The following is a 115,343-nucleotide window of genomic DNA, read 5'->3' as shown; positions in this document are numbered from 1 at the left end:
GATGTGCTCTACGGCTTGAGCTCTCCTGACACCTCGCAGTTTAGAGGGAAGGCACGTTCACAGCAAATACTGGTCGCTCAGCCGATTGCTTTGCAAGCACTTGACACCAGCCATATTGCGGTTAGCGAGGTTGGCCCCAGTTACACCTATTACCCTAAGGTGGCTTGGAGTGATAGTTTACCCAAGGTTTTTCAAGCTAATTTGGTTGCTGCTTTGGAAGATACCGGCGGGCTGAACGGTGTTGCCTTACCAGGGCAGGGATTGTTGATTGATTATCAACTGCAGACAACTATTCGCCGTTTTGAAGTGCAGACCCAACCTAAACAAGCTCTTGTTGAAGTGGCGGTGCGCCTGGTGAACGACCATAATGGGAAAACTGTTGCCTACCGCTTATTCCGCAGCCAAGTGCCGGCCAAGACCCTTGCGGTTAATGATGGGGTTGATGCGCTTAATGCTGCGAGTGATCAGGTCCTTCTCGATATGACGGGCTGGGTGCTCACCAGACTTGGTGCATGAGCTTTTGGTATAGCCGATGCTATGTGTAGTGTTGAAGTAATTTGTTGAAATTATTGTCAAGTTTCTACGTGTTTCATTGAGCAAAGACCATCGATTAGTAAATCAATCATCATGTTAATGTGGCGTTTGCTGTCCTCACCTTGCGCGACAGATAAGTTGCCAATTGCGCGTAAAATGTCAAAAGCTGGAATATCGTCGCGCATTTCGCCAGCAAGTGCTGCCTTTGCTAATAGTTCACTTAGGGCAGGCTCGAATTTGGCACGAAAATAGTCCGGCAATGCCTGATAAGCTTGATCACCCGAATGTAGTGCCTCTGCCATCCCTTTTTTTGTTGCAATGAATTCTGCGTATTGCTTTAGCCAATGTGATAGGGCAGCAGTAGGAGAATTGGTGCTCAATAGCTCTTCCGCGCTTTGGGCACATGCATCGACTTCTCTTTTAAATACGGCTGTAATTAGGTCTGAGCGTTTCGGGAACCTTCTATATGTGGTGCCAATACCAACTCCGGCTTGGCTTGCTATTTCTCTTACCGGTACATTGACGCCTTTTTCCATAAAAAGAGATTTTGCAGCTTCTAGTATCGCATCTTCATTTCTGCGAGCGTCTAACCTTAGTGCTTTGGGTTTTGAATTCTGGGTTTGGGAAGCCAAGCTGTTTCCTTTCGAAATAATGAAATAATAGGCTGTGAAATCTTATAGTATTGACAAGTGGAACGTTGATCCGTATTAAATGGATCAGTGTTCCACTTATGAAGTTGGGCCACTCAATTTATCGTTTTGTATTACTTCTTCACTTATCAGGTCCATATCATGAATAATCTTCTAAAAGTTGCGAGCCAAATTCCTTTAGGGGTTCCTAAGCAAACTGTTGTCATTAATCCAGTGATCTTACACCCTGAGTTTCGTAGCGTCCCTTTGGAGTTGAGCATTACAATGCCTGTTCAAGGTCGTGGGCTTCCTATTATCCTGCTATCGCATGGTGATGGACCTTCACTTTATCTTCCTTCTAAGGATGGGTACACACCACTTGCGAATTTTTATGCCGAACAGGGCTTTGTCGTTATTCAGCCAACGCATGCAAACTCCAAGGTTGCCGGATTGGCGCATAGTGAAGCCGGAGCGCCATTATTCTGGCACATGCGGGTTCTGGAGATGAAACATATACTGGATAGCTTGAGCATAATTGAAAGAATAACCCCTTTGCTTGCCGGGCGCTTGGATCATCAGCGTATTGCAGCTGTTGGGCATTCGATGGGAGGTCAGACTATTGGCATGTTGCTTGGCGCAAGGCTGACAAACCCTGCCAATGCTCAAGAAATTGATGTTAATGTTCTTGAACCTAGAGTGAAAGCGGGTGTTTTACTCGCTCCCCCTGGCAATGGGGGCGAAGAGTTGAGTGCATTTGCAAAAGAGAATTTTCCCGAGCTTAACCCTGATTACTCCTATCTAACGACACAATCTCTTTGTGTGGTCGGAAGTGAGGATCTCAATCCCTTTATGACTGTACGTGGCCCTGAGTGGTATCGCGCAGCTTATGAACATGGGCCGGGCTGCGAATACCTTCTGAGTTTAACTGGCGGACAACATGGCCTTGGGGGTATTGCTGGATATGATGCCAAGGAAACAGCAGATGAGGACCCAGATCGCCTTGCTATTGTGCAGCGTTTGACCGCGGCCTATTTGAAAACAGCGCTTTATGAAGATGATCCCTCGTGGCGCGATGCTTGCCAAGTTCTTTTGACAAAAGCTTCACACTTGGCTCGTTTAGAGACCAAGCTATCAAAAGATGTGCTCGAGTTTTCAAATACACAAGAGCCTGCTCGTTAAAAGCTCTGAACTTCGCTTTGATTTCTTCCAAAGAAAAGGGCCACCCAATGGGCGGCCCTTTTAACGTTGTCGGTGCTTGCACGATCAATCAAAACGGCCACTGGCGTGAGCCAGCATGGTGTAAACCTTGCCTGTATCCGAGGTGAGGTAGGTTTGTGCCATTTTGTTGTCTTTATCGTTGCGAGACACTTGGGTTAGCAGTTGTTCGAAATCCTTGATGTACTGTTCAACAGCGCCTCGGAATTCGCCATCTTGCTTGTACTTTTTCTTGATTTCGTCAAATGTCTGCTGGCCTTGTAGCGTGTAAAGGCGGCGTGTGAAGACGTCCCGTTCCCCGCGTTTGTAGCGCTCCCATAGATCAACAAATGTTTCATGATCGACAGAGCGGGCAATATCCATGCTGAGTGAATTTAAGGACTCAACCACATGTTTTGGAGAACGTGTTGGCTGGCTGCTCTGGCGGCCTGCGTTCTTGCGGTTTTCCTCAGCTTCATTTGAAGCACGGCGGAGCAAATCACTCATCCAGCCTTTTTCATCGACTGGTTGAGTGCCTTGTGGCTCTTCTTTTGCCTTTGCCGCTCTGGTTTTCGTTGCCGCAGGTTTTGCCGCTTTTGCCGGAGCTGCTTCTGCTTTTTGTGCGCTGGCCTTACGTGTTGCCGGGCGCGGGGCAGGAGGGGTTGTCGCTCTTGTGTGGGAAGCTTCCGGGTTGGCAAGCGTCCGGGTTTCGCCAGGAGCGGAAACATCAAGCTGTGAAGACTGTTTGGCAACAATCATTGACAGCTCTTCAAGTGCTTTCACCTGGTCTGTGACAACGCGGCGCAATGCGGAGGTAGAGGCTTCAGCTTCTTCTGGCAATGCCAAGAGGCCCGCATTCAGCTCTTGCCTTGTTGCCTCCAGTTCTTGGTGTACCTGGAAAGCGACTTCGCGCATTTGCGTGGTGGTCTGGATAAACTGGCCAGCAGCATCGGAAAGGGTTTTTTGCATATCGCCGATGATTTCATCTTGTGAAGCGCGAATGCTGTCCCTTGCTTTCTGGCTTTCCACACCCGCCGTCATCCGCATGCTTTCAAACTGTTCGGATACGGATTTGGTGGCTGCTTCTGCTGCGGCTTTCAGCATGCCCGCAACCTGACGTGCTTTGTCGTCGGCAGCTTCCAGCACATCGCCAAGGTTTCCGGTGTAGGTGGACATCAATTCCTCAACCCCGGATGTCTTTTCAATCAAGGTCTGGGAAAGGGCCTCAATTGCCAAGCGGCGATCTGTAATGCGGCTTTCAACAGCTGTATTGGCGTCTTCCAGATCAAGAATAGACTTGGCAAGCTGTTGGTTCTGATCATCCATACCCTTGGTGATTTTGGCAGCATCTTCCAGAACGGAAGTTGTGCTTTCTCGCAGCAGCTCAACTTGTGCCTCAATGGTTGAGTTGGCTTGTTCGGTCTGGTTTACAGCCCGATCAATGGCTGTGCGGAACTCTTCGGCGCGTTGAGCCAGGCCACCTTCCACATCGGTCAGGTTACTGCCGGCGGTTGCCAAAATGGTACCAAGCGAGGCGTTTGTACCTTCCAGTTGCTCGATAATTTTCGCAATTTCATTGGAAAGCTGGCCGTTAGTGGTTTGCAACTTGCCAACGGCTTCTTGCGAGTGCTGATCGATAGTTTCTTTAATCTGCGTCACGGCATCGCCCAAAGTACTTGCCGCTTGCTCGCTACTTTGTTGCAGGTTGTTGGTTATTTCAACTCCCTGCTTAGCCGTGGCGGTGAGTAGTTTCGTGACATCTTTTTCCAGACGTTCGCGGGTGTTGACCATGGCTTTTGCTGCCATATCGCCGCGCTCATCCAGTGTTGTTACGAGCTGCTCGACCTGTTTTGCAAAACTATCGTGGGCTGTTTCTAGCGAGCTGGTTGCAGCCAAGGCACGCTCATCAATGGCATTGGTCAGTTTTTCACCAGCTTCAACCATTGTTTTGGTGGCATCAACGCCCGAGCGAGCGAAGTTGTCCACCATCTCTTTGCCCTTCACGTTCACGGCATCAAGGATCGCGCTTTGAACTTTTTCAACGCGCGAGGTGAGACCTTCGGCTCTTTCCTCAATGGCCACGATCAAATCATTACCATCCTTGCTGATAATGCTGGAAAGTTCTGAAGAACGGGTTCCAAAGGCTTCGTTGAGGTTGGTTGCCTTTTGCAACAATTCTTCTGAAACGGCATGGACGCGGTCAGATAGCGTTCCCGCAGCCTCTTCAATAACTGCGAAGACGCGGGTTCTAACTTCGGCGGATTCGCCTGCGAGCAAGTCGCGGATCTTATCAACCGACTCTTCGATGATTTTGGTCGATTTTTCACCTTCGGCGTTTAAGCGACCGGTTACATCTTCAATGGCTGCCAGCATGCCATCACGGGCATCTTGGGTTTCGGTTGCCAGGTTCGTGGACATTTGCGCCAATGTTTGCGCGTAGGCCGCACGGGCATTTTCCGCTTCTACGGTCATGCTCTTGGCAGCTTCTTCAACAGTTGCCAGTACCAAATCGCGAACAGCGGTGCTTTCTCCGGTTAGGCTGCCTTTTGCCGAAGCCATCGTCTCGTTGACAGAGGCAACGGTTTTTTCACCTTCACTAGAAATCGTGCCGGAAAGAGCCAGCATGGTCTCTGTGACAGTTTCTTGTGTTTTGGTGCGTTCCTCATCCAGCGCTTGGGATGCTTTAGCAACGACATCAAGAATGATTTCACGGGCACGTTCACTTTCAGTGTTTAACGAGCCTGTAATTTCGCTAAGGGCTTCAGTTAGAATTGAAGCTGCTTTTTCACTCTCGCCGCCAATTTTGTTGGAAATGGCTTCCACGCGCTCGCTTAGAATGCTTTCCAAAGCGGAAGCCCGGGTATCTAGCGTATCAGCCACATCCGATACCTTGGCCCCTAGTGTGATGTTGATTTCATCCACACGATTGGTAAGAGCGTCAGTCATCTGTTCCGATTGGCGAATAATGACCTTACCAGCTTCTTCCAAGCGCGAATCCAAGGCATCGGTCATCTCTTCCTGACCTTCCTTGAATGCACTGGCAATTTCACGGGTTCTGGCGACAAGTGTTTCACTTATCTGGCGTGCTCGGGCATCCAATGCATGGTCAATTCTCTCGGCACCGTTGGACATGGAGCCAGCCAAGTGTTCTGCCTTATCGGAGATAACGGTTGCTGCTGCTTCCACTTTATCGCCCACTGTTTTGTCAAAGTTTTCCAAAGAGGAAGAAATTGATTGCTCAATGTTGGCGGTGCGGACCGATAGGCCTTCGGTAATTTCTTCGGCCTTGCTGGTCATGGTATCACCAGCTGCCTCTACTTTTGTGGCCAGGTTAACCGCGATTATGTCGGTTTTATCCTCAAGGATTTTGGCAACCGAGACGGTTTGCTCTTCCAAAGTACTGGAAAGAAGCTCAGTACCGGCCTCAATTGCATTCACCACAACGGTTGTTCTGGTTTCCAGCGTTTCGTTCAGCTCGTGGGTGCGGCTTTGCAGGGTGTCAGAGAGAGTTCCTGCGCGGCTGTCCAGCGTGCTTTCAAATGCGCTGGTGCGTTCCTCAAGAGTGTTGTCCAGCGTGTTCAAACGGCTGTCGATTGAGGCTGAAAGGTTTTGCGAGCGTAAATCAAGGGATTGAACCAGCTCATTTCCTTTGTCACCCACCAGCTGATCCATTTCGGTCAGGCGGGCACCAAGGTTGGCAGTCAAGTGACCACCTTTCAAATCCAAGGTGTCGGTAAACTTATCGCTGATCTCGTTCAGCTCGTCCGTCAAGCGTTCAGAGCGGGAGCCGATGAGGCGCGCCAGTTCTGTACCGGTGTCGGCAAGCTTTACCGTTAACTCGTCGGTACGTTGACCCAAGGAGCCGGTGATTTCGCCGCTCACTGTTTCCATAGCAACTTTGAAGTCAACGGCCTTGTTTTCAATCAACAGCGCCAGTTCAGCGCCACGGTTGGCAAGGGTTTCATCTAATGCTGCACCGTTAACAGTAATGCTTTCATGAATACGGGCGGAGATATCGTCAAGACGCTCAACAAATTCGCTGGTATCCGTACTGATGGTCTTGCTGAAGCTGGTGGAAGTATCGCTCAGGCGGCCCACAATTTCCGAACTGCGGAGGGAGAGATCTTCCACAATGCTCTCGCCGGCACCGGAGAGAACTTCGGAAACCTCTTTCGAGCGGTTGGTGAAGGTGTCAATAACCTCGCTACAGTTAACGGCGATATTTTCGTTAATCTCGCGGCCACGCTCGGCGATCCCCTCGGAGACTTTGCTGCCAGTTTCACGCAGGGCAAAATCAAGGTTCTCAAAGCGCTCATCGACATTTGTTATGATGTCGTTGGAGCGTGCTGTTATGGTGGTGATGAGCTGGCCACCGGTTTCGGAAATGTTGGTGTTGATTTCCTCGCCGCTATTGCGCAGTTGCTCGTGCAGTTTTTCGCCTGCACCCATAAAGCGGGTGGTGATGCCTTCAAGCGTATGGGAAAGGTGTGCCTCAAGGCTGGAATTGGCTTCGCCCACACGGTTGGTTAATGCGTTTACAGTGTCGGAAATGCTGACTGTGAGCCTATCACTTTCAGAGCCAAGATGCTCGGAAAGCTCTGTTGTGGTCGCAGAAACCTTGGCATTAATATTCTGTGTTGCGCTTGTAACCGTTTCGTTAATGGAGCTGACACCCGTTGCCAGCGTGTTGTCCAGCTGGGCGTTTGCGCTGGTCAGGGTCTGGTCAATCTGGCCCAGCTTGCTGTTCAAGGTGTCATTCAACTCGCTATGCGCGGTGTTGAGCTCGCCAGCAACTCGGGTCGAGGTATCGTTCAGGCTGACCTGCAAGCGGCTTGAAGCTGTTTCAACGGCTTCATTCATCGCCGATATACCGGTCGACAAGGTGGTGCTGACCGTATTGTTCATGGTGTCAACTTTTTCGCTGACATCATTGAGCGAGGTCGCAACTGTATCGCGCAGGCTGTCACTTGCGTTGTTAAGATCGCTCGATACACGGTCCGTTGTGTTGGTGAGCGTGTTATCCAAACGCTCGGTTGCTGTGTCAACAGCATTGGTTAGCGAGCTGAGACCGGTCGACAACGTGGTATCGACCATTGCATTCATGCTGGTGACTTTTTCAGAAACGTCCTTGAGGGATGAGGAAACGGTCTCAACCAAGGTGTTTCGTGCGCTGCTCATCTGGCTGGTTGCTTGCTCGGTGGAAGCGGTGAGCGCTTCGTCAAGCTGCATGGTGGATTCGCCAAGCGACTGGTTCAAGGTGCTGAGGCCAGAGGCAAGGGTTGCCCCGACTTGACGATTCATGCCATCGACGCTGTTGCTGACGTTTTCCAAAGCTTCGCTGACGCTGGTGTTTAGCGTTCTGCTGGCTGTTGTCAAATTTTCATGCACAGTGGCAGAGGTCTCGTTCAATGTGGTGGTCAAGCGCTCTGTGGTGTCATTAACAGTGCGGTTGATTGTTGTGAGACCGGTTTCAAGCGTGGTGCCAAGCTCGTTGTTAATGCTACCCATTTTACCAGTCATTTCACTGGTGGTCACATTAAGGGTATCTGTGAGCTCGCCACTTGCTGTGCTCATGGCACTGGTTAGGGAGGCAATGCCCGATGCAAGGGCTTGCTCCAGTTCGGCGTTAACTTGCGTTACTTTACCGGTTACGCTGGTCGAGGTTGCCTCAAGGCTATCTTTCAGCTTGCCGGTTGCACTGGAAACACTCTGGTTAACAGCTGTGACGCCGTTTGCCAGTGTTTCGGTTAGCTCTGCGTTTACTGTGACGACTTTATCCGTCACATCACTGCTGGTTTTCTCAAGGTTTTGTTTGAGATCATCGCTGGCAGCGCTGAGTGAGCTGGTTAATGTATTCACACCCGTGGTAACAGTGCTATCAAGGGTATTGGTGGTGTCTTGCAGGGTTTGGTTGATATGGTTGACACCGGAAGTCAGCGTAATGCCGAGTTCTTCGTTCACCGAGCCAATCTTGCCGGCAATTTCGCTCGTAGTGGCTTGCAAACTGTCGGAGAGGCGCTGGTTGGCTCCATCCACCCCTTCACTGAAGGCGGTGAGCGAGGTGGTTAAGGTCTCGCCCATCTGCTCTTGCATTTCGGCCACCTTATCGGTGATGCGGGTGATGCCCACGCCGAGAGTTGCGTTAATCTCTTCGTTTGTTGTTGCGATACTGTCGGTCACATTGGCGGTTGTGGCGTATAGCGTTTCTGCCAATTGTGAGCTGGCGCTGGTGGCGCTGTCGTTAAAGTCCTTCAAGCTCGCGCTCAAGACATTGTTGAGCTGCGAGGTCGATCTGGACACGGTATCGGTAATGTTGGTCATGCCGTAAGACAGGCTGGCCGAGAGTTCTGTTGATGATGCTTCAATGCGCTGCGTCACATCGCTGGTGGTGGCACGCAGGCTTTCGTGCAGTTGCGCACTAACACTGGAAACATTCTCATTAAACTCTTCCAGACCAGTTGTTACAGTGGTGGAAAGCTGGCCCGAGGCACTAACAACGGTTTCGTTAATGTGGGTAACGCCACTGGCAACTGTGGTTTGCAGTGTGGAGTTGGCATCGTGGATACTGTCGGTTACCTCGACTGTGGTGGTAATCAAAGTATCTTTCAGCTGGGTGCTAACGGCACTGACGTTTTCGTTAAACTCTTCCAGACCACTTGAGAGCGTGGTGTTGAGGTCAACGGAGGCGGCATTAAAGCGCTCGGTGACACCGGTGGCGGTGTTGTTGAGTGTGGCGTTGAGCTGCTCACTGGTTTCCACAAAGCGCTTGGTTACGCTGTTGGCGGTACGCTCAATTTCACTGGTAAGGTTATCGCCTTTGTTTTCAAGGGCAATACGCAGCGCTTCGGTGCTGTCGACAACCGTGTCGGCCAGACCTTCACCGGCACGCTTGAGCGACTTGCCAAGCATCTGGCCTTTTTGGGTTAGCAGTTCGCTTACCTGGTTAGAGCGTGCTTCCAGTGCGTCTTCAATTCTGTCGCCGGTAGCCGACAGTGCGTTGTTCATTTCATCTGAGCGGGCGTTTAGCGTATCGACCAGGCTGTCAGAGGTTTCTGCCAGACGGGCATTGAGTTCATCACCGCGGGTGGTCAGGCCATCGACGAATTTGTTGGCTGACTTGGTGAAGGTATCATTTACTTCTTTGCCGCGCTCGGAAAGTGTTGCGGAGAGTTCTTTACCGGAGTTGGTAAGGGTGTCAACAAGCTCGGTACCTGTTGAAGTCAAGCGCTCAACGTAATCATCGGAGCGGCTGGTTAGCGAGGTGAGCATTTCACTACCAGAGCCAACAAAGCTCTCGCGGGCATCGCTCATTTGCTCTTCGATGCGGGCGGTGAGTTTTTCCAGTTCGGCTTCAATGGCGGTGGTCAGGCGTTCCCTGGCACGATCTACGGAGCTGGCGAACTCCTCCGATGTGGAACTTAACTGGCTGGCGAGGCCCTCATGGGTTCCTGAGATCGTTTCCTTAACAAGCGAGGCGTTGAGTTGGATGGCTTCACGTTGAGAGACCAGCTCGTCTACCAAGCGGCGGATTTTGACTTCGTTGTCGTTATAAGAATTTTCTAGGGAAGCAACTTCTTTATGTAAGATCACTTCCAGTTCACCGGCGCGGGCAATGGAGCGCTCGATACCATCGCCCATAGCTTGCACTTCGCGGCGAATGGCTTGACCCACATTCAAAATGCTTTCGCGGGCAAAATCTTCTGGTTCGGCAAGGCGCATAGCCACTTCGCTCATGGAGCGGGCCACATTGCGCATTTCTTGCGCACGCCAAATCATAAAGGCCATCATCCAGAAGAACAGGACAGGTATAACAATGGCGACGGTTGCCAATACCAAGGATGGCGAGGACGCAAATTCGGTAAAGTTTGTAATTGCCGCCCAATTGATATCAAAAGAGGAGCGGGCAAAAACCGCACCTAGTCCCGCCCAAACAACGGTGAGCGCAAATGCAAACCAATAAGGTGCCAGTGACGGCTTTGCCTGCATGGCGATCATGAGCGAGGCCACAGACTGGCGATCATCATTGCTGGCTGCGGGGGGGCGACTACCTCTATTGCGCTTGCGCTCGGGTCTGGTTGATTTGTCGCTCAACTTTTCTTGGAGCTTTTCCTCTGAAAGTTTCGGTTTTTCAGCACTCGCTTCATCCTTAACTTCCTGATCAACCTTTTTGCTGTCGCTCTCAAACAGGGCGTCTTGGTCTTCCATTGCGCCAAAACCAGAGGACAACGCCTCTTCAACTGCTGAGAGGGCAACTTCCGACGGAGCTTTCGCCTTCGGGGTGTTCGCCATTTTTTCGCCTCGTATACATACTCATTACTAATAGCTGTTAGGCACAGTTTTCTCGCCATACTGAGCCGCAGCGCATTTGCAAAGGTTAGCAATAGTTAACTATAATTTGCCTCAGAGTCTTCGAGGATTTTTTATTGTGTAATTGCACGAATGATCCGTAAATTAACTTTAACGATACGTTAATTTAAAACCACCCACCTTGCAGCATGCTTTCATCTAATGGCACAAAGACCTTGCGTGTACAACAAGCGTTTGGCGCCTCTTGTGGATCCGGTGGCAAAACTCATTTGCATTGGATTGTCTGTGTGGATGTTTCTGACTCAAGGAAAGATTCTACCTAGGAATTCTGAGGGATTCCCTTCGTGAAAATTCTCCAATATGAAAAAGTTAAGAAGTTAATGAGATTGAGCTGAAAACGGCTTTTATGGGCTGGTATTGAGGAGAAAGGGTCGACGTGTTTTTTCATTTTTCAACACTCTCGTTGAACATAGGTAACGCCTTACGTTTTACATGGTTTACGAAATAATTAAGGTTAATAGAAATGCTCCTAAAAAATGTTTAGGGTGGATAAAGCACTCAAAAGTTGAGTTTGTGTGTTAACCATTGTGGCAAGGTCGGCACATGTTCGTTGAACAAAAATAGACGATGGTTACACGGTGCTGTAGCGCTTACATTTGTGGCATTAACTACCTGTTAACCATAAAAATAATTTGTGAATTTTTTTCTAGACTCTGATTCTTGAAGGGCAATTCCAATAAAAGCGAGGCGGTTTTTTATCGCCCAATTGTCATAAATGACTGATTTTAGAATCAGTTCTCGTTTGCCATTCATTGCTGCGTCAGCAAGGCGGCGAACATTACATTGAGGACAGACCATGCAAACGCAAACGGACGGTCAGGCGGCCCGCAGCGGGTTTATTGATTTAGAGCACCTGAAAAGTGTTACATTTTCAGACCAAGGTTTTTGTGTCGAAATTTTACAGGTTTATCAACGCCAAGTTCGTGAGCTTGTCGCCAGTTTACGTAAGCCAAATGGCAGCGCACTTGAGCAAGAGAACGACTTACACCGTTTAAAAGGGGCAAGTGTTGGTATTGGTGCCTTTAAGCTTTCTCAAGCAATTGAGATAATACCTGTAGGTAGTGAGAAGCTCCCTGATGATTTACTTGCTGAAGTATTTGATTTAACTGAAAAAACACTTAATGAAATTGAGGGGCTTTTAGAGCGAAGCCTCTAGTTTTTAGCTATTATTTTCCTGGTGGATTGTTGCAAGTAGGCTGCTGCGAGGCTATCTAAGGTCAATGTAAAAATAATAAGCCCAGCAATTCGCGTTTACTATAAGCCATAGTGCCGGGCGTTTTCTGGAAAGATCAAGATGCCCAAAATTACGTTCATTACACATGACGGTACTAGGCAAGAGGTGGAAGCTGCCGCTGGTTCAACCGTTATGGAAGCTGCTATAAAGCATATGGTGCCAGGTATTGAGGCCGAATGCGGCGGCGCATGTGCTTGTGCGACATGCCATGTTTATGTTGACCCGCAATGGGTTGATAAAACTGGCAGCCCCGAGCCAATGGAAGAAGATATGCTGGATTTTGCTCAGGATGTGCGCGATACATCGCGGTTATGCTGCCAAATTAAGCTGGAAGATAATTTGGATGGTTTGATTGTGCATGTTCCAGAGTCTCAAGGCTAAGAGAACACCTTTACTTTAGCTTTTAAAGGGCATGTCCGTGGTGGCATGCCCTTTTCGCATGCTCTTAAGAGCTTTACCCTTATTCAGCAGCTTGCGTTATGGCGCTACTTTGTTTTTCGAGGAAGGCGAACTCATTACCAACTGCGGGCTGGTGGGGCACCAGGCGGGCGAGTACAAGGCTCACAAAGGCCATTGCTGCACCAAGTAGAAATACCAGTGTAGGCGAGTACAGCCAAATCATCCCGAAAAGAACAGGGATAAATACAGCAGCAATGTGATTGATGGTAAAGGAAACGCCAGAGGTCGGGGCAATGTCTGCGGGATCGGCGATCTTTTGGAAGTAGGTTTTGATCGCAATTGCCATAGCAAAGAAGGCGTGGTCGATCACGTATAGCGCACCAGCGACATAAACATTACTCACAAAGGCATAGCTGACAAATACTAGTATTAGTCCAACATATTCTAGGGTAAGAGAGGTTCTCTCGCCAAATTTGCCTATGAAGGCACCGAGTTTTGCTGATAGGAAAACGCTGATAAGTCCGTTGATTAAAAACAGGCTTGCCACCTGATGGACTTCATAGCCAAATTTTTCGACCATCAAGAAGCCGGCGAAGACGGTGAAAATTTGCCGGCGTGCCCCACCCATAAAAGTAAGCGCATAAAACAACCAATAACGCTTACGTAGTACGAGCTTCTTGTTTTGGCGCACTCCGTTTTTGAAATGCGGGAATACAAATGCCGCAATAATCACAAGAAGAGTGCTCACAAGGCCTGCTGTCATGAATGATTGCGCATAGGTGACAGGTAAAAACTGCCAGCTTAAATAAATCAGGCCATAGGTACAAAGCTGAGCAAAGGCGGAAATGGAGAGTATACGCCCCATGTTATGGGCCGCGGTTTGCTTGGGCAGCCATTGCAATGAGAGCGATTGGCGCAGGGTTTCAAAATAATGAAAGCCGATGGACATTATGAATGTGGTTGTAAGAAAACCGATTTTACTGGCAAAAATACCGGTCACTGCAACGCCAATCCCCAGAACGACGAGAGAAATATAAGCAAAGGTTTGCTCGGTGAATAGCAATAGAAAAATAACAATGGAGGCAGCTAATAGACCGGGAATTTCACGTACGGATTGTTGCAGCCCAATCTCCGGGCCGCCAAAGCCCAGCTCATGAACTGCGAAATTGTTCATCAAGTTCCACCAAGCGCCGAAAGAAAGCTGCATGGCAACGGAGAGCAAAACAAGCAGCATTATCGGTGAACGATAGCCGTAGTGTGGGTCCTTTAAAGCGTTAAACATGGGGTTCCTATTCAAATCTTTTATTGTCGTGCTTTCTTTGATTATTAACAGTTGTACTTATTGCGCGTTAGCGGTAATATGCCAAAAAATATTGCTAAGTCGCCAAATTGAAAGTTATTTGCAAAAGCTTGAGGGCCTTGGTGTTGATTACGGGAGTGTCTAGCGATGGATGATGTGCACCCGGATGTTCTGGTGCGGCCCAATCACGATGCGAAGGTTTCTGTGTGGGCGCATGCGGCGGACATTGGCGAAGGTGTGGAAACGCAGGCACACTGTCACCCGGATCATGGTCAGCTGATGCATATCTATAGTGGTGTTATGCGGGTTGATACGAGTTCAGGCTCTTTTGTTATTCCCCCGGAGCGCGCGGTATGGGTGCCAGCGGGAGTGATGCATGCCAGTGCTTATCCGCGTGCAGTGAAGTTTCGCACACTTTATCTCAACACATCATTTTATGAGCATCTGCCGCAGGATTGTGGCGTTGTGCAAGTAACCCCCTTATTGAGAGAGCTTATCAAGGTGATGATGCGCCGTCCGCAGCATTACATGCGTGATAGTGAAACCGGCCGACTAGCTGATGTGATTGCTGATCAGATTTGCGCGCTGCCTGCGGCAACTTTGTCGCTACAGGTTTCTATGGCGCAAGGGCATCGCGGCTTAGAAGAATTTTGTCAGCAGGTGCGTGAAGCGCCAGCCCTGGCACCAAGTATCGATGGGGCCGCGCGTGGTTTGGCGATGTCGGTGCGAAGTTTCGAGCGTCATTTCAAAAAGGCAACGGGTCAAAATTATCGAGTTTGGTGCGCACAGGTAAAAATGTTGGGTGCATTGGAGTTGCTTGCCAGTGGTCTGCGTGTTTCGGAGATATCGCATCAACTGGGTTATGAGGGGGCCAGCGGATTTATCCAGCAATTCAAGAGCACTTTTGGTACCACGCCGGGGCAGTATTACCGCAATGTCCTTAAAGGCGAAAAGCCCTAGGTGCTTTAAGAGCGTTGCGTTTGTGCCCCATTGAACTGATTAAAGGCAGGAGGCAACAAATTGGCGTACGGGGTTGGCGCTACCTTTTAAATTGACATTATATATTTGATGACCGCCGATATTAATTTGCAGCGTGCTTTGCGAAATCAGCTTTTGCCAAAGCGGGTCAGATATTCCCAGTTCCAGCTTTGGCAAAGAAACGCCGAATTCGTTATTGCGGCTGCCGCCTATGGCAATATAGTCTTCGATGTAATCGCCCATTGCAATGCTGAGGCGTACAGAATCGCCCGTATCAAGTGTTGGAACTGTGCTTTGAAAAGTGATCGTTGCTTTTGCCGAGCCCGGTTGACATGAGGCAATGAAATCACGGTCATCGGTTTCCGGCTGTCCATGTACCAACCAGCTTTGTTGTCTCTTGCTTATGTACCATTGCTTTTGGGAGAGACTTAGACCGGCTCTTTCGGAGGGATGCTGGAATTTTTCCCGGTTTTGCAACATATCTGCGGCAATGAGCTCTTTGGTCGCGAGCGAATAGCTCGTGGTGAGTGCGCTTTTATGGGTTCTGTTCAAGCGGCAAATGAACGTGAGTGGAACATAATTGCCATTTTCGGCAATTACACCGCGCCCTGATAAGGTGTTGGCATTGAGCTCAAGTGCCGGTTGCTTGTTTAAGCTGGCATTTTCAAAGCTACCTAAACCCAAAGATAAATCAACACGTTGCGGGTTGTACTCGGAAATTTGTGCCTTTAAGCGGTTTTCGCAGGCAAAACGTGCCCGGCGTAGGGGACCTGCCTGCTGCTTTAAGACTGGCGGCTCCCACCGGGCCGTTGGTTTGTTCGCTACGACAGGCTGTTGTATCATTGGACGAAAATAGCAAGCTTTTTTCTGATGGCTGGCAGGGTCGCCAAATCGGGTCTTTTTGCAGGCAATCTCATCTTGAACCAGTCGTTCATAATAAGCATCAGGGCGGCCGAAGCGTACAACAGTCGGGTAGGGGACTTTGCAAAGCTGACCCGCATAAGCGCATAGAACCCAGCCATCTTTCGTTTTGGTAGGCAGAGGCAGGTTATTTAGCTTTCTGTTCTGCTTTTTGTGTGGCCTATTTGCATTTATTGTGCTGTGGCGCTCTGGCTGGCCGATAAAGAAGATACCGCGACAGCCTCTGTCAACCCAAATACCGGAGATTGTGGTGCCCCAGCTCTTGCCTTTTCGGCAAAGGGCGGCACCTGTTTGCCTTAGCAAGACTATATTGCGAGAGGACATGCTTTTCAGTTTACATATTCTGCGCTTGCCATTTATGGACTCGCAGCGCAGCAAATCCTCGGGGTAGAACTCAACCGGTAGTGTTGTGTTGTAATCCTCATCCACGGAAATAGACCGATCCGGTTTGTGCTCTATTTCTGCCTGGTTCTTGTCGACACCAACTTTGCTGTTAAGGCAGTCAACAAACTCGCTGCTGGTTAAGGTGCCAGATGTTTCGTCCAAGCATTGCTCAAACAATATGGCGGGTACTAGATTGTCATCAAGTAAATTTGCATGAGAGCTAGGCGCGGCTGAGAAGTAAAATAAAATTATAGGCAAATATTTAATAAAATTCGCCAAGTAATTTCTTTGTGTACAATTTAACATTGTTGCCTTCTCACCTGTAATGGCACCTATTGCAATCTAGGGGTTAAATGCTTGTGCTAAGCTTGGCTGAAGCTTAACTTCCTTAACGTACAGGCGAGATATATATTCATTTTTTGTTATCTAACAAACTTGGGTCGTTAACAGGTGTGTAGAACTTTTAGGAGCGGGCCAGTTCTTTCATAGCATTTTCAAGACCTTCTAGCGTTAAGGGGTACATTTTCCCTTTCATAATGTCATTGACTAAAGCAATACTTGGCGTGAAATGCCAGTGGTTTTGCGAAACGGGGTTTAACCATACATTTTTAGAATAAATATCGGTTATCCGCCTTAGCCAAGTTTCACCCGATTCTTCATTCCAATGTTCTACGGCTCCACCTGGATAGATAATCTCGTAGGGGCTCATGGAAGCATCTCCTACAAAAATCAGCTTATAGTCTGCCGGGTATTTGTGCAGTACATCGATTGTATTGATGCGTTCATCATGGCGGCGGGCGTTGTGCTTCCACACAAATTCATAGGGGCAATTGTGGAAGTAAAAATACTCCATCACTTTGAATTCGGTCTTGGCAGCAGAAAAAAGCTCCTCACATGTGCGAATATGGTCGTCCATAGAGCCACCAATATCGAAAAACAACAGCACCTTAACAGTGTTGCGGCGCTCGGGGCGCATTTTGATATCCAGCAGGCCGTTTCTGGCAGTGTGCGAAATTGTGTTATCAAGATCCAGTTCGTCCTCCGCACCTTGCCTTGCAAATTTGCGCAGGCGTTTGAGCGCAACCTTGATGTTACGGGTGCCCAATTCACGCGAACTGTCAAGGTCTTGATATTCGCGGCGGTCCCAGACTTTGACGGCACGGCGATGCCGGCTTTCGTTTTGGCCAATGCGTACCCCTTCCGGGTTGTAGCCATAGGCACCAAAGGGCGACGTTCCTGCTGTACCTATCCACTTGCTGCCGCCCTGGTGGCGTTCACCTTGTTCTTTCAAACGCTGGGCCAAGGTTTCCATGAGCTTTTCAAAGCCGCCCACAGATTTAATCAGGGCCTTGTCCTCTTCACTTAAGTGCTTTTCGGCAAGTTTGGCCAACCACTCACTGGGCAGTTGCTCAATGGGTATTTCACTCAGTAAGTTTAGCCCTTCGAACCTAGTGGCAAACACTCTGTCAAACTTATCGAAATTCGCTTCATCCTTCACGAGCACCATGCGTGAAAGATAATAGAACCTCTCGACATCCTGATTGGAAAGACCAGCATCAAGGGCCTCCATCAAGGTGAGGTATTCGCGCAGGGAAACTGGCAGACCGGCGGTTTTCAGCTCAAGGAAAAATTCAATAAACATGGCTGCACCCTAGGCATAACGAGTTCGGTTTGTCGAGACGCTATTTTTACATCTATAGGCTAATAGCCTTTGTATTTGTTGGCTCTTTCGGTTTTTTCGGCTTTTTCCTTACGCATGATTTCGCTCAGGACCTCGCTTATTTGCGGTCCTTTGGCCTCAATAAAGGGGGCAGGGCGACAGCAATCAATAGCTGCGATACCAACCCGTGATGTTAAAAAGCCATTCACAACCCCTTCACCCATACGGGCGGAGACCTTGGCGGCCAAGCCTTGGCCAATAAACTGCTCTAGCAAACCGTCTCCGGCTGCCAAACCGCCGGTTAAAGCCAAGTGAGTGGCCACGTGTGAAGCGAGACGCCAATAGCCTAATGTGCCGGGTCTTCCACCATAGAGCTGGGCAATGTTTTTAATGAGCTTTAGGCATTCGTAAAACACAATGCCGATATCAACCAGTGCACGCGGCGAAAGGGCGGTGACGATGGATACGCGTTTGGCACTATGGATTACCAGTTGTCTTGCTTGCTGGTCAATGGGCACCAGCAGGTCGCGTTCTGCCAGTATCAACAAGTCCTTCGGGTCGATGACCTCTTGCATGTGGGCATTGAGAATAGCGCGCCCTTTGGCTGTATGGGGGCGGTCTTGGTAAAGTGCTATCAGCTGCTTTAATGCTGCATCGGTTTTATGCTCGTCACTATTTTGTTTTAGTGCGTTGAACTTATTTCTCAAATTGTCGATCTGCTTCAGGCGCGATAGCGAGCGCAATTCGTTGACGCAAATAAAAGCGAGAGCCAGTGCCCCCAAGCATAAAAATGCAACGCCAACCCAGCCCAACCATTCATAGCGGGTAAACAAGTCGCGTATGAGTTGATCAATTGCCAACCCTATTGAAAGCGATAGCAGGCCACCAAAACCCAAAACAAGCAGCTTCATAGCCCTGTTTTTGAAGGAACGCGCTGATGGGTTCTTGTGGTTGGTGTGCCGAGTTTCAGCAGTGCTCACGGGCTCTTGCTGGGCCGTTTCCTCATGGGCTTCGATAGCCACGACTAATGGAGCATTTTGAATAGGTTGTTGCGGCTGCGGTTGCTGCGATTGCTGCTGCTTCGCCGTTGTATCGTCTATGATGAATGATTTTGGCGCCCTGCGCTGCTGCCTACTTGCAGCAGGCGTACTTGCGTTGTTGTTTGGGTTCTTAGAAGGAGGCTTTATCATGCAAGTTTATCTCCCAGTAAAAATTCTATAACGCGGTCCAGCCTGATATGCGGTAAGGACATGGTTATTCCCTCAGCCGTTCTTTGCAGTTCTGGGGGGCGGAAACGGGCATAGCGGACGCCAAAATCATAGTGCTGGTTGGTATTTTCCATGAACTGGGCGATATCCTTTGGTAAGTCACCTGGAAATACAGCGGCTTGTGATGCGCCATCGCAATGGCTGCCATCAATGATTTGTCCAGGTAAGGGAATGCCTATGAGCGCTGGAAAGCTTTCGCCATCGCGCTGCATGATAGCCTGCCTTGTGGCTTTTACCGAGGCTAGGGCAAGCACATCAATTTGTGCCCCAGCCGTTTCGGCGCGGTTGATCGCCGCTTGCAACAGGTGGGCTAAAATTGCCTGCAATTTGTCGTGGTCTTCCCGTTGTACATGGTCTGCCTTTGTGGCGGCAAACAGAATTCGGTCAATACGCCGTGACATGAAGCTGGTCAGCCAACTTGAAGAGCCGGGCCGGAAAGCTTGCAATATTTCCAAGAGTGCGTCCCCAAGATCATGTAGGGCAGCCGGACCTGCGTTGAGCGCTTGCAGTGTATCTACCAGTACAATTTGACGATCGAGTTTGGCAAAGTGGTTTTTAAAGAATGGTTTTATGACATGGCGTTTATAGGCTTCATAACGATGCGCCATCATGGCAGCTAGGCTGTTTTTGGGATACGTTTCGGGTATTGTTGCAACGTCCAGCGGGCAAAAGGTGAGTGCGGGTGAGCCCTCTAAGTCTCCGGGCATGAGAAAACGGCCCGGGGGGAGCATGGATAGTGCGTTTTCTTCGGCGCGGCAATTTGCAAGGTATTTGGTAAACTTGGCAGCCAATTCTTTTGCTATGGTTTCGTTTGCCGGTTGTAAAAGTGCTTTCTGGTGGGTCTGTAAAGCGCTGAGGAAATCCTCAGCCAAGTCAGGACGGGCCTTTAACCTGTCGAATGCTTTGGTGCTGAATTGTTTGAAGTCTTGTTGTAACAGCGGCAAATCCAATAGCCATTCCCCTGGATAATCAATAATATCCAGATGTAGTTGGCCGCTTTTGAATTTGCGGTTGAAGTAGCTGGCACTTTCAAAGGCAATGGTTAAGCGCAACTGCGAAATCTGGCGGGTGGAGTTGGGCCAGAGGCGTTCTTCCAATAATGTGTTCAGGTGCTGCTCGTATTCAAAGCGGGGCACATTATCGTCTGGCTGCGGTTGCAACTGAACCGAAGAAATTCGCCCCGATGCTCCTGCGCTAAATAGCGGCAAGCGGCCGCCATGCAGCAAGTTATGGACAAGTGAGGAAATGAAGACGGTCTTACCAGCCCGAGCCAAACCTGTAACACCAATGCGTAGGCTTGGCGTGGTTAAATCGGTAGCTGTTTGTGAAAGTGACTGTAATGTGCCACGGGTTTCTTCGTATAGGTGATCGATGATACTCAATGTTTTGGTCTCCCCAATTCTATTTGGGGACAAGGGCATGAAATTGCAAATTCTTTTCTGTTAGATGGCGTTTGGCTTATGTTGTTATTGTATCCATTTGCTTGGGGCGAATGAAGGAAACAATACGGCCATCTTGGCGGGCAAGCTCTGACCACCTGGCGCGTTCAAAATCTATAATCGCCATGGCAGCAGTGGGAAAACTATGCTCGATCTCTTCAATAAGTTGCGGGTTGCCCGTGCCACATAAATCCAGTGCGGTTTGCTGTATCGCCGGTAAATGGCCGATGAGCATTAGCGTGCAGGCCAGTCCGCCAAATGCGCCGATGCTTTCAAGGTAGTCGCTTTGCTTGGGATCGTAGAGGTCTTCAAGCAGGCTGATACGGCAACTTTCTTGCAAACACTCAAGCATGGGTTGCAAGGTTTGGCGTGTTCTTAAGGCCGTTGAACAGATAATTTGATCGGGAATCAAATTATGGCTGCGCATGTGGTTTGCCAGTGCCTTTGCCGCCTTGAAGCCCTCTTCATTTAACGGGCGCTTATGATCCTCTAGGCGTGCATCTCCCCAATCAGATTTGGCGTGGCGGATCAGTATGAGTCTCAACATCTTAAGGCTCCTTGGAGAAATGCTGTTATGGCTTTATAGAGGTTTGGCGAGTTGTTAATCAACACCCCTCACATATTTAGTTACCTTACATTATGTGAGGATGATTTTAATAAAAAAGAAAAAGTGGTCAGTTTGCCTTAGATTTACCATAAAGCTTGACGAAGCCTAAGAAAAGTTTTAGCCAATGACGACTTTAGAAAGCAACCTGTAGATACTATTCCTTTGTAATAATATGGCTTGACTGTGGGCAATTTAAGCAACAGGCCTAAGGGTGAATAACTATATTTGCTATTTGAAGTTGTTGGGAATCAAACAATAATATTGACCATCGGGACTAACTTAAGTGCAGTCAACTCACGTTGCTTCATTTTATGCAGCTCACTGCGGGAATTCTCCTCATCAACCAGAACTGGTTGGTAAGTTTCATAGTGATATTTGCATTGTCGGGGGCGGTTTGGCCGGGCTTACTTGCGCCATAGAGCTTTTGAAGCGCGGACGGCATGTGGTTGTTTTAGAGGCCGAGCGTGTTGGCTGGGGCGCGTCCGGGCGCAATGGCGGCTTTGTTTCCTCCGGGTTCTCCGAGCGGTTGTCGCTTATTGAAAAAAAAGTGGGTCTTGATAATGCTCGCACGCTCTACCGCCTTTCACGCGGGGGTGTTAACTATGTGCGGCAAACAATTGTTCAGGAGAACATAAAACATATTGTTGCGGGTACCGGCTGGTTAAAAGTGCAACGGCATGGCAATCAAGACCAGTTACTCAGGCAGCGCGATCACCTTGGGCAGAACTATGGCGTTGAACTGCAATTGTGGGATCAGCCGCAATTGCAAAGTGTTTTATCTACCGAGCGTTACCATTTCGGGCTTTATGACCAAAGTCCATTTCATATCAATCCGCTGTCCTATGTGGAGGCATTAAAGCGCAAGGTTATCCGCCTTGGTGGGCGGATCTTTGAGGCCACTCTTGCGCAACGAGTTAAAGGGGTTGGGGCCGGTTGGCGCGTGCATACGCCTTTAGGGTGTGTGCATTGCGAGAGTGTCATTATGGCAACGAGCGCCTATGGTGTGCTGAACGGTGCCTGCAAAAGCGTTGACCAAAGCATGGTTCCGGTTGCGAGCTATGTTATCACCACGGCAAAACTCGGTGATATGTTGAAAGCGGCTATTCGTTTTCCGGGCTGCATTGCCGATACGCGGCGTGCGGGTGATTATTACCGGGTTGTGGACCAAGACCGCTTGCTGTGGGGTGGGCATATTACCACGCGGCGTGAGGAGCCAGCGCATTTGGCAGAGATGCTGCGCGGCCATATTCAAGATGTATACCCGGCACTTGGTGAGTGCCCGATCGAGTTTTCCTGGTCCGGGTTAATGGGTTATGCACGTCACAAAATGCCCGTTATTGGCGAGGTCAAGCCGGGGCTTTGGGCGCTGACCGGTTTTGGCGGACATGGTTTGAATACAACCGCCATGGGGGGAGCACTGGTTGCTAGTGGCATTGCCGAGGGCGACGAGCGTTGGAAGCTGTTTGCCTCCTACGGGGCCTCCTGGAACGGTGGTATGATGGGGCGGGCCGTTGCACAGATGGAATATTATCGCCTGCAAATGGCTGATCGGCTTGAAGAAGGGGTTATGATGCCGCAATGGCGGCGGGCGAAGCGCTAACCTTCTATTGCTGAGGTTGCCGGCTTTTGGTGTCTATTAATTTGGCCCGATCAAAAAAGGCTTGCAGTATTTTATCGGTTTCTTGCGGAAAAACCGGCGCACGTTGGGCCACCCAAAGGCTGTAATCGTTTGTACTCCCTTCAAAAATCCAAAGAGATTCATAGGTGGAGCTGGTTTTGCTGTGGCCAGTGATAAAAGTAATGCCTTTATAAAGCTTGTTGTCGGCAAGGGCTTTAAAGCCGCTTTGCGCGTAATTCTGGGTCAGGGTTGCCATCATGGGCAGTGCATCGCCCTTGTTATGCTGGCGGAAGATCGCCAGTAAATTGGCGTCATTGCTTTCGTATTTACAGCCGATACCCAAATGGCGGTTGTCCGGTAATATGGCAACCCGTTCCAGCCCCAATAGCCAGTCGGGACAGCTCATGCCGTTAAAATGGGTTAAGGCGTTGAGTTGTTTGCGCCAGCCCGAGCGCAGATCATAGGGGCGGTACAAAACCCCTTCCGAGGCGCGTTCATCGGCTAAAGCGTGGGAAGCTATGAGGTTCAGTGCCATAAATATGCCAAGCGCAAGCAGGAAGTGGCTGACAGTGAGCTGTATTCGCTGCCAGCAGTTGGGGCGTGTGTTGTTGCTTTTTTTTATGATCATTATTTTGGTTATTCTTGGCGGCCTTAATCGGCTATGGGTACAAAGCGTTGCAGGTCCTGCTCGTTTTTTAACAGAGCTCCATTCAAGGGCAGGGCGGTGGTTGTGCTGTTGATTTCTTCCAAGGTCTGCGGATCAATATCTTCGTTTAATAGCAGTTTAATCCAGTCGATGAGCTCAGAAGTTGACGGCTTTTTCTTTAATCCTTGTGTGCTGCGCAGATCGTAGAAGCTTTTTAGGGCGGCCTCTAGTAAACGCTCTTTTATATCGCCGTGGTGAACCTTGACGATTTGTGCCATGGTTTGCGCGTCGGGGAAGCGGATAAAATGAAAGAAGCAGCGGCGCAGGAATGCGTCGGGCAGGTCTTTTTCATTGTTAGAGGTGATAATGACAATCGGGCGTTTTTGGGCTTTGATCGTCTGGCCGGTTTCGTAAACATGAAATTCCATGCGATCAAGCTCTTGCAGCAGATCGTTGGGAAACTCAATATCCGCCTTATCAATCTCGTCGATAAGTAAAACCGGTGGCGTTTCCATTTCAAAGGCTTGCCACAGTCTACCCTTTTTGATGTAGTTTTTGATATCTTCAACGCGAGGGTCACCCAATTGGCTGTCGCGAAGCCTTGATACTGCATCGTACTCGTACAGGCCCTGCTGGGCCTTGGTGGTGGATTTTATGTGCCATTCGAGCAGCTCGCGGCCTAGTGAACTGGCTATTTCCTCGGCAAGGGCTGTTTTGCCTGTCCCCGGTTCGCCCTTGACCAGTAGGGGGCGTCCTAGTGTAATGGCTGCATTAACGGCAATCGAGAGATCTTCGGTTGCGACGTAGCTAGATGTACCTTGAAACTGCATTCTTGTCCTCTGCTCTTCAACGGCTGGCAGACTACTTGAGCATGTGGAAGGCTGCAATTGTTAATCGCGATGTTTGCCGGCTCTCGCCTAGGTCTTTTGACGCATACAGCACTAGGTAGATTCTCCCTAGTGGGCAGATATTGCCCGCTGCGCCGGGTTCCCTACTACAGTCAGCCGCGAAATGTTTTTGTAATTCATTGATTTCACATAATCTATTTATTGGCATGGCAATTGCTTAGCCAAGCCTTAGATAAAATTTGCGATCTATTAGGGGTCACCTATGAGTATTTATGGTGCAATTAATTCGGCGACGACCGGGCTTGATGCCCAATCTAAAGCGCTGGAGAACATTTCAGGTAACGTGGCGAATTCGGCAACGACGGGTTACAAGCGACTGGATACCAGTTTCAGTGATTTGGTGTCGGGTGCAGGTTCCAAACAAAGCCTTCAGGTGGCCGGTACTGTGCTTGCCAGTTCGCAAGCGACCAATGCTCTGCAAGGTGATATTCGCGGTTCCAGTAAAGATACCCATATGGCCATTAATGGTAAGGGTTACTTTGTGGTGACGAACCAATCGGGCCTTAGTCAAACAACACCCGATAAATTTTATACAAGAGCCGGTGATTTTGAACTGAATTTAAGTCGCTACCTTGTCAATACCGGCGGTTATTATTTGCAGGGTTATGAGGTATCCGCGGAGACGGGGGCTACGGGTGATAAACTTGCCCCTATACAAATTGCCGACCTACCCATGCCGGCTAAGCCGTCAGATAAAATCACTTATCAGGCTAACCTGCCTTCAACGCCATCAACGGCGCGCTACAATCAAAAGGTTCCGAACTCGCAGTATATCAACCCAGCTGTTTTTGCGACAACCGTGAGTGATGAAAGTAGTGAGCTGAAAAACGGTACCGGTACTGTGCTCATCACTTCCGATAAGCTTGTTGATTCACCCAGTTTTGTAGCCGGTAATACGATTACAGCTGTCGGTGGTGGTGTGACAAAAACACTTTCCGTGAAAAGCGATACTCTGGTGAAGGAATATATTGATTTTCTCAATCAATTTAACGGTGTTGCCGCCGATATCAAAAGCGATGGTAAGCTGAAGATTGACGCCAATGTTGCTTTTAGTTTGACGAATGACGTTACTGGTGGCGGTGTTAATCCGAACATAACACTCACCCCTGTTTCCAATAAACCGGCGGGTGGTGCAATTACGACCGATGAGGTTTTGGCGCAAAACTCGACGAATTTTTTAAACTCAACGATTACAGGTGGTTCGGTTACTGTATATGACAAGAATGGTACGCCGGTGAATGTGGAGTTGCGCTGGGCGTTAAACCGGGAAGATAACTGGTCGCTTTATTATAACAATACCACAGGTGCCAGTGGGGCAACGGTTGCATGGAAAAAAGTAGGTGATGTAACCTTTGATGCAGCAGGGCGGATGGTTACGCCCGCCGATGGTGCCATTTTAATTTCCGGTCTGGAAGTAAATGGTGTTTCGGCTGGTGACCATGTTTTGAACTTTGGTAAGGACAAGCTGACGCAATATGAGGATAAGGTCGGCTTTGCAACTGGTACCGATATTGCGCAGAACGGTTATCCGGCGGGTGAGCTACGTTCCACCAGCATTAGCAGTGATGGCTTTATTACCGGCAACTATTCTAACGGTAAATCGCAAAAACTTTATAAAGTGCCTATTGCCACTTTTGCTGCTGAGCAAGAACTGCAGCGTATGGATGGCGCGGCATTTTCTAAAACGCCGACCTCTGGCGAGCCGGATTTTCGTAATGGTGGCACCATACGGGCCAAGGCCATTGAAAGCTCGAATGCCGATATCGCCGGTGAGTTCTCAAAGCTGATTATTACGCAACAAGCGTATTCGGCAAATTCCAAAGTTCTATCGACGGCAAATCAGATGTTGGATTCTGTGCTGAATATCGTACGATAGATGAAAATTATTGATTCACTTGCTGGTTGTTGTTTGTTGCCAGCCAGCAGGTAGGCGAGGGTTCTCTCATGAGTTTGGGGTCTGCTATCCATTCGGCTTTTGCGGGGCTTAGGGCTACACAAAGTAAGCTTGCCGTAACCTCTGATAATATTGCCAACGCGAATACGGTTGGTTACACGCGTAAAAGCGTAGAGACTATTGCCAATAATGCGGGTAGCTCGTCCACGTCAACTGTCGTGAGCTCACAGGTGCAACGGCAAGTGGATGAAATGTTGCGCGACAGTTATTGGCAAAAAAGTAGCTCCAACGCTTTTGAGCAGGTGGTTGCCGATTTTACCAAGCGCCTTGATGACTATATGGGCAAGATTGATAGTGAATCCAGCTTACCTAAATTATTGAATAATTTTAATTCGTCTCTCATTAAACTGGCGAGTGATCCAAAATCGCAAAGCAATCAATCGCAAGTGATTTCCAGTGCCCGGACTTTTGCCGCTGAACTAAATGCCAGTTCGGCGCAGGTGCAAAGTTTGCGCGAAGGGGCTGAGGCCGGGGTTACCAGCGAGGTTGAGCGCACGAACCTGTTATTAAAAGATATCGAGGTTTTGGAAAAAGATATTATTGCCGAGCGGGCGAGTGGTCGCTCGGTTGCCGGTATGAATGATGTAATGGACCAAAAGCTTGGAGAGTTATCCAAGTATCTTGATATTGATGTTCACCGCGACGGTGATGGGGAGCTACGTATTTCAACCGTTTCCGGTTTAACTCTGTATGACGTGAAAGCTGCACAATTATCGTTTTCATCTTCCGCGTCTCTAGGGCCGGGTGCGGTGGGGAACCCAGTCGAAGTGGTTTCACCTAGCGGTTCTAGAAGTTCTTTGCAGCCAGCAGATTTTAAGGGCGGTACAATTGGCGGACGCTTGACACTACGTGATAAAGTGTTGCCAGAAGCGCAAGCAAGATTGGATGAGCTTGCCGCTCAATTATCACAATCACTTTCGACCAATACAAAACAAGGAGTAGCTGGCGATGATGGCAATAGCCCGCCTGTGAAACTTGGTTATAAAGTGGATGCCTCTGGCTTTAAAACCAGTGGTGACCGAATTGAAATGTCGTTTACCGATGCGCATGGTAATGCACGCGATGTAACCTTTGTCGCCGTTTCTGACCCATCCTTACTACCACTGGATGGCCGTGCTACGGCCAAAGCTGATGACATTGTTTACGGGATTGATATTTCTGCCGGTGCTGCCAGTTTGCAAAGTCAAGTTGCCAGTGCCTTAGGGGCTAGTTTTGAAGTCAGCGCACCTGCAAGTGGAGAGTTACAAATTTTTGCCGATACGGGCGCAACGTCGGCAAAGTTGACCTCGTTGATGGTTAAATCTACGCAGACGACAGCCCGTCAAAGCGGTTTGGCGCTGCCTGTTTTCTATGATTCAGAAAATGGCGGGACACCCTATAGCGGTGCATTGGAAAATGGTGGTCAAAAGGTTGGGTATGCCAAGCGGATAACTATTAATGATGCGTTATTATCTAATCCCGGGTTGCTTGAAGGGCAAGACCCTAGTGGAAGTGGGGCGGATCAGGCACGGGCGCAATTTTTAACCGAGGCTATTAGCTCTACACGAATTGATTTTGACCCACAGTCGGGTATTGGTGGCCAAGGCGCACCCTACCATGGAACCATCGCCGATTTTGCGAACGAAGTTATTTCCAAGCAAGGGCAGGTGGCGACCAGTGCCAAAAGCGCTTTAACGTCGGCTAAAACCGCACTATCACTTTCGCAAAAAGCATATGAAAGCAGCTACAAAGTTGACGTGGATACCGAGTTGGTGAATCTCATGCAGTTGCAGAATGCATATTCAGCGAATGCACGCGTTTTGAATGCTAGTAACAAATTGTTTGAGCAGCTCATGGCTCTGGTGCGTTAGGTGATGCGTACTGGCAGTTTTGATCGTTAGGTTGAACCGAAGTTGAGCTGAAATTGAACCGTTTTGCATCTGTTTTGCAGCCGTTTTGAATATGGTGGTTCATCGTGGTTTTGAAAGGAGTTTGGGATGTCTGTTGTTGGTTTAAGTGGTTCTGCCAGCTACCTTTCGGCACTTTTGCGCCAGCAAAGGACGCAAATTGAAGATTTATCGGTCCAACTAACCACCGGCAAGAAGACGGAAAGTTTTGGTGGTTTGGGTGCCGATGGCATTACCAGTTTGAAAATGCGTCAAGAGATTTCAACTATTGATGCCTATAAGAGTGTTTCGGAAATTGCGACTACGCATATCACTCAACTTGGTAAGTCGCTGGAGAGAATAGAAAAATTACGTTCTGAAACCGTAAGTGCCATCAATCCCAATGACTATCAATTGACCACAGATGGTGCAACGACCTCGCAAGCGACAACAAAAATTCTCCTCTTGGAAACAATTAGCCAGCTTAATACAAATGTGGCCGGGTATAACTTATATGGCGGCAAAGTAAGCGAAAGTGAGCCTGTTGCCTCTTTCGATCACATCATGAATGGACACGGCGGCAAACTGGGTCTTAAAGATGTTATGGCGCGTTTTAGTTCCGCGCATCTTGGCAGTGATGGCAAAGGCAAGGTCAACACAGCTGCGAGTGATGGAACAGGGGAAAGCACAGTAAAGCTAACTCGCTCAAAAGAAACGCCTTTTGGCTTCAAAATTCATGGCGGAACAGCGAGTTCATCTGTTATTTCGATGAATTATCGCGCGGCGGATTTAACGACAGATCCGGCAAATCCGGTTCCTGCCGGTTTGGATATCAAGCTCACCGGATTGCCGCGTGAGGGAGATCGTGTGCAGGTTGAGCTGTCGTTGCCTGACGGGTCATTTAAAACTTTGGCGTTGAGTGCAAAGACGACAGGGACAGCTACGGCTAGTAATTTTGTTATTTCCAAGAATAGTAATCCTGCAAAAGCGCGGTTTGAAACGGCAAAAAGCCTTGAAACAGCAATTGGTCAAGCTCTTAAGACAGCGGGCCAAACGGATTTAAAAGCGGTGGCAGCCAGTCAGGCCGGTAATGAATTCTTTGGATTATATGAGGACGGGCGCTCTCCTGCTGTGCCGAAACTTCCGGATGCCAGTGGTGAACTGCTTGAAAACGCTAATGGAAAAATTCTGGGATGGTATCGTGGCTATACGCAGGATAGCAAAGTACGTGATGACAAGATCGTTGAGGTGGACCGCGGCTTGAAGGTCGGTTACGGGGTAAGAGCGAATGAAAAGCCTTTTGCCGAGCAAATGAAAAACCTTTCTGTTTTCATTGCAGCCGATTTTAAACCGACAGACGAGGCGGATGCTCAAAGCAAAGCTATTGCTGAATCCTATTACAATGTTCTTGCAGATAAGACCGATCGGGCAATGGCAGTGAATGACTCAAAAATATCGGGCGTTCAATCAATCGCAACTGAAATTAGTGCGGCTAAAACCACTATAAATAACAGTTCGGAAAGGCTTTCTCAGCGATCTAATTCCTATAAAATTCTGAGTGGGAAAATTGAGAATGTTGATCGTACTCAAGTTGCCGTTGAGCTCTCAGAAATGACGAATAACCTTCAGGCTTCTTATCGAATGACATCGTCACTCTTAAACTTAAGCCTGTCAGATTATTTGAAGTTATGATCTGTTAATCTGATTTTGGATAGAATTTCTCATTTAATTTGGTTTTAAGGCTGGTGCGATGACATTGTAACCAGCCTTATACCTTTATGCGGTTTGGCCTCTAAGGCCAGCGGCGATTGCCTTGTTAATGTTGATCAAGGTTTCTAACGTATCTGTTTCTTGGCCAGCCAACAATGCAATTGTTTCATTGAATGTGAAAATGGCTAGATTGCCAATATTTGTTTTTACTTCAATAGGTAACGGGTTATCTTCGGCAGTGGCTTCTGTCGCTAGAATTGTCCAAGCGGTCCGATTGAAGGTCAAAATCTCGTTGCGTTGCTCTTCGCTAAGGTTGTCGCCATTATTTAGTAGAACTGACAGTTTAGCGGCTGCTTTCATGAGCATTTCGGCTTCAAGTTCTCTAGGATCCGTGGTCGTCGTTGCCGCTTTTTGATAGGCTTGTGTCGCTTGCTGATACATGGCCGATCAGTGTCCTTTCATAGGTCATCAGTTCCTTGGCGCGTTTTAAAGCCCCATACAAATCGTCTGCTAATATGGCGTCACTGATGTTCGATAGATATGATAAAGTGCTTGGTGCTGCTTTAACTATTTGGTTTACTTGTTCAAAATATTGGTCTTGTAACTCTTCAATCGAGTTGGACAGGTACATTAGCTGAACAAGTAAATATATGCGCTGCGCAGGAGATGTGGCGTTCTCGGCACGCATTATATCCTTCTCGCGCAATATGGGGGCGTTGCCCTCAATATAGAGCTTGGCACGCGGTCCGCCATTGGTGATTACGGATTCGCCAATGATCACCTGTTCGCCGGGTTTTAACTCTACTTTCAATGCCATTTAACAGCCCTGTGCAACCAAATGGAGTTATTTTCACCAATATACTCCTCTAGTTTGCAGTTTACATTGTTTTATATTTGAGTGAAACATATTCACTTTTTCATCCCCTCATTAATTTAATTGTAGATTTATGAGGTTTTATGAAGAGCACCCAAAAAAGGTAAAATGCACGCGTTTATGATGAGTTTGGATTATAAAATTTAATGATTCGTGCGCCATTGAACTGCTTTGTGTATATCCTATCGATAAAAATTATTAATTTTCATGGGTTTAGTTTAAGTTGTAATTAAATGGTTGCAGAATGCATGCAATATACGATAGATTGAGTGGGTAACGCATAGTCCAGAAGGGCTATGATCTTTCAAAATTAGAAAGAAAATCCTAGAAAGGGATTAATTATGGCTGATATTACATTAACCGCAGCAGTTCGCTCTAACCTTTCAACTTTGCAGTCCACTGCCCAGCTTATCGGTTCAACACAAGAGCGCCTTTCAACTGGTAAAAAGGTAAACTCTGCGCTTGATAATCCGAACTCTTACTTCACTGCAGCTTCTCTTAATAACCGTGCGTCTGATTTGTCTAATCTGCAAGATGATATGGGGCAGTCTGTATCGACTTTGACAGCGGCAGATAAGGGTATCAAGGCGATTTCAAAGCTTGTTGATGCTGCAAAAGGTAAAGCTAATCAAGCTTTGCAAACAGAAGATAAAGCTCAACGCGCCAAGTATTCTAAAGAATTCAACGACTTACGCACGCAAATTGAAACTTTGGCTAAAGATTCAGGCTATAAAGGTAAGAACCTGCTTGGTGGTTCAGGTAACGATCTGACAGTTAAGTTTAATGAGGATGGTAAGTCAAAGCTAGATATTAAAGCAGTTGACTTTACGGACCTAAGTAGCTCAACAAGTGACTTGAAACTTGATAGCGTTCAGCAGCTAGTAAAAGGTAAGTTTGACTCGGGAGCAATTACTTTAGGTACTGGTACCTTTGATTCAAGTACAAAGCTTGCCGATCTTGATAATTACGCAGAAGGCGGCAAGATCAAGATTACTTATGGAACTGGTGATGATGCTACTACTAAAGAAGTAGAGATAACTGCTGATAACACAATTGGTGATTTGACTGCGGCGATGAAAGAGTTATCTGGCACAGACTTTACGGTCAATTCCACAGATAAGAAAATCACCGGTGATGTTGAGGACGAAATTTCGTTTACTTATACTGCTAAAGCGAGTGAAACTGGTGCGGATCTTAACTCGGCTAGTACTGCAGGTTTGGTTAAAAATGGCTGGACTGAAGATAAAGCGATTGAAGATTCAATCAACTCACTGAAGACAGCGCAAGATTCCCTAAGGGCGCAAGCCTCTACCTTCGGTACCAATCTTTCAGTTGTGCAAAACCGCAAAAGTTTTACAGCTGATATGATTAGTACGTTAGAAGTTGGTGCTGGTAAGTTGACACTTGCTGATACCAATAAGGAAGGTGCGAACTTGGCAGCGCTACAAACCCAGCAGCAGTTGGCAACCTCAACCCTTGCGTTGGCTGCGAAAGCTAACCAGAGTGTGCTGCAGCTTATCCGTTAAGTCATACCAAACATTGATGTTTATTGGAGCGCGGCCTTGGGCTGCGCTCTTTTGTATTTAACAGCATTGATTTTTTGAACTAACAAAAAAGGTGCGATGATCGCACCTTGTTTCATACGCCGACTACTGTAATTTTGGGATATCCTTAGGGCTTCATAAGGTCCTGAGGAATTTGAGCATCGGTATATTTATTAGAAGCGGTGCCAAATACACCTTGTTCTTGCAAGTTGATGAGTTTGTCTAGATAGCCACGAATCCTACGGGACGTCTCGGACGGAATTTCAAAGATTACTTCACCACTTGGGTCAGACTTTAATTTGTAAACCATGTCACGGTATTCGTTGTCATAACGATACTCCCGAACGAGTTTAACTTCTTCTTCTTTGATATTGTGGTTGTTGGCTCGCGTGTCTGAAGGATGACTTTTTTCCGAGCTTGCTCTCGTAGCGGTGTTTTCTTTTAGGGCAGTTACAGCCTGTCCAGCCGCAAGCTCGGTTTTGACCTGTTGTTGCTCCTGCTTTGCGCTTGTCGGATCAGCCATTAAAGGATTTTGTGTTAGCGTTGGACGTGGCCCTGTAATTTCCATTTCGCTCAACTCCATGTAATGCGTTTATGCTTGTTTCCAGTAAAAATTTCCACCTCAATGTTATTATAATATAAAAATTCCTTAGTTTAAAGAATTGAATTTAGGTATTTTGAATTACTCTAAGCAACAAAATCATGTTTGCTACTGATAATATTATAGAGATCGGTTACATGCTATACCTCTTGCCTGTTTCGATGGGCTTGTTTTGGTGCCCTTTGAGTTGTAACCAGCTGTTTTTAATTGAGAACCTACAGCTTCTGCTACGGTATCAATGACTGCATCAGTCACAGATTTTGCTGTAGAAACTACTTGTAGATTGGTCATCAATAGAGGTTTTAATTTGCCGTGATTCTCTTTCATTGTGCCAATCATATCGGGTGCCAAATTGCCCAGAGCAATTGCGTTTTGGCCTGCAAGGCGAATCCCGCTCATATAATTCTCAATGGCGTGGGCTTTTTGAGGTTCCATGTTGTTTAAACAATCAAGCTTACCTTCTTTTAGTAATTGTGTTTCTTGCTCAATAACCTCCAGCAGGTCAGCCATAGCTACTTCAAAGCGCTCACAAAACTTTTCGGCTTGATCTTTGGTTGTTATGGATTGGCTTTCATAGAATGCCGCTGCAGTTTGGTTCGCATCCTTGGTCAGGTCACTCATTAACTGTTCTCTTGTATTTCTAGTAGTTGCTGGCGAATAGTCGGGGTTAACCCCAAACCACCATTCTTTGTAAATTGCTCTGCATACTGGTTAACGAGCATAGAGCGCCAAATTTCAGATCCCTTGCCGGCACTCAAAGTAGAATCTTCGCCAAGGTTTTGAAAGATTGACTGCATCATTTGGTTTATGAAAACTGCTTCGAACTCTTTCGCCTTTACTTCAAGCTGCTTATCATCAGGTGTAAGTCTTGATTGCACTTCTTGAAGCTGCAGAGGTGTTTGGAAGGGTATCGATGGTCTAAGCATTTACAGGACCTCAATATCTGCTTGTAAAGCGCCTGAGGCTTTAATGGCTTGCAAAATGGCGATTAGGTCACGAGGGCCAATTCCGAGAGAATTCAGGCCATCAACAAGTTCTTTGAGAGTTATGGTTTCGGGAACGAGAGCGAGGTCGGCTTCATCTTCTGTTACAGCTACGGTGGAACGTGGTAGCACTTCAGTTTCACCTAGAGAAAAAGGATCGGGCTGAGACGCTTGGGGTGTTTCGCTAATGGTAACAGTCAAATTGCCTTGTGCTACAGCTACTGTTGATACCTTCACATCCTTACCCATGACGATGATGCCAGAGCTCTCGTCAATGACAATACGGGCAGGAAGGTCCGGCTCTATGACGAGTTGTTCAATATCGGTGAGTAGATCAACGATATTACCGTCATATTGGCGCGGCAAGGTTAGTTTCACTGTGGCTGGGTCTAATGGTTCAGCTGTTGGTAGGCCGATGAGCTCATTTACGGCCAGGGCAATACGGCGTGAGGTTGTAAGGTCCGGATTTCGTAGGGCAATGCGGACTGTCGACATGCTAGCTAGCTGAAATCCTACCTCTTTTTCTACCAAGCCGCCATTGGCTACCCTGCCGGAGGTCGGCACGCCCTTAACTACGGTTGCTGCTTCACCGCTTGCTTGATAACCGGCAATTGTTACCGGCCCTTGGGCAATAGCGTAGGTTTCTCCATTGGCGCCAATGAGAGGGGTTACAAGCAAAGTGCCACCTTGCAGGCTTTTGGAATCGCCCAAAGCGCTAACGGCAACATCTATTCGGCTGCCTTGTGCGGCAAAGGCAGGGAGGTTGGCTGTAACCATGACGGCTGCGATATTTTTTGTTTTAAGGTCAACCTGTTTTGTATTTATACCAAGCCTTTCCAGCATAGACTGCAAACTTTGCCGGGTGAATGGGCTGTTGGTTAAACTATCGCCGGTACCTTGCAGGCCGACAACCAGACCATAACCAATAAGCTGGTTTTCTCTTATGCCTTCAAAGTCTGCAATGTCTTTAATGCGAGATGCGGCCAATGCTGAAGATAGCATTATCGATGAGAAAAAAATTACCTTCAGAGCAATTCCTATAGATTGTTTTAGTTTCATGAAGATAATCCCCAATACAGCCAGTTAACAGCATTGTTATGCGAAAATCGTGCCAGTTTTTAGTTTCCTGCCATGAGTGCTCGTGCATGAGTAATTTTAACTGTTTTGGGAAGTGTATCAGTGATTAGCTAAAAAGCTGTGCAGCTTGCAAATTAGTTGGTGCGGCAAGAGTTGCCGAGTTGCTAAGCTTGATTGGTGAAGAATCTTATTGCAATTTGCTAAGGGGTAAGCCGTGATCATTCAAAAAACTGGTAAAGCTGTGAATGCAGTGGGCCCTTCCGCAAAAAAGAAGGGGCTTCGTCCTGCCAGCCAGTTTGAGCCGGTTTATGATAGTGTGCAAAGCGAAGGAGCTGCGGCCAGTAGCAGTTCTGTGGCATCATTGGCTGGTGTTGATGGCTTATTAAGCCTGCAAAACTTTGAAGATTCTGGAGAACGTAAGCGCCGGGCCATATTACATGGCCGTAGTTTGTTGGATATGCTTGACGCGCTCAAAGTTGATTTGATTACAGGGCAGGTAAACCCTTCCAATTTAAACAAACTTACTGGACGGCTAAAACTAAGAATTTCCAGCGGGCAATCTCAACTAGATGGCTTGATTGCAGACATCGAAACGCGCGCAAAAGTTGAGCTTGCTAAACTTGGTTACTTTGAATAGTGGTTTCTGCCAATTATGAGGGGGATGCGTTGCTCTTGTGCAACATTTAGCCTGCTCGAGGTTGGTGTTTTTACTCAGGGTATATTTCTTTTACTTACCCCGTTGTTGTTTGGCTCAAGCATCGCTATATTCCAGCCGCCAACACAGGTAGCCGGAGTTACAGATGGCGGTTGAAGTCGCAATTGATTATCGTCCTAGTGAAGACGAACCATTCATGAACGACGTGCAGCGGGAGTATTTTCGCCGCAAGTTGAATGCTTGGAAGGATGACATTCTATTAGAAAGCAAGGAAACCCTTGTTGCTCTACAAGAAGAAAGTCAAAATCACCCGGATATAGCAGATCGGGCCTCTTCGGAAACGGATCGGTCTATTGAGCTGCGTGCCCGGGATCGTCAGCGTAAGCTGATCGCCAAGATAGATGCGGCTCTTGCTCGCATTGAAGATGGCAGCTACGGGTATTGTGAGGAGACGGGTGAGCCGATCTCTGTCAAACGGTTGGATGCCCGACCAATCGCAACACTTTCTATCGAGGCGCAGGAGGCCCACGAGCGCCGAGAAAAGATTTATCGTGATGATTGATTAAATTAGTTTCTAGTCAATTATTGGGAAACTCATTCCTATATTCAATGTATAGTTGGCAATGAAAAATGGCGGATTTGATGTGCTGGGGAGCTATCATCAAATCCGCCTTGCCGTTTGCTTGGGGAGCATGCGGCGGGGAGATTGTTGCTATTTACTTCATCTAATACATGTCTTTTTTAGCCTTCGTACAAAAGCAGTCTATACCTGACTAAAAGGGTAATAAGATATCTAGCGCTTGGGATCCGTATCTAGGCTGTTGAACAGAGGTTATTTGACCGCGTCCCCCATATCCAATACGAGCTTCGGCAATCTTTTTGGAATCAATTGTATTATCTGCGGCAATATCTTGCGGGCGAATAACACCGCCAACTACTAATTCACGTACTTCGTAGTTGACTCTGATTTCCTGGCGGCCCTCCACCACGAGATTGCCGTTGGGTAGAACTTGTGTCACGACTGCAGCCACTGTTGTGCTGAGCTTTTCTTTTCGGTCTATACTGCCAGTTCCAGTGTAATTATTGGTGGAATCTAACGTGGCTAATGAGCTGGCGTTCATACCTGCAGGTAGCGCCAGCGTGTTGATGGCAGCACCTACGGCCCCGCCTGCACCAATGTTTTGCTTATCTGTTCGTCCTTGTTTGGAAGTGTTATCAAAGGCTGCTTGATCTGAAACCGTGACAATGACCGTTAAGATATCGCCTACTTTTTTGGCGCGTTGGTCCTTAAAGAAAGCGCGGTTACCGGAACGCCACAGCGAGTTTGCCGCATAATGATCGCTTTCTTTCATTGGCATCGGCATTTGTACCGGGCGGTAGCCCGGCATTGTTGTCGGGTCTTGAATTGCTGTTAATGCAGGGGTTTTGCCAATTTGCGATAGCTGGTCAGCAGTACCGCAAGCAGACAGAACAATACAAAATGCACATGCAAAAAATGAGTGAAGTTTACGATGCATTACTGTGCTTTCTGTAGCTTGGCAAACTGATTGGTTTTTGTGACGACTGTTGCCTGACCTTGGCCGGTGACCGTTGCAAATAGCCGTTTACGCGTTGTGAGGTTCATCACTTCAATAATATCTTGTAGTCCGCCGGCGTTCATGGCTTTTGCTTGTGCTGTTAATCGCATGCCAGGTATTTGATAGAATAGAGTTATTGCACTGCCGCGCTCAACAAGTGTTGGCTGGGTGATGTCTCTTGCTGTTATTGCTTTGCCTGCTGGTAAGGGGTGCTTTACGGCCATACCGACAATTTGCTCTTGGGTCATAAGTTGGCGAGCTCGATATTGGCGGTACGGTATTTTAATTTCTACCAAATTATTTTTGCTAATTATTTCGCCGGACTTAAGTGTGTGCTTTAATGAAATTGCTGCAATGAGGGCTTGAAAGCTTCCTGCAACCTGGAAGGATTTTATTTCGCCATTTTGCATTAAGCCCATTGTTGCAACGAACCTGTTGGTTGCTGCGTTGGTTTGCAAATCTTGCAGTGTGGTGGGGTTTGTCTCATTCCAGTCTGTATATAAGGGTGTTGGTAGGGGGCTAGAAATAGTTGCTGTTAGTATGGCGTTGCTTTGTTGAGCACGGTTTTGCAATTCAGCAGTAATGGAGGCCTCAATTTCACCGCGCTTGATCAATTTAGCCTTTCGAGTAACACTCACCCAATCCAAGCTATTTTTTTGTGCGACTGTGAAGCCCGCAGCTTTTGCATTTTCAACCACACTGAGTGCGGAAACGCTGCCTGTGGTGCCATAGTCGGGGCTTTGGAACAGCGGTGTTTGCGCATAAATGCCTGCACCTTCAAAAAAATCGCCAATAGTAACAATTGGTGCGGTGACAACTATTGCGGGGCGCAGTCTGACGGGTTCTTGGGCCACAGCTTGATTTTGGGTTGTCAAAAGCAAGCTCATAGCGCCGAAAATGAAGAGGATTATTTTATGCATCTTCAAGCCCTAGCGCATGTTTGTTGTTGTTGAGTACATTTCGTCAGCGGCTTTGACGATTTTACTATTCATTTCGTAGGCACGTTGAGCCGAGATGAGATCGGAAAGCTCTGTAACTGCATCGACATTGGCGGCTTCCAAGTAGCCTTGCAAAATGCTGCCGTAGCTTTGTTGGCCGGGGTTACCAAGCTGGGCCTCGCCGCTTGCTGCGGTTGCAGTGAAAAGGTTATCGCCAACCGCTTGAAGGCCTGCTTTGTTGATAAAGCTGGCAATTTGAATTTGCCCAAGAGTTACAGTTTGCCCCGCTGTATCGATTGCTTGCACAAGGCCTTGCTTATTAATCGTGAGGTCTTTGACGTCTTGTGGGATCGTTATGCCAGGAGAGAGAGTATAGCCATCGGCTGTTACGATTTGGCCGGTTTGCGAGCGGGCGAAAGAGCCATCCCGCGTGTAGGCGTTGGTGCCATCTGGCATATTGATTTGGAAAAATCCTTCGCCGCGCACTGCCAAATCGAGGCTTTTACCAGATTGGGCCACGGTGCCTTGGGTCATGATACGGGTCGTTGCGACAGTGCGTACACCTGATCCAAGTTGAACGCCATTCGGTACCATCGTGCCCGTGTCGGAAGTTTCGGTACCCATTCTGCGTTTGTTTTCGTAGAGTAAGTCTTGAAAGTCTGCCCGTTGACGCTTGTAGCCTGTGGTGCGCATGTTGGCCACGTTATTTGAAATGACTTCAACGTTAAGTTCTTGTGCTTTCATGCCTGTTGCGGCGATATATAGAGCTTTCATGTCTTGTTTCCCTTAGGCATCCAAGCGGCCGAGTTCACGAATGGCGCGTTGTTCAAGTTCTTCTTGTTTGTTGAGAAGCTTGCTCATGCTGGCGTACATGCGGGTGATTTCGATCATTTTCGCCATCTCGGTTACGCTCTCGACATTCGAGCTTTCAAGGGAGCCTTGCAGTACACTGGTATTTTCTGCCGGGATTGGATTGTTACCTTCAAAGAGGTTACTACCTGTTTGGGACAGTTGTTGCGGGTCATCAAATTCAACAATTGTCAGCCGGCCCAACTCGCCTTGAGCACTTGAAACCAAGCCAGACCTATCAATGGTGATTGGTTGATCTTCTTGAGCGATCTGCAGTGCCGCACCTTCTACCAATACCGGGTTGCCGCTATGGGTTATCAATGTGCCATCAGGGTCTAACAGTAAGTTGCCTGCGCGGGTATATTGAGGGCCTTGCACTGTTTCGACAGTTAAAAAGCCCGGGCCTTGGAGTGCGATGTCCAAAGGATTGCCGGTATTGCGCAGTGTGCCATTCGCAAAGTTTGTGCTCGTGCCGTAGTCGTGGGAGTATGACAAATTACGTTCAGTAGCCGGCAAGCTTTTAACGTGCGCGACAGGCATCAAGTATTCTTCAAACAACATCTGCTGGGTTTTAAAACCAGTCGTATTGATGTTAGCCAGATTATTGGCGGTGTTATCGAGCTGACGACGTAGCGATATTTGTCGGGACAGACCGATGAGTTGTGCATTATCCATTTTTTGCTCCCCAGCAAATGCCTGAATGGTGTTCACGCCTCTCCCCAGAGGCGAACCAGTAGGCGTTAACTAATTAGCAAATTGCGTGCCAAACTACTTAACGGCAAAAAATATGGGGTCCTTTACGGTAGTTCGGTAGAAATAAACAGTTTTTGCCTACTAAAAATTGTTAGTAGGTAGGAACTGCCTACTGGTGATTTGCGGTTAAACTGTTAAAAATGGTTAATGAAAAAAATTAAGTTAATGCAAATTAATTTAACGTTGTTGTAGTTGGGGCATTTATGAGTGATGTAACGCAAGAAGATGAAGGCTTAAAGAAAGGCAAGCGCAATGGCTTCGTTCGTTATGGAGCGATAGCGCTTGGTTTGCTGTGTCTTCTTGCTGGGACAGCCTACAGTTTAGGCTGGTTTAGCTCTGATAATCAGCTGATTGAGGGAACAGAAGAGCGAAAACCTGTCGTTTTCTACGATTTGCCGGAGATGCTGGTTAACCTTTCAACAGAAGGGCAACTCACTTACCTTAAAGTTCGCATTGCGCTTGAAATGGAAAGCCGGGAGATGATTGATCAGGTCGAGCCATTTCTGCCTCGTATCATGGATGCTTTCCAGATTTATCTTCGTGAATTACGCCCTGCAGACCTTGAAGGGTCAGCAGGTTTGTTTCGGTTAAAAGAACAGCTTCTTCGGCGCATAAATGTAGCGGTATATCCGGCGCGTGTGGATGGTATTCTTTTTAAAGAAATACTGATTCAGTGAGGTGGCGTAATGTCAGATAATACGCAACCTGAAGAAGATGACGATGACTTGGCTGCTGCCTGGGGTGCTGCCCTCGAAGAACAAGGGGCGGGCAACGCTGAGGATATTGCGGCTCAGTGGGCTGCTCTGGTTGATGAAGACGACGGCGAAAATGAAAATAATGGGCGTGGTGCGGACCGCGTTCTCAATCAGGAAGAAATTGATAATCTTCTTGGCTTTAATATTGATGAAACGCTTAGTGGCAATGAAAGCGGCATTCGGGCACTCATTAATTCGGCAATGGTTTCTTATGAACGCTTGCCGATGCTTGAGATTGTTTTTGACCGTTTGGTGCGTTTGACGACAACTTCTCTGCGCAATTTTACATCAGATAATGTTGAGGTTTCGCTGGATTCAATTAATTCAGTCCGTTTTGGAGACTACCTGAACTCGATTCCTTTGCCTGCGATTCTCGGGGTTTTTAAAGCCAATGAGTGGGATGGCTTTGGCTTGGTTACAGTTGAGTCTTCGCTGATCTACTCTGTTATTGATGTTTTGCTCGGTGGCGGGCGCGGCTCTAGCACCATTCGCGTTGAGGGGCGCCCTTATACGACGATTGAAAGTAATTTGGTGCGTCAGATGATTGAAATCATTCTGGCCGATGCCGAGCATGCTTTTGAGCCATTGTCACCCGTTAAGCTACCGCTTGAGCGCTTGGAGACCAACCCACGTTTTGCGGCAATTTCGCGACCGGCCAATGCGGCAATCCTTGTTGAGCTACGCATTGATATGGAAGATCGTGGCGGTAAAGTCGAGATTTTATTGCCGTATGCCACACTGGAGCCTATCCGCGAGTTACTCCTGCAAATGTTCATGGGCGAAAAACTCGGGCGTGATTCCATTTGGGAAGAGCATTTGGCAAGCGAGGTTTACAGCTCTGAAGTGAATGTGGACGCGGTGCTTTATGAAAGCCAGATTTCACTCAGACGGGTTATGGGGTTTGAAGTTGGGCAAACACTGGTATTTGACGTGGGGCCCAAAGACCCGATTGCAATTAAAAGCGGTGGCATACCACTTACCGAGGGAGTTCCAGGCTCCGTTGGTTCCAATGTATCCGTGGAAATTTCGCGCCGATTACGGCAACCAAAAATGACTCTAGCAGCCTTTGAAAAGTCTATGCGTAGTGATGAGGAGCATACCTAATGCAACTGGGTTTGATTGTTGAAAGTGTTGTTGCCGTGCTTCTGGTTATTACCATTGGCTATTGTTGGACATTGAACAAGCGCTTAAAGGGGCTACGCTCTGATGAGGCTTCTTTGCGGGCGACTATTGGCGAGTTGATAACGGCGACGGAAATTGCCGAGCGTGCCATTATGGGCCTTAAATCAACGGCAGGTAGTGCTGATCGAACACTTGGTGTGCGGCTGGGCGAGGCTGAAGCCGTTTCCAAGAAGCTCTCCGAACAACTGGATGACGGGGAAGAAGTTCTCGGGCGGATTGACCGTGTTGCAGAAAAGGCAAAGGCAAGCGCGAAAAGCCATAGTGAAGCACCAAAGCAGCGCCAAGAGGCTCAGCAGCACAATCGGCAGCAAGAAAAACGAGAGGATGATAATTTACGCGCTCCTTTGGAAACTGCGCCTGAGTTTGAGACATCCTATACACCGCGTAAGCGTGTTACGAGTGATTTGCGCCGGGCTGCTAATGAAACTGCATCGCGCCTGGAACAATACCGGCGTAGGGCAGGGGGTCGCAGCGCGTGAAGATTAGATTGTTACCTATTGTTGCTTTTGCTGGCAGCGCTTTACTTCTACTTAAAATCCTTGGTCTTGTACTTGAAGACAAGTACGAGGTTGGTTTCGCACGTTCTGCGGTGGCGCAGCAAGATATTCGCGAGGCATCTTCGGCGGACGGTGATCTCGTAGCCCAAAGTGAAGCAGCGGGTGAAAATGCTCGGGAGGCTAGCCAAGCGAATGAGCAGGATGTCATTCGCCGTGTCGATGGGCCAAAGAATATGGTGGAAGACATTGGGGCTTCACCTTCTGAGCGAGCTGTGTTGAGCAGTTTGGGTGAACGCCGCGATGAGCTTAACAAGCGGGAGCAGCAGCTGGATTTACGTGAGCAGATGTTGCAGGCAACTGAAGAGCGTTTGAATAAAAAGATGCTTGAGTTGAAAGCGCTTGAAAAAACGGTTGTCACTACGAAAAAGCAAGAAAAAGAAGAGAAAAACCAGCAAATTCTGGATTTGGTGAAAATTTACGAAAGCATGAAAGCCAAGAATGCCGCGCGCATTTTTAATCGGCTTGAAATGTCTATTCTAATTGAAGTGGTTAAAAAAATGCAGCCAAGGAAAATGGCTGATGTATTGGCCGAGATGGACCCGGCTGTAGCGGAGCGGCTAACCATTGCACTGGCTTCTGGTGGGTTGAAGGTTAAAAAAGTGGGAACGGCTATGCTGCCGAAAATTGAAGGCAAATAAGCCACTGGGTTTCTATGTATTTGAACGGGTTAGCTGTTATTAGGCTTGGCGGCTTGTGAAAGAAGTTGGTGTGGTGAACGAGCTGATAAAATCAAATGATTGCGAGAACACACTTCGTGTATGGGGGGCTGTGCAGTTGCGCCATGCCCAAGTCGTGGGCTCTTTGCTTAGATTCGCCATTGTATTATTTGCCATTAGCTTTACTGGCTTTACGTGTGCGTTTGCTGCCATGCCAGCAAAGATACGAGCACAAGAAGAACAAGGTTTTGCACGCATTGTCCTTAGCTTTACCGACCGCACACTTTTGCCAAGCTACGAGGCTTCGATCAACTCAGGTGTGTTGAAGCTGGCTTTTCCGAAGGGCATTGATGTAAATGTTGATGATGTTCCCGGGGCGCTTAAAGACTATATTTCTATTGCCAGACGCGATCCTGATGGCACGGCTTTGCGCTTTGCACTCAAGCAATCTGTTACAATCAACAGTATGGAAGCAGGCGAGAAGCTGTTTATTGACCTCTTGCCATTGAGCTGGACGGGTATGCCGCCAGCACTGCCGAAGGATGTGGTTGCTGATTTAGCGCGGCGTGCTGATGCGGCGTTGAAGCGTGTACATGAGCTTGAAGGCAGTAAAAAGCGGCGTTTACTACCAGAAGTGCGGTTGAACGTGGGTGTTCACCCAACTTTCTCAAGACTGGTTTTTGACTGGAACGTTCCTTTTAAAAGCTCGTTTGTGCGTAATGAAGACATGGCACAGGTTATTTTTAATCACGATGTTAAGTTGGATATTTCGCAGATTGTTGCGGACCCACCTAACGGGATTAAGAAGGTTAGTAGTTTTAACGAGAATAACGAGCTTTTCTTTCGTATGCGTCTGGATCCAACGGCCGATTTACGTGCTTTCAGAGAAGGGCAAAGTTATGTTATTGACGTGACCCCAAAGCGTGTCACACCTCAAGATGAAGCTAACCAAATCATTAATGAGGCCGTTGCTCCTGATGAGAAGCAAATTGAAGAGGCACAGGGGCTTGTCATTTCTTTAGGTGAGCAGCTTCCCTCTGCGCCAGTAAGTGGTGGCGATTTGGCTCAACCTGTGGCACCGCCGGTAGACCCGATACAGAAAAAAGCCCCCCCTGCACCAAAACCGCCAATGAACCTGTTGGGAGCTGAAGGCAATCAGGGGTTGCCAGTTAAGGCAGTGCAAAATTATGGTAATGGGCCGGAATTGACCCCTCCAGAAACATTGCCAGATGCAACACCTAGTGATGAAACTGTTTTGGTGAAACAAAACTTGGATGGTGTACCACAACCAAGACCTAAACAGGATGATTTGATAGGAATAATCTTGGCGGGGAGTGAAGCTCTAAGTGATGAAAACGCGCTTCAGCAGAGTTCTAATCAACTAAACGAAGAGCAAGCAACGACGAGGCAATCGGCCTTGGATATGGCTCAAACTGAAAAAGGTCAACCTATTGAGAAGGTTGATAAAAAAAGTACTCCTGCACCGGAAAAGCCAATTGAGACGAGTAAAGTTGAAACTTCGGCTGCTGTAAATACTGAGCGGCTTGATGTGCCGGAAAATGCTGCAAATACGCCACAGCAGGATGGCCTTAACAAACAGCAGGACAGCCGTAAAGATAAGAGGCTAACCGCCGAGAGCTTGTTGCCGACGAAAAGTAGTTTTATGGCAAACCGAGTGAACGTGGAAGCAAGCCGCATTAATAAAATAGCCCGTCTTGCCTTTGAGTTTAACGAGGCAACTGCTGCTGCTGTGTTTCGTCGTGGTGATATTTTGTGGTTGGTGTTCGATAGTCCGTTGACTGTTAATTTGGGGGCGAGCCGGACAACACTTGGTAGGTTAAGCCATTCGATAAAGAGTTACCGCGAAGGCGATGCGCTTGTTGTGCAATTCGAACTGGTTAAAACGGCCTTGGCGTCATTAAACGAGCAAGGAAATTCTTGGATTTTAAGTGTTGGAGACAAGGTGGTTTCGCCTTCAAAATCAATTGATGTTGAACGGCGTATATCTCAATTAAAAGAAACCCAACTGAAATTCTCTTTCAAAACAAGTGGTAAAATTCATCGCCTTAAGGATATTCGTGTTGGTGACGAAATAATTGTTGCAACTGGTTTGGCACCAGTTCGTGGCATTGCCCATGAATTGTCCATGGTACCGTCTACTGTTTTACGCTCCTTACAAGGTGTTGCAGTGGTGCCCATGGTCGATGGTCTTGCCTTGGTTCATCATAAAGATGGTTTGATATTGAAGAAAGAGGGAGGACTTGCGGTTTCACGGCAAGGTACGTTGGTCGAACTTGTCGATGAGGACCCAAAGGAGGCGTTAAAACGCCCTGGTTTGCTGGAGTTTGCAACTCTTACAACAGCAAATGATGCGGCTTTCCTTGTGAAATTAAGGGCGCTTGAAGTGGCCACGGCTTCAGCTGAAGGAGATCAGCTGACCGGCTTGCGACAGGATATGGCGCGGTTCTATCTTGCCCATGGCTTTGCCGAGGAAGCTATAGGAATGCTCGGGTTGGCAGCGCAGGATTCACCGGAAATAGCGAATGATCCCAGTTATCTTTTAATGCAGGGGGCTGCTCAGGTGCTGGCGCACCGTTCATTAGAGGCTAAAAAAGTTCTTGATGATGAGCGATTGAAAGACAATCCGGATGCTGCTGTTTGGTTGAGCTTGGCTGATGCACAGTTGGAAGATTGGGCCGGTGCTTATTCTGCGCTCAGTCATTCAGAAAAGGCGATTTCCCGGTATCCGCTTTCCTTGCAGGCCGATTACTATCTGGCCGGGGCGCAAACACAGCTGGAACTTGGAAACTATGGCGATGCGCAAAAATTTCTCTCGTTTATTGAACCGCAAAATGTGAGCAAAGATCAATCGATACTCTACGACTTTCTTAGGGCGAAAACGTCAGAGGCGCTAGGGCAAACCAGTGGTGCTTTAGAGGTCTATAATTACATTAGTGGTGAGAGTGATGGCCCCATTGCCGCCAAAGCGGCGTTACGCTCTATACGGCTAAACTATCAAAATGGCAGTTACTCCATTCAAGATGCAATTAAAGCGCTTGAAGGGCTTGCAGCCTCTTGGCGTGGAGATAAAACGGAACTGCGCACACTGCAATACCTGGCGGAGTTACAAACAAATTCAGGTCAGTATCGATCGGGGTTTGAGGCAATGGCGCAGGCAATACAGTCTGACCCAGATTCTGACATTACACGTGATATTCAAAAGCGTATGGCAGAGGTGTTTGCCGATTTATTCCTTCGTGGTGGCGCGGCGCAAATGGATCCGGTAACGGCTTTGGCATTGTTCTATGATTTTCGTGATTTGGTACCAGCTGGACGGCAAGGCGATTTGATGGTGCGCCGGCTTGCCAACCGTTTGGTCGATATGGATTTACTGGACCAAGCGGCGGCGATTTTGCAACATCAAATTGATCACCGGCTGAAAGGTGCCGCCAAAGCGCAGATAGCTGCTGATTTGGCTGTGGTTCACCTACTTAATCGCAAGCCGGAGAAGGCGCTACGCGTGCTTAGCCAAACACGGCAAGGCCAATTGCCAGACCCGCTCTTACATCAGCGAAATATTGTGGAGGCTCGTGCCCTTGCCGAAAGCGGTCGCCCTGATCTCGCGCTTGAGCTCGTACGTAACATGCATGGAACGGATGTAGATCGCTTACGCGCTGATACACTTTGGGAGGTGAAGTCGTGGCGCAAGGCTGGTGAGCAACTGGAAAAAATGCATGGTACGCGCTGGGCCGAACCGACGCCGTTAAACGAAGTTGAACGTCATGATATTTTGCGTGCTGCAGTGGCATATGCGATGGGCGAGGATAGAATTGGTATTCAGCGTTTGACGCAGAAATATGGTCCCAAAATGCTTGATAGCCCCCAAGCCAATGCTTTTGATGTCGCAACTCGTTCTATGGAAGATAAAGGTGTTGAGTTTCTCAAGGTGGCTAAGTCGGTCTCAACCGCTGACAGTCTTGACAGTTTTCTTGACGAGTATCGCCGCCATTATTTGTCGTCTAAATATTGGCGACAGGACGAGGAGCAACCTCAACGCGTGCTCATGGAAAACGATGCAAGTGTCACCTCTGATGACTTGGTTGAGTGATATGCTTTTTTGAAACTAGATTATAGGTGTTTGCCTATGGTTCAAATGAGCGAAAAAGCAATTGTGGTAACTAAAAGTATCGGCTGAGATCGTGCGGAAGACCAGAGTTGCAGCGCGTGCTCTTTATCTTATTTTATTTACTGTAGTTTGAGAACTATCTTCAATAATTGAACCTGAGCGAATGCTTTGTTGTTCTCTATGGCTAAGTGCCAGTGAAGCTGCGTACGAGTGAACCGGCAATGAGTTGCCATCCGTCAATTAGCACGAAGAAAATCAACTTAAAGGGCAAGGAGATGACAACAGGTGGCAGCATCATCATGCCCATAGACATGAGTATTGAAGCGATTACAAGGTCGATGATCAAGAAGGGTAGATAAATCAGGAAGCCGATTTCGAATGCACGGCGAAGCTCACTAATCATAAAGGCTGGTACCAATACCCGCAGGCTTATCTGCTCTGGTGTTTCAGGAGCTGGCTTGCGCGAGAGCGATTGAAAGAGTTGAAGGTCTTCTACTCTCGTTTGGGTTCGCATGAAGATATGAAACGGCTCGACCACACGTTCCATTGCCTGGTCTATTTCGATCGTTCCTTGCGCAAGCGGCTTTAAGCCTACGTCATATGCTTGCTCGAATGTTGGCTCCATAACGAAGGCAGTTAAAAAAAGAGCCAACGAAATCATCACAGCATTGGGCGGCGCTGTTTGTAAACCAATGGCCGAGCGTAATAGCGAGAGCACCACCACAATACGCGTGAAGCTGGTGACCATGATTAAAATGCTTGGTGCCAATGACAGTATGGTCAACATGGCAACCATTTGCATGGCACGCTCGGTTAGGCTATTGGCACCACCAAAATCTATATTGATCGTCTGTGCAAGTGCTGGGGTTATGTAAAGCCCCAGCAATGTGGCAAAGAGACCCAGATAGAGATGCTTTTTCCTAGTTTTTATCTCTGGGTTTATTTGCTTTTCTGGCATTAATGGGGGTTGAGCTCGTTTAGCAAGTCCGCCATTTCACGTTCCATTTCTTTAGCGACTTTGTCTTCATTCTTGTTTTTTGTCGTTTTGACTTCAGCTTGTTCGTCGGCTGTCTTTGTTTCTTGTGTGGAAGCCTTTTCTATATGATCTACAAGGTCCAGTTGTTGGTCCAGATCGGGAGATGATTTTGTGTCGTCTTCTTTGTCTGTTTGCTTTGCGCTGGCAGTGCTTTCCTGCTTGGCAGCACTTTCAGGTTTTGGCTCTGCGTTCGCCTGTACTGGTGCTGTTTTTTCTTCAGTAACATCAAGCTTTAAAGCTTCTTCAAGATCAATGTTAATGTGTTTTTTAGCTTCACTCGCTTTGGATTCTTGTTTTTCATTTGTAGAAGCCGATACCTGCAATTTAGGTAGTTCACTCGCTAGTTTTACAGCATTTTCAACCGGATTACTGTCAGTGGTTTTGGCTGCTGCCTCATCACCTTGTTGCGGGTTGGGCTTTGCGAAAGCACTTGCAGCCCTTGCTGCAGGGCCGGCAGATGGCGGAGTTACGGATGCTCTAGACGCGGCCAATGCCCTTGCTGCAGCTACCTGCTGTGCTTGGCGCTGAGCTTCTGTAAGCTGGGCATCATCAGTATTGCCATGTTTTGTTTTGAGTTCGCCCTTGCGCAAACGTTCTCGGCTGGCAGCTAGGTGACGTTGATACTCAGCTGTAGAGCGCGCTTGGCGCTGAGCTGGTGACATATTAATAGCCGGTTTTAGCGCTTGAGCTTCTGGTGTAAGGGGTACTTTTAGTACTTGAGGCGGCTTTTGTTGTGGCGCTACTGGTAATGGCGTTTCTGCTTTTACGTGCGCTTGTTGTGGCTGCGGTTGCTGCACGGGTCTTGAGACATCATTGGTGTGAGGCGCAGCTTTAGCTTGGGGGGGAGGGGGTGTCTGCGCTGTTGTCTGAGCTGGGGCATAGGCTGGATTTGCTGTAAAATTAGCCGGTTGCTGTGGCGGTGCTTTGACCGTTGCAGCGGGTTGCATAGCACGCACGATGTTTGGCTCAACAACAATGTCTGTTTGTCCGCCAACAAGTATTAAATGCTCAACGTTATCGCGGCGGATCAGAAGAAGACGGCGCCGTGCGTCAACATCAGTGGCGTCCATGATAGCAATGCGTGGTTGGCGATTGCGGTAGCCCTTATAACTGGTTCTGGCGAAGCGTTTCAAAAAAGGCACGATGATTGCAATTAATGCCACAACAAAGGCAAGTGATATGATTGCCGTAAAAACTGTTGCAGTTCCTTCAGAAAGACCAAAGCTGGCCACGAGCCAATCTGACATTCACATCCTCACTAATTGTCAATCCACACGAATTATGCAGATCCATAAAACTACCGGTTTTCGTTGCTCTAGCTTCATTGGCGAGTTTTGGCAGCACACCTTGAAAACCAAATAAAATCTATCTTCTTTCTTTAGGGGGAAGTTGGGGGAATGACAAGCTCTGATAGGTGCCGCTTTTCGCTTCTGTTGACTTGCGCACAAGCCAAGTACAGACGGCTTTGGCTTTACTTGCCTTTTGTGAGCCACTCAGGCTTTGATCTCAATGGATATTTAGATTTTAAATCAGTATTTTACGACAGGATGAAAAATATAAGAGATTAATATTACTAATGATTGGGTAAGAATTGCCCAGTTAAGGAAGTCAGTCACCACTAAAATTACCAAGGGAAAACAATAGGTTTTTTGAAAATCGCTAGACTTTTAAGGTTTCTATGGTTTATATTAACTAATTATTAACCATGGGATGCGGCAAGAAGTGCCGTGTTGTACAGGCGTATTCAATGGTCTTTAGGGGATAGTCATATGTCGCTTGCAAATTTGCCGATACTACAAGCCTTACGTAATAAACTTGACTGGCATCAGCAAAGGCAAGGGATTCTTGCGCAGAATATCGCAAATGCCGATACCCCTGGCTATGAGAGTAAAGATATCGCGCCAATCAGTTTTGATGAGGTTCTGGCCAACAACAGGCACGATGTTGCTTTAAAGCGGACGAATTCGGCTCACCTAGGTGCAGATAAGGTGCAAATGACGGCAAGTTCACGCTCTTATACCTCTACTGGTTATGAGGTGACACCTGATGGGAATAGTGTTGTTTTGGAAGAGCAAATGACAAAGCTTGCTGAGAACCAGATGGAGTATCAGCTCGCCACCAGCCTCTATTCAAAAAGCCTGGGTATTTTGAAAAGCGCACTGCGTAAGTGATTGTGAGTTAAGAGATGGACTTTTATAAATCAATGCAGATTGCTGCTTCAGGCTTGAAAGCACAGACAGGCCGGATGCGGGTGATTGCTGAAAATATTGCCAATGCGGATTCTACAGGGCGTACACCAGGTGCCGACCCTTATCGTAGAAAAATGGTTAGCTTTGAAAACAAATTCGACCGCGAGGTGGGAGCTAATTTAGTTGAGCTTGCCAAAGTGCAAGAAGACAAAAGTGCGTTTGAACTTCGTTACGATCCGCACCACCCGGCGGCAAACACAAAGGGTTATGTGAAAATGCCTAATGTTAGTACGCTTGTAGAGGCGGCAGATATGCGCGAAGCCCAGCGTACTTATGAAGCTAATTTAAATGTGATCAAGGCAAGCCGCTCGATGATGCAGCGCACACTGGATATTCTTAAGGGTTAAGGTGTTTTTGGCGAGGAGTAGGGGTTCCTTGTCTTTAAAGGGGTGAAAGATGGCAAATCCAACAATTGCGGCAAGTGCTTATAGTGCGGCAGCCAATTTGCTGAATCCGGCAGATAGTGCCGAGGGCGGTGCGGGTTCTGACCCTGCTTTTGGGCAGTTGGTGCAATCGGCAATTGAAGAGGTTAAGAAAACAGGGCAAGCGAGTGAGGCACAAACTCTCGACCTTGTTCAGGGAAAGGCAAATGTTGTTGATTTGGTTACCGCTGTTTCTGAAACTGAATTAGCAATGGAAACTGTTGTATCTGTTCGGGATCGGGTTATTTCTGCTTACGAAGAAATAATGCGTATGCCAATTTAGTTGAGATTGCATTGTTATGAATGGTGCGGAAGTTCTTGATATTGCATCTTCGGCGATATGGACGTTAATTTTGGTTGCTGCTCCTGTAATGCTAGTGGGGCTGTTTGTGGGCATTGTTGTTGCTCTATTTCAAGCTCTTACTCAAATACAAGAAGCGACACTGGTTTTTGTTCCTAAAATCCTTTCGATTTTTGTTGCTTTGTTGTTAACACTGCCATTTATGGGGGCAACGATGAGTAGCTTCACCCGTGAAATAACACAGCTCATTATTACAGGTTTTTAAGAGTGGCTCGCCATTAGGGCTTTACTGGTGTGAGAGAAACAGATTTTGCAAAGGTTGCTATGTAAACTATGAGCTTTGATCTGGGGTTTCTTTCGGCCTATACAACTGTTTTTTTTCTAATTTTTGCCCGTATCGGGACTATGGTTATGTTGGTACCTGCTCTAGGAGAGCGGGGCATACCCGTGCGCATTCGGCTAACGCTTGCATTGATGTTATCTTTAGTCCTTTACCCGATTGGACAAGGGGAGTATCCCGCTGAAGATCTTGGCAAGCTACTGCCACTCTTAAAGCTCGTTACAGGTGAGTTGCTTATTGGCTTTTTTGTTGGGTTGGCCATGCGCATACTTGCTTATGCCTTACAAACTGCCGGTGCTTTGATTGCGAACCAAAGCGGGCTTGCCTTTGCTATGGGGGGGGATATTACCAACTCCGGCCAGCAAGGGGCACTGCTGGGTAGTTTTTTAGCACTGCTTGGTACGACTTTAATTTTTGCTAGTAATATGCACCACATTATCATCATGGGTTTGGGGGATAGTTTTTATTTATTTCCTCCAGGTCAAGGTTTACCAACTGGTGATTTGGCAAAAGTTGCTATCATGACCACAACGCATGTCTTTTCCATTGCAGTGCGGTTAGGTGCTCCTTTTATTTTGTTTGGCCTGGTGTTTTACTTTGGACTTGGCTTATTAAACAAGCTCATGCCTCAATTGCAGATTTTCTTTCTGGCAATGCCCGTTAATATCATGATTGGTTTTGGCCTATTAATGCTATTACTGGTTACTATGATGGGCTGGTACATGAGTGAGTTCAGGCAGGCTCTTGAACTGTTTGTGGTGGGGTAATGGTGGTTTATGGCTGATGAAACCGATGATTCAGAAAAAACCGAAGAACCCTCGCAAAAGCGTCTGGATGATGCGCATAAGAAGGGTGATGTCGCCAAATCGCAAGAAGTGAGTACTTGGTTTGCGTTGTTAGGAACTTCGCTGGCTCTTGTGCTATTCTCCAACAGTACAGCTAGTGATTTAAAGCAATTATTATCCTATTTCATTTCGCATGCTGATACGATTGAAGTTGATGGCAGTGGGCTGGTTAACTTATGGGCACAAACAGGCCCCGCACTTTTATTTGTGTTAGCTTTACCATTGTTTTTCATGATCCTTTTTGCTGTTATGGGGAATATTGTCCAGCATAAACCTATAGTTAGTGCCGAGAAGATAATACCGAAATTTGAGAAGGTCTCGCCGTTAAAAGGTATGAAACGGTTGTTCTCACAAGAAAGCCTGGCTAACTTTATACGGGGGCTTGTCAAGATTTGCTTGGTTTCAACCTTGATGTTCTTTGTGTTGTGGCCTGAACGGGATCGGATTGATACCCTTATTTTTCGGGATACTAAGTTACTTCTTATCGAAACTAAAGAGTTGTCACTTAAGCTGGTAGGTGCAATCCTTGCTGTTATGACAGTGTTGGCTGCCGTTGACTATTTATGGCAAAGACAAAGCTGGTTAAAAAAGCAAAGGATGACCAAGCGTGAGGTGAAGGACGAATACAAGCAGCAAGAAGGGGACCCGCAGATTAAAGCAAAAGTTCGGGAGTTGAGAATTATGCGCTCCCGACAGCGGATGATGAGTGACGTTCCAGGAGCAACGGTTGTTATTACCAACCCAACTCACTTTGCTGTAGCGTTGCATTATGAAGAGGGGATGGGAGCGCCTAAGTGTGTTGCAAAAGGGGTTGATAGCTTGGCGCTGCGCATTCGTGAGGTCGCCAAGGATGCCGATGTTCCTATCGTTGAGAATCCACCTTTAGCGCGCTCACTCTATGCTGCGATTGACCTCAATGATTATGTGCCGGAAGATCAATATGAAGCTGTGGCTAAGGTTATTGGTTATGTTTTACAGTTAAAGAAAAATAAATAGCTTTGGTAGAACTAATTGTTTTGCGGGTGGAGTTGGGCAGCGCTGTCTTTACAGGGGCGAATGGATGAGCAGGGTCGATATGAACTTGGGCAGAGGTACGGGGACAACCAATACACCCCAGGTTAATCTTAGTCTTCTTATGGGACTTGGGCTTGTTATGGTCGTTGCTCTGGCCTTGTTTACGCTTTGGGGGCAACAAAGAGCCGCTCCTTACGCCATGGGACTGCTCGGGGTTTTGGCTGTTATTGGTATCTTGGGTATTTTTGCCAGTGCACTTGGCGTTATACGGTTTTCTGCGGTGGCGCGTAATGAGGTGCTCGTTTCTGCTATAATTGAAACGCAAACAGAAGCTTGTTTGGTGTGTGATCAAGACGGCAGCATTTTGTATGCCAATCAGGCTTACATGCATATGTCAGGTACTGACGATTTAGACCAGTTACGGGGTATTGTGCGGGTTTTCTCTTGTGAGCCGGAAGCTGCTGATGCGATTTTCCGTTTAACTCAAGCGGTACGGCAAAAGCAAAGCGGTTTTGAAGAGATCAGATTAAAAAATGCCATCAATGCACAGCAGGCAGGGCCGGCCTGGTACCGTGTTCGTGTTCGTCCATTAAAATCGGTTGAAAGTGTAAGCGCAAAACAAGAGTTATTTGTTTGGCAGGTGAGTGATATAACGCATGAACGACGTGACCAGGAAACGTCTTTCCAGGAGTTGCAGCGCATTATTGACTTCTTGGATCATGCGCCCTGTGGTTTCTTTTCGGTCGATATCGCGGGTAATTTTGTTTATGTAAATGCCACATTAGCTGATTGGTTGGGAATAGACCTTGCCCGCTTTCAGCCCAAGCAATTGCATTTTAGAGATTATGTAAATGGAGAGGCTGGTATTGCACTAGAAAATCTTCATGGTGAAGATGGCGAGATTATTACGGAGCACTATAATCTTGATTTGAAAGATAGTCGTGGCACCATACTTCCTGTTGAGCTGATCCATAGAGTACCTTTTGGACATGATAACAAGGCAGGCGATAGTTTAAGCTTGGTGATGCAGCGTACCGTTGCACAAGGTACTGAGGGTGCCTTGCAGTTATCAGAACTGCGGTTTGAGCGATTTTTTAATAATTCTCCCGTTGCTATTGCTGTTTTAAATAGTGAGGGTGTTATTCGTCGCGGCAATACTGCGTTTTTACGTAGTTTCAGTGGGGCCAATAGTATTGGAGTGAATTTTCCTTTGACACTTCTGGTAAATGAGGTGGAGCGCGATAAGGTTAGTGATGCTTTCCAGCTTGTTTTAAGTGGTCAGGGTAGTGGCACTCCATTGGAGGTATCGCTGAATAGTGATGACGGCTTACGTAGTGCAACCCTTTACTTTTCTCAGATGACTGATGAAGACAACCCCGAGGAAGCGGTTGTTGTTTATGTTGTTGAAACGACGCAACAGCGTGCTTTAGAATTGCAATTTGCACAAAGCCAAAAAATGCAAGCTGTCGGGCAGCTCGCTGGCGGTGTAGCACATGATTTTAACAATGTTCTCACTGCAATAATCGGTTTTTCCGATTTACTTTTGGCCAGCCACCGGCCAACGGATCCGGCTTTTCAAGATATTATGAATATTAAGCAAAACGCCAACCGGGCAGCGGGTTTGGTGCGGCAATTGCTTGCTTTTTCCCGGCGGCAAACGATGCGGCCGAAGGAACTGTATTTGAGTGATGTTCTCGCTGATCTTTCAAACTTACTGGGGCGTCTTGTTGGTGAGAAAGTTGAATTAAAAGTTATTCACGGACGCGATTTATGGCCGGCGATGGCTGATGCCAACCAGCTTGAGCAAGTAATAATGAATTTGGTTGTGAATGCCCGTGATGCAATGACTGATGGCGGGGTCGTGACAATTCGCACTCAAAATGTTGCTGCGGGTGATACGCGTTTTTTTGAAGGCGCTAAAGGTAGTGTTGAAGAAGCTCCTTCAGGTGATTACGTGCTGATTGAAGTGGCTGATGACGGCCATGGAATGAGCCCAGAGATTTTGGAGAAGATATTCGAGCCATTCTTTTCTACCAAGGAGGTTGGAAAAGGAACAGGTCTTGGCCTTTCAACGGTTTATGGGATTGTTAAGCAAACGGGTGGTTATGTTTTTTGCGAAAGTGCGGAGGGAAGTGGGACGACCTTCAGGGTATTTTTGCCGCGATTCATTCGTGAAGAAAAAGAGGAAGACAAAACTCCGGTTGCGGAAAAACAGGAATTGGCCGATTTAACAGGCTCTGCCAAGATTTTACTCGTTGAAGATGAAGAGGCTGTGCGTGCTTTTGCTGCAAGGGCATTAAGCTCGCGCGGATATGAAGTATTTGAGGCTGCAACCGGTGCTGAAGCGCTTGAAGTTATGGAGGAGTGCGAAGGGGCAATCGATCTGGTGGTTTCTGATGTAGTTATGCCTGAAATGGACGGGCCAAGTTTGCTGGTTGAGTTACGTAAGAAGCGTACTGATTTAAAGATTATTTTTGTTTCAGGCTATGCTGAAGAAGCGTTTGAAAAGAATTTACCAGAAGGAGAGAAATTCACCTTCTTACCTAAGCCATTTACGCTAAAGCAATTGGCTATGACCGTAAAAGACGTGCTTGAGAGTTGAGTGTTATAGTAATGAACAGCAGTTCATTCAGTTTTTTGTTAATCCCATGATTTTCAAAGGTGAATAATTATTCATTATTTGGGTACTTAGGGTGGGAGTTTTTTGCCGTTTGATCGGATTTGAACAAACGGCAAGTGTTAACTTCATTGCACCAGAAAAAGAAGTCGATAATTTGGGCATTTGAGCCCTTTAAGCACCTACTGCTTTAAGAGGTTGGGCAAGTTGATTTCTGTTCAGAGTTATTTTTAAGTTGTTGTAGGCTGGCTTGTGTATTGGCATCGCCAGGCAGTTTAAAGGAGCGTTCGTCAACCGTATATGCATTATTAAGCAATGCTAAGTCCTGAACAACGAGTGTTTTGCAGGCATTTCCAGAGAACCGAATACGAATGCGAATGAGCCTTTCACCTTTATCGGATGGTCCAAACTCCTCGTCCAGAACTTCATTTCTTCGACCTATGGCATTTTCCATTATCACCATGTTGCCCTCATTACGGGTGATAATTGTCCCCTTTTCTTCGGCACTGCTGACTAAAGTTGTTCTCACTTGTTCTGGACTTGCGGCAATAACAATTGACTGTGTACCCTCTTCACGACGCTCAGAATTGAGATTGGTTGCACGTTGACTTGTTAATGAGCTACATGAAGCGAGTCCCAAAAGGCAGCCTAAGCTGATTATAGCAATATTCCGCATTATTAACCTCTTCGTATTTGATGCAACCAAGCCATGTTCTTCCATAGTTATAGCTGGTTATGACGGTACAGATTAGAGCGTGCTGTAGGCTCCCGATATCTGGCAGCTATGAACTTTGAATGACAGCTTAGTAATTCGTAACTGACCTGTGACTTGTACCAGAATACGTGCCATTCTATGATTAATCTTTCGTAAGGGATAAAAGCCTGTTTGATACTATCGTTCATTCTAGTGCCTTTAATTTATGGCGAAAAATTTAAAAGCGGTCAAATCTTGATATTTTTTTAGATGAAAAATTATTGTGAATGGTAAATTGAGTGAGCCCTCAATTTACCATCTGTGTTGTTAGGCCGTGTACTCTTTCGCGATTTCAGCAGCGAGGCGGGCATTATTTTTAACAAGTGCGATATTAGTTGTTAAACTGCGCCCTTCGGTGAGTTCAAAGATATAGCTAAGAATAAACGGCGTTACATTTTTAGCTGTAACTTTTTGTTCTTGTGCTGCTTTGAGGGAGCGCTCAATAAAACTGGACATCTCCTCAGCGGGAATTTCGCTTTCAACCGGTACTGGGTTTGCAATAAGCTCACCACCATGATTGCCAAAACATTCTCGTGTTTTCAATAGGTTGGCAATATCTGCTGTTCGATCAAGTCGAGTTGTGAGTTCAAGGCCACTTTTGCGAGACCAAAAGGCGGGCAATTCATCACATTGATAACCAATGGTTGGTACTCCACGGGTTTCGAGTACTTCTAATGTCTTGGGTAAATCTAGTAGTGCTTTGGCACCAGCGGCAACGACACAAACAGGAGTTCGGGCTAGTTCATCTAAATCAGCTGAAATGTCAAAGGTTTGTTCTGCGCCACGATGTACACCACCTATGCCGCCTGTAGCGAAAATTCGAATACCTGCTGCGTGGGCGGCCATCATTGTTGCTGCAACAGTTGTTGAGCCGTAGCGCCCCATGGCTATGGCAAAAGTAAGATCGGCACGTGAGCACTTCATAACATCTTTTGCTAATGCTAATTCCTCAAGTTTTTCATCATCTAAACCCACATGAAGTTCGCCTTTCAATACGGCAATTGTAGCAGGAACTGCACCATTTTGACGTATAATGTTTTCAACCTCACGAGCTGTCTCTAAATTTTGTGGGTAGGGCATACCGTGGGTTATTATTGTGGATTCAAGTGCGACAACAGGGGCTTTGGCGGCGAGGGCGGCTGCGACTTCAGCAGAGCGGTGAATTTTCATTTTCAACTCCAAACTGGGTTAAGGGTTTTTGTTGGTTTTGTTTTAAGTGATACGTTGTTCCAAAGCTTTGACGGTAAGTTTACTTGGCGCAGCCCCTGTCGATCCAACAGTAATGGCCGATGCTGCTAAGCCATAATCCAATGCTTCTAAGGGGTTATTTGTCTTGGTGTAATTGTAAAGAAAACCTGCGATAAAAGCATCTCCTGCGCCGGTAACATCGACAATTTCGCTCGCAAGGACATCTTTTTGTATTACCTTACCTTGGTGGCAGATGTGAACGGGCCTGTTGCTATCTGTGATGATTACTAAATTACATCCTTCCCGATGCATTTTAATTGCCATTTGCGCTGGAGGAGTGTTTGTTGAACATGCCAATAAGCTTGCTGCTTCTAACCGGTTGGTGAATATTATGTCTATGTGGGGTAAAATTACTTTTAACTTCGGTGCTTTAGCAACAGAGACAGTATCGGCACAAAGGAGCTTATTGCCCTTATTGTGCGCCAGCGAAAATAATAGGTCCGATTGCAAATTTGTTTCACATAACCAAATTGTTGCCGCCATCAATTGAGGGGATAAATCGCATTTTTGTTTTGGAATAGGTATGCAGGTGGTAATTTCGCTATCACATACTGCTGCAAATAGGGTGCCGTCCGGTTCATGTAGCGCCAAGTAAGATCCCGTGCGACCATTTTGAACTCTATGTATGCCGTCGGTGTTTATACCAAGCTGTTCTAAGTGGTGTTTCAAAAAATCGCCATCGCTATCACAGCCTAGAGCGCCAATAAGTGTAGGTGGCATATTTAAACGCGCTAATGCTCTGCATATGTTCGTCGCAACACCGCCAGGTCTTGTAATGATTTTACCAGGTGTGGAGGTGTCGTGGTGAATCGCTTGGCTGGCATGCGATATGCGGTCTAGGTGTATTGCGCCTATGACAGCTATTTTTGAGTTTTGAAGATAGCTTGGGCTCTTATTCATAGTGTGAGAGGTAACAGGATGGACTATATGATGCAATAAGTTGTAGTGGTGGCTGAATGCCGCGCTGTAAAATTATGAATTGAGATTGCTAGGTTTTGCTGTGTTCATGGTGCTTACGGAAAAACTCGGAGTAAAGAGCATTACAGGCGGCAGTTTATAATCGCGAATATATGGTACTTCCCACGGAAAATACAAACTAATTACCCTAGATTAAAACTTTGGGATATTAGAGGGGAGATCAAACCGCTGCTTCGAGAGGTGGCTAAAGGTTAAAGCTTTGGCATTCGTTACATATCTATTGTTCCAGCAAGATAAGAATATATTGCATTTTGTTCGGCGTTGTTAGAATTGAATTGCCTCAGGGCGAATCGCATTGGATAGTTATCGCGATTTGACAATGTTGAACTCCCTTTGCTGTCGGAATGTTTTCTACAGGAACATTTGTTGAACATATTGTAAATTCATTATTTATCACAGTATGTTATTTTTAGTTGCTGAATTGGAACAAAAAAGGTACAAATAGCTATCTTTTGAATCTCTTAGTACGACATGGAATAAGGGGCCTGAACCAATGGCACAATCATCACTCCGCCTTGTCGAGGGCACTGAAATGGATAAATCAAAAGCACTGGATGCAGCGCTTTCTCAAATTGAACGGGCTTTCGGTAAAGGCTCAATTATGCGAATGGGTCAAGATCAGGTTGTTGAAGTGCAATCGATCTCTACCGGGTGTTTAGGGCTTGATATTGCTCTGGGTATTGGTGGCTTACCCAAAGGGCGTATTGTAGAAATTTATGGGCCTGAGTCATCAGGTAAAACGACTTTGGCATTACATACTGTTGCTGAGGCGCAGAAAGCGGGGGGGATTTGCGCCTTTGTTGATGCGGAACACGCGCTGGATCCGGTATATGCTCGTAAACTCGGTGTGAAGATTGATGATCTTTTGATTTCGCAACCGGATGCCGGTGAGCAGGCGCTTGAGATTGCCGATACGCTGGTGCGTTCGGGGGCAATTGACGTTTTGGTGGTTGATTCTGTTGCAGCGCTTACGCCCAAGGCCGAACTGGAAGGTGAAATGGGTGATTCTCTACCCGGTTTGCAAGCGCGTTTGATGAGCCAGGCCCTGCGAAAACTCACAGCATCGATTTCCAAATCCAACACCATGGTTATTTTTATTAACCAGATACGTATGAAAATCGGGGTTATGTTCGGCTCACCAGAGACGACTACGGGTGGTAATGCCTTGAAATTTTACGCTTCTGTGCGCCTGGATATTCGCCGCATTGGCGCGATTAAAGACCGTGATGAGGTGATAGGCAACCAGACCCGTATTAAGGTGGTTAAAAACAAGCTTGCACCTCCGTTTAAGCAGGTTGAGTTTGATATTCTTTATGGCGAAGGTGTTTCCAAACTAGGCGAATTGCTTGATCTGGGGGTCAAGGGCGGGATTGTCGAAAAATCCGGAGCTTGGTTCTCGTATAATTCGCAGCGTTTAGGGCAGGGGCGTGAGAACTCGAAACAGTTTCTCCGGGAAAACCCAGAAATTGCAGATGAGATTGAACTTGCTATACGCCAGGGGGCCGGACTTATTGCCAAAACACTTGAGGACCCAAGTGGTGGTGAAGCCGCTCAAAGTGAGGCAAGCATAGAGGTGGTACCTGAAACAAGCGGGACAGCGACAAAAGGGCGGAGAGGTGCGCGAAAGAGTTAGCTTGCTTTCACCGAGCTTAAAAAAGGACTTAGAGAAACGTCCGAATTGCGGTGTTTTGCCTTATAACTGCTCAATGGTTGCCGGGTACTATTCGTATCTTGAGTAACTGAACGGTTTACTTGGTTGGGGAGTGTCTCTTAATCGTTTTGCTTAGGGGGCAAGTGGAGTATTGCTTGCCCTTTTTGTTTGCAAAGCTGTGTATACGGACCGTTTCATGTTACTGCCCATAAAAACTATAGGGTTTTGCGTGGACATCGGCTCTTGGGGTGGATAAAACGAGCACAATGTTTAGGGCAACTCGGGAAGTTTTGCTGCTTTTGAGAGTGCTCTTGGAAAATAGGTTCGGGACCGCATTGCGGACCTTTAAGAAGATGGACAGCTATACCTATGAGTGGCGTTAATGAAATCCGGTCGACTTTTCTCGACTACTTTAAAAAACACGGTCATGAGGTGGTTCCCTCAAGCTCTTTGGTGCCACGCAATGACCCGACTTTGATGTTTACCAATGCGGGTATGGTTCCTTTTAAGAACGTATTTACTTGTTTGGAAAAACGGGATTATGTACGGGCGACTTCTTCGCAAAAATGTGTGCGTGCTGGCGGTAAGCATAATGATCTTGATAATGTGGGCTACACAGCCCGACACCATACCTTCTTTGAAATGTTAGGTAATTTTTCCTTTGGTGATTATTTCAAGGAGCAGGCGATCGAACATGCATGGAACCTGTTGACCAAAGAATTTTGCCTGCCGAAAGAAAAACTTGTCATTACAGTTTTCTCTGAGGATGATGAGGCTTTTTCTCTTTGGAAAAAACTAACCGGTTTTGCGGATGAAAAAATAATCCGTATTCCAACCTCTGATAATTTCTGGTCTATGGGTGATACTGGCCCTTGTGGCCCGTGTTCTGAAATCTTCTTTGATCATGGTGAGCATATCTGGGGTGGTCCTCCTGGTAGTCCCGAGGAAGATGGCGATCGTTTTATTGAAATTTGGAATCTCGTATTTATGCAATACGAGCAAACGGCAACAGAGCGTTTGAACTTGCCGCGCCCTTCTATTGATACAGGGATGGGTCTTGAGCGATTTGCAGCTCTTATGCAAGGTGTTCACGATAACTACGATATTGACTTGTTCCGTGCCTTGATTGCGGCTTCGGAAAATTTAACGGGAGTTGAGGCCGAAGGAAAAGCGCGTGCAAGTCACCGTGTTATTGCTGACCATTTGCGCTCTACAGCCTTTTTGATAGCTGACGGCGTTTTGCCTTCTAACGAGGGGCGTGGCTATGTATTACGGCGTATTATGCGCCGTGCTATGCGCCATGCCAACCTTTTGGGGGCACGAGATCCGATCATTTATAAAATGCTACCTGTTCTGGTGCGTGAAATGGGTCGGGCGTTTCCTGAGTTGCTTCGCGCCGAAAAATTGATTGAAGAGACAATCCAGCTGGAAGAAAAGCGGTTTATTAAAACGCTTGAGCGTGGCCTTAGCCTTTTGGATACAGCTGTTGATGGCTTTGGTGAGGGGGATGAGCTGGATGGTGAAACGGCCTTTAAGCTTTACGACACCTATGGTTTTCCGCTTGATCTAACACAAGATGCGTTACGTGCTAAAAAGATTAGCGTTGATACCGACGGCTTTAACAGTGCCATGGAGCGGCAAAAAGCCGAAGCCCGCGCCGCTTGGTCGGGTTCTGGTGATGCTGCTACGGATAGCATTTGGTTTGCGATCAAGGACAAGGTGGGTTCAACCGAATTCCTCGGTTATGAGAGCGAGCGGGTTGAAGGTGTTGTGAGCGCACTTGTGGTAGAAGGTGCTGAAGTAACACAAATTACCGAAGGTGCTAACGGGTTTATGGTAGTAAACCAAACCCCGTTTTATGGAGAGTCCGGTGGCCAGGTTGGTGATACGGGCGTACTTTTGGCAGATGGCGTGGAAGCGCGCATTACCAACACGCAAAAGAAGACCGATGGCGTTTTTGTACATAGTGTTGAAGTTGTTAAAGGCACTTTAGCCGTGGACTTGGCTGTTGAACTGGTTGTTGATGGTGTGCGACGTGCGGCTATTCGCTCCAACCACTCGGCAACTCACCTTTTGCATGAGGCATTGCGCGAAACCCTTGGCGAGCATGTGGCGCAAAAAGGGTCGCTGGTTACCAGTGAGCGTTTGCGCTTTGACTTTTCGCACCCTAAGCCTTTAAGTGATGAGGATATTAGCGGTATTGAACATTTGACCAATCAGGTCGTACTGCAAAATACTGCGGTTGAAACCCGCTTGATGGCTGTAGATGACGCTATTGAAAGCGGTGCGATGGCACTGTTTGGCGAAAAATACGGCGATGAAGTGCGCGTTGTTACCATGGGTGACGACTTGAGCGGTAATAAACCTGGTAAGGCTTATTCGGTTGAACTATGCGGTGGCACTCACGTGACGCGCACCGGTGATATTGGCCTTGTGGCTGTTGTGAGTGAAGGTGCTGTGGCTGCCGGTGTGCGCCGCGTAGAAGCACTGACCGGCAATGCGGCACGTGCATACCTTGCCGAGCAGGATGCACATATGAAGGCAGCGGCCAGCCTATTGAAGGTTGCCAGTGCCGATGTTCCTGCTAGGGTTTCAGCGCTATTGGATGAGCGCAAAAAACTAGAGCGCGAGCTGGCTGAGGCAAAGAAAAAAATGGCGATGTCTGGCGGCGCTCAAGGTGAACAACCTGTAACTGAGGCGGGCCGGTTCAAGTTGATGGCACGGGTGACCGAGGGGCTTAATCCAAAAGACCTAAAGGGTCTTGCAGATGAAGCAAAAACATCACTTGGCAGTGGCGTGGTTGTTTTGATCAATAGCGGTGAAGAGGGCAAGGCTGCCATTGTTGTTGGTGTTACCAAGGACCTTGTTGGTGATGTAAGCGCTGTTGATCTGGTGCGTTTGGGCTCTGAAGCACTTGGCGGACGCGGTGGCGGCGGGCGCCCTGATATGGCGCAGGCTGGCGGTCCTGATGCTTCGAAAGCACCAGCAGCGCTTGAAGCTATTACGAGTTTCTTGAGCGGGAAATAAAAATGAAGGCTGAAGAGTTCGTCTCTTCAGCCTCTGCTTTAAGCAGTCAGTTGCTTTCTAGTAATAGTCAATGGCTAATGAGCTAATCTTTTTATACTAGTGCGACTAGTTATGCAGATAACTTCGATTATTGAGGTTTTGAGTTGGTGTGATTTGGGGAGACACCTACTCTGTTGGGCAAATGCCTCAATAATTGACCGCCTAAAACGTAACGGTTGATGGGGCTCGTTTTAGTGGCAGTGGCGTTTACGTGCTAAGCGCAACTCATCGGCCATATCATCTGCTGCCTCTAAGTAATCATCGGCATCCTTGATTTCAAATGCTATGCGCATATCGTCGGCGATATCGATCATACGTTCTGATCCGTATTCTTCTGATATATCCTCCGCGATCTCACTTGATAGATCCAGCACTCTACTAAATTTAGGGGATACCTGATTACCAGTTAAGAATACTTCGTCACCTATATCTTCCATGAGTTCGATTGTATCATCTATTTCGTCACAGGATAGACCATGGGCAAGGGCAGAGGTTGTTAAGGTGGCGTAGATAAAGAAAAGGCATGTTATTTTTTTTAGTGCCATTGTAATACTCCATTTTGTACTTTTACATTAATCACTCGTAATTGTGTGGTAGTGCTGTGCAGCACATAAACCGTGAATTATTTATCGATAAACGATAATTGTTATTATTGCACATGCAAACTTCTTTCAAGTTGTATTTTATAATAGGAACAGAGTTTAATTTGTGGCTCTTAATCATTTGGTTGTATGCACTTGCTACTTATTGCTTGATTGGCACTGAATAATCCAAGGTCTTGATATGACCACTAAAACTGAAGTTTACAGTTTACTTGAAAGAGCGAGCTACGGAAATAAAAGGGCCGTTTTCGTTGAACGGGTTATCATGTTCTTTATTTTTTTGAATGTGACCTTTGCTGTTCTTGAGACCGAGCCTTATTTTGATCGAAATTACCTGCGGATTTTTTTCTACCTTGATTTACTCGCCGGCCTAATATTTCTAACCGAATATATTTTAAGGGTATGGGTGGCGGATTTGCATTCTAAAGCAAGAGGACGCAGTGCGTTTTCTGCACGTATCAACTATATGATGCAACCTATGGCAATTATCGATTTTCTTGCCGTTTTACCGCTATTGCTCTCTTTTGTATTACCGCTTGCAGACTGGAAAGCACTTATTGTTTTACGTTTATTGCGGTTTTTAAAAATTGCGCGATATTCGCCAGCATTACGCTCGTTGTCCAGCGCATTGAGTAGTGAGAGAAAAGCAATTCTGGCCAGCCTCATAATTATATTTGGAAGTGTTTTGATTTCTGCAACACTAATGTTTATTGCGGAGCGGGAAGTGCAGCCCGATAAATTTGGCAGTATACCTTCCTCTATGTGGTGGGCATTTGCGACATTGACAACCGTTGGTTATGGCGATGTCGTACCTGTTACTTCTTTAGGCCGATTTGTAGCCAGCCTTTCTATGTTGGCCGGATATTGCTTATTTGCTTTACCAGTTGGTATTATTAGTAGTGCTTTTGCCCGGGAGATTAAAAGCCGGGATTTTGTCGTTAGCTGGTCGATGGTGGCTGAGGTACCTATGTTTTCCAGCTTAACAGCTGCAGAAATTAAAGATGTTGCGCATTTGTTGCACTCGCACAGCATTGGTACTGGCGAGGCGTTGATTATGCAGGGCGAAGCGGCCAGCAAGCTTTATATTATTGCCAGTGGCAAACTCGCTGTTTTATCGACTGATGGCAGCGAGGAGCAGCAGGTATTTGAAGCCGGTGATAGTTTTGGGGATTTATCGCTTAAGAAAAAACGTAGTCAGCAACAAACGATACGGGCTTTAGAGCCGACACAGCTTTTGGTGCTAGATCGCAGTGATCTTCGTAAACTGATGAAACGAAAACCAGATCTTGCTCATAAACTGCGTGAAGTTACTAAAAGAGAGCCCTAGATTTGAGTTAAAATTAGGGTTTGAAGACTTCGGTTAAATTTTGAGCCTTATTGGTCCAGATGTAACCTGAAAAATTTTCAAGCGGCTTTAGCTCACTCATTTTATCAATGCCTTCGGAGGTGGCCGCTTTATTGCGTGGCCCCATGGCGATAACTTGTGTGTTATTGTGCTTCATTAGTTGAGTGAAACGATGTGGCCAGCCCCAAATATATGCTGTGTAGTTGGAAGGTACAGCTATGATTGTGTTCTGACACATTGGTGAGGCATAGTTAAACCAACCGGTAAGCAGATGCGAAAGCAGGCAGTATTTATTCTCTTTTTTAGTGAAGCTACTTATTTGGGGTAGGTGTTTTTGCAAATAATGGATTGGAATTTCAGCACCGTAAACTGACCAAATTTTTTCTGCGAATTCAGGGTTTTTTTTCAAGAGTCTTATAAGAGCTTCGGCTTCTCGGGTGTGGCTTGATTTGATGTTGACGAGGAATTCACCTTCTACACTCTGGAAAACTTCGGTAAGTGAAGGCATTGCTTCTTTATAGCCACGAAACGGGTAGCTCATGCCACCATCTGCTGTATAACCCCAACCAATATCAAGATTTTTTAATTGTGCCATAGAGTATGAAGCGGTATTGCCTTGTCCGTTTGTGCGACAATCAACCTGCCAATCATGAAAAACGGCCAGTTGATTATCGGTGGTGCGGTGTATGTCCAACTCAACAACTCGTGCGCCGGCTGCAAACGCTGCCTGCATTGAAGATATGGTGTTTTAAAGCAAGTTGTGGGTCGGGGGGGGCAATGAGCCTTGCTGTACAGGTGCTGTTGTCAACTTTCGAGCGGTCAAAGGTTTGATGTATACCCCTATGGGCAATAAGCTGCGGCTTCTCGGTTTTATCGGGGTGATTGTACAAGAAATTGAAAATGAAATTGGTTGAAAAGATAGTGGCAATAATAGCTAAGAGAAACTTAAAAATACGCATTGATTAGAGCCCAAAATGAAATTGGTGATTAGAACCCAAAAAGAAACTGGAACAAATACTGTATTTTGAAATCGGTCGAAATAAGGCGATTGGTGAGATTATATAACGAAAAAGGCACCCCGAAACGAGGTGCCTTTTAACGTAATTTCTAAAGTGGGTTAGGCTACCGTTGTTGCCATAGCCTTTTGCAGGTTCTCGTCGACTTTGTCGAGGAAGCCAGTAGTGGTCAGCCATTTTTGGTCCGGGCCAACCAGCAGCGCCAAATCTTTGGTCATGAAGCCGCTTTCAACGGTTTCGATGCAGACGCGCTCAAGCGTTTCGGCAAAAGCCTTCAGCTCGGCATTGTCATCCAGTTTGGCGCGGTGCGCCAGACCACGGGTCCATGCGAAGATAGAAGCGATGGAGTTGGTGGATGTCTCTTCACCCTTCTGGTGCTGACGGTAGTGACGGGTCACAGTACCGTGTGCAGCTTCTGCCTCAACGGTTTTACCATCTGGTGACATCAGAACGGAGGTCATCAGACCAAGTGAACCAAAGCCCTGTGCAACAGTGTCGGACTGTACGTCGCCGTCGTAGTTCTTACAGGCCCAAACGTAACCACCGGACCACTTCATGGAAGCAGCCACCATGTCATCAATCAAGCGGTGCTCGTACCAGATTTTTTCAGCTTCGAATTTCTCTTTGAATTCGGCGTCGTAGATTTCCTGGAAGATGTCCTTGAAGCGACCATCGTAAGCTTTCAAGATGGTGTTTTTGGTGGACAGGTAGCAAGGTACCTTACGGCCCAGCGCGTAGTTCATGGAAGCACGGGCGAAATCGCGGATGGAATCATCCAGATTGTACATCGCCATGGCAATACCGGAGGACGGCGCATCAAACACCTCGTGTTCGATCTCGGTGCCATCTTCGCCAACGAACTTAACGGTCAGCTTACCCTTGCCCGGGAATTTGAAATCGGTCGCGCGGTACTGATCACCAAAAGCGTGACGGCCAACAATGATTGGCTGGGTCCAGCCCGGAACCAAACGTGGTACGTTGGACATGATGATCGGCTCGCGGAAGATCACACCGCCCAGGATGTTGCGGATTGTGCCGTTTGGCGAGCGGTACATGCGCTTCAAGCCAAATTCTTCAACGCGCGCTTCATCAGGAGTGATCGTCGCACATTTCACGCCCACGCCATGTTCTTTAATGGCGTTTGCAGCATCAACGGTGATCTGGTCATCGGTGGCATCACGTGCTTCAATACCCAAATCGAAATACTTCAGGTCGATGTCCAGATAAGGGTGAATCAGCTTATCCTTGATGAGTTTCCAGATGATGCGTGTCATCTCGTCGCCGTCGAGTTCGACGACAGGATTGGCTACCTTAATCTTCGCCATGATGCTCTCCCTCATGCTTGCGCAATAGAATGGTGGTTAGTCGATTGTAAAAGTTGCTGGTTGTATACAGGTGTGCGCAATTTTTGTCCAGTCTTTAAGGCTGAACTCCCCTATAAACTTGGAGTTTATCGGGTTTAAGAGGGGCTGAACAGAAGCGAATAGAGTTTCAAGGCATTATTTGCAAAGTGGGGCAGGGGAATTCATAGCCTGCCCGCTTTGATTGCCAGTATTAGGGATTGTCATTCTTGGATTGGCTATGAAGCTCTGAGGCTTGATTTTGCCGCCATGGCAATGGCCAGATAGCTAATTCCGTTGAACATTATTGAGCATCCTGTCAGTAAACCGAGGATAAACAGTGAGGAGCTCGGAAAGCCATAGAGAATGCAAAGACCTGCAATTAGTGAAATCAAGCCAGCCCACAGCAGCCAGCCCCAGCCATCGTGCGGTCGCAGTTTCAGGGAGAATAATATTTGTGAAACACCGTAGGCGATGAAGGTTATTGCAATAATAAACGTAATAGTAATGGTGCCGATTAACGGGTTGTAAAGGATAAACAAACCGCCAGCTAGTGAGATGAGGCCGACAATAATTTGCCATGTGATGCCTTTCCAGCCTCTAACATAAAAAGCATGGAAAAGCTGCAGTACGCCAAGGGCGACCAAGCATATGGCAATGATAAACGTGACAGCATAGGTTGAGGCCATGGGCATGGCAATAATCAAGGCTCCACCGAGAATCATAAGAATGCCAAGGGTTAAAAACTTGCTCCATGAATTTTGCAGTGCTGTGCTTATGGTATGCGGTAGGGAGGCCGTTTCAGGTGTTTGTGATGCGGACATGCGCTGTTCCTTTTGAAGTCGCGATTATGTCTTAGTCATGTGTTTATTTGATCTGCTTTTTGTTGTTTTAAGTTTTGTGGTGCACTGGATATCGTTTAATGTTTTTTGCGTATCTTTTAGGAAATGCCTGTCTTCCTTTTAAAAGACACGCTTACTTTTTGAAGATACTCTATGGAAAATCCTATTATCTTTTGCATAGTATGGCTTGCATGAGGGCTTGTATACCCGAGGGATGTAACGCACTAAGTCTATGTTATGTATAGATACTCACTATGATTTTAGCTTTATTTGGGGATGCGGAAAACGCCGTATAATAAAGCTGGCTGTATTGGCGGAATAGTGCGTTATAAGAGGCCAAATGCCCGAGCGCGAAAATGAAATATGGATAGCTTATAAAATGCAAGAACAACAAGCACATGAACTGGAAATAAGTGGCGTAGAGCTTGCCGCACCAGCAGTCATATTGTGTGAACCGCAATTGGGTGAGAATATCGGCATGGTGGCCCGGGCAATGGCCAATTTCGGGCTTATTGATTTGCGACTGGTGAACCCGAGAGATGGTTGGCCTAGTGATAAAGCGCGCTCTGCAGCGTCGCGGGCTTTTCACGTTATTGATAATACCCGCGTGTTTGATGATGTGGAGAGCGCTGTTGCCGATTTGCAATATGTTTTTGCCACGACAGCGCGGAATCGTGACATTCCCAAGCCGGTGATTGATGCAGAACAAGCTGCCCAAGAAGCAATGGCCCAGACAAAGCGCGGGGTGAAGGTGGGGTATATGTTTGGTCGTGAGCGCTGGGGGTTGAATAACGACGAAGTGGCGTTGGCCAACAAGATTGTTACGTTACCGGTCGACCCGACCTATGCTTCGTTAAACATTGCGCAAGCGGTGTTGGTTTGTGCCTATGAATGGCGTAAGGGGGCAACACAAAACAGCCTGCCCTTTACCCTTGAAGATGCAGATGGCGAACCTGCCAGCAAAGACGAGATGAACTATTTCTTCAAGCATATTGAAGAGGCTTTGGAGTTGCGCGGTTTCTTTCGCCCGGCCGAGAAGAAGCCGACAACAGTGCGGCGTTTACGGAACATATTCCAAAAAGCCAACTTAACAGGCCACGAGGTGCGTATTATGCGCGGGGTTGTGGCGTGTTTTGAAAAATACGGGGTGAAGAGAAAAGGTGAATAAAGCACAGGGTGCACCTTACCGTGAGGCACTCGTAGAGCCAGAATTACCCGCGTTTGAAGGGGTGATGCCGCTCGTTTTGCAAAGCTATTTGCGGGCTCGCGATGTGGCGGGGCGCGTTCTGGTGGTTGATAGCGGTGTTGGGGGCTTGAGTGTTCTTAGTGAGCTGCAACGGTTTTTGCCAAGGGAGTGCTTTGTTTATCTTATGGATCAGGCGGCATTTCCCTACGGGGGCTGGAAAGCCAAGGATTTGCAGCGTTATTTGGTTGATTTGATTTGCAAGGTGGCAACACGTTGGCAGGTCCGGGCGGTGGTTGTGGCTTGTAATACGGCCTCTACCCTCGTGCTGCCTGCACTGCGGGCGCGATTGGCTGTGCCTATTGTTGGCACTGTACCGGCGATTAAACCGGCGGCGGCGGCGAGCCAAAGCGGGGTTATTGCGGTATTGGCAACGCCTGGCACTGTGCAGCGTGATTACACGCGCGATTTGATCGCACAGCATGCGCAAGGGGTCCATGTGGAACTGGTTGGTTCGGCAAATCTGGCGGCCATTGCCGAAAACAAGCTATATGGTCGTGGTGTTGATGCTGCACTGCTTTGTGAGGAAATAAGGCCTTGCTTTGTCGAGAGGCTGCAAGGGCGCTGCGACCAAATTGTGCTTGGCTGCACCCATTATCCGTTTTTAATTGAAGAAATGCAGCAAAACTCGCCTTGGAAAGTGCGCTATCATCAGCCGGCCAAGGCAATTGCAAGGCGTTTGCATACTGTGTTGCAAAGCGCTGCGCCGGATGTGGCGCTTAGAGACATTTTTTTAACAACAGCGGTGAGCTGATTGGTCGCTATGTTAAGCTAAGGGCAATTACTAGAGGCAAGAGATATGGGTTGCCTCCATGGCAGTTGCCTTAGTTTGCATTTGCTTTGGTATTAGTACAGTGGCGGATGTGGGTTGCCAGAAGCTCAATCGCCGCTTTTGGATCGTCAGAGTTGAGCAAATCCAGCATTTGATAGTGTTCTTGCAATGCCATATCCTTTTTCACGATATTCTCGCCTAGGTAAGCACTAATTGCGCGATGCTTAGCGGTAATCATGGAATAGCTTTCGCATAAATATTCATTGTCGCAGAATGAGAAGAAAGCGTTGTGGTATTCGGCATCTAGTGCCAAGAAATCTCGAAAGCTTTTGGTTTCGTGTGCTTGCGGCATTTGCGCGGTTATTTGCTCTAGTGTGGTAATGAGCGGCTTCAAATTACGCTTAATAGCCAGATCAAGTGCTGCTTGCTCTAGGATAATTCGATGCTCGGCAAACTTGGGCAGGTCCACGCTATCGAGCGAGAAAACATAAGTGCCCTTTTGCGGGCGGACCTCTACAAGACCTTCAACTTTCATTTGTGCCAAAGCATGACGAACCGGTGTTTTACTGATGCTTAACAAATCAGCCAATTCGTTTTCCGAGAGGTTATCGCCGAGCTTGAAGGTGCCCTCAATAATCGCTTGTCTGAGTTTGTCTGTTGCAATTGTGCTTAGTGAAGGTGGTCGTGTAATTTCTTGCATTATCTTGTGATCTCGTTCCTCTTGCCAAGCCTGTCGCGTAAAACCTATGCCTGTATTTGCAAACAGGTATGCTCATTGGCAAGATGATGCTTACTCCCTAACCTAGCGGTGTTGCAACTCTAGTATCTGAAATACCAGATATTGTACACTATATTCATTAGGCTACTATAAAGCTATATATAACGCTAAGTTATTTTTTACGCAATCCTAGATTGAGATTAGTTTTGCGAACTAATTGATGCTTAATTGCAAGCAGGAACAATGTAGGTAAGTTACGGGGTAGGGGTCCGGAGTGCTATGTTTTTTCTGGTAACAAGACCCCGGGCTCTATTTGCTCTGCTTTAATGCATTCAAGAACTCATCAATGAAGGTTCATATGCCTCGTCACAGCGAAACGGCTCCATTTTCTATGGTAAGTGCCAGAATATCCGCAATAGCAACGTCACGAGAGTACTTCCCTTGTTTGACAGCGAGTGCTGCTGCTGCTCCTACTGCTTGGCCCATCGCCATACACGTGCATTGAGCGCGAATACCTGCTAAAGATTTTCTGTCTGCGGATAGAATCCGGCCTGCGACGAGTAGGCGATTGGTGCCTTTGGGAATTAGGGCGCGGAAAGGGACTTTGGGAATAAGCTCTTCGGACTCATGAAAGATCTCATCGCAACCGTTGTCCTCGTTATGAAGATCTATATAATTGAAAGCGTTACAAATACTGTCTTCATAATCTGTTGCTGCCATGAATTCATCCAGAGTGACGATGTGCTCTCCAACAACACGGGCACCTTCGCGCGATAATGCTCTGGTGTACATTTGCTTAAGGACAGCACGTTCTGCTCCAGGGATTTTTTCGCGCACCCATTGATAGACGCGCAGCATTCGCTTGCGACCTTCAATGTTCGCGGCAGTTTGACCGTTCGCATCAGTCGTGTCGCAACCATAAATATGGGTCGAGTTGTGTCCGCCCATTTGCAAGTACCAAAGGAACGGGTAGATACCGAAATAAGCCCAGTCACCTTTTTCCAACTCGCCTTTTTCCATGGCTTCATCGTATAGTTTTTGGACTTCGCCTTGCCAGACTTGCTGCATATCAATACCCTCAATGCGGTATTGCAACGTGCCGGGCTGGCGTTTGTCCGCCTTTACGACGGGCAGGTTAAGGGCACGGACGGCATCGGCATCGCCCGAGCAGTCAATAAGCTCTTTACAGTGCGTGATACGTTTGATCCCTCTGGCATAAGAGGTGACGACCCACTCATTGGCATCTTGTTTCACCTCACCAACAAACTCATGCAAATGAATTTCGACACCTGCAGAAATGGCTTCTTGCTCGGCAAGTGTTGCGTAAATTGGAACACTGATATTGCTGTAGTATCCAGGGGTATCAATGGCGCGGCGCTCTTGGTAGCTCTTGACCCGCAACCCTTCAATTTCTTTGGAGCGCTTGAACAGCTCCCAGCCAATGCCTTGTACGACGGCTTGCCGGGGGGTGTGCCAGTGGTTGGGCATGAATACACCGCCATCGGTCATGGTACCACCGAGCATGGAGCTTGCTTCTAGTAGTGATACCTTTACGCCTGCACGCCCTGCTTGAATAGCCGCTATGTGACCCGATGTGCCTCCACCAACAACAAGTACATCTACGGTTTCGTGAACTGTTCTCATGATTATACCTCGCGTAACATATTGTAATTTATTTTTTTAATCCATGCGTGCCCCTTGTGTTTTTAGGGCGGACTGCAACTGCGTTATTTCCAGTTCGTTAAACGAGACATTATTTTTTACTGAAAGTGCTGCAGCTGTACCTGCTCCCTGGCCGGTTACCGTACAACACATCATGTTGCGCATTGAGGTGTGAGCAATGACATCTGCAGATATACAGCGACCAGCAACAATGAGGTTTTCAACGTTTTGCGGCACCAGGCAGCCATAGGGGATTTGGAAGTAGCGGCCGGTGGTCGGCAGAATGAGATAGCCACTGCCGTCGATAAATTCCGGGAAGATGCCGATGCTGTCTTGGCAGCGCCCTTGGTTCAAGACATGTCCTTTTGTAACGCGTGTTCTGCCTTCAATTTGGCGTGATTCACGGGTTCCTAGCGTCATGCCGAAGTTGCGCAGGCGTGCGTTTTCAAAGCCCGGTACATAATGGCGTAGCGCATCAATAGCCCAGATTGCTTGCTGGCGACCTTCAATTTCGGCGCGGGTGATATCTAGGACATCGGTTGAATCAAAGCCAAATGCGTAGACCATATTGAGCTGAAGCGCTTCGCCAGTTTCCGTGAAAGTTGACCATGTTCCGGCAATTGCACCAGCATCTCCGGGGATTATCCCCTCTTCATGAGCACGGGTAAAGATTTCCTCCATAAAGGGGCTGAACATGTCATCCTCTTTTTTGTCGGTGATCACATCCCAGTTTTTACCCCAGTCAGCATAGGTGGGCTTGAGCTCTTCATTGACAAACGTATTGAAGCGGTTTGCATCAACACCTGAACAGGTGAACATGACAGTGACACCCATTAGTTTGTCTTTATCGCGTTTGGTGTATGGCGCTCCTGCCCTATGGGCGACGTCTGCATCGCCTGTACAATCTATAATTCGTTTTGCCAGTATGGCCTGACGGCCTGATTTGCTTTCTACGATCACGCCTTTGAGGGTATTGTTTTCTTTTATAATATCTACTAGTTGTGTGTGAAGAAGAGGAGTTACACCGGCCTCAGTTACCATACGGTCTGCGATGTATTTGAAGCCTTCTGTATCAATCACTTCGCTAATCGATTGCGGTTCGGGACGGGTAAAGCCGAGCTCTTTTGCGCGGCGTTCAAACTCGCGGCCGATGCCTTCACAGTCATTTGTTCCTTCGTGGCGATACCAAGCAAAGCTTTCCACACCAACTTGAGTGAGAACTCCGCCAAAGCAGCCAAATCGTTCCATTAGGACCGTGTTTGCACCGGTTCGAGCTGATGCTATTGCTGCTGCAAGTCCTGCAGGGCCGCTGCCCACCACAAGCACTTCGGTTTCCATTAGGACGGGGATTTCTTTTGCCGGTTCTTTGATTGTTTTTGTCATATTTAAACTCAAAGGCTTACCAGAAGTACACCATGGGCAACCACTGGGTTTTCTTAGTTTGGGGAAGTGGAAGCCCCCGTTTGGGGGCTTCTTTTGTGGTTGGCTAAAATGGCCTAGCTGTAATGCTTATTCAGCAGGTGCTTTTTCAAGCAGGTCTTTGGCTTGTAAATCCAACCAGATTTTGTTTTGTGAATCCGCAGCTGGCAAACCTTCTTTATAGTCTTCCTTGATGGCTTTCATGAAGGATTGGCATAACAAACCTACTACGAATACAAGTGGGAAGCCGGTTAGAATTGAAACGGTTTGCAAGGGTTTCAATGACTCTGGATTGACGAAATACAGCGCCAAGGAAACTCCACCGGCAAGGATTAGCCAGAATGTTACATTCCATTTTGCAGGGTCTTGATCGTCGGTCAGTTTTTCTTGCGTGGCTGCTGCCAAAGAGTAACCAACAGCGCAGTGACCAGTGATGTAGGATACCAGTGTTATCAGCCCAAAGAAGAAGATAAAGATGCTGGAGAGTGGTAGCTCTGACAGCATTGTTGTAACCACCATACCGCGGCCACCCTCGCTCATTGCGGCCATAAGGTCAGCTTGGCCTGATACCTGTAAGTCAATGCCGAAACCGGGTAAGACCATATAAAACACCATGCAGCCGAGAGAGCCGAATATTAAACCACCTGCAACGATTTCACGTATGGTGCGGCCCTTGGAGATTTTAGCGATGAATAGCCCGAATGGTAATGCATAAACCACCCACCAAGAGAAGTAGAAGACAGTCCATGCTTGCGGAAAGCCAGTTTCGCGCAGTACATCGGTTACAAAACTCATGTAAATAAAGTTTTGTAGGAGTAACCCGAGGCCATCTACAGATTGGTTTAGAATAAATGATGTAGGGCCACATAGAAGAAGTGCGATGATGAGTACGATATCCATGCGCACATTCCACTTAGACAGTAGTGAAACGCCTTTTTCTAGCCCGAAAATTAGCGCCGCTAATGGAATGAACGTCCATAGAAAGATTACGAATGTATCTAGCGCTGCATTGGAAGATTCCCAACCTGCTAGGTAAACGATAACCCCTGAAATAAGTGGCGTTCCCAATGCTAGTGATGTCATTACACCGCCAATCATTCCAAACATGTAAAGAAAGTTACAGGCATGGCCTGCAAAACCGTCTGCGCGATCGCCAAGTACAGGGCGAACAAACTCGTTTACTTTCATATTGGTTTGTTTGCGGATGAAAAAGAAATAACCCATTGGTATAGCACAGCAAATGTACCAAGCCCAAGCTGAGGGTCCCCAGTGGAACATGCCGTAGGCCGATGCCCACCTTGCAGCGTCGGCCGAACCCGATTCTATACCAAAGGGCGGCGATTGCATGATCCAAATCCATTCAACACTACCTAAGTAAAGAACGCTACCACCCGTACCTGATGTAAAAATAAGCCCTAGCCAAGTGAATGTACTAAAGACCGGTTTTTTATTTGGGTCTCCAAGAACAACGCCGCCATATCGACCAAAGGCCAAGTATAGGCAAAAAGCAACCGAGGCAAATGTACTAATAAGAAAAAACCAGCCAAGTTCATTGGTGGTAAAGGCGTGTACCTTATCTAAAACTGCATTGCTACCTTTTGGGTCGTACATGAAGTAAGCGCCCATAACCAGCGTAACAACCAACGCGGGGTAGAATACCCATTTGTCAATTGCACCCTCACGATGATCAGAAGTTGATTCCATGTCATATCCTCCCTACTGATTGCTTGAATATGACATCTGGTATAGCAGTTGAATACCTGGTAAAGTTCCTTAGGGTTAGTTTTTTCATTGTAATAATTTTAAGTTTAATATTTATTGGCGGTAATATATATATTATAATTGTTTTAGTATGTATGAATATAAAAGAGTTTATCTTGTAAATATTTTATCTGATACTTTAATTATTCGTTTTCTTTGGTGCTATAACGAAGCTGTGAACGTAACTTGATACGCATTGCTTTGGCGAACTGAGCCCTGCTGGTTTAACTTTTTATAGCTGTTCTTCGTTTTACATAATGGGCTGAATAGTTAGATAGATGCCGTTATGCCACCATCGACGTATATTATTTGACCTGTTACAAAGTCTGAAGCTGAAGAGGCTAAATACACGCAGGTTCCGACAAGCTCTTCGACTTTACCCCATCTATTGGCTGGTGTGCGTTTACATAGCCAGTTTGAAAAATCTTCATCTTCAACGAGGGCAGTATTCATTTCTGTTGCAAAATAGCCTGGACCTATGCCGTTGACCTGTATTCCCTTTGCAGCCATTTCGGTTGCTAGTCCTTTAGTAAGCATTTTTACAGCACCTTTAGAGGTGGTATACGCCACGATGGAAGAGCGTCCAAGTTCACTCATTAGTGAGCAAATATTTATTATCTTACCGGCTTTTCGCTCTTTCATATACTCACAGACTTCACGGCATAGCAGGAAGGGGCCTGTGACATTGATGTCCATAATTGTATCCCAAGTATCTTTGGGGCAATCGACTATAGGTGTTCTCTTTTGAATACCTGCATTATTCACGAGTATATCAATTGGTCCTATTTCGTCTTCAATGTTTTTAATTGCAGAAATGACAGCTAATTCATTAGTTACATTAAAGGCATAGGGAGAGGCGGTTAAGCCCTTAGCCTTTAATTTTTCTGCTGCTTCTTGTGCACCTTGCTGTCTGGTTGAATTGATAATGACATGAGCGCCATGCTCGGCGAGGCCACAGGCCAGCGAATAACCAATGCCGCGGGCAGACCCTGTTATAAGCGCTCGTTTTCCCTTTAAATCAAATAGGCCCATTCTTGTTGTTCCTTTATTTAAGCATTATTTGGATTGAGTTATCTGGGATTGTCCGGTGGCTTGGCTGAGTTAACATTATTGATTTGTTTGCTGTGGAGCCGAGGATGTCGCAGCTGGATACAGATCACGTATCAAACCTTTTTGAATTAAATTTTGTTCGCTATCGACCTTGTTGGAATAGTCTCCTTAATTAACTGACATTTTAGTTATTGCATTTCTATATAAGAAATTACCGTAAATGGGATATATCATGTTACCAAGAGTAAGAAATCCGTTATTTGCCTAAGTTGATAGTACATTGTTTTGAATAATAATATTCAATTTTCACTTATGGTGATGAGAAATAACAAGATAATAAAACTGGAATTCTAGTTGGGGGAAATATGGGAGATATTGCTGCAAAGGTCGTGTTTCTTGAGCCTGGTTATACTTCTTATGAAACTGAGAAGGCCGCGTTATCGGAGTTTGAACTTGATTTTGTTGTTGTGGGTAATGATGCGAGTGATGAGGAGCGCTGTGCCGCGGTTCAAGATGCTGATATTGTTATGCTTCGGGACCGGGTGTTAGACCAAACACTTCTGGATTCTATGGGGAGAGCAAAGGGCATTGTTCGTTATGGTGTTGGATACAACAATATAGATTACGAGTATGCTGCGATAAAGAAAATCCCAGTGTGTAACGTGCCAGATTATGGTGCCGACGCCGTTGCAGAGTTTGCCATTGGTTTAATGTTCGCAGCCTCTAGAATGATTGTTTCACGCGATAAAGCTGTTCGGCAAGGTGCTTGGGATATTTCAGAGGCTCAGCAAGTCCGTGTCCTTGCTGGAAAGACGCTTGGATTAATTTCATTTGGCCGGATTGCAAGATGCCTAAAAGCGAAGACAGACGGAATTGGCTTTGAAAAAGTCATCGTATACGATCCTTTCCTCTCAGAGGCAGAAGCTAAAAAGCATAATATCATCAAGGTGGATATGGATACTTTATGTAAAGAAAGCGATATTGTGTCCTTGCATGCGCCCTTAACGAGTGAGACTTATCATCTGTTGAATGCGCAGCGTATTGCTATGATGAAAACGACGGCTGTGGTTGTGAATACGGGGCGTGGGGGGCTGATTGATGAGGATGCACTTTATTATGCCTTGAAAAACAAACGTCTATTTGCAGCTGCTATTGATGTTTTTGAAAACGAACCGGTTGCAAGTGACCATAAACTATTTGAATTAGATAATACCGTTGTTAGTGATCATACAGCTTGGTTTACTGTTGAATCGCTTAGGGAGTTGCAGACGAAGGCTGGTCTTGAAGCTGTGCGAATGTTGCAAGGTGAAAGACCAAAAAACTGGATTAACCGCTGGGATTAAGGGAATAACTAAGAGGGCCACTCGTTTGAGTGGTCGGGCTTGGTACCATCTTATGCTTTTATATATCGGTTCGGCCCTTCAAAGGTGACCGGTGAAATTTTACTGTTGTTGCTCTTGTTACTACAAGTTCATGCAGGGTGCGTGTTTTGGGGCTTGCGCTTCTCAGTGAGTAGAATATTAACGAATGTGTTAGCGAAATGCCGATGAAAGAGCGGAGAAAATTACTAAGAGATATTGTTTATTCTCGCCTCAAATCAAGAATAGTTATTGGCAAACTGGCGATGGGTTCAAAGCTTTCAGAGAACTTAATCGCCAGTGAGTTCGGGGTTAGTAAATCACCAGTTCGCGATGCAATACAGATGCTAGAAAGAGACGGGTTGGTGATAGTTAAGCAGCAGTCCGGAACATTTGTCGTGAGGCCGACGAAAAAGCATCTAAAAGAAATTCTAGAACATCGCCATGCAATAGAGATTGGCAGTTTGCGATTTTGCGACAAAGACCGGCTTTCTGACTTGGGGCAGGAGTTGTCAGAATTGGTTGAGCAAATGGAAATGGCTATTGCTCAAGATAATACTGCTTTGTTTTATATACTAGATCGGCAATTTCATGAACAGATAGTTGCAAGTTCCGGTAATCAGCTTTTGGTGCGTTCCTACGAGATTTCTAGTGCACTGATGGCAGTTATACTGAACCACTACGGGCTTTCCAAAGACTATGTGATGAAAGCCTATGGAGAGCACTGTGCGATTGCCAATTTTATGATTGATGGAGATTTAAAGTCGGTACTTTCTATCCTCGATGCTCACTTGGATGTTGAGCGCAATATTTACTATGGTGACGCACGCTCATTGTGACGTGGAACTTGTGAGGCTCTTTCATCTGGCTAGCCCCTATTTTTGATTGAGTTGATATGGGTGAGGGGGATGACCGTTGTTGGGCAAGTGCTTGTTATGCCTGATACCAAGAGAGGTTTGTGAATTGGTGGCAGCGTTTACCTTGGTTTTTAGCCGTGTAACGGTTTCGTTTTTAAGAAATGGGATTGACTCTTTCCATTGGTTTGACTAAGCAAAGTGCTGGATTTGGCGGCTCGCTTGCGGGCCGCCTTTTACCGATTGCGCACCCGAGAATACCCCAGGCGCTGTTTGGTGGTTTTCTGTCGGTCTCACTTTTTAAAATATAAGGTGAGAACAAGGAGGGCGCGTTTCCTTAAAACACATAATACAAAGGAAACTGCGATGTCTAAGCGTCAAAGTGCCAAGTATAAAATTGACCGCCGTATGGGCGAAAACATCTGGGGTCGTCCTAAGAGCCCAGCTAACCGCCGCGAATACGGCCCAGGTCAACACGGTCAGCGCCGTAAAGGTAAACTTTCTGACTTTGGTGTGCAGCTGCGTGCCAAGCAGAAACTGAAAGGTTACTACGGTAACATTTCTGAAAAGAAATTCCACAAGATCTACGTTGAAGCTTCCCGTTTGCGCGGCGATACTTCTGAAAACCTGATCGGTCTTTTGGAAAGCCGTCTTGACGCTATCGTTTATCGCGCAAAATTCGTTCCTACCGTATTTGCTGCACGTCAGTTCATCAACCACGGTCATGTGAACGTAAACGGTCGTCGTGTTAACGTTGGTAGCTACATGTGTAAGCCTGGCGACGTTATCGAAGTTCGCGAAAAGTCCAAGCAACTCGCTATCGTTCTGGAAGCTGTTCAGTCAGCAGAACGTGATGTGCCTGACTATGTCGATGTTGACAGCAACAAGCTGACAGCAACATTCAGCCGCGTTCCTGGTTTTTCTGATGTGCCATATCCGGTACAGATGGAACCAAATCTGGTTATCGAATTCTATTCTCGCTAATAGAATTGCCAGAGACGAATTTCAATTGGGTCACCCATCGGGTGGCCCTTTTTTGTGGCTTGCCATGCACCGAGACCAGCGCTAGAACATCGCGCAGAATATGAACGCAAAACCTGTTCAGAACAGGAATAATGAGCATACAATGAGCCAAACCATAAGCCCCCTAGAAAGTGCGCCTATTGCCGAGAGTTTGCCAGAAGAAAAGGTGAAGGTTGACCCTGATTGCCATCCGCTGTTTCGCGAGGTGCCTCGTTCGGTTTCCTTTAAGAAGCTGCGCAAACGGCTGCTGCGCGAAGTGCGAGAGGCGATTTCGGCTTATGGCATGATTGCGCCAGATGCGGATAAAAAACGGCCCAAGTGGCTGGTGTGCCTGTCTGGTGGCAAGGATAGCTTTACGTTATTGGCGGTTCTATGGGATTTGAAGTGGCGTGGCTTGTTGCCCGTAGATCTGGTCGCTTGTAATCTGGACCAGTCGCAGCCGGGATTTCCTGCACATATTTTGCCGGAGTTTTTTGAGCGCTTTGATATTCCCAATATTATTGTGCGCGAGAACACCTACGGTATCGTCACCGACAAATTGCCTGAAACAAGTACCTACTGCTCTTTATGTTCGCGGTTGCGGCGCGGGATTTTGTATCGCACGGCACGTGAGCAGGGGTGTGAGGCGATTGTGCTTGGTCATCACCGCGACGATGCGCTGGAAACGTTTTTTATGAATATGTTCCATGGTGGGCGTATGGCGGCCATGCCACCCAAACTGGTGAATGACGAGGGTGACTTGATGGTCTTGCGGCCGCTGATCAACTCGTGCGAGGCGGACATCGAGAAGTTTTCCAATGCCATGCAATTTCCGATTATTCCTTGTAACCTGTGTGGCTCGCAAGATGGCTTGCAGCGGGTGCAGGTGAAAGCAATGTTGCAGCAATGGGAAAAGGAAACGCCAGGACGCCTTGGCATTATGGCGCGTTCCTTGGGGCATGTGCGACCTTCGCACTTGCTGGATGGCGAGCTATGGGATTTTGCCGGATTGCGGCCCAATGACGGTGCGAATGTTCAAGGAGCGGACGATGAAGGGCCTTGTGCAGCATCACTTGCCATAAATGAGAAGCTATTTGGCAACGAGTTTTCGTAGTCGCTATAATAGTTCCTTGTGTAATGATTAGCCTATTAAGAGAGGGATAGCGCGATGCTGCCCCTCACTTTTCCTGGAATTTGTAGTTCGACTAGAGTTATTTCTTTTGTTTTAAAAGCCGTCCAATAGTTGTGTGGTTTTTCATTTCTTTGCGCGCCACTTGGCAAACGTTGTTTCCCACCAATGTGTGTGCTCCCTTACGGGTCATAACACGTAAAAATGACTTGCGTTTTTCTGTTAATGGCAAGGCATTGGCTGCGTGATAAAGCTCATCATCTTTTAGCCCTGCTTTTTTTGAAGTATAAACGTAATAACTGGCAAAGGCTTGATCGTTAAAAACCAGATCATTACATTTTCTGGCCATTGTGTTTGCAGCAAAGTAGTTTCCTGCATGCTCGGCTACCAATGCCTTTTGCTTTGTATCAAGTTCGACATGTTTGCGTGTTACGCAGCCTGTGGCTGTTAAGCCTGTGAAGCATAGTAAGGCTATTAAGGCTAAACGATGTTTGTTCATATTATAAATTCCCAATCTACCTTATAAATAGTAGCAAATAATTATATATATTATAAGTTGTATTAATGGTTTTTTGTAATAATCATCAAAATAAAAAAGGGCGGCCCTGCGGCCACCCATAATATTTGGTAAAATGAGTATTTCATTTTACCTATTATTCTTACACGTACTCTTGTCCGAAAACCGGTAGATACTTTTCGGGAATACGATCTAGTTTAACCTTGCGGTGTAAACTCAATGCCTTTGCCTGTGAAAAGCGCTGGCAGCTCTTGAGATTGAAACATTTCACGAATGATGTCGCAGCCGCCGATGAATTCACCTTTGACGTAAAGCTGGGGAATGGTTGGCCATTGGCTGTAATCTTTAATGCCTTGGCGCAGGCTGTCGTCTTCTAAGACATTATGGCCGACATATTTGACGCCCACGTAATCGAGTATTTGTACCACTTGCCCGGAAAAGCCGCATTGAGGGAAAGATGGGGTACCTTTCATGAATACAACAACGTCGTTGTTTTCTACTTCATGTTTGATCCAGCTCTGGATATCGCTCATTACATATTCCTTATCATATACCCGGCTTCAAAGGCCGGAGAGCGTTAAATTTCATGGCGTTTAGTGCATGAGAATGCGGAAACGGTCAAGCAAGATATGCCGTTATGATTCGGGTTTATTGCTTTTTTTTGCGTTAGCACAAACTAGGCTCAGCTCTCGGGTGCCGAGGTTTGCAATGCCAAAGCATGCAGCTCATCGCCCATTTTACCTTTGAGTGCCTGATACACCAGCTGGTGTTGTTGAACCCGCGTTTTACCGCTGAATTCTTTTGATACAACGACTGCGGCGAAATGGTCGCCATCGCCTGCCAGATCGCGAATCTCTACATGGGCATCTGGCAATGCTTCTTTAATGAGGGTTTGAATTTCTCCTGCGTCCATCGCCATAAGCCATGTTCCTTTATGCTGGCGAGGCGTGCCGACTTTATCGGCAACGCCTTCAAATTGCTCTTCTAGCTGGTTTGGGCCATATAAGCGGGGAACCAGCCTTCGTAGGCAGATTGTAGCTGTGCAACCGTAAGGGTGGCAATTTCAGAAAAGATCAAATCTGTGGATCCTGTGGTTCCAAGGTGATCTATCTGGATACCGGCGTCAATGGCATCTTCTTCGAAAGCTGCTAAATCGTCCATTTTAAGGGCGACAAGATAGCGCCCCTGATCCTCACCAAACATAAGTGCGTGTTGATCTTCTTCCGGCAAGCTTACTGTTGCACCAATGCCTGAGCGTAGTGCCATTTCGGCTAGGGCAACGGCCAGGCCGCCTGACGAAATGTCATGAACTGCGCCTACTCGCCCTTGTAGGATTGCTTCACGGACGAATGTGCCAATGCGTTTTTCTTTTTCCAGATCAACGGCAGGTGGAGCACCTTCTTCTTGCCCCAACAGCTCGGTTGCGTATTGCGATTGACCCAAATGGCTGCCATGGCCGCCAAGAAGAACCACAGCCTGCCCCTCATGGGTGAAGCAGTTACCAACGCGTTGGTCGATATTTTTCAAGAGGCCAACCGCGCCAATGGCTGGTGTTGGCATGATGCCTTCGCCAAAGGTTTCGTTGTAAAGCGAGACGTTGCCGGAAACGATCGGTGTTTCCAATGCCTCGCAGGCTTCACCAAGACCTTTGATTGCGCCAACAAACTGGCCCATGATTTCCGGCTTTTCCGGATTACCGAAATTGAGGTTGTCGGTAACAGCCAAAGGTAACGCGCCAACTGCACACAAGTTACGATAGGCTTCTGCCACTGCTTGCTTGCCGCCCTCAAACGGATTGGCCTGGCAATAGCGCGGAGTAACGTCTACGGTAAAGGCAAGGCCCTTTTGTGTTCCGTCAACGCGGATCACGCCCGCGTCACCGCCAGGTGTTTGGGCGCTATTGCTCTGGATGAGCGTGTCGTATTGCTCGTAAACCCAGCGGCGGGAACAGCCATTGGCACCACCAATGAGTTGCAGCAGAGCTTCTTTGTAATCATCCGGTGCTTTGAAGGCATTCGCATCAACTGCTTCCGGCTCTGGCCATTGGACCCAAGGACGGTCATATTCGGGGGCCTCATCGCCCAGCTCTTTAATGGGCAGATCGGCAACAACTTCGCCTAGATGTTTGATAACAAAGCGAAGGGTGTCAGTGGTTATGCCGCAAATGGCGAAATCCAGGCCCCATTTAACGAAGATGGCTTCTGCTTCGGCCTTTTTAGAAGGCTCCAGCACCATGAGCATGCGCTCTTGGCTTTCGGAGAGCATCATCTCGTAGGCACTCATGTTTTCTTCACGTGCTGGCACCAAATCAAGGTCCAGCTCGATACCGAGGTTGCCCTTTGCACCCATTTCAACAGCAGAGCAGGTGAGACCTGCCGCGCCCATGTCCTGAATGGCGATAACCGCACCGGTTTTCATCAGCTCAAGGCAGGCTTCCATCAAGCATTTCTCGGTGAATGGGTCACCCACTTGAACGGTTGGGCGTTTTTCCTCGATGGTTTCGTCAAATTCAGCGGAAGCCATGGTTGCACCGCCGACACCGTCGCGCCCGGTTTTGGCACCAAGGTAAACGACCGGTAGGCCAACACCTTTGGCTTCAGAGAGGAAGATTTTGTCGGCATCGGCCAGACCAGCTGCGAAAGCGTTGACCAAACAGTTGCCGTTATAGCTTTTGTGGAACTCGACCTCGCCGCCAACAGTTGGCACGCCGAAGGAATTACCGTAGCCACCAACACCGGAGACCACACCGGAAACCAAGTGACGGGTGCGCGGGTGGTTTGGCTCACCAAAGCGCAGGGAGTTCATAGCTGCAACAGGGCGCGCGCCCATGGTGAAGACATCGCGCAAGATACCACCAACGCCAGTGGCGGCACCTTGATAAGGCTCGATGTAAGATGGGTGGTTGTGGCTTTCCATTTTGAAAACCACGGTCTGACCATCGTCGATATCGACGACACCTGCATTCTCGCCAGGGCCCTGAATAACGCGGGGGCCAGTGGTGGGAAGGGTTTTCAGCCAAAGCTTGGATGATTTATATGAGCAGTGCTCATTCCACATGGCGGAAAATATGCCAAGTTCGGTAAATGTTGGTTCGCGGCCAATGAGCTCTAGAATACGGGCGTATTCGTTCTCTTTTAGGCCATGGGCTTCAATGAGTTCTGGGGTGATCTCTACGGGTTTATTGAGCATCGCACTTTAATACTTGGGCGTTAAACATTGCGCTTATCGCCGGGCCGGAAACTAAGGCTCATGTAGCAGAAAATAAATGAAATTGGAAATAAACTTGTGCTTTTCTAGCTAAAAAACAGCGTGAAATTCTATTGGGTTAGCGCAAAATTTTGCACTATGCTTACTTGTCCAAGTTCTTGATAGGTGTTTACTAATTTAAATCATTCGGCTGGTGATTGAACCTGCTCTAAGCGTATGTATGGTCTGTGCAAAGTGATGCTGTTCATTTAAAAATCGATGTTGCCGGTGATTGTGTTGATAGTCATGGTAGAATTCGACAGCATGTATTGTGTCCATTGACCGCCACCTTTTGCTTTGCTCCACTTGCCTTTTCCGCCAACCACTTTCCATTCGCCTTTCGTGATTTTTCCATTAACCTGTTGCATGCTGATTGAAATAGCAAAACTCTGTCCATCGATATCTTTCAGGCCACAATACCCTTTGCCATCCAGTTTCTTATTGGCAATAAGCGCGGCTGCATAGCAGCTACCAGAAGCGCCGTGTAAAGGGTCGTCCTCGTTTACTCCGATGTAAGCGATATCAGCATTCAAGCGTCGCAAGTATAATTGGTCAGTTATCGCCAGCAGGTTTTGGTTGCCAAAGTTAGTGAGCTTTGGTGCGGTTGAAAATGTGGTTGCTTTTGCGTTGACTTCTGCCGAGAAAGCAATGCCCGCTTGTACAATGCAAACCATAAGAATCGTTACTAAGAAGATTGTTGCATTGAGAATAACGGGCTTATTATTTGCTCTGATAACTTGAACCGAATTTTGCGTTTTTTCTGTTTGCTTCCGGCTATGACCTTCTAAATCGAAAATCGTCATATCTTGTATCCAATGCTTCGTTACGCCTTCTTATTTCATGTGGCGTTTATTATGCGCTTACGGTTACCCGTTCTTGCAAGGTTTTGTTTTAAGCAAGCATGTGGCTTTGGGAAGGGCAAGACATTGTGCGTGAACTGGTTAGCTATAGGTTTTAAGCTATTCGTTATTTGAGATTAATTATCTACATAATGGCTGGCTAAAGGCTATTGGCAACTCAAGTCGCGTCTTTGTTCTTTTAATATTAGGTTTTGTTATAACTGGGGGAGGTACAAGCTGCTATTGTTCTGTTTCCTGTGGGAATTGAAGAACAATTATCATCATGTATTTATGTGATAATATAGCGGCTTGTACCTGAAGACTATGCGATGGGACCACCAATTAATTGTTTTATTTAATATTGGTTTTAAATTTCGATTGCACAGTCTTTACTTGCATACTAACGTAGATGGATAAATGAATAGTACATAATCATTGACAATTCGTTCACCACGTTTTTGGAAATCGACTTAGTATGATGCGTTCTGAAAAAGAAATGAGCGATGCTTCTAGCTTTGACCGCCTCTCCTCTTTGCTAGAAGCATTTCGTATTGAAGCACAATTGTGTACTGACAACGAACCTTCGAAGTGCAATTTCATTATTTATGAAGGTGAAGGGAAGCAGCAACTGCTCTATTATCCTTCATTGTCTTGTCGCGAGCATTTTGTTCTACCAGAAACTATAGATAAGGTTTTATTGTGTGCGCAGGTTTATCTCGGTTCAAAAGATTCCCAGATACACAGAGTATTTCCGCGTGAAATTGCTGTAGAAATCGATAGTGAGGCAAGCTTAGCCTCGATATGTCATTTAATTTTCGAAGAAATTGAGTTTCAACGATGCGGTCGAGATGCTGTGTTTCGCCGATTATGTGAAGTGCTATTAATACGGCTGTTAAGACATTACATAGGGAACAAGCTGGCTGATGTGGGCATGGTTGCCGGTTTATCCCACACTCAACTCGCCAAGGTTATGGCCGCTGTGCATGAGGCACCGGAGTTTCCATGGCGCCTTGAAACAATGGCGGATGTTGCTTGTATGTCGCGCACAGGATTTGCCACATTGTTTCGCCAGCGCGTGGGTATGACGCCTGGTAATTATTTGAGTTTGTTTCGGCTTTCGCTTGCACAAAAAGAACTGGCAGAGGGGAAGCCACTCAAGGATGTGGCCGTGCGGGTTGGATACTCTTCGGCCACGTCGCTTTCACGGGCATTACATAAGCATAGGCAAAGCGAGGCGGTTTAAACTATCCTACAAGATGCAAGAATTTTGTTTGTCATAATTGTTTGTCCTTGTTGAATTAGAGCCATCGTAAATTTGTGCGAGGAAATGAGATGAAAGCAATGGATAAAACGAAAGGCGGTGGCTTGGTGTTGCTTGAGATTGTTCTTGTTTTCCTTCGCCTCGGGCTAACTTCTTTTGGCGGGCCGGTTGCGCATCTTGGCTACTTTCGAGAAGAATTCGTGACACGACGCCGCTGGCTCGATGATGCCAGTTATGGAGACTTGGTCGCTTTGTGCCAGTTTCTGCCCGGTCCTGCCAGCTCGCAAGTGGGTTTTGCAATCGGCTTGCTGCGCGGAGGCTGGTATGGAGCCATACTGGCGTTTGTCGGTTTTACATTGCCCTCTGCGATTTTGATGATTGGCTTTGCTTTCGGGGCTGTTTGGCTGGATGGCCCTTTCGGTATAGGTCTTATTCACGGCTTAAAACTGGTGGCAGTGGCCGTTGTGGCGCATGCGGTTTGGGGTATGGCGCAAAAGTTGTGCCCTGATTGGCAGCGCAGTGTAATAGCTCTTATTAGTATGTTGGTGCTTGCTTTAGTGGGTTCGGCCTTAACTCAGGTGCTGGTGATTGCTGTTGGGGCACTCATTGGCTGGTGGATGCTTTCGAGTGCACAGCAACCCTCGCCAGTGCATGAAACAAATGGCCCAGAGCGTGGGCTCAAGAGTGTTGTGCTCATGCTTGTGTTTGTGGTTTTACTGATTGGCCTGCCAATAATGGCGGATACAGGCGATAATAACTTTCTGGCCTTGGTAAGTGGCTTTTACCAGTCTGGTGCGCTTGTTTTTGGCGGTGGGCATGTTGTGCTGCCTTTGCTTGAGGTGCAAACGGTTGCCACCCAGCGGCTCAGTGAAGCGCAATTTTTAGCGGGTTATGGTGTGGCGCAAGCAGTACCAGGACCGTTGTTTACTTTTGCCGGATATTTGGGCGCTGTAGGTAGTTACGGGTTGAATGCAACTGCTGCGGGCCTTTGGGCATTATTTGCGGTTTTTTTGCCCGGCTTCTTACTGGTTGGAGCAGCACTGCCTTACTGGCAAGAGTTGCGCGTACGGCAAGATGTTCAAGGTATTTTGGCGGGTGCGAATGCAGCGGTTGTCGGGGTTTTGGCGTTTGCGCTTTATGATCCGCTTTGGACTTCAACAATCAATAGCAAGTTGGATTTTGTGGTGGCGGCAGCCGGATTTGTGATGCTAAGTCAATGGAAAATGCCCGCCTACAGCGTTGTTGTTATCTTGGGGGGCGCTGGGCTGGCGATGAGCCTGTTGTAAATACGTTATTTGTTATCGGGCTTTATAATCTCTGCGAAAACACCTGGTGTTTTCGCAGAGATTTTCGTTTAAGCGGCGTCGAGATGGGCCATGACGCTTTCGAACATGGCACGCCCTTCTACACCGCCATGCAGTGCTTCAATCAGGTTTTCCGGGTGTGGCATCATGCCAAGAACCCGGCCGTTTTCGCTGGTGATGCCTGCGATGTCGTTAATGGAGCCATTCGGGTTTGTGCCTTGGGCATAGCGGAAGGCAACCCGACCATCGTTCTCAAGTGTTTTGAGGGTGGCTTCATCGGCAAAGTAGTTGCCGTCGTGGTGAGCTACCGGACAACGCCAAATGCCGTTCTTTTCCATCTTGCTGGTAAAGGCGCTGTTGTTACTGGTGGTTTGTAACATCACTTCTTTACAGACAAAGTGCAGGGAAGCGTTGCGCATTAAAGCGCCAGGGAGAAGGCCGGCTTCAGTGAGCATTTGAAAACCATTACAAACACCGAGTACATAGCGGCCTTGCTGGGCTGCGCTTTTTATTGCGCCCATAATTGGGGAGCGGGCAGCAATGGCACCAGAGCGAAGGTAATCGCCATAGGAGAAGCCGCCGGGCAGGACATATAGATCCGCCTCGGGTAATTCGGTTTGCGTGTGCCAAACTGTTGCAACCGGCTGGCCGGATATTTGCTCCAAGGCTTTGATCATGTCGCGGTCGCGATTGGAGCCAGGGAAAAGGATAACAGCGGATTTCATGGTTCAGGTCCCGCAGATTGGGGTCAAAGAAGATAGAAGACAGCAAGCAGCGATAATGCGGCGGGCAGGCCAATAAAGATAAGTGCCTTCGTCACTAAAAAGCGAATGATACGGGCGGTTTCATCTTGAGGATTACCTTGTTGCATTAACGGCTCCTGTTTAGGCATGACGCAAGAGCGGCTTACAACCTTAAAGCTCTTGCTTCTTTTGGCAGTAACAAGCGCTTAGAGCATCTCTACAGCGTAGTTCTCAATTACTGTGTTGGCGAGAAGCTTTTCGCACATGGCCTTAATTTCTTCATCGGCTTTTTCTTTGCTAGTGCTGGTAAGCTCAAGGTCAAAAACCTTACCTTGGCGTACACCTTCAATGCCAGAAAAGCCAAGGGCAGCAAGAGAACCTTCAATGGCTTTACCTTGGGGGTCTAGAACGCCATTTTTGAGTGTTACGGTTACACGAGCCTTCATGATTTTAGGGTCCTTCGTGAAATTCTATAGAAAACGTTCCATTCGGTTCTGGTACGCATGAAAAGTGAAACCGGCTTGAGTTAAGCCGGTTTATATGTGTTTTATTTTACGAGCACTGGTCCGCTGCCCTTGGGGCGCTCTGAGTCGATAAAAATACCCAGACGGCGGGCAACTTCCTGATAGGCTTCAACCATTCCGCCCATGTTCTGGCGAAAACGATCTTTATCGAGCTTGTCGTTTGTTGTGGTGTCCCACAAGCGGCAGCTATCTGGAGAGATTTCATCAGCGAGGACAACACGCATGAGGTCGCCCTCGATCTGGCGGCCCATTTCGATTTTAAAATCTACCAAGCGGATACCAACACCAAGGAAAAGGCCCGAGAGGAAATCGTTGATACGGATGGCCATGGTCATCATATCGTCGAGTTCTTGCGGCGTAGCCCAGCCAAGCGCTGTTATGTGCTCTTCGGTGACCAGTGGGTCGCCAAGCTCGTCGTTTTTGTAGTAAAATTCGACGATAGAGCGAGAGAGTTGGGTGCCCTCTTCCAAGCCAAGGCGTTTGCAGATTGAGCCTGCTGCAACGTTGCGTACAACCACTTCCAGCGGGATTATTTCGACCTGATGGATAAGCTGCTCGCGCATGTTCAGGCGGCGAATGAAATGGGTTGGGATGCCCATGTTGTTGATGTGGTTGAAAATGAACTCGGATATCCGGTTGTTCAATACACCCTTGCCATCTACCACTTCATGCTTTTCATTGTTGAATGCGGTGGCATCATCCTTGAAGTGCTGGATGAGAGTACCTGGCTCCGGGCCTTCATAGAGAATTTTGGCCTTGCCTTCATAAATGCGACGGCGGCGGTTCATTGGCTTTACCACTTTATTAAATTGGTTATTAAGGCTAGCGCTTCAGTTAGCACCTTCCCCTACTTCATGGGAACAGTTAGGCGCAAGAACTTCCTGACTTCTTCCTATTAAAAGTACAGTGGTTTTTTGCTTTCATGTTTCCCATTTCGCGCGCAACTTAAATGACTTTTTCTTGAATTACAAATGCGATTATTTTCTCGTTTCCTGCGGATTTTTGCGACTTCCAAGAGGTGTTGCTATCAGTGATATTTTGCGTATAAGTGCATTCCATTACAGGGTGATTACCTGCCGCTTGGGCATTTATAGTCGATATGATGCTGGCTTTGAGCGGAGTGGGCAAGATACGGTTTGCTTTTGGAGGACTTTATGGGGTTGCTTGAAGATCGTGAAAATGCATTTGAGGGCGAGTTTGCTTTGAATGCGGATCAACTATTTAAAGTAAAAGCGCGGCGTAATAAATTGATTGCACAATGGGCCGGCGAGATGATGGAGTGCAATGAAGAGGAAATTGCAGCCTATGCGGTGAAGCTGGTTGGCTTTGATTTGGTTGAAAACGGTGATGAACTTGTTGTTGAGGACATTAAAGCTGCATTTGCTGATAAAGATGTGGAACAGTCTGAGCACCAAATTCGCCGGACTATGCAAGAGATGTTCGCAACGGCCCGCTTAGAAGTTGAAGCCGAGCTTTAAGCATTATGGGATAAACCCTCCTTGCGGGCAGACGCTTTAAGGAGGGTTTTTTATTAGGCTGTGACGGTATTTTTTGCGATGAAACCGTGCAAGATACTATCAAACAGCTCTGGTTTTTCCAGATAGGGAGAATGACCTGTATTCTCTAGAAACTTGGTTTCAATGTTGCCACCACAGCTTTCGTAGAGCTTTAAACTGTTGGCAATTTGTTGGCGCATAGGTTGTGGCGGGTATACAGTTTCACCCGGCCACCCCTCTATGGCCCCCATCTGACCTAATGTTCCAAGATCAAGCGGTGATTGATCACTGATAATCGCGTCATCCTCGCCTTGAACCCACAAAATGGGTGGTTTCTTACTGATATCACAAAAGGCTAATGGCTCTTTTTGGTAGATGGGCGAGAGCGCATTGACTGGTCCATATTGGCCTGGAGCGATAAACGGCCAGTTTGGTGAGGTTGTTGTGTCGCCAGGATATGCCTTTTCACTGCAATGCTGAGCCAGTGCCGCTTCTAAAATGGCATCAATGCGCTGCGGTTGAAAGGGGGGCTTCCATACGAAGTTGTTCAGTATATTTAAAGGCGAAAAGTTACTTTCTGTTGTGGCGTCTTTTTGTGCCAAGCGGTTTGCAAACTCGGGATTAACAGAACTGGCACCAGAACCTGCACCGTCGCTGTAACATGGTGTTCCATCGAGCTTACAGCCTCCATAGCCATAGGGGGAAGCAGGGCAAACCTGTGTCAATGAGAGTATTTTGTCGCTATGGGCTGCTAAAAAACGCCACATTACACCGCCACCCAGAGAATGGGCAACAAAATGCGCTTTGGGGATGTGTAGTGTTTGCATAAGGGCTGCAATATCGTCGCTAAAGTCTTCCAGCCCACGGGTAGCGTCAATAAGTGCGGCTTCTTCGGCCATGCCATAACCGCGTAAATCTGGCGCTATGGCATAGTATGCGGCCGGTAAACGCAACATGGTTTCTTCAAACCATGTTGCTGCGGACATATTGCCGTGAATGAATATGATTGGGCAACCCGCTTTATTTCCGCTTGTCAGGACGCGCGTGGTCAAGCGTTTTGAGGTAATAATTGATTGCTCGGTAATACATGGAATATTTGACAAGATAATCTCCATTGTAAGGCAAGTATAGATTACCCTCTGTGAGATATCAGTCAATAATAATTAATTGGGTTTGTTGGAAGAATTGTATTGATTACAATGTTGAGTGATGCACCTTCAAAGCTAAAAATTAAGAGAAAGATGCATCACCTTGGAACAGCTAGCGTACTGCACTTCTTATTGCATCAATATTGGATCGATAGCTTTCTTGTGTGCCACCTTTAAAGACTGCTGAGCCTGCAACGAGTGTATCGGCACCGGCGTTGGTGACAAGAGGAGCGGTTTGCGGGGTTATGCCGCCATCAATCTGGATACGTATTGGGCGGTCACCAATCATCTTTTTGATGTTTTCGACTTTTTGTATTTGCGAATGCAGGAATTTTTGTCCACCAAAGCCGGGGTTGACGGTCATTACAAGGATGAGATCAAGCTGATCCAGTACGTATTCCAGGCAGCTTTCGTGGGTAGCCGGATTTAAAGAAACACCGGCCTTTTTGCCAAGACCGCGAATAGCTTGCAAGGAGCGGTCAAGATGTTTGGTGGCTTCTGCATGAACTGTTATATAATCGGACCCTGCCTTTGCGAAGGCTTCCAAATACGGGTCACACGGTTCAATCATTAAATGTGTGTCGAAAACTTTATCGGTATGCGGGCGTAATGCGGCAATGACATCTGGTCCAAAAGTAATATTGGGCACGAAGTGGCCATCCATAACATCAAGGTGAATCCAATCGGCTCCTGCTGTGACCACATCTTTGACTTCTTGACCTAGCTTTGAAAAATCAGCTGCTAGCACGGAAGGGGCAATGACGAGAGGGTGTGTCATGAGCAATGTTTCTCCCTGTATGTTCAATTCTCACGAGTTATATCTTTAAGTTGGCGCTAACACGTCTTGCTTATGGGTACAAGTAAATCTGCCTTTTATATGTTGGTAGGTTTGCCGTTGGTAATCGCAAGGTTTTGTGCTGCTTTTTTAAGTAGCATTGGGAAGAGAAATATTTGGATTTGGGCTAAACCGAAAAACATCCAAACTAGGTGGGGAACGTGTCCCCCCATTGCGGCTATCATAAGTGCGATATTTCTGCCGGATAGGGTGAAGGCAATGATAAAGCCATCTGTTTTATCGTTCCCCTTGAATAGAATATAGGTGAGGCCAAGTTGCACAAAGGCGATCACAAAAACGGAAATCGTAATGACTATCGTTTGTAGCGGGTGGGAAAACGTAAAGGAAGCAACACCGTCCATTGATGCAGCTGCAAAAACGAACATCATGAGCGTATTTAAGCCGTTTAATTGGCGCGGCATACGCTCGATTTTTGTTGGTCCTATGATTTGGCGTAGGCCAAATCCAACTATAGCGGAACCGATAAGAATAATTGCGAGTTTTGCAGAGAGTAAGTAAGGGTCAATGGCGAGTGTCGCCGGTAATAGTAGGCTGACAAAAACGGGTGCCGTTATGGGAACCATAATCAGAGCCAGTGCTATTACAGAAAGTGATAGCGAGCCATCCAGATTTAACAGATAGGTAAAAGCTGGTGCTGTCATGATAGGGGGAGCTGTGAAGATAATTACAAGCAATATGAGCAGATCAAGATTAAATTGCGCCAAGTTGGTTGCCAGAGCAACGAAGTATAGAATGAGAGGCATTGCGACAAGCATCCATAAAACACTTGATAAAAGTAATTGGGGCCGCTTGAAATGAGAGAATAAGACGCTGGGTTTGGTCCGCATGAAGCTTAACGCCATCATTATAAAAATGATCGGAGTTAATAAGGGTTTACAGAATTTTGCCAGTTCAGGTAGGGAAAAACCGATTACAAGAAAAAGTGCGAGGATGATTGAGCTATAATCGCCCAGAAAGCCCAAAGCTGCATTTATTGTTTTTTTCATTTCTCTGCCACATGCTTTATTGCATTCCTTCATAGAACGCTTGTGTGTTTGATGAAACAGTATTTTGAGCGATATTAATTAAGAGATAAAGCTGCGTGAGCGGACCGGATAGGGAAGGGACAGCGTTCACGCAGTTTGCGTATTGAGTTCTTTGCTTCAGGTGAACAATGAAATCGTGTGTCGCAGTTGAGTTTAATCAACTGGAATTTAGTCTACTGCTTGGCTTTTATCCATCTCTCAACGGCAGGGCAATGGTTTCTTTGATTGTCGAGACAACGATACGAGACTGGACGTCACTGACCAAGTCATTATCAAGCAGTTTGAGGCGCAAAAAATCATCGTAGGCTTTCATGTCAGTTGTGACGACTTTTATCAAATAGTCAACCGCGCCTGTAATCCGCTCGCAAGTAACCACCTCTGGCCATATGGCTACCAGCCGGTCAAAGGTCTCCATATTATCCCGACTGGGAACGTTGAGCTTTACAAAAGAATATGCGAGGAAACCCAAACCCACAGACTCACGATCCACAAGTGCTGCAACCTGTTTTATGACCCCTGATTCTTTGAGGCGCTTGATACGGCGCCAACATGGGGTTTGGCTCATACCTGCTTCGCGGGCTATGTCGGCTATGGATTGGGAGGCATCTTTTTGAAGGATTCTCAGGACTCTAATGTCCGCTGGATCTAAGAGAGTTATTTCTGTCATGTCGCCCCTGGAGGATATATTTTTCGTATTTATACGTAATCAGTGATAGGATAGCACAGAAATCTTATAGGAAAAGGATCATTATAGACTCCTGGGACTTAAGGGCTAGCGCTCTATTTAGGGGAAATAGGTAGCTGGCCAACGAGGGAGAGGAGAACACGGAGATGGCGGGCTTAACGCGACCGGTTCGATTGGACGATAAGTATACTCAAGATTTCGGCGGAATCTACCTGACTGGTATACAGGCTTTAGTACGACTTGCTCTCGATAGGGCAAGATTGGATAGAACTTCTGGCCTAAATACAGCAGGTTTTATTTCCGGTTATCGTGGCTCGCCACTTGCAGGATTTGATAGTGAGCTGACAAAAACAAAGAGATACCTTGATGACGGCAAGATACACTTTCAACCGGGTGTGAACGAAGAGCTGGGTGCCACCGCCGTGTGGGGTACGCAGAAAGTTCGCCAGCATGGGAGGGGGGCGAACTGCGAAGGGGTGTTTGGTATTTGGTATGGCAAAGCTCCTGGTGTGGACCGAGCAGGGGATGTTTTGCGCCAAGCCAATGCCAGTGGCACAGACCCGAACGGTGGTGTTGTTGCGCTGGCGGGTGACGATCATCTTGCAAAATCCTCAATACTTCCAGCGCAAAGCGAATTCTTCTTTCAACACGTGGAAATGCCGGTTTTTAACCCTGCCGATATTCAAGAGGTGTTGGACTATGGTCTACATGCTTTTGAGTTGTCGCGTTACAGTGGGCTGTGGAGTGCGTTGATATGTCTTGCCGATACAATGGATGCTTCTGCAACAATTCGCGTGGATGATGCGCGGTTACGTTTTATTCGCCCTAGGGAAGAGGACCCAAGGTTAAATTCTGAGCTTAACCGGGTGTTGCTGCTGGGGAACCGTTTGGAAACAGAGCGGCTGTTGCGCGATATCCGGCTGCCGGCAGTGCGGGCGTATGTGCGGGCTAACCGATTAGACAGGATTGCTTTTGGGGCAAAGAGGCCACGACTTGGTTTGATCGCCAGCGGTAAAGCCTACCGTGATTTGTGCCAGGCGCTGCAGCTATGCGGTATAGATGAAGTGCGTGCCCGCGAGATGGGTTTGAGTGTTTATAAAGTTGCGGTGCCATATCCGCTTGAGCCCCAAGGAATTGCCGAGTTTGCACGTGGCTTGGAGCGGGTTTTTGTGGTGGAACATAAGCGTGCTTTTATGGAGCCACAAATAAAAGAAATTGCTTATGGCTGGCCTAACGGTGAACGCCCGCAAATATTTGGCAAATATGACTGTAAAGGGCAACCGCTCCTCACGGATGTTTTGGAATTGTCTGTGCTTGAAATTATCCTCGGACTTGCTCGTTTCTTGCCGAAAGAACTGCAAAGCAGCGAAATGAAGCTGGTTGCTGACCAGATGATGCGACAGCAAATGTGGGCGCAGGGGCATGAAGAGAAAGCTAGCCGTGTGCCCTATTTTTGCTCGGGCTGTCCGCACAACACATCCACCGTGGTTCCTGAGGGCGCGCGGGCGATGCCGGGTATCGGTTGTCATGCCATGACGGAAATATCCGGTCGCACCACAGACGGCCAGGTGGCTATGGGAGGGGAAGGCACCTTATGGGTGGGGCAGGCGGCTTTTTCTAAAGACAAGCACGTGTTCGCCAATATGGGCGATGGCACTTACTTCCATTCCGGGATCCTGGCAATTCGCCAAGCTGTCGCTGCAAAAGTGTCGATTACATTTAAAGTTCTCTACAATGATGCGGTGGCGATGACTGGCGGGCAGCCGATTGATGGGCCGTTGAGTGTGGCGCAACTTGTTGCTCAATTGGAAGCTGAAGGGGTTGAAAGGGTTGTTTTGCTTTCTGAAGAGCCAGAGCGTTATGGTCAGGTGGAGCGTAGTAAGGGCTTGATTGTACACGAGCGAGATGCCTTGATGCAGGTTCAAGAGGAGCTTGCGGCATTAAAGGGCGTTACGGCGATTGTTTATGATCAGACATGTGCAGCGGAAAAGCGGCGGCGGCGCAAACGTGGCCTGTTGGCTGAGTCAAAGCGCCGTGTGTTTATTAATCATCGTGTATGCGAAGGGTGTGGTGATTGCTCGACACAATCTAATTGTTTGTCGATTGAGCCACTGGCGACAGCTTACGGTGAAAAAAGGCAAGTTAATCAGACTTCATGCAACAAAGACTTCTCGTGTGTAAAGGGGTTTTGCCCGTCGTTTGTTTATGTTGAAGGGGCGGAGGTGTGCAAGGAGGCTGGTGCACTCGAAGAAATTGAGGCCCTGTTGCCAAAACTGCCAAAAGTGGTCGTGGGTAAGCCCGTAGAGCCGATAAACCTACTCATTGCCGGTGTTGGCGGCATGGGCGTTACGACAATAGCCGCTATTTTGGCGATGGCGGGACATATGGAGGGGCTGCAAGCTTCTACTCTGGATATGACGGGCCTTGCGCAAAAAGGTGGGCCTGTGACCTCTCATGTGAGATTTGCCGCAACTGACGAGACCATACAGGGCCCCCGTGTGCCGCCTGCACAATTAGATGTGTTGTTGGCAAGTGACTTGCTGGTGGCAAGTAAAGCTGAGCAGTTAAGCTTGTTGAATAAGGAGCGTAGCTTTAGTTTTGTGAATAGCAGGGTTTTGCCAACTTCTGAATTCGTGATGGCACAAAAGCAGTCTTTCGTTTCCAGTAGTATGCTCAAGAATTTGTCAGAGGGCTGCTTGGAGTTGCATAGCTTTGATACCTATAAAATAGCCGAGAAACTGCTGGGTGATGGCATTTACTCGAATATGCTTTTAGTGGGTATGGCTTATCAAGCGGGGCGGTTACCATTGCAAGCGACCTCAATCGAGAAGGCTATTGAGCTGAACGGTGCAGCACCGCGTCGCAATATACTGGCTTTTCAAGCTGGACGCCTTCTTTACGCGATGCCCAAGGAGCTGGAAAGCTTGATGGTTGAGAGTAAAGTTACCTTACCAAGCAAGTTGGAAGACCAGATTGATTTTTACCGTCAAGAGCTCATCGCATATCAAAATGAAGCTTACGGTGCGACCTATGAAAAGCTTATCAAACAAGTAATGCATCAAGATCGTGAACGTGGCGGGGTATCGCTATTGGCGACTAGGGTTGCAACTCGAGGCTTATATAAGGTCATGGCTTATAAGGATGAATATGAAGTTGCCAGACTTTACAGTGATGGTACTTTTTTAAAGCGCCTAAAACGCCAATTTACCAATCCAAAAGCAATAAAAATATTAGTAGCACCGCCACTATGGCCTTTGGGTAAGGATAAGAAAACTGGTAAGCCTCGAAAAGTTGCCATTGGGCAAAGGTGGTTTTGGGCTTTCAGGCTGCTGGCCCGGTTCAAGTTTTTGCGAGAAACCCGCTTTGATGCATTTGGTTACACAATTGAGCGCCGCAGTGAGCGCTTGTGGCGCGACCAGTACATGCGTGATGTGATGCGCGTTTGCCGTGCATTGGGTGTTGTCGATTATAACATCTTGGTCGAGTTGCTATCACTCCCAGACAAAGTAAGCGGTTATGGTGTTATCAAGGCTGAGTCGCTTGAAAAAGCTCAGGTTCGGCGCAAAGAACTGTTGGGCTTGCTTGAGGATGATCCATCTGCTCTTCAGTATAAAGTTGCCGCTGAGTAGGTTGAAGGAAATCAATTGATAGTGCTGTGGCCTACGCAGCACTATTAATTTTTGAAGATAAATATTCTTGTATCATATATTTTAAGTCTTTTAAATTAAACAGATATACTTTGCGTAGACTAATATTTTCAGTTTACCTGCTAAATTTATGTTGAATTGAATTGACGAATGATCGTAGGAGAGCATAGTTTCTCCATTTTCACCGTAATTAACTTTTCGAAATTTCAACTTTTGATTATCTACGCGAATTGACAAAACCGGCTGGACGGTATAGAAACCGACTAGACGGTACAGAAACCGGCTGGCCGGTACAAAATCCGACTGGACGGTTTGGATGGTGTGAGACAGAGATGTTAGATAGCGCGAAAGACACTTTGCTGGATGCAACCGAAGAGGTGTTATTGTCAAAGGGTGTCGCCAATTTGACGATGGATGGCGTTGCGCAGCAGGCGGGGTACTCTAAAGGTGGTTTGCTGTATCATTTTAAAACCAAAGAAGATCTGCTTGGCCAAGTGATAAACCGGATGGTTGCACGCTACAAAGAGCGGGTTCTGAAGTTACGGTCTGAGCTTATCGCTAAAGGTATTGCCAATGCCACATTACTTGCCTTGATACGCTCTTTTCAATGTGAGCAGGACACGCATATGGCGCAGCTCATTTTTTCTATCACAGCAGACAAGCCCGAGAGAATTCAAGAATTTCGCGAAATTTGCGACAGTTTGGATGCGCAGGTGGTTGCAGAAAGCACCGATGAAACGCTTGCGCAGCTGGTGGTGTTATCTTTGAACGGTATGCAGCTACGACGTGCCTTAGGCCTTGGTGCAGACCGTCGTGAGCAGGTTCGAAATGTTTTGGACAGGTTGGAGAAACTTGTCATGCAAGCGGAAAAGAAAACTTGTTGGAAGTTAAAATCCAGGAAAAGATTATGACCTTTTTTAGTCACAGAATATCTATTGAATTGCGAAGGTTTTCACTTCCCTTTGCTGCATTGGCTACAGCACTGTTACTTTCCGGTTGTCAGGAAAGTAGTGATAGTGCCAAAGCAGCCCCTACGGTCCCGCCACGACCGGCAAAAGTGGAAGTGGTTGAGAAAAATGCTGGGTTATATACAAGGCGGTTCACAGGCCGTGTCGAGGCTGTGCAAACGGTTAATCTGGCGTTTCGCGTTCCAGGACAAATGAATAAATTTGGTGTGTTGGAAAGTCAGCGCGTTAAAAAGGGTGATCTTATTGCCTCGCTGGACCCAAGCCTATACAAAACCGCTGTAAAACAAGCCGAGGTACAGCTTAATCAGGCGAAGCTCGATTTTGACCGTGTCAAAAGACTGCTTAATAAGGATGTGGCCTCGCAAGGGACCTATGATAAAGCCGAAACCGCGATGGAGCTGGCTATAGTTGGTCTTACAAAAGCCCGTTTAGATTTACAGTATACTGAATTGCGTGCGCCATATGATGCTATAATTACAAGGCGTTTGGTGGATAATTATACCACTGTTGGTGCTGGAACTGCGGTTGTACGTTTGCAAGATGTGAGCGAGGTGCAAATTGACATCAATGTGCCGGAAACTTTGTTCGCTAGTGCGGTAAATACTGATTTGCAATCTCTAACAGCTGAGTTCCCTGCAAACCCCGGTACTGTTTATCCCTTGACCTATCGGGAGCATTCGAATGAGGCTGACCTGGTAACGCAGACTTATCGCGTCACACTTGCGATGCCATTTCCTAAGGACTTTTCTATTTTTCCCGGCATGACCGCATCGGTTATGGTGAATGCGAAATCCAAAAACTTACCCGGTGCGAACGGTTTACTGATACCGAGCACATCTATTGGTAAAGATGCCCAAAAAAATACTTTCGTTTGGGTGGTTGATAGCAATAATAAACTGAGCAAACGCCCACTTGTTATTGATGTGGTGCTTGGTCCTTATGTTGGCGTAAAAAGCGGACTAAAAGTGGGTGAAAAGATTGTCACTGCAGGCGTTGCGCATCTTGAAGAAGGGCAGACTATTTTGCCATTGGCAGATTAGGTCGCGGAGACAATTATGGATATTGCACGTTATTCTATTAAGAATCCAGTTAATATCTGGATGGCGGTGCTCATAACGCTTTTTGGCGGCATTTGGGCTCTACAAAACATTGGTCGTTTGGAAGACCCTGCATTTACGATTAAAGTTGCTCAGATCATCACGGCATACCCTGGTGCAACCGCCGAGGAAGTTGAGGAAGAAGTCACAGAGAAGCTGGAGACTGCCATCCAGCAAATGCCACAGCTAGATGAGTTGCGTTCAACTTCTTCTCCGGGTTTGTCACGCATCGAAGTGGAAATGAAGAACATTTACGATAGTGGCGATTTGCCCCAGATTTGGGACGAGCTACGTCGTAAGGTCAATGATGCTAAGCCAGATTTACCAAAAGGAGCGAGAACTCCGTTTGTTTATGACAGCTTTGGTGATGTTTATGGTTTGTATTATGCATTCACGGCGGAAGGTTATAGCAACCGAGAGATTCGCCAGACCGTAAAAGAGTTACGGCGTGAAATTTTGACCGTTAAAAATGTGGCGAAAGTCGCGATTAGCGGAGAGCCGGAAGACGTGATTTATATTGATATGAATCAGGACCGGCTGGCACAGCTTGGTATTACAATCTCTGATGTTATGAGTGTTATTGGTGCCGAGAACGCCATACAACCTGACGGTTCGACGCGTTCGGGTGATTTACGTTTACGTATTTCAACAACATCGGCATTCCACACCTACACCAGTATACGCGATTTGGTGGTGGGGCGCCCCGGCTCTACGGCCATGGTGCGGCTTTCAGATGTGGCAAAGCTGACTATTGGTGAGCCGGAAAAACCAAAGTCAATTGTGTTCCAAAATGGTGTTCCTGCAGTAACTATTGGTGTCTCTGCAGTCGCTAAAACCAATATTGCTGCTGTTGGTAAGGATGTTGAAGATCATATTAAAGAGCTTCAGGCCAAATTACCTGCAGGTATGACAATTACACCAATTTATGAACAGCATGTGGTGGTTGATAAGGCGGTTGATGATTTTATCATGAACCTCGTTATCTCCGTAGCCATCGTTATTTTTGTTCTTGCCATATTTATGGGCTGGCGGGCTGCTGTCGTTGTCGGCTCTGTCCTTTTGCTAACAGTTTTATCAACCGTGTTTTTCATGCATCTTGGCGAACTGGAATTGCAACGTATATCGCTAGGCGCATTGGTTATTGCCATGGGCATGTTGGTTGATAATGCGATCGTGGTTGCCGAGGGTATGATGATTGGCATGCAGCGGGGTAAAACGGCGCTTCAGTCTGCCTCGCAAGTGGTCATGCAGACGAAGTGGCCATTGCTGGGTGCAACAATCATTGGGTTGATGGCATTTGCTGGTATTGGTCTTTCCAATGACTCTACTGGTGAGTTTATGTTCTCGCTGTTTGCTGTGGTGTCGATCTCACTATTTATGTCATGGGTGTTTGCAATCACCGTTACGCCGCTTTTTGGCACTTATTTCTTTGTTCAGTCAAAGGGTGATATAAATGAGGACCCATATAAAGGCATCCTATATCAAATCTTCAAGAAAAGTCTGATTTGGGCACTGCGCTTTAAATGGCTAACTATTGCTGCGCTCGTTGGTACAACTTTTGTTGCGGTGTTTGCATTCCAGTTTGTTGGCCAATCGTTTTTTCCGAACTCTGCGACCCCTATTTTTTATGTAAATACATGGTTGCCACAGGGAACGGATATTCGCGCCACAGAAAGTGACATGCGTAAACTTGAAGGTTGGATTTTAAAACAGCCTGGTGTTGTGGCCACCTCGACCTTTGTTGGTCAAGGGGCAACAAGGTTTATGCTAACTTATGGGACAGAGGATACTGCACCTAATTATGGCCAGGTTATTGTCCGGACTGAAAACACAGATGTGATTGATGATCTGGCACTAAAAGTGCGTGCATTTGGTCTGCAAAACTTCCCAAATGCGATGGTTATGACCGAGCGGCTTGTTTTTGGTCCGCCCACAGGGGCTGATATTCAAGTACGCTTTGCCGGGCCTGATGCTGATGTATTGCGTGATTTATCTGAGAAGGCAATCAGCATCTTTAAGGATCCGCAATATCGCATCTCTGATGTGCGTACGGACTGGCGCGAAGAAGAGCTGGTGGTTCAGCCGGTGTTTGACGAACAAAGAGCACGTATTGCAGGGATTACGCGCTACGACCTTTCCCAGGCGCTTCAGTTTGGCTCTGATGGCTTGAATGCTGGCTCTTATCGCGATTTGGACGAAAATATTCCAATTGTGGTGCGCCGTGAGCGGGAGCCGGGTCAGTCTGCCTCTGAGGTGTTGATGGACACGCTTGTATGGAGTGCACAACAGCGTGCCTATGTGCCAATTGATCAGGTTACTGAAGAAATCAAAGTGGGTGTTGAGGATACGGTTATTCGTCGCCGTGACCGTGTTAAAACGATCACTGTGAAAGGACAGAGTGCTCCGGATGAGCTTGCTTCGGTATCACATAACCGAATTCGAGGTGCTATCGAAGCCTTGCCATTACCGCGTGGATATACCATGGAGTGGGGTGGTGAGTACGAGAGCTCAAATGAGGCGAAAGAGGCTCTTGGGACAAAGCAGCCTTTGAGTTTCCTTATTATGATTGTCATAACAGTGCTGCTGTTTGCCAAAATCCGTGAGCCCTTGATCATCTGGTTGACTGTTCCAATGGCTATTGTCGGGGTCACTACAGGGCTTTTGGTAACCGGTTTCCCAATGGACTTTATGGCGATCTTGGGCTTCCTCTCCTTGTCGGGCATGTTGATTAAAAACGCGATCGTATTGCTGGAAGAAATCGATTTGCAAATTGATGAGGGTAAGGAAAAATTCCGAGCTATTATTGAAGCTTCTGTTTCTCGTATGCGGCCCGTGAGCATGGCAGCGGTGACTACGATTTTAGGTATGGCACCTTTGATTGTTGATCCGATGTTCCGCTCGATGTCGGTTACGATTATGGGTGGGCTGTCATTTGCAACGGTTTTGACGTTGGTTGCTGTTCCGGTTCTCTATGCTCTTTTCTATCGCATTGATTACCATAGTCTCGATGACGATCATGGCGTTGAGGAGCAAAGTCTAGATGAAGTATTGACAGCTAAGAAAGAGCTAGAAACAGCTTAAATAAAAGGCTGGCCAAATGAATGGCCAGCCCCGCTACAATCCATAGGTTTTATGGATAGATTTCCGGCCTGAGGGGGTAACCCAATCTCCGCAAACCACCCCTTAGGCTTGATGCACCACCCATGGCCCCACCATGGGTGGTGTTTTTTGTCGTTCTCTCTTATTTATAGATGCGCGTAGTTTTGTTGCCAAGTGGGTAATAAGTCGTTTGGTTGCGGTGTAGCTTCATAAACGCCGCGGGCGATTGCCCTTGTTAATGTGTTGGCTGCTATTACCCCTAGCTCCAATAGCTCTGCCGCTTTATTCTCTGCCTGACGCCGACCGGTGGAAGTGACGAAGACCAGATCGCCGTCATATGGGGTGTGCGAGGGGTATATGGCCCGACTAATCCCATCGTGTGCGGCAATGGCTATCCTTTTTGCTTCAGCTTTACTTAAGATTAAATCCGTGGCGATAATTGCAATGGTGGTATTGCTTTGGTTGCTTGGATCGGACTGGGAAAGTGAGAATTTTGTCACGGGCTCACTCCACTGCTTTGGTGGTGAACTTGGTATGCCTTTGGCTCCGAATTCACCATTTCGCTCAAAGGGAGCCGCCCAAAAATGTGGGCTCATGCCTTGAGTGACACGGCCAAGTGGGTTGATAGCGACTAAAGCGCCGACAGCTGTGCCCGAGGAGGTAAAAGCTGATGCGGACCCAAGTCCGCCTTTCAAATCTGCCGTTAGTGCGCCGACACCAGCACCTGCAGTGCCAATAGCAAAGGTTTTTCCGGCATTTTGTGCGGCTTGATAGCCAAGGTTACGATAGGGGGGAGGATCGCCCCAATCTTTATTGCCACCATTGACCATATCGAACAATATGGCCGTGGGGACTATAGGGATATGCTGGTCGTATACTTGAAACCCTTTGCCTTGTCTGCGCAAAAAGGATTGTACGCCGCTGGTGGCATCAAGACCAAAAGCCGAGCCGCCGGAAAGTACAAGGGCATCAATTTGGTCAACTGTTTGGTGGGGCTCAAGCAAGGCAATATCGCGTGTCCCCGGTGCTCCACCTAATATGGCCACGGAGGCTACCATGGGTTTATCGGCGAGTAAAACAGTGCTACCGGTTTTGACAGTATGATCTTCGGCGTTGCCAACCAAGATACCAGGAACATCTGTAATCAAATTTTGCCAATCCGATGTAGCCATTCACCTGTTCCTGCTATAGGGATGTCTTGATACGCGCCGCTTTGTCAAAAGCTAAAGGCTTTTATAGCCACGGTCCATATAAATGAGTGCGGAAGCGGCCTCGTCGCCTAAAAGAATTCTTGTAACACGGGCGAAGATCACTGAATGAGTGCCAACCTCTGTTACTTCGCTAATCTGACATTGTAGGCTTACACGGGCATCTTGCAAGTGGTGCTGCTCGCCTGCAAGTTGGCACCATGTTCCTTTGGCGTAGCGCTCGTCTATCGGCAACTTGCCCGCACCAGCAAAGGCATTTGAAAGCTCTTCGTGCTGCTCACATAAAGTATTGAGCGTAAAACAGCCATTTCTCTTGATGGTTTGATTAACCTGACTTTGTCGGTTCAGACATACAAGTATCGTTGGCGGCGCGTCGGTGACTGATGTTACTGCAGTCACTGTTGCACCGGCCTTACCCGCCGGGCCATTGGTGGCCAGAACATGGACAGCGGCACCAAAGCGACTCATGGCCTCGCGAAAATCATGCTGCGAGACGCAATCCTCAACATTTTCCGGTTTTTGATTTCGTGTCCTTGCAGCAGTATTTGTCATGGGCTTAATGTCTTTCCAGCTTCCTTAAAGTCAATCATGTTATTTGTTCTTAAGGCTTTTCTAAGCAACCATGTCACAAGTGCAAGTGTTTTTTGCCGTAATTAGAAATTCATTACTTAACTAAAACTCATAGAAAGCCCAGTGGCGAATATTTTTTCAACCGCTGCTGATTCTTTTGTGCTTCAGTCAAATCATGCACATGTGGTGAAACGTTTATTGCACCATTAGTATAATCCAAGAACGACATTTCATTTATGCTGATTAATTTTACATCAGTCCATTTAAGTAAGTTGCATAAAAAATAGTCAGTAAAATTTCAGATAATGTAGACGAAAGTATGAATAAATCCCATCTTGGAAAGAAAATTACAAATATAGATGTCAAGAGGTTGATTATTTCTTTAAATGGAGCCTTTCATAGAGAATGAGTTTCGCTTGCTGACCTTAGAGGGGGAAGCTCAATAGCCTGACAGGAGAGAGTTATACTCGGGCTACCTTAGCTTATAATAAAGTAAAAATCCGGGGAACGACGACAACAATGGAATATTTCCTCCAGCAATTAATCAATGGGGTGACGCTCGGGTCCATTTATGGGCTGATCGCCATTGGTTACACCATGGTCTACGGGATCATCGGTATGATTAACTTCGCCCATGGCGATATCTTTATGATTGGCTCTTTTATTGCACTTATCTTAGTAGTTGCTCTTGGTATTACTGCCGCGACACCGGTGCTTATGCTGGTTTTGGCTTTGGGGCTGGTGCTGGTCTTGGCCATGGCTTTAACGGCTGTATGGGGCTGGAGTGTGGAGCGCATTGCCTACCGGCCGCTACGCGGTTCTTTTCGCCTTGCACCGCTCATTACGGCTATCGGAGCTTCTATCACACTGCAAAACTTTGTGCAGTTGTCGCAGGGGGCGCGTAATAAACCGTTACAGCCTCTCATCTCGGGAGATTTCCAACTTACCGATGGGGGGGCAGACGGGTCGGCTTTCATTGTTAATCTGTCATATGTGCAGATATTGATCGTGTTGACTACAGTTACGCTAATGGCTGGGTTCACCTATTTGATCAATAAAACCAGCTTAGGGCGCTCGCAGCGGGCATGTGAACAGGACCGTAAAATGGCGGCCCTACTGGGTGTAAATGTGGACCGTACCATTTCCCTGACGTTTGTAATGGGGGCGATGTTGGCGGCTGTCGCTGGTGTGATGTTCTTGCTTTACTACGGTGTGATTGATTTTTACATCGGCTTTCTTGCGGGCGTGAAAGCTTTTACGGCTGCGGTGCTTGGCGGTATCGGCTCATTACCAGGAGCAATGCTTGGCGGACTGTTGATTGGTTTGATCGAAACTTTCTGGTCTGGCTACTTCTCCGTTGAATATAAAGACGTGGCTGCCTTTTCTATTCTGGCCATTGTGTTGATCTTTATGCCTGAGGGCTTGCTCGGTAAGCCGGAGGTTGAGAAAGTTTAATGGAACAATCACAAACCTCATTTAATTGGGAAACTTTGCTGAAAGATGCAGCCCTTGCAGCATTGATCGCCGCGCTATTGGCTGGTGTTATGCTGGGTTTGCGGGTTGATGTCGCATCTGGCCGTGGCGCAGAGCTTTATCTTGAATATCGCTGGCCTTTGTTTGGTGCTGCGGTGGTCGCGGTTTTTGTCGGTCGCCTACTTATGGGTGTGTATTACGCCTTAAGAGAAAGCGGACAGTTTGAAGCGCGAAAAAAGAATAAATCGGAGAGGCAGAATGTCGAAGGTTACTTAAAGCCTTTGTTCTTGCTTTTGGCTTTTGCCTTGCCGTTTGTTTTGCTAGCAACACTGGGGGCGCGTGGCTCGCGGCAATATATTGATTTGGCCACACTTGTGCTGACCTATGTGATGCTTGGCTGGGGGCTGAATATCGTTGTTGGTCTTGCCGGTCTTTTGGACTTGGGCTATGTGGCGTTTTATGCTGTAGGGGCATATTCCTATGCGTTGCTGGCGCAGTATTTCGGTTTTTCCTTCTGGATCTGCTTGCCATTGGCCGGAATTCTGGCAGCTTTTTGGGGCATCATTCTCGGTTTTCCGGTCCTCCGGCTACGCGGGGATTACTTGGCGATTGTCACCCTTGCCTTTGGGGAAATTATTCGGGTGGTGTTATTGAACTGGTACGAGTTTACCGGTGGCCCGGATGGTATTTCTCGGATTCCGCGCCCAAGCTTTTTCGGTTTGGAATTCAAGCGCGGGGAAGGGGGCTTTGCCGATTTCTTTGGGCTTGATTATAGCAGTGTGCACCGGATCTTGTTCCTATACTTCCTGATTTTAATACTGGCGTTAATCACCAATTTTGTCACTATGCGGTTGCGTCGTCTGCCTATCGGGCGGGCATGGGAAGCCTTACGCGAAGACGAGATTGCCTGTCGTTCGCTGGGCATAAATACCACCAATACCAAGCTGACCGCGTTTGCGTTGGGGGCGATGTTTGGCGGTTTTGCTGGGTCGTTCTTTGCTACACGCCAAGGGTTTATATCACCGGAAAGCTTCACCTTTATGGAATCCGCTGTGATTTTGGCGATTGTTGTGCTGGGCGGGCTTGGCTCGCAAATCGGTGTGGTGATTGCCGCTGTTGTGATGATTGGTGGATTTGAACTCTTCCGCGAGTTTGAAGAGTACCGCATGCTGGTCTTCGGACTGCTGATGGTGGTGATTATGGTTTGGAAACCACGTGGTTTGATTTCCACGCGTGCGCCATCGGTGGCACTTTCGAAAAATGCCAAGGGCATTTCGGCGGATTTGGTTGAGGAGGGGCACGGATGAGCCAGTGGAATCATAACCCTGTGCTCAAAGTGGAGCACTTGACCATGCGCTTTGGTGGTTTGACTGCGGTGGGCGATTTATCGTTCAATGTAGGACGCGGCGATATTACCGCGCTGATTGGGCCGAATGGTGCGGGTAAAACCACTGTGTTTAACTGCATCACCGGTTTTTATCGCCCAACTGAAGGGCGGTTGGTGATGCGTGGGGGTGATAACGAAGCGCACCTTTTGGAACGTCTGCCTGACTTCATGATATCCGGTGTGGCTAAAGTGGCGCGGACATTCCAAAATATTCGTCTGTTTGGTGGTATGACGCTGCTAGAAAACCTCATGGTGGCGCAGCATCGCCCGCTCATGGCGGCTTCTAGCTGGACCGTTGGCGGTGTTTTGGGGCTACGCGGTTTTCGCAGTGCGGAAAAAGAGGCTATTGAACGAGCCAAGTACTGGCTGGAGCGGACAAAGTTGATTGACCGCGCTGATGCGCCGGCTGCCGATTTACCCTATGGGGATCAGCGGCGATTGGAAATCGCACGGGCTATGTGTACGGGGCCGGAGCTTTTGTGCCTTGACGAACCCGCGGCGGGTTTGAACCCCAAGGAAAGCTTGGAGCTGAACGAGCTGCTTTCCTATATCCGCAAAGAGCACCATACCTCGATACTGTTGATCGAGCACGATATGTCGGTGGTGATGGAAATCTCCGACCATGTTGTTGTGCTGGACTATGGCGTCAAAATTTCTGATGGCACACCCGATTTTGTCAAGAATGACCCACATGTAATTGCCGCTTACTTGGGCGTTGATGACGACGAGGTGGATAGTGTTGAACAGGAGGTGGGCCTATGAGTGCGCAACCACTTCTGCGAATTCGCGGACTACAAACTTTCTACGGTAAAATCCAGGCCCTGCACGGGGTTGATATGGATGTTTATGAGGGGGAAATTGTTACCCTTATCGGGGCAAATGGTGCTGGTAAATCCACATTGATGATGAGCATTTGTGGTGATCCGCAGGCGCGTGAAGGCTCGATTGAGTATTTGGGCGAGAATATTACTGGCAAACCAACCTATGAAATCATGCGTACGGGGATTGCTCAATCACCGGAAGGGCGGCGCATATTCCCGCGCATGACGGTGCTGGAAAACCTGCTCATGGGCGGGATGCGTAGCCAACCTGAGCACTTTGAAGAAGAGTTGAAGCGGGTTTTTGACCTGTTCCCGCGCTTGAAAGAGCGACAACACCAACGTGGTGGTACGCTTTCGGGCGGCGAGCAGCAGATGCTGGCGATTGCGCGGGCGTTGATGAGCCGACCAAAGCTGCTGCTGTTGGACGAACCCTCGCTTGGTTTGGCGCCGATTATTGTAAAGCAGATTTTCGAGGCGATTGCCGAGTTGAACCGTAGTGATGGCTTGACTGTGTTTCTGGTAGAGCAAAATGCCTATCATGCGTTGAAGCTGGCGCATCGTGGCTACGTAATGGTGAATGGACTTATTACCATGCAAGGTAGCGGAGCGGAGTTGTTGGCGCGTGATGATGTGAAGGCGGCCTATCTTGAAGGCGGCAGGCACTAGGAGAATTCTATGGGACTATTATACGCAAGTTCAGCTTCCGTTTTTATATTCATCGTGCTGATCTTAGGTGGGCTTACGGCATTTGCTACGGGACGGGCAATTGCGCACACCTGGCGACCTTTTGCGGTGCTGTTTTGGTTTGTGTTTTTACTTACGCTGGCTGTTCGCTTCCTGTGCTTTGCTTTGTTTGATGAGCCGCTGTTGTCACTCCAGTATTTGCTGGTGGATTACATATGGCTGATTGGCGTTGGTATTGCTGCCTTTCAAATGACGCGAGTAAGCCAAATGACAACGCAATACAGTTGGCTCTATCAACGAAATGGCTTGTTTTCATGGCAACTCAAACCGGGTCAGGACGACAGCCTATAGGCGTTGGGTCAAAACATCCTGCTTGGAAAAGACTGGCAGGTAAACGCAGAAATGAAGCAGCTTTACCTGTTATTTTTAGTGGGTTGTCGGAAACGAATATGACGCACATTGTTATTTGTGCGGGTGAATAAAATACGGTGTGAAGGAGAGCTCTACCGTGTTTTTTAAGGCAGGAAACTGCCTGGGCAATACGAGGTTTTGTGTTGTCGTTTGTTTGAAAAACTAAATCCTAGAATACCAAAGGGGAAGAGCATGAAGAAGTTTTTGCTTGCAAGTGTTGCATGTGTTGCGGCTATGGGGGCCTCTAGCGCTGCTTTTGCGGATATTGTTATTGCAACTGCCGGACCGATGACCGGTCAGTATGCTTCTTTTGGACAGCAAATGCGTGCCGGTGCCGAGCAAGCCGTGGAAGATATTAATGCCGCTGGCGGGGTGAATGGCGAGAAGCTGGTTTTGGAAGTGGGCGACGATGCTTGTGATCCGAAACAGGCGGTGGCAGTTGCCAACCAGTTTGTTGGTAAAGACGTGGTGTTTGTTGCAGGTCACTTCTGTTCCGGTTCGTCCATTCCAGCCTCACAGGTTTATGCGGAAGAGGGTATCATTCAAATTACCCCGGCATCCACCAACCCGAAATACACCGATGAGCGTCCAGGGCCTGGTACTTACCGCGTATGCGGCCGCGATGACCAGCAAGGTAAGGTTGCCGGTACCACACTTGCCAAAGAATTTGGCGATAAGAACATTGCCATTATTCAGGACAAGACAGCCTATGGTAAAGGCTTGGCTGATGCCACCAAAGCGGTGATGAACGACCTTGGCAAAAAAGAAATACTTTATGAGGCTTATACTGCCGGTGAAAAAGACTACACAGCTTTGGTTTCCAAGCTGAAAGAGGCCAAAATTGATGTGCTTTATGTGGGCGGTTATCACACCGAAGCGGGTTTGATTAAACGTCAGATGGTAGATCAGGGTATGGATACCCTTTTGCTTTCTGGTGATGCTCTGGTGACCGATGAGTATTGGTCTATCACTGGCCCGTCGGGTAATGGCACCTGGATGACATTTTCGCCGGATCCACGGAAAAATCCAGAGGCAAAGCCTGTAGTTGACGAGTTGATTGCAGCAGGTAAAACCGCTGAAGGTTACGCGCTTTATACTTATGCAGCTATTCAGGCTTGGGCGAAGGCTGCTGAGACTGCAAAGTCTACCGATTTTGGGCCTGTTGTTGCTGCACTTGATGCCGGTAAGTTCAACACTGTGTTGGGCGAGTTATCATTTGATGATAAGGGCGACGTGTCTCTGCCAGGTTATGTTTGGTATGAGTGGAAAGATGGTGCCTACGATTACCGTTAGGCTGCTTTTAAATCCCCCAGCTTGGCTGGGGGGTTTTTATATTTTGAAGTGATTTTTTTACCGCATTTTATTTGTAATTATAGGTTGCTACCTGTTTGGGGCCTTGATGCTTGCCGGGTCATGAGTTTGACGTGTTTGCTGCTTAGGCCAGTCTTCGTGATTGATTTTGAATCGTGGAGCAGTAATGGGATACATAAAAAGCATAGTGAACTCACTTTTAATTTGCTTGATTTTTAGTGCTGGCTTGCTTGGTAATAGCTATGCGCAAGAAAGCGCTTTTTTGCAGCCAAGCCAAGAAGAGCGCCAGTTGATGACGGATTGTGTTGAGCAAGAAAATCTTATTCTCTCGCAAATGGTAGGCTGTATTGGTAAAGTTTACTCACATTGTAACAGTGGGGTGACCAGCCCGAATGAGAAAGCCCTCAAACGCTGTGTTAGCAAAGAGCAAGCCCTGTGGCGTGAAAGGCTGGATACACAATTAGAGCAGTTAATCTTGCTGCAAACCAAAGATCTTGGTTTGCAAGTAAAAGAAGCACAGGCTGCTTGGTTGGAGGCAATGCTCTTAAATTGTCGTATTCGTGGCCAACTTAACAACTTTGAAAAGCAAGGTGCGTTGGCAGAAGCGCTTTGTATTAATAAGATGACAGCTATTAGAAGTTTGGTCGTGCAAGAACTACTTAAAAATAGGAGTATGAAATAGCAGTACATTATAACTGTAGGATTATTTTGTTTTAAAAATGTTTATCTTGATACATATATTTAGCTAGGGTCTGTTTTATGTATCAAAATATACTCAAAGTAACTTCAATCTACATCATGCTTACAGGGTCTGTTTGTGCGCAAGGTGTCATTGAAATAACAACTGCCGGTACCACGCAACCGGTGGCCAATATTTTCACGAATACAGTTTTAGAGAATGGCATTTTTTTGCAAGACTTCCTGCTTAATCCCGGTGAGGAGGTCAATGTTATTATTGACCCGGGTATATCGATCACCGTTGATGGAGCGAGTGGTAACGGGATTGAGCTGGAAGGTGACACTGGTGATGGTACCGCCGGTAACTTGATTAAGTACTTTGTTAATCTACAAGGCTCCATCGCCACGGGAACGGATCCGGGGATTACTGGGAGCAGCCAGAGTGCCGTTAGAATGGAACGTGGACTTCGTGATTTTTCTCATATGGATTTTGATATGGGAGCGGCGGCTTCTATAACAACTAACCGTGCGAATAGCTACGGGCTATTGATTGAGGTTGATGAAGATAGTCTGCTTGAGGTTGATATTGCCAATGGGGCTACTATTACCACGCTAGGCGATAGCTCCCATGGTATATGGGTTTTTGACGTTGAAGATAATAGTAGTGCTATGGTGAATAATGCTGGTACTATTAATACGTCTGGTAATACCGCGTATGGAATGCGATTAAATTCGCGAGGTGATGGTGTAAATTTTACAGTAAACAATTCCGGTAGTATTACATCTGTTGCAGATGCAATTAATAATGATTTACTTAGCTTTGATAATGGTGTTTTTTCCATTGAGAACACTGGGAATATTACCTCTAGTGGTGCTAGAGCTTTATTCTATGAAGTTTCATTTAGTGACGACTCTGTTGCCAGTCTTATAAATTCGGGGAGTATTACTGGTGCAACAGATGCTATTTATATCGATTTGGCTACATCTGGTACGCTAATTTCTGATAATTTTCGTATGACAGTAACTAATAGCGGCACAATTACAGCCGGCAGTGGACGCGCTTTTTTTATCGAGGGAGAGGTCGACGACAGTACACCTGGGAGCAGTCGTGTTACTGTAAACTTAAATGCAGGTAGTCGTGTTACTGGAGATTTGGAAGTTGATGCCGCGCTGGCACCTGATTTACTCGCTATAGCCAATTTGAATATGGCCGCTGGTGATTTTTTGCGTGGCTCAATAATCAATTTCGATACAATTAATATTGCAGGATCTGGAACTTGGGAGGTCAACGGCGCAACCGATATGCCCACTTATTCGCAATCGGGTGGTACTGTTGAGGCGAGTGCCGGTTTCACCACACAAAGTTTTAGTCAAACAGGGGGCGACTTCCGTGTGACTGATGGTTCTTTTACTTTGAATTCTGGTGGTACAGGGCTTTCGCCAGTATCTGCAAGCTCTTTTTCTTTAGCACCTGACAATGGGAACACGGTTAATGCCTCGTTTGATAATAGTTCCAGTAATTCTATAAACCTCACTGGCCCTTCATCTGGGAGTGGTACTGTAAATGTTACGATTTTTGATAGTTTCGATTTCACGTCTGGTGGGTTTGTTTTTAATAATCGCAGTAACTTAACCTGCAACTTGAGTTTTGATGTGCCAAACGGGGTGACATCTAATCGCAATCTTTCTGCAATGAATGCCGGTGGATTTGATCGTATTCGATTTGATAATGCAGGAACTTGGCGTCCCTTGAATGATCAATCACTTGCTACAGTCTTGCAACAAACTGCTGGGACTATCCAGTTAGATAGCGGCCGCCAAATGGCACTATCTGATCTGGAACTGAGCGGCGGTACATTTAACGTAGGCGGGACATTGCAAGATGGTGATTTGGACACTGCGCCATCTGTGAGCATAACTGGTGGTGAGCTGAATGTGCCGCAAGGAGGGCTGGTGCGTTTGCAAGAAAACGGTAATGGCCAGCTGACGATGAGTAGCGGTAGTCTCAACGCGAATGGCAGTATTGAAGCCGACCAAGTGAACTTGACCGGTGGGACGGTGAACGTGGCTTTGGGTTCCAATAACGATAGCGTGGAGGAGGCTCCATTTCAGGTTGGCAATAGCGCAACGGTAAGTGCTGGTGCGAGTTTAGTTTTGACGGAAGGTGCGGATTTTTCGCTTGCGGATACCTACTATATATTTGGGCTTGCCGAGGGAGCGTCGGGTACCGGTGCTTTTGGGTCTATGACTGCACCCAATCCGGCTTTTTCTTTCGAGCGGCTGGTGATTTTTGGTGACAACTCGGATGATGGCGGCAACGGGGGCGATGGTGGTAACGGGGGTGATGGCGGCAATGGAGGGGGTGTTGCAATAACTACGCGGTTTAACCCTGAGAATTGTTATTCACTCAACAACCATGATGCGGTGACACGTGGTCGTCAATGGGCTGTTAAGAGCTTGATTGAAACGCAAGAGAAGCATCTCTTTAAAGGTAACAACTATGGTGTCTGGGGCGATGTATCCGGCCAGTTTATTCAAGCAGATGGGGGGACAAACCTTGCCGGATACGAAAGTCATAACTGGTCGGTAATGGGAGGGGGTGACAAACAGGTGCAACCAGATACGCGCTTGGGGGTGTTTTGGGGGTACAATAGAAGCGATGTAGATGCGCGCATGACGACTTGTCGTGGCAGTGAAGAAAATAGTGATACGTTTTATGGTGGCGCATATTTATTGCACGATATTAATAGTTGGCTCGTTACGGGTAGTTTTGAATATGCCTATCAAGACGTTTCATTGAATGGGCGTACCGGTTTGAGTTTTGAAGAAACTTACAGGGCGGACTTTGGCGTTAATACACTGTCAGCATTGGGTGCTGTCTCCTATGATTTTGAGTGGCGGCAATTTAAGGTGACACCACAAGTGAGTGGAAGCTTCCGGCAAATCATTCAAGATCACTATCACCGATC

The 115,343-nt window shown here is 47.3% G+C and carries 97 protein-coding genes (2 of these 97 only partly in view); 48 read left to right on the top strand and 49 right to left on the bottom strand.

Annotation, left to right across the window (positions count from 1 at the left end; all coding sequences use genetic code 11):
- A protein-coding gene (locus AYK67_RS09900) for an ABC-type transport auxiliary lipoprotein family protein (RefSeq protein WP_068085757.1) crosses the window boundary here: on the top strand, positions 1–516 show its 3' portion. It extends 81 nt beyond the left edge of the window; the window shows 516 of its 597 coding nt (coding positions 82–597); its start codon lies off the left edge, out of view; it ends in the stop codon at positions 514–516.
- Between the two features lie 56 nt (positions 517–572).
- Here the strand turns inward: AYK67_RS09900 and AYK67_RS09895 are convergent, their stop codons facing one another.
- On the bottom strand, positions 573–1,166 hold the full coding sequence (locus AYK67_RS09895) for a TetR/AcrR family transcriptional regulator (protein ID WP_206597526.1): 594 nt from the start codon (positions 1,164–1,166) through the stop codon (positions 573–575).
- 159 nt (positions 1,167–1,325) lie between these two features.
- Here AYK67_RS09895 and AYK67_RS09890 point away from each other — a divergent pair, with 159 nt between their 5' ends.
- Positions 1,326–2,342: an alpha/beta hydrolase family protein gene (locus tag AYK67_RS09890; RefSeq protein ID WP_082735741.1), complete on the top strand. Its 1,017-nt coding sequence runs from the start codon at positions 1,326–1,328 to the stop codon at positions 2,340–2,342.
- Positions 2,343–2,426: 84 nt separating this feature from the next.
- On the opposite strand, the gene AYK67_RS09885 is transcribed toward AYK67_RS09890, so the two are convergent.
- Positions 2,427–10,646 (bottom strand): apolipoprotein A-IV repeat region-like domain-containing protein, encoded by an 8,220-nt coding sequence (locus AYK67_RS09885; RefSeq protein WP_068085752.1) that lies wholly within the window; start codon positions 10,644–10,646, stop codon positions 2,427–2,429.
- 874 nt (positions 10,647–11,520) lie between these two features.
- On the opposite strand from AYK67_RS09885, the gene AYK67_RS09875 reads away from it, so the two are divergent.
- Both AYK67_RS09875 and AYK67_RS09870 read left to right on the top strand, forming a co-directional pair.
- Positions 11,521–11,880: a hypothetical protein gene (locus AYK67_RS09875; RefSeq protein ID WP_068085748.1), complete on the top strand. Its 360-nt coding sequence runs from the start codon at positions 11,521–11,523 to the stop codon at positions 11,878–11,880.
- A gap of 138 nt (positions 11,881–12,018) precedes the next feature.
- Entirely contained in the window at positions 12,019–12,339 is a 321-nt protein-coding gene (locus tag AYK67_RS09870; protein WP_068085745.1) for a 2Fe-2S iron-sulfur cluster-binding protein, read from the top strand.
- Positions 12,340–12,418: 79 nt separating this feature from the next.
- On the opposite strand, the gene AYK67_RS09865 is transcribed toward AYK67_RS09870, so the two are convergent.
- Positions 12,419–13,639, bottom strand: a complete 1,221-nt coding sequence (locus tag AYK67_RS09865) for an MFS transporter (RefSeq protein WP_068085742.1) — start codon at positions 13,637–13,639, stop codon at positions 12,419–12,421.
- Between the two features lie 165 nt (positions 13,640–13,804).
- Here AYK67_RS09865 and AYK67_RS09860 point away from each other — a divergent pair, with 165 nt between their 5' ends.
- On the top strand, positions 13,805–14,617 hold the full coding sequence (locus tag AYK67_RS09860; protein ID WP_068085739.1) for an AraC family transcriptional regulator: 813 nt from the start codon (positions 13,805–13,807) through the stop codon (positions 14,615–14,617).
- A gap of 39 nt (positions 14,618–14,656) precedes the next feature.
- Here the strand turns inward: AYK67_RS09860 and AYK67_RS09855 are convergent, their stop codons facing one another.
- The 5 genes from AYK67_RS09855 to AYK67_RS09835 form a co-directional block, all read right to left on the bottom strand.
- A complete protein-coding gene (locus AYK67_RS09855) occupies positions 14,657–16,102 on the bottom strand; it encodes a DUF3011 domain-containing protein (protein ID WP_162265099.1) in 1,446 nt (481 codons plus the stop codon).
- Positions 16,103–16,403: 301 nt separating this feature from the next.
- Entirely contained in the window at positions 16,404–17,582 is a 1,179-nt protein-coding gene (locus AYK67_RS09850) for a vWA domain-containing protein (protein ID WP_068085731.1), read from the bottom strand.
- Positions 17,583–17,641: 59 nt separating this feature from the next.
- Complete coding sequence (locus AYK67_RS09845; protein WP_068085728.1) at positions 17,642–18,790, bottom strand: YcjF family protein; 1,149 nt, start codon at positions 18,788–18,790, stop codon at positions 17,642–17,644.
- Positions 18,787–20,250 carry a YcjX family GTP-binding protein gene (locus tag AYK67_RS09840; RefSeq protein WP_244266906.1) on the bottom strand — a complete coding sequence of 488 codons (1,464 nt, stop codon included), beginning with the start codon at positions 20,248–20,250 and terminating at the stop codon, positions 18,787–18,789. The genes AYK67_RS09845 and AYK67_RS09840 overlap by 4 nt, the downstream gene beginning before the upstream one ends.
- 76 nt (positions 20,251–20,326) lie before the next feature.
- Positions 20,327–20,854 carry a SixA phosphatase family protein gene (locus AYK67_RS09835; protein ID WP_068085725.1) on the bottom strand — a complete coding sequence of 176 codons (528 nt, stop codon included), beginning with the start codon at positions 20,852–20,854 and terminating at the stop codon, positions 20,327–20,329.
- Between the two features lie 343 nt (positions 20,855–21,197).
- Here AYK67_RS09835 and AYK67_RS09830 point away from each other — a divergent pair, with 343 nt between their 5' ends.
- Positions 21,198–22,514 (top strand): NAD(P)/FAD-dependent oxidoreductase, encoded by a 1,317-nt coding sequence (locus AYK67_RS09830; RefSeq protein WP_068085723.1) that lies wholly within the window; start codon positions 21,198–21,200, stop codon positions 22,512–22,514.
- Positions 22,515–22,518: 4 nt separating this feature from the next.
- Here the strand turns inward: AYK67_RS09830 and AYK67_RS09825 are convergent, their stop codons facing one another.
- Entirely contained in the window at positions 22,519–23,160 is a 642-nt protein-coding gene (locus tag AYK67_RS09825; protein WP_068085720.1) for a hypothetical protein, read from the bottom strand.
- Positions 23,161–23,183: 23 nt separating this feature from the next.
- On the bottom strand, positions 23,184–24,008 hold the full coding sequence (locus AYK67_RS09820; protein WP_068085717.1) for an AAA family ATPase: 825 nt from the start codon (positions 24,006–24,008) through the stop codon (positions 23,184–23,186).
- Between the two features lie 280 nt (positions 24,009–24,288).
- Here AYK67_RS09820 and AYK67_RS09815 point away from each other — a divergent pair, with 280 nt between their 5' ends.
- From AYK67_RS09815 to AYK67_RS09805, 3 genes are all read left to right on the top strand, one after another.
- The gene (locus tag AYK67_RS09815) at positions 24,289–25,962 is read left to right on the top strand and encodes a flagellar hook protein FlgE (RefSeq protein WP_068085714.1); all 1,674 of its coding nucleotides are present in this window, start codon (positions 24,289–24,291) and stop codon (positions 25,960–25,962) included.
- 68 nt (positions 25,963–26,030) lie between these two features.
- Positions 26,031–27,890 (top strand): flagellar hook-associated protein FlgK, encoded by a 1,860-nt coding sequence (gene flgK, locus AYK67_RS09810; protein ID WP_068085712.1) that lies wholly within the window; start codon positions 26,031–26,033, stop codon positions 27,888–27,890.
- Between the two features lie 126 nt (positions 27,891–28,016).
- Positions 28,017–29,597: a hypothetical protein gene (locus AYK67_RS09805; RefSeq protein ID WP_068085708.1), complete on the top strand. Its 1,581-nt coding sequence runs from the start codon at positions 28,017–28,019 to the stop codon at positions 29,595–29,597.
- Positions 29,598–29,681: 84 nt separating this feature from the next.
- Here AYK67_RS09805 and flaF read toward each other — a convergent pair whose 3' ends face one another.
- Complete coding sequence (gene flaF / locus AYK67_RS09800; RefSeq protein ID WP_082735740.1) at positions 29,682–30,056, bottom strand: flagellar biosynthesis regulator FlaF; 375 nt, start codon at positions 30,054–30,056, stop codon at positions 29,682–29,684.
- Positions 29,998–30,432, bottom strand: coding sequence for a flagellar biosynthesis repressor FlbT (locus tag AYK67_RS09795; RefSeq protein WP_068085707.1), 435 nt, complete (start codon positions 30,430–30,432; stop codon positions 29,998–30,000). The genes flaF and AYK67_RS09795 overlap by 59 nt, the downstream gene beginning before the upstream one ends.
- A 398-nt stretch (positions 30,433–30,830) precedes the next feature.
- On the opposite strand from AYK67_RS09795, the gene AYK67_RS09790 reads away from it, so the two are divergent.
- A complete protein-coding gene (locus tag AYK67_RS09790; protein ID WP_068085704.1) occupies positions 30,831–32,015 on the top strand; it encodes a flagellin N-terminal helical domain-containing protein in 1,185 nt (394 codons plus the stop codon).
- Positions 32,016–32,160: 145 nt separating this feature from the next.
- Here AYK67_RS09790 and AYK67_RS09785 read toward each other — a convergent pair whose 3' ends face one another.
- From AYK67_RS09785 to AYK67_RS09770, 4 genes are all read right to left on the bottom strand, one after another.
- Positions 32,161–32,601 (bottom strand): hypothetical protein, encoded by a 441-nt coding sequence (locus AYK67_RS09785; RefSeq protein ID WP_162265098.1) that lies wholly within the window; start codon positions 32,599–32,601, stop codon positions 32,161–32,163.
- A gap of 153 nt (positions 32,602–32,754) precedes the next feature.
- Positions 32,755–33,255, bottom strand: a complete 501-nt coding sequence (locus AYK67_RS09780) for a hypothetical protein (protein ID WP_068085695.1) — start codon at positions 33,253–33,255, stop codon at positions 32,755–32,757.
- A complete protein-coding gene (locus tag AYK67_RS09775) occupies positions 33,255–33,560 on the bottom strand; it encodes a rod-binding protein (protein WP_068085693.1) in 306 nt (101 codons plus the stop codon). Before AYK67_RS09775 ends, AYK67_RS09780 begins: the two co-directional genes overlap by 1 nt.
- Positions 33,561–34,619, bottom strand: a complete 1,059-nt coding sequence (locus AYK67_RS09770) for a flagellar basal body P-ring protein FlgI (protein ID WP_244266914.1) — start codon at positions 34,617–34,619, stop codon at positions 33,561–33,563.
- A 289-nt stretch (positions 34,620–34,908) separates the two neighbouring features.
- On the opposite strand from AYK67_RS09770, the gene AYK67_RS09765 reads away from it, so the two are divergent.
- Both AYK67_RS09765 and dksA read left to right on the top strand, forming a co-directional pair.
- Positions 34,909–35,331, top strand: a complete 423-nt coding sequence (locus AYK67_RS09765; protein ID WP_068085686.1) for a flagellar assembly protein FliX — start codon at positions 34,909–34,911, stop codon at positions 35,329–35,331.
- Positions 35,332–35,494: 163 nt separating this feature from the next.
- On the top strand, positions 35,495–35,911 hold the full coding sequence (gene dksA / locus AYK67_RS09760) for an RNA polymerase-binding protein DksA (protein WP_068085683.1): 417 nt from the start codon (positions 35,495–35,497) through the stop codon (positions 35,909–35,911).
- Between the two features lie 211 nt (positions 35,912–36,122).
- On the opposite strand, the gene flgH is transcribed toward dksA, so the two are convergent.
- Genes flgH through flgF form a run of 4 tightly spaced genes read right to left on the bottom strand, consistent with a single transcriptional unit; the run spans position 36,123 to position 39,388 of the window.
- Positions 36,123–36,866: a flagellar basal body L-ring protein FlgH gene (gene flgH / locus AYK67_RS09755; RefSeq protein WP_068085679.1), complete on the bottom strand. Its 744-nt coding sequence runs from the start codon at positions 36,864–36,866 to the stop codon at positions 36,123–36,125.
- Complete coding sequence (gene flgA, locus AYK67_RS09750) at positions 36,866–37,846, bottom strand: flagellar basal body P-ring formation chaperone FlgA (RefSeq protein ID WP_068085676.1); 981 nt, start codon at positions 37,844–37,846, stop codon at positions 36,866–36,868. Before flgA ends, flgH begins: the two co-directional genes overlap by 1 nt.
- A 9-nt stretch (positions 37,847–37,855) precedes the next feature.
- Positions 37,856–38,638 (bottom strand): flagellar basal-body rod protein FlgG, encoded by a 783-nt coding sequence (gene flgG, locus AYK67_RS09745; RefSeq protein ID WP_068085675.1) that lies wholly within the window; start codon positions 38,636–38,638, stop codon positions 37,856–37,858.
- A gap of 12 nt (positions 38,639–38,650) precedes the next feature.
- Positions 38,651–39,388, bottom strand: a complete 738-nt coding sequence (gene flgF / locus AYK67_RS09740) for a flagellar basal-body rod protein FlgF (protein WP_068086429.1) — start codon at positions 39,386–39,388, stop codon at positions 38,651–38,653.
- A 281-nt stretch (positions 39,389–39,669) separates the two neighbouring features.
- Here flgF and AYK67_RS09735 point away from each other — a divergent pair, with 281 nt between their 5' ends.
- Genes AYK67_RS09735 through AYK67_RS09715 form a run of 5 tightly spaced genes read left to right on the top strand, consistent with a single transcriptional unit; the run spans position 39,670 to position 46,724 of the window.
- Positions 39,670–40,143 (top strand): flagellar basal body-associated FliL family protein, encoded by a 474-nt coding sequence (locus AYK67_RS09735; protein ID WP_068085674.1) that lies wholly within the window; start codon positions 39,670–39,672, stop codon positions 40,141–40,143.
- Between the two features lie 9 nt (positions 40,144–40,152).
- Entirely contained in the window at positions 40,153–41,325 is a 1,173-nt protein-coding gene (fliM, locus tag AYK67_RS09730) for a flagellar motor switch protein FliM (protein ID WP_068085672.1), read from the top strand.
- Positions 41,325–41,882, top strand: coding sequence for a DUF6468 domain-containing protein (locus AYK67_RS09725; protein WP_068085670.1), 558 nt, complete (start codon positions 41,325–41,327; stop codon positions 41,880–41,882). Before fliM ends, AYK67_RS09725 begins: the two co-directional genes overlap by 1 nt.
- Positions 41,879–42,598, top strand: coding sequence for a MotE family protein (locus AYK67_RS09720; protein WP_068085667.1), 720 nt, complete (start codon positions 41,879–41,881; stop codon positions 42,596–42,598). Before AYK67_RS09725 ends, AYK67_RS09720 begins: the two co-directional genes overlap by 4 nt.
- 55 nt (positions 42,599–42,653) lie before the next feature.
- Positions 42,654–46,724, top strand: coding sequence for a tetratricopeptide repeat protein (locus AYK67_RS09715; RefSeq protein ID WP_068085665.1), 4,071 nt, complete (start codon positions 42,654–42,656; stop codon positions 46,722–46,724).
- Between the two features lie 202 nt (positions 46,725–46,926).
- On the opposite strand, the gene fliP is transcribed toward AYK67_RS09715, so the two are convergent.
- The gene (fliP, locus tag AYK67_RS09710) at positions 46,927–47,700 is read right to left on the bottom strand and encodes a flagellar type III secretion system pore protein FliP (protein ID WP_068085663.1); all 774 of its coding nucleotides are present in this window, start codon (positions 47,698–47,700) and stop codon (positions 46,927–46,929) included.
- Positions 47,700–49,025: a flagellar biosynthetic protein FliO gene (locus tag AYK67_RS09705; RefSeq protein ID WP_068085660.1), complete on the bottom strand. Its 1,326-nt coding sequence runs from the start codon at positions 49,023–49,025 to the stop codon at positions 47,700–47,702. Before AYK67_RS09705 ends, fliP begins: the two co-directional genes overlap by 1 nt.
- A 522-nt stretch (positions 49,026–49,547) precedes the next feature.
- Here AYK67_RS09705 and flgB point away from each other — a divergent pair.
- From flgB to cckA, 7 genes are all read left to right on the top strand, one after another.
- On the top strand, positions 49,548–49,949 hold the full coding sequence (gene flgB / locus AYK67_RS09700; protein WP_082735739.1) for a flagellar basal body rod protein FlgB: 402 nt from the start codon (positions 49,548–49,550) through the stop codon (positions 49,947–49,949).
- Between the two features lie 14 nt (positions 49,950–49,963).
- The gene (flgC, locus tag AYK67_RS09695) at positions 49,964–50,374 is read left to right on the top strand and encodes a flagellar basal body rod protein FlgC (RefSeq protein WP_068085656.1); all 411 of its coding nucleotides are present in this window, start codon (positions 49,964–49,966) and stop codon (positions 50,372–50,374) included.
- Between the two features lie 49 nt (positions 50,375–50,423).
- Positions 50,424–50,732: a flagellar hook-basal body complex protein FliE gene (fliE, locus tag AYK67_RS09690; RefSeq protein ID WP_068085654.1), complete on the top strand. Its 309-nt coding sequence runs from the start codon at positions 50,424–50,426 to the stop codon at positions 50,730–50,732.
- Between the two features lie 16 nt (positions 50,733–50,748).
- Positions 50,749–51,015, top strand: coding sequence for a flagellar biosynthesis protein FliQ (gene fliQ, locus AYK67_RS09685; RefSeq protein ID WP_068085652.1), 267 nt, complete (start codon positions 50,749–50,751; stop codon positions 51,013–51,015).
- Between the two features lie 68 nt (positions 51,016–51,083).
- Positions 51,084–51,857, top strand: coding sequence for a flagellar biosynthetic protein FliR (gene fliR / locus AYK67_RS09680; RefSeq protein WP_068085650.1), 774 nt, complete (start codon positions 51,084–51,086; stop codon positions 51,855–51,857).
- Between the two features lie 9 nt (positions 51,858–51,866).
- Entirely contained in the window at positions 51,867–52,931 is a 1,065-nt protein-coding gene (flhB, locus tag AYK67_RS09675; protein ID WP_068085647.1) for a flagellar biosynthesis protein FlhB, read from the top strand.
- 64 nt (positions 52,932–52,995) lie between these two features.
- A complete protein-coding gene (cckA, locus tag AYK67_RS09670) occupies positions 52,996–55,551 on the top strand; it encodes a cell cycle histidine kinase CckA (RefSeq protein WP_068085646.1) in 2,556 nt (851 codons plus the stop codon).
- A gap of 205 nt (positions 55,552–55,756) precedes the next feature.
- On the opposite strand, the gene AYK67_RS09665 is transcribed toward cckA, so the two are convergent.
- The 3 genes from AYK67_RS09665 to AYK67_RS09655 all read right to left on the bottom strand — a co-directional run bounded on the left by AYK67_RS09665 (position 55,757) and on the right by AYK67_RS09655 (position 58,468).
- Complete coding sequence (locus AYK67_RS09665; protein ID WP_068085642.1) at positions 55,757–56,242, bottom strand: hypothetical protein; 486 nt, start codon at positions 56,240–56,242, stop codon at positions 55,757–55,759.
- 345 nt (positions 56,243–56,587) lie between these two features.
- The gene (locus AYK67_RS09660; protein WP_068085640.1) at positions 56,588–57,490 is read right to left on the bottom strand and encodes a pseudouridine-5'-phosphate glycosidase; all 903 of its coding nucleotides are present in this window, start codon (positions 57,488–57,490) and stop codon (positions 56,588–56,590) included.
- A 42-nt stretch (positions 57,491–57,532) separates the two neighbouring features.
- Complete coding sequence (locus AYK67_RS09655; RefSeq protein WP_068085638.1) at positions 57,533–58,468, bottom strand: carbohydrate kinase family protein; 936 nt, start codon at positions 58,466–58,468, stop codon at positions 57,533–57,535.
- Positions 58,469–59,039: 571 nt separating this feature from the next.
- Between AYK67_RS09655 and recA the strand changes: the two genes are divergently transcribed.
- Together recA and alaS are read left to right on the top strand one after the other, a co-directional pair.
- The gene (recA, locus tag AYK67_RS09650) at positions 59,040–60,179 is read left to right on the top strand and encodes a recombinase RecA (protein WP_173645112.1); all 1,140 of its coding nucleotides are present in this window, start codon (positions 59,040–59,042) and stop codon (positions 60,177–60,179) included.
- Positions 60,180–60,566: 387 nt separating this feature from the next.
- On the top strand, positions 60,567–63,224 hold the full coding sequence (alaS, locus tag AYK67_RS09645; protein ID WP_068085634.1) for an alanine--tRNA ligase: 2,658 nt from the start codon (positions 60,567–60,569) through the stop codon (positions 63,222–63,224).
- 230 nt (positions 63,225–63,454) lie between these two features.
- Here the strand turns inward: alaS and AYK67_RS09640 are convergent, their stop codons facing one another.
- Positions 63,455–63,808, bottom strand: a complete 354-nt coding sequence (locus AYK67_RS09640) for a hypothetical protein (RefSeq protein ID WP_068085631.1) — start codon at positions 63,806–63,808, stop codon at positions 63,455–63,457.
- 238 nt (positions 63,809–64,046) lie between these two features.
- On the opposite strand from AYK67_RS09640, the gene AYK67_RS09635 reads away from it, so the two are divergent.
- Positions 64,047–65,192 carry a cyclic nucleotide-gated ion channel gene (locus tag AYK67_RS09635; protein WP_068085629.1) on the top strand — a complete coding sequence of 382 codons (1,146 nt, stop codon included), beginning with the start codon at positions 64,047–64,049 and terminating at the stop codon, positions 65,190–65,192.
- 13 nt (positions 65,193–65,205) lie between these two features.
- Here AYK67_RS09635 and AYK67_RS09630 read toward each other — a convergent pair whose 3' ends face one another.
- From AYK67_RS09630 to AYK67_RS09620, 3 genes are all read right to left on the bottom strand, one after another.
- On the bottom strand, positions 65,206–65,952 hold the full coding sequence (locus AYK67_RS09630; protein ID WP_420800599.1) for a glycerophosphodiester phosphodiesterase family protein: 747 nt from the start codon (positions 65,950–65,952) through the stop codon (positions 65,206–65,208).
- 375 nt (positions 65,953–66,327) lie between these two features.
- On the bottom strand, positions 66,328–67,551 hold the full coding sequence (locus tag AYK67_RS09625) for an NADP-dependent isocitrate dehydrogenase (RefSeq protein ID WP_068085623.1): 1,224 nt from the start codon (positions 67,549–67,551) through the stop codon (positions 66,328–66,330).
- Positions 67,552–67,805: 254 nt separating this feature from the next.
- Positions 67,806–68,390 (bottom strand): HdeD family acid-resistance protein, encoded by a 585-nt coding sequence (locus AYK67_RS09620; protein WP_068085621.1) that lies wholly within the window; start codon positions 68,388–68,390, stop codon positions 67,806–67,808.
- Between the two features lie 397 nt (positions 68,391–68,787).
- On the opposite strand from AYK67_RS09620, the gene AYK67_RS09615 reads away from it, so the two are divergent.
- Both AYK67_RS09615 and murI read left to right on the top strand, forming a co-directional pair.
- On the top strand, positions 68,788–69,576 hold the full coding sequence (locus AYK67_RS09615; protein ID WP_068086424.1) for an RNA methyltransferase: 789 nt from the start codon (positions 68,788–68,790) through the stop codon (positions 69,574–69,576).
- Positions 69,569–70,405, top strand: coding sequence for a glutamate racemase (gene murI / locus AYK67_RS09610; protein ID WP_244266905.1), 837 nt, complete (start codon positions 69,569–69,571; stop codon positions 70,403–70,405). The genes AYK67_RS09615 and murI overlap by 8 nt, the downstream gene beginning before the upstream one ends.
- A 70-nt stretch (positions 70,406–70,475) precedes the next feature.
- Here the strand turns inward: murI and AYK67_RS09605 are convergent, their stop codons facing one another.
- From AYK67_RS09605 to AYK67_RS09585, 5 genes are all read right to left on the bottom strand, one after another.
- Complete coding sequence (locus tag AYK67_RS09605; protein WP_068085620.1) at positions 70,476–71,123, bottom strand: GntR family transcriptional regulator; 648 nt, start codon at positions 71,121–71,123, stop codon at positions 70,476–70,478.
- Positions 71,124–71,507: 384 nt separating this feature from the next.
- Positions 71,508–72,785 (bottom strand): FAD-dependent oxidoreductase, encoded by a 1,278-nt coding sequence (locus AYK67_RS09600; RefSeq protein WP_068085619.1) that lies wholly within the window; start codon positions 72,783–72,785, stop codon positions 71,508–71,510.
- Between the two features lie 36 nt (positions 72,786–72,821).
- Entirely contained in the window at positions 72,822–74,186 is a 1,365-nt protein-coding gene (locus AYK67_RS09595; protein ID WP_068085616.1) for an FAD-dependent oxidoreductase, read from the bottom strand.
- Positions 74,187–74,312: 126 nt separating this feature from the next.
- Entirely contained in the window at positions 74,313–75,926 is a 1,614-nt protein-coding gene (locus AYK67_RS09590) for a BCCT family transporter (protein WP_082735738.1), read from the bottom strand.
- A gap of 327 nt (positions 75,927–76,253) precedes the next feature.
- Positions 76,254–77,015 (bottom strand): glucose 1-dehydrogenase, encoded by a 762-nt coding sequence (locus tag AYK67_RS09585; protein ID WP_068085613.1) that lies wholly within the window; start codon positions 77,013–77,015, stop codon positions 76,254–76,256.
- A gap of 383 nt (positions 77,016–77,398) precedes the next feature.
- On the opposite strand from AYK67_RS09585, the gene AYK67_RS09580 reads away from it, so the two are divergent.
- The 4 genes from AYK67_RS09580 (at position 77,399) to ttcA (ending at position 81,361) form a co-directional block, all read left to right on the top strand.
- Positions 77,399–78,376: a C-terminal binding protein gene (locus tag AYK67_RS09580; RefSeq protein ID WP_068085610.1), complete on the top strand. Its 978-nt coding sequence runs from the start codon at positions 77,399–77,401 to the stop codon at positions 78,374–78,376.
- Positions 78,377–78,579: 203 nt separating this feature from the next.
- Positions 78,580–79,230, top strand: a complete 651-nt coding sequence (locus tag AYK67_RS09575; protein ID WP_068085608.1) for a GntR family transcriptional regulator — start codon at positions 78,580–78,582, stop codon at positions 79,228–79,230.
- A gap of 381 nt (positions 79,231–79,611) precedes the next feature.
- Complete coding sequence (gene rpsD / locus AYK67_RS09570) at positions 79,612–80,229, top strand: 30S ribosomal protein S4 (protein ID WP_068085604.1); 618 nt, start codon at positions 79,612–79,614, stop codon at positions 80,227–80,229.
- A 142-nt stretch (positions 80,230–80,371) separates the two neighbouring features.
- A complete protein-coding gene (gene ttcA, locus AYK67_RS09565) occupies positions 80,372–81,361 on the top strand; it encodes a tRNA 2-thiocytidine(32) synthetase TtcA (protein ID WP_156453114.1) in 990 nt (329 codons plus the stop codon).
- Positions 81,362–81,458: 97 nt separating this feature from the next.
- Here ttcA and AYK67_RS09560 read toward each other — a convergent pair whose 3' ends face one another.
- The 5 genes from AYK67_RS09560 to AYK67_RS09540 all read right to left on the bottom strand — a co-directional run bounded on the left by AYK67_RS09560 (position 81,459) and on the right by AYK67_RS09540 (position 85,942).
- Positions 81,459–81,875, bottom strand: coding sequence for a hypothetical protein (locus tag AYK67_RS09560; RefSeq protein WP_068085601.1), 417 nt, complete (start codon positions 81,873–81,875; stop codon positions 81,459–81,461).
- Between the two features lie 215 nt (positions 81,876–82,090).
- Positions 82,091–82,426: a Grx4 family monothiol glutaredoxin gene (gene grxD / locus AYK67_RS09555; RefSeq protein WP_068085597.1), complete on the bottom strand. Its 336-nt coding sequence runs from the start codon at positions 82,424–82,426 to the stop codon at positions 82,091–82,093.
- 149 nt (positions 82,427–82,575) lie between these two features.
- Positions 82,576–82,812: a BolA family protein gene (locus tag AYK67_RS09550; RefSeq protein WP_068085595.1), complete on the bottom strand. Its 237-nt coding sequence runs from the start codon at positions 82,810–82,812 to the stop codon at positions 82,576–82,578.
- 65 nt (positions 82,813–82,877) lie between these two features.
- On the bottom strand, positions 82,878–85,082 hold the full coding sequence (gene purL, locus AYK67_RS09545) for a phosphoribosylformylglycinamidine synthase subunit PurL (RefSeq protein WP_068085593.1): 2,205 nt from the start codon (positions 85,080–85,082) through the stop codon (positions 82,878–82,880).
- A gap of 266 nt (positions 85,083–85,348) precedes the next feature.
- Positions 85,349–85,942 carry a hypothetical protein gene (locus AYK67_RS09540; RefSeq protein ID WP_068085591.1) on the bottom strand — a complete coding sequence of 198 codons (594 nt, stop codon included), beginning with the start codon at positions 85,940–85,942 and terminating at the stop codon, positions 85,349–85,351.
- A gap of 511 nt (positions 85,943–86,453) precedes the next feature.
- Between AYK67_RS09540 and AYK67_RS09535 the strand changes: the two genes are divergently transcribed.
- Together AYK67_RS09535 and chrA are read left to right on the top strand one after the other, a co-directional pair.
- Positions 86,454–87,221 carry a helix-turn-helix domain-containing protein gene (locus tag AYK67_RS09535; protein ID WP_068085587.1) on the top strand — a complete coding sequence of 256 codons (768 nt, stop codon included), beginning with the start codon at positions 86,454–86,456 and terminating at the stop codon, positions 87,219–87,221.
- Between the two features lie 98 nt (positions 87,222–87,319).
- Complete coding sequence (gene chrA / locus AYK67_RS09530) at positions 87,320–88,525, top strand: chromate efflux transporter (RefSeq protein ID WP_173645111.1); 1,206 nt, start codon at positions 87,320–87,322, stop codon at positions 88,523–88,525.
- A 68-nt stretch (positions 88,526–88,593) separates the two neighbouring features.
- Here the strand turns inward: chrA and purQ are convergent, their stop codons facing one another.
- From purQ to purC, 4 genes are all read right to left on the bottom strand, one after another.
- Positions 88,594–89,268, bottom strand: coding sequence for a phosphoribosylformylglycinamidine synthase subunit PurQ (purQ, locus tag AYK67_RS09525; RefSeq protein WP_068085576.1), 675 nt, complete (start codon positions 89,266–89,268; stop codon positions 88,594–88,596).
- 23 nt (positions 89,269–89,291) lie between these two features.
- Positions 89,292–89,414 (bottom strand): phosphoribosylformylglycinamidine synthase-associated small membrane protein, encoded by a 123-nt coding sequence (locus AYK67_RS17590; protein WP_193788922.1) that lies wholly within the window; start codon positions 89,412–89,414, stop codon positions 89,292–89,294.
- Positions 89,415–89,492: 78 nt separating this feature from the next.
- Positions 89,493–89,735, bottom strand: a complete 243-nt coding sequence (purS, locus tag AYK67_RS09520; protein WP_068085574.1) for a phosphoribosylformylglycinamidine synthase subunit PurS — start codon at positions 89,733–89,735, stop codon at positions 89,493–89,495.
- A gap of 98 nt (positions 89,736–89,833) precedes the next feature.
- A complete protein-coding gene (gene purC / locus AYK67_RS09515) occupies positions 89,834–90,598 on the bottom strand; it encodes a phosphoribosylaminoimidazolesuccinocarboxamide synthase (RefSeq protein ID WP_068085571.1) in 765 nt (254 codons plus the stop codon).
- Positions 90,599–90,964: 366 nt separating this feature from the next.
- Between purC and AYK67_RS09510 the strand changes: the two genes are divergently transcribed.
- Positions 90,965–91,288, top strand: coding sequence for a DUF1476 domain-containing protein (locus AYK67_RS09510; RefSeq protein ID WP_068085570.1), 324 nt, complete (start codon positions 90,965–90,967; stop codon positions 91,286–91,288).
- Between the two features lie 53 nt (positions 91,289–91,341).
- On the opposite strand, the gene AYK67_RS09505 is transcribed toward AYK67_RS09510, so the two are convergent.
- The 4 genes from AYK67_RS09505 to AYK67_RS09490 all read right to left on the bottom strand — a co-directional run bounded on the left by AYK67_RS09505 (position 91,342) and on the right by AYK67_RS09490 (position 95,002).
- Positions 91,342–92,409 carry an alpha/beta hydrolase gene (locus AYK67_RS09505; RefSeq protein WP_208976259.1) on the bottom strand — a complete coding sequence of 356 codons (1,068 nt, stop codon included), beginning with the start codon at positions 92,407–92,409 and terminating at the stop codon, positions 91,342–91,344.
- 157 nt (positions 92,410–92,566) lie between these two features.
- Positions 92,567–93,232 carry a ribulose-phosphate 3-epimerase gene (rpe, locus tag AYK67_RS09500; RefSeq protein ID WP_068085567.1) on the bottom strand — a complete coding sequence of 222 codons (666 nt, stop codon included), beginning with the start codon at positions 93,230–93,232 and terminating at the stop codon, positions 92,567–92,569.
- Between the two features lie 95 nt (positions 93,233–93,327).
- Positions 93,328–94,296 carry a hypothetical protein gene (locus AYK67_RS09495; RefSeq protein WP_068085565.1) on the bottom strand — a complete coding sequence of 323 codons (969 nt, stop codon included), beginning with the start codon at positions 94,294–94,296 and terminating at the stop codon, positions 93,328–93,330.
- Positions 94,297–94,522: 226 nt separating this feature from the next.
- On the bottom strand, positions 94,523–95,002 hold the full coding sequence (locus AYK67_RS09490; RefSeq protein ID WP_068085563.1) for an Lrp/AsnC family transcriptional regulator: 480 nt from the start codon (positions 95,000–95,002) through the stop codon (positions 94,523–94,525).
- Positions 95,003–95,166: 164 nt separating this feature from the next.
- Between AYK67_RS09490 and AYK67_RS09485 the strand changes: the two genes are divergently transcribed.
- The 4 genes from AYK67_RS09485 to AYK67_RS09470 all read left to right on the top strand — a co-directional run bounded on the left by AYK67_RS09485 (position 95,167) and on the right by AYK67_RS09470 (position 103,813).
- Positions 95,167–98,649 (top strand): indolepyruvate ferredoxin oxidoreductase family protein, encoded by a 3,483-nt coding sequence (locus AYK67_RS09485; protein ID WP_068085562.1) that lies wholly within the window; start codon positions 95,167–95,169, stop codon positions 98,647–98,649.
- A 248-nt stretch (positions 98,650–98,897) separates the two neighbouring features.
- Complete coding sequence (locus AYK67_RS09480; RefSeq protein WP_156453112.1) at positions 98,898–99,578, top strand: TetR/AcrR family transcriptional regulator; 681 nt, start codon at positions 98,898–98,900, stop codon at positions 99,576–99,578.
- Positions 99,575–100,675 carry an efflux RND transporter periplasmic adaptor subunit gene (locus AYK67_RS09475; protein WP_082735735.1) on the top strand — a complete coding sequence of 367 codons (1,101 nt, stop codon included), beginning with the start codon at positions 99,575–99,577 and terminating at the stop codon, positions 100,673–100,675. Before AYK67_RS09480 ends, AYK67_RS09475 begins: the two co-directional genes overlap by 4 nt.
- Before the next feature lie 15 nt (positions 100,676–100,690).
- Positions 100,691–103,813 carry an efflux RND transporter permease subunit gene (locus tag AYK67_RS09470; protein WP_082735734.1) on the top strand — a complete coding sequence of 1,041 codons (3,123 nt, stop codon included), beginning with the start codon at positions 100,691–100,693 and terminating at the stop codon, positions 103,811–103,813.
- Between the two features lie 164 nt (positions 103,814–103,977).
- On the opposite strand, the gene AYK67_RS09465 is transcribed toward AYK67_RS09470, so the two are convergent.
- Both AYK67_RS09465 and AYK67_RS09460 read right to left on the bottom strand, forming a co-directional pair.
- The gene (locus AYK67_RS09465) at positions 103,978–105,003 is read right to left on the bottom strand and encodes a P1 family peptidase (protein ID WP_068085559.1); all 1,026 of its coding nucleotides are present in this window, start codon (positions 105,001–105,003) and stop codon (positions 103,978–103,980) included.
- A 51-nt stretch (positions 105,004–105,054) separates the two neighbouring features.
- On the bottom strand, positions 105,055–105,591 hold the full coding sequence (locus AYK67_RS09460) for a flavin reductase (RefSeq protein ID WP_208976258.1): 537 nt from the start codon (positions 105,589–105,591) through the stop codon (positions 105,055–105,057).
- Positions 105,592–106,128: 537 nt separating this feature from the next.
- On the opposite strand from AYK67_RS09460, the gene AYK67_RS09455 reads away from it, so the two are divergent.
- The 8 genes from AYK67_RS09455 to AYK67_RS09420 all read left to right on the top strand — a co-directional run.
- The gene (locus tag AYK67_RS09455; RefSeq protein WP_068085557.1) at positions 106,129–107,064 is read left to right on the top strand and encodes an ABC transporter permease subunit; all 936 of its coding nucleotides are present in this window, start codon (positions 106,129–106,131) and stop codon (positions 107,062–107,064) included.
- Positions 107,064–108,389, top strand: a complete 1,326-nt coding sequence (gene livM, locus AYK67_RS09450; protein ID WP_068085556.1) for a high-affinity branched-chain amino acid ABC transporter permease LivM — start codon at positions 107,064–107,066, stop codon at positions 108,387–108,389. The genes AYK67_RS09455 and livM overlap by 1 nt, the downstream gene beginning before the upstream one ends.
- Positions 108,386–109,231: an ABC transporter ATP-binding protein gene (locus AYK67_RS09445; RefSeq protein ID WP_068085553.1), complete on the top strand. Its 846-nt coding sequence runs from the start codon at positions 108,386–108,388 to the stop codon at positions 109,229–109,231. The genes livM and AYK67_RS09445 overlap by 4 nt, the downstream gene beginning before the upstream one ends.
- Positions 109,228–109,956 carry an ABC transporter ATP-binding protein gene (locus tag AYK67_RS09440; RefSeq protein WP_068085551.1) on the top strand — a complete coding sequence of 243 codons (729 nt, stop codon included), beginning with the start codon at positions 109,228–109,230 and terminating at the stop codon, positions 109,954–109,956. Before AYK67_RS09445 ends, AYK67_RS09440 begins: the two co-directional genes overlap by 4 nt.
- A gap of 9 nt (positions 109,957–109,965) precedes the next feature.
- The gene (locus AYK67_RS09435) at positions 109,966–110,325 is read left to right on the top strand and encodes a DUF6867 family protein (protein WP_068085548.1); all 360 of its coding nucleotides are present in this window, start codon (positions 109,966–109,968) and stop codon (positions 110,323–110,325) included.
- A 252-nt stretch (positions 110,326–110,577) separates the two neighbouring features.
- Positions 110,578–111,678, top strand: coding sequence for a branched-chain amino acid ABC transporter substrate-binding protein (locus AYK67_RS09430; protein ID WP_068085546.1), 1,101 nt, complete (start codon positions 110,578–110,580; stop codon positions 111,676–111,678).
- Positions 111,679–111,862: 184 nt separating this feature from the next.
- Positions 111,863–112,378 (top strand): lysozyme inhibitor LprI family protein, encoded by a 516-nt coding sequence (locus AYK67_RS09425; RefSeq protein WP_068085542.1) that lies wholly within the window; start codon positions 111,863–111,865, stop codon positions 112,376–112,378.
- Between the two features lie 77 nt (positions 112,379–112,455).
- A protein-coding gene (locus tag AYK67_RS09420) for an autotransporter family protein (protein WP_068085539.1) crosses the window boundary here: on the top strand, positions 112,456–115,343 show its 5' portion. 361 nt of this gene lie beyond the right edge of the window; 2,888 of the gene's 3,249 nt are visible here — the first part of the coding sequence; its start codon is at positions 112,456–112,458; the stop codon falls past the right edge of the window.

Origin of the sequence: Polycladidibacter stylochi (assembly GCF_001562055.1) — a bacterium.
GTDB lineage: Bacteria > Pseudomonadota > Alphaproteobacteria > Rhizobiales > Stappiaceae > Pseudovibrio > Pseudovibrio stylochi.
This window is presented reverse-complemented; position numbering and strand designations above follow the sequence as displayed.

Coding starts and splice junctions, on each gene's coding strand:
- AYK67_RS09890 (WP_082735741.1), top strand. CDS start 1,326: ATGAATAATCTTCTAAAAGTTGCGAGCCAAATTCCTTTAGGGGTTCCT.
- AYK67_RS09885 (WP_068085752.1), bottom strand. CDS start 10,646: ATGGCGAACACCCCGAAGGCGAAAGCTCCGTCGGAAGTTGCCCTCTCA.
- AYK67_RS09875 (WP_068085748.1), top strand. CDS start 11,521: ATGCAAACGCAAACGGACGGTCAGGCGGCCCGCAGCGGGTTTATTGAT.
- AYK67_RS09870 (WP_068085745.1), top strand. CDS start 12,019: ATGCCCAAAATTACGTTCATTACACATGACGGTACTAGGCAAGAGGTG.
- AYK67_RS09865 (WP_068085742.1), bottom strand. CDS start 13,639: ATGTTTAACGCTTTAAAGGACCCACACTACGGCTATCGTTCACCGATA.
- AYK67_RS09860 (WP_068085739.1), top strand. CDS start 13,805: ATGGATGATGTGCACCCGGATGTTCTGGTGCGGCCCAATCACGATGCG.
- AYK67_RS09850 (WP_068085731.1), bottom strand. CDS start 17,582: ATGTTTATTGAATTTTTCCTTGAGCTGAAAACCGCCGGTCTGCCAGTT.
- AYK67_RS09845 (WP_068085728.1), bottom strand. CDS start 18,790: ATGATAAAGCCTCCTTCTAAGAACCCAAACAACAACGCAAGTACGCCT.
- AYK67_RS09835 (WP_068085725.1), bottom strand. CDS start 20,854: ATGTTGAGACTCATACTGATCCGCCACGCCAAATCTGATTGGGGAGAT.
- AYK67_RS09825 (WP_068085720.1), bottom strand. CDS start 23,160: ATGATCATAAAAAAAAGCAACAACACACGCCCCAACTGCTGGCAGCGA.
- AYK67_RS09820 (WP_068085717.1), bottom strand. CDS start 24,008: ATGCAGTTTCAAGGTACATCTAGCTACGTCGCAACCGAAGATCTCTCG.
- AYK67_RS09815 (WP_068085714.1), top strand. CDS start 24,289: ATGAGTATTTATGGTGCAATTAATTCGGCGACGACCGGGCTTGATGCC.
- flgK (WP_068085712.1), top strand. CDS start 26,031: ATGAGTTTGGGGTCTGCTATCCATTCGGCTTTTGCGGGGCTTAGGGCT.
- AYK67_RS09805 (WP_068085708.1), top strand. CDS start 28,017: ATGTCTGTTGTTGGTTTAAGTGGTTCTGCCAGCTACCTTTCGGCACTT.
- flaF (WP_082735740.1), bottom strand. CDS start 30,056: ATGTATCAGCAAGCGACACAAGCCTATCAAAAAGCGGCAACGACGACC.
- AYK67_RS09795 (WP_068085707.1), bottom strand. CDS start 30,432: ATGGCATTGAAAGTAGAGTTAAAACCCGGCGAACAGGTGATCATTGGC.
- AYK67_RS09790 (WP_068085704.1), top strand. CDS start 30,831: ATGGCTGATATTACATTAACCGCAGCAGTTCGCTCTAACCTTTCAACT.
- AYK67_RS09785 (WP_162265098.1), bottom strand. CDS start 32,601: ATGGAAATTACAGGGCCACGTCCAACGCTAACACAAAATCCTTTAATG.
- AYK67_RS09780 (WP_068085695.1), bottom strand. CDS start 33,255: ATGAGTGACCTGACCAAGGATGCGAACCAAACTGCAGCGGCATTCTAT.
- AYK67_RS09775 (WP_068085693.1), bottom strand. CDS start 33,560: ATGCTTAGACCATCGATACCCTTCCAAACACCTCTGCAGCTTCAAGAA.
- AYK67_RS09770 (WP_244266914.1), bottom strand. CDS start 34,619: ATGCTATCTTCAGCATTGGCCGCATCTCGCATTAAAGACATTGCAGAC.
- dksA (WP_068085683.1), top strand. CDS start 35,495: ATGGCGGTTGAAGTCGCAATTGATTATCGTCCTAGTGAAGACGAACCA.
- flgH (WP_068085679.1), bottom strand. CDS start 36,866: ATGCATCGTAAACTTCACTCATTTTTTGCATGTGCATTTTGTATTGTT.
- flgA (WP_068085676.1), bottom strand. CDS start 37,846: ATGCATAAAATAATCCTCTTCATTTTCGGCGCTATGAGCTTGCTTTTG.
- flgG (WP_068085675.1), bottom strand. CDS start 38,638: ATGAAAGCTCTATATATCGCCGCAACAGGCATGAAAGCACAAGAACTT.
- flgF (WP_068086429.1), bottom strand. CDS start 39,388: ATGGATAATGCACAACTCATCGGTCTGTCCCGACAAATATCGCTACGT.
- AYK67_RS09735 (WP_068085674.1), top strand. CDS start 39,670: ATGAGTGATGTAACGCAAGAAGATGAAGGCTTAAAGAAAGGCAAGCGC.
- fliM (WP_068085672.1), top strand. CDS start 40,153: ATGTCAGATAATACGCAACCTGAAGAAGATGACGATGACTTGGCTGCT.
- AYK67_RS09725 (WP_068085670.1), top strand. CDS start 41,325: ATGCAACTGGGTTTGATTGTTGAAAGTGTTGTTGCCGTGCTTCTGGTT.
- fliP (WP_068085663.1), bottom strand. CDS start 47,700: ATGCCAGAAAAGCAAATAAACCCAGAGATAAAAACTAGGAAAAAGCAT.
- AYK67_RS09705 (WP_068085660.1), bottom strand. CDS start 49,025: ATGTCAGATTGGCTCGTGGCCAGCTTTGGTCTTTCTGAAGGAACTGCA.
- flgB (WP_082735739.1), top strand. CDS start 49,548: ATGTCGCTTGCAAATTTGCCGATACTACAAGCCTTACGTAATAAACTT.
- flgC (WP_068085656.1), top strand. CDS start 49,964: ATGGACTTTTATAAATCAATGCAGATTGCTGCTTCAGGCTTGAAAGCA.
- fliE (WP_068085654.1), top strand. CDS start 50,424: ATGGCAAATCCAACAATTGCGGCAAGTGCTTATAGTGCGGCAGCCAAT.
- fliQ (WP_068085652.1), top strand. CDS start 50,749: ATGAATGGTGCGGAAGTTCTTGATATTGCATCTTCGGCGATATGGACG.
- fliR (WP_068085650.1), top strand. CDS start 51,084: ATGAGCTTTGATCTGGGGTTTCTTTCGGCCTATACAACTGTTTTTTTT.
- flhB (WP_068085647.1), top strand. CDS start 51,867: ATGGCTGATGAAACCGATGATTCAGAAAAAACCGAAGAACCCTCGCAA.
- cckA (WP_068085646.1), top strand. CDS start 52,996: ATGAGCAGGGTCGATATGAACTTGGGCAGAGGTACGGGGACAACCAAT.
- AYK67_RS09665 (WP_068085642.1), bottom strand. CDS start 56,242: ATGCGGAATATTGCTATAATCAGCTTAGGCTGCCTTTTGGGACTCGCT.
- AYK67_RS09660 (WP_068085640.1), bottom strand. CDS start 57,490: ATGAAAATTCACCGCTCTGCTGAAGTCGCAGCCGCCCTCGCCGCCAAA.
- AYK67_RS09655 (WP_068085638.1), bottom strand. CDS start 58,468: ATGAATAAGAGCCCAAGCTATCTTCAAAACTCAAAAATAGCTGTCATA.
- recA (WP_173645112.1), top strand. CDS start 59,040: ATGGCACAATCATCACTCCGCCTTGTCGAGGGCACTGAAATGGATAAA.
- alaS (WP_068085634.1), top strand. CDS start 60,567: ATGAGTGGCGTTAATGAAATCCGGTCGACTTTTCTCGACTACTTTAAA.
- AYK67_RS09640 (WP_068085631.1), bottom strand. CDS start 63,808: ATGGCACTAAAAAAAATAACATGCCTTTTCTTTATCTACGCCACCTTA.
- AYK67_RS09635 (WP_068085629.1), top strand. CDS start 64,047: ATGACCACTAAAACTGAAGTTTACAGTTTACTTGAAAGAGCGAGCTAC.
- AYK67_RS09625 (WP_068085623.1), bottom strand. CDS start 67,551: ATGGCGAAGATTAAGGTAGCCAATCCTGTCGTCGAACTCGACGGCGAC.
- AYK67_RS09620 (WP_068085621.1), bottom strand. CDS start 68,390: ATGTCCGCATCACAAACACCTGAAACGGCCTCCCTACCGCATACCATA.
- AYK67_RS09615 (WP_068086424.1), top strand. CDS start 68,788: ATGCAAGAACAACAAGCACATGAACTGGAAATAAGTGGCGTAGAGCTT.
- AYK67_RS09605 (WP_068085620.1), bottom strand. CDS start 71,123: ATGCAAGAAATTACACGACCACCTTCACTAAGCACAATTGCAACAGAC.
- AYK67_RS09600 (WP_068085619.1), bottom strand. CDS start 72,785: ATGAGAACAGTTCACGAAACCGTAGATGTACTTGTTGTTGGTGGAGGC.
- AYK67_RS09595 (WP_068085616.1), bottom strand. CDS start 74,186: ATGACAAAAACAATCAAAGAACCGGCAAAAGAAATCCCCGTCCTAATG.
- AYK67_RS09590 (WP_082735738.1), bottom strand. CDS start 75,926: ATGGAATCAACTTCTGATCATCGTGAGGGTGCAATTGACAAATGGGTA.
- AYK67_RS09585 (WP_068085613.1), bottom strand. CDS start 77,015: ATGGGCCTATTTGATTTAAAGGGAAAACGAGCGCTTATAACAGGGTCT.
- AYK67_RS09580 (WP_068085610.1), top strand. CDS start 77,399: ATGGGAGATATTGCTGCAAAGGTCGTGTTTCTTGAGCCTGGTTATACT.
- AYK67_RS09575 (WP_068085608.1), top strand. CDS start 78,580: ATGAAAGAGCGGAGAAAATTACTAAGAGATATTGTTTATTCTCGCCTC.
- rpsD (WP_068085604.1), top strand. CDS start 79,612: ATGTCTAAGCGTCAAAGTGCCAAGTATAAAATTGACCGCCGTATGGGC.
- ttcA (WP_156453114.1), top strand. CDS start 80,372: ATGAGCCAAACCATAAGCCCCCTAGAAAGTGCGCCTATTGCCGAGAGT.
- AYK67_RS09560 (WP_068085601.1), bottom strand. CDS start 81,875: ATGAACAAACATCGTTTAGCCTTAATAGCCTTACTATGCTTCACAGGC.
- grxD (WP_068085597.1), bottom strand. CDS start 82,426: ATGAGCGATATCCAGAGCTGGATCAAACATGAAGTAGAAAACAACGAC.
- AYK67_RS09550 (WP_068085595.1), bottom strand. CDS start 82,812: ATGGCGATGGACGCAGGAGAAATTCAAACCCTCATTAAAGAAGCATTG.
- purL (WP_068085593.1), bottom strand. CDS start 85,082: ATGCTCAATAAACCCGTAGAGATCACCCCAGAACTCATTGAAGCCCAT.
- AYK67_RS09540 (WP_068085591.1), bottom strand. CDS start 85,942: ATGACGATTTTCGATTTAGAAGGTCATAGCCGGAAGCAAACAGAAAAA.
- AYK67_RS09535 (WP_068085587.1), top strand. CDS start 86,454: ATGATGCGTTCTGAAAAAGAAATGAGCGATGCTTCTAGCTTTGACCGC.
- chrA (WP_173645111.1), top strand. CDS start 87,320: ATGGATAAAACGAAAGGCGGTGGCTTGGTGTTGCTTGAGATTGTTCTT.
- purQ (WP_068085576.1), bottom strand. CDS start 89,268: ATGAAATCCGCTGTTATCCTTTTCCCTGGCTCCAATCGCGACCGCGAC.
- AYK67_RS17590 (WP_193788922.1), bottom strand. CDS start 89,414: ATGCAACAAGGTAATCCTCAAGATGAAACCGCCCGTATCATTCGCTTT.
- purC (WP_068085571.1), bottom strand. CDS start 90,598: ATGAACCGCCGCCGTCGCATTTATGAAGGCAAGGCCAAAATTCTCTAT.
- AYK67_RS09510 (WP_068085570.1), top strand. CDS start 90,965: ATGGGGTTGCTTGAAGATCGTGAAAATGCATTTGAGGGCGAGTTTGCT.
- rpe (WP_068085567.1), bottom strand. CDS start 93,232: ATGACACACCCTCTCGTCATTGCCCCTTCCGTGCTAGCAGCTGATTTT.
- AYK67_RS09495 (WP_068085565.1), bottom strand. CDS start 94,296: ATGAAAAAAACAATAAATGCAGCTTTGGGCTTTCTGGGCGATTATAGC.
- AYK67_RS09490 (WP_068085563.1), bottom strand. CDS start 95,002: ATGACAGAAATAACTCTCTTAGATCCAGCGGACATTAGAGTCCTGAGA.
- AYK67_RS09485 (WP_068085562.1), top strand. CDS start 95,167: ATGGCGGGCTTAACGCGACCGGTTCGATTGGACGATAAGTATACTCAA.
- AYK67_RS09475 (WP_082735735.1), top strand. CDS start 99,575: ATGACCTTTTTTAGTCACAGAATATCTATTGAATTGCGAAGGTTTTCA.
- AYK67_RS09470 (WP_082735734.1), top strand. CDS start 100,691: ATGGATATTGCACGTTATTCTATTAAGAATCCAGTTAATATCTGGATG.
- AYK67_RS09465 (WP_068085559.1), bottom strand. CDS start 105,003: ATGGCTACATCGGATTGGCAAAATTTGATTACAGATGTTCCTGGTATC.
- AYK67_RS09460 (WP_208976258.1), bottom strand. CDS start 105,591: ATGACAAATACTGCTGCAAGGACACGAAATCAAAAACCGGAAAATGTT.
- AYK67_RS09455 (WP_068085557.1), top strand. CDS start 106,129: ATGGAATATTTCCTCCAGCAATTAATCAATGGGGTGACGCTCGGGTCC.
- livM (WP_068085556.1), top strand. CDS start 107,064: ATGGAACAATCACAAACCTCATTTAATTGGGAAACTTTGCTGAAAGAT.
- AYK67_RS09445 (WP_068085553.1), top strand. CDS start 108,386: ATGAGCCAGTGGAATCATAACCCTGTGCTCAAAGTGGAGCACTTGACC.
- AYK67_RS09440 (WP_068085551.1), top strand. CDS start 109,228: ATGAGTGCGCAACCACTTCTGCGAATTCGCGGACTACAAACTTTCTAC.
- AYK67_RS09435 (WP_068085548.1), top strand. CDS start 109,966: ATGGGACTATTATACGCAAGTTCAGCTTCCGTTTTTATATTCATCGTG.
- AYK67_RS09430 (WP_068085546.1), top strand. CDS start 110,578: ATGAAGAAGTTTTTGCTTGCAAGTGTTGCATGTGTTGCGGCTATGGGG.
- AYK67_RS09425 (WP_068085542.1), top strand. CDS start 111,863: ATGGGATACATAAAAAGCATAGTGAACTCACTTTTAATTTGCTTGATT.